We start from the raw sequence: 112,457 nt of genomic DNA, 5'->3' as shown, positions 1-112,457 counted from the left end.
GCTCCGCGGCGAAGTCGATGGAGACCAGGTCGCCGTCGCGCAGCCGCCGGCCGTGCAGCTCCAGGAACACCCACGTCCGCCGCGGCGCGTACCGCCGTCGGCGCGCGGGCCACGACCCGGCCCGCCTCACGCATCGCTCTGTGCCAATTACTGTACCGCTCAGGGTGCCTATTAAAATAACGCCGACCGGTACTAGGATGGGGTCATGGTGCGGACCCCTCTGACCCCCGAAGAGCGCGAACGCGGCGAGCGGCTCGGCCGGTTGCTGCGCGAGGCGCGCGGCGGCCGCAGCATGGCCGACATCGCCGCGCATGCCGGACTCTCCGCTGAGACCCTCCGCAAGATCGAGACCGGTCGCGCCCCGACGCCGGCCTTCTTCACCGTGGCGGCGCTGGCGCGGGTGCTGGGGCTCTCCATGGACGAGATCGCCGGCCAGTGCGTGCTCGCCGTGGTGTGAGGCCGGCGCACGCCGGGGCGCACGCGAGTGTGGCGTGCTCCCGTGAAGTGCGCCGCGTCCCGGTCTGAAAACTCCCCGTAGCCGTCCCGTAACACGGTTGGTGTTCGCTACCGGATCGGAACACTCCAGTCGGGCGGGGAGTCGGATGATGGCCGTAGAACAACTCCCGGGAGAGGTAAGGGAGTTCGCTGCCTTTCTGGACGGACTGCTGACACGTCTGGACCAGGGCGGCGGTTGGTGCGGCGTCTTCTGGCAGCGCGACCCCGATGGCATGCGGGCCTGCCTGGGCGGTCGGGAGGTACCGCCCTGGGACGTCGTGGAGGCACTCCTCCAGGATCTCGCGGTGGAGCACGGCCCCGGACCCGCGGCCCGGGAGGCGGAACGGGCCCGCGTGCTGCACGAAGCCTCGCTCGCCGCGTACGACGCCCGGCCCGGCGGCCGGGACGCCCTCGGCGACCGCCTCGACGTGATGCTCCGCGAGCAGCGCTACGCCGTCGAGCGCCGGGCCGAACTCGGACGGGCGCTGCACGCGGCCACCTCGCGGGAGGAGGCCGACGCGGTCCGTCTCGATCTCGCCTGGGCCCGCGACGACCTCGCCCGCGCCACGGCCCGCTGCGCCGAGCTGCGCCGCCGGATGGACCGGCTGGACCACGTGAACCGGGGCGGCCGCGAGCACGGGGACACGGGGGGCTTCCCGGCCCGTGCCCACGGGGACACGGGGGGCTTCCCGGCCGACGCCCACCGTGACATGGCGGACTTCCCGGCGGACGGGTCCCCGGACAGCGAGGTGGGCGGCTCCCGCGGGATCCAAGGGGCGGCGGAGCCGGAGAGCGCGGCGGGTACCTCCTGGGACGCGTTCGCGCCGACGCCGGACCGGTGGGTCGGGCCCGCCCCGACGGGCGCCGATGAGGACCGGATGCGTGAGGCCGAGGCCTACCCCGGTCGCGTGCGCGGCGCCGACACCTACCCCGGTCCGGGCGCCGACTCGTACGGTGACCCGGTGCGCGGCGCCCGCCCGGCTCAAGGTGCCGGTGCCTACGGCGAACCGGCGCGTGGCGCCGCCGCCCATGACGGCCGGGGGAGCGGCATCGCCGGCTACGACGGGGCGGGTCTCGGCGCCGATGGTGGTCGCCACGCCGACTTCTACGGGGGCGCGGCTCAGGGCGGCGGCGCGTACGGCGAACCGGCGCGCGGCGCCGACACCCATGACGGCCGGGGGAGCGGCACCGGCGGCCGCGGGGGTCGGGTCGGTGCCACCGGTGCCCCGGGCGACGCGGTGGGCGAGGCCACCGGGCACGGGGGCCTCCACGCCGCTCACCCCGGCACGGCCCGGTCCGACGTCCACCCCGCTCACCCCGGTGCCTCCGGCCCCCGTACCCCCGACACGCCGGATCCCGGTGCTGCCGGGGACGTCGAGCGCACCGGTCCGACCGCCGGGGCCGCGACCCCGGCCGGCGCGGTCCCGCGGCAGCGTGCCAAGCGCCGTCCGCGCGGCGGCGCCCGGTTCGCCGGGATGGTGGAGGCGGAGACCCCGGTGGACGCCCCCGCCGCGGCGCCCGCCGTCCCCGCGCCACCCGCCCGGGGCCGTACACCCCGCGGCGCACGCTTCGCGGGAGCCGCCGAGGAGACCGCGCGCCCCCAGCCCCGCAGGGAGCCGCTGGACGACGCGGCGCGCCGGGACGTCGTGGAGACCGTCGGGACCCTGGTGCGGCTGCGCGGCGAGGGCCGCAGCGGTGAGGCGCACGCCCTGCTCGTCGAGGCCGCCCACTGGCCCGCCGCCCGCTTCCCGCTGCTCGCCGCCGAGCTGCACCGTGCGGGCCTGGACGCCGACTGGGCCACCCTGTTGTGGGAGGCGGCCTCGCTGCCCGCCGACCGGCTGGTCGCCGCGGCGGACGCGCTGGTCGCGGCGGGCCGCGTCGCGGACGGCCGGCAGATGCTGCGTCAGGGCGTCGCCCGGCCCGCACCGGAGATAGGGACCGCCGTACTGGACCTCGACACGAAGGGGTGCCACCGCGATGTCCGCGCGCTCCTCGACGCCTATGTGCGCGTCCGTACGCCCGAGGAAGCCGCCCGCAGCGTGGCGGCGGACCCGCCGCGGCTCGTCCCCCTCCTGCTGGAGGCCGCCCGCGGCGTCTCCGAGGAGCGCCACTGGGACCTCGTCCACGCTCTCCGGGTCGCCGGGTTCGCCGCCTGAAGCAGCCCCGTGCGGCCCGGCGCTCACCCACAGGAGTGTGAAACAAGATCGACTCAGCGGGTTAACGACGATGGTCTTGGCAAGGCCGCTGCGGAGGCTTACTTTCAAGCCTCTACGGCCTTTGTCTACGGGCGTAGAGGCTCTCTGACGTCCCGTCGAAGGAGCATCTCATGGCCAACGTCGTACGCGCCGCCCTGGTCCAGGCCACCTGGACCGGCGACACCGCATCCATGATCGCCAAACACGAGGAACACGCGCGCGAGGCGGCCCGCCGGGGCGCGAAGGTCATCGGATTCCAGGAAGTGTTCAACGCGCCCTACTTCTGCCAGGTGCAGGAGCCGGAGCACTACCGCTGGGCCGAGCCGGTGCCGGACGGCCCGACCGTCCGCCGCATGCAGGACCTCGCGCGGGAGACCGGCATGGTCGTCGTCGTGCCGGTCTTCGAGGTGGAGCAGTCCGGCTTCTACTACAACACCGCCGCCGTGATCGACGCCGACGGCAGCTACCTCGGGAAGTACCGCAAGCACCACATCCCGCAGGTCAAGGGTTTCTGGGAGAAGTACTACTTCAAGCCGGGGAACCTCGGCTGGCCCGTCTTCGACACCGCGGTCGGCAGGGTCGGCGTCTACATCTGCTACGACCGCCACTTCCCGGAGGGCTGGCGCCAGCTCGGCCTCAACGGCGCCCAGCTGGTCTACAACCCCTCCGCCACCCACCGCGGCCTGTCCTCGCACCTGTGGCAGCTGGAACAGCCCGCCGCGGCCGTCGCGAACGAGTACTTCATCGCCGCGATCAACCGGGTCGGCATCGAGGAGTACGGCGACAACGACTTCTACGGGACCTCGTACTTCGTCGACCCGCGCGGACAGTTCGTGGGGGACACGGCGAGCGACAAGACCGAGGAACTCCTCGTCCGCGACCTCGACTTCGATCTGATCGAGGACGTACGGCAGCAGTGGGCGTTCTACCGCGACCGCCGCCCGGACGCGTACGAGGGGCTGGTGCAGCCGTGAGCGACCTGTACGCACGGCACCGGGCCGTCCTGCCCGACTGGCTCGCGCTCTACTATGCCGACCCCCTGGAGATCACCCACGGCGAGGGCCGGCACGTCTGGGACGCGGACGGCAACAAGTACCTCGACTTCTTCGGCGGCATCCTCACCACGATGACGGCGCACGCCCTGCCCGAGGTGACCAAGGCGGTCAGCGAGCAGGCCGGGCGGATCATCCACTCGTCGACCCTGTACCTGAACCGCCCGATGGTCGAACTCGCCGAGCGCATCGCCCAGTTGTCCGGTATCCCGGACGCCCGTGTCTTCTTCACCACCTCCGGCACCGAGGCCAACGACACCGCGCTCCTGCTCGCCACGACGTACCGGCGGAGCAACCAGATACTGGCGATGCGCAACAGCTACCACGGCCGGTCCTTCAGCGCGGTCGGCATCACCGGCAACAAGGGCTGGTCGCCGACCTCGCTGTCCCCGCTCCAGACGCTGTACGTCCACGGCGGCGTCCGCACCCGCGGCCCGTACGCCGAGCTGAGCGACGCCGAGTTCATCGCGGCCTGCGTGGCCGACCTGAAGGACCTCCTCGGCCACGTCCGCGCGCCCGCCGCCCTGATCGCCGAACCCGTCCAGGGCGTCGGCGGCTTCACGGCGCCCCCCGACGGCCTGTACGCCGCCTTCCGCGAGGTGCTCGCCGAACACGGCATCCTCTGGATCGCCGACGAGGTGCAGACCGGCTGGGGCCGCACGGGCGAGCACTTCTGGGGCTGGCAGGCGCACGCCGCGTCCGGCCCGCCCGACATGCTCACCTTCGCCAAGGGCATCGGCAACGGCATGTCCATCGGCGGTGTCGTCGCCCGCGCCGAGATCATGAACTGCCTGGACTCCAACAGCATTTCGACCTTCGGCGGCTCGCCGGTCACGATGGCGGCGGGCCTCGCGAACCTCACCTACCTCCTGGAGCACGACCTCCAGGGCAACGCCCGGCGGGTCGGCGGCCTGCTCATCGAGCGGCTGCGGGCCGTCGCCGCCCAGGTGCCGGAGGTACGGGAGGTGCGCGGGCGCGGGCTGATGATCGGCGTCGAACTCGTCAAGCCGGGCACCGGCGAGGCGAACCCGGACGCCGCCGCGGCGGTGCTCGAAGCGGCCCGCAGGGGAGGCCTCCTGATCGGCAAGGGCGGCGGGCACGACACCAGCGTGCTCCGCATCGCCCCTCCGCTGTCGCTGACCGTCGCCGAGGCGGAGGAGGGCGCCGCCGTCCTGGACCGGGCGCTGAGGAGCGCGCTGTAGCGGTGAACGGCCGTGCGGGGCGGTGAGCCCGGGACGCGCGCCCGTGCCGAGGGGGTGAGCGGGTGCGGGCCCCCGAGGGGCCGGCGCGCGGTCGCTCCGCGTACGGGCCCCGCGCCCCGCAGGCGCACCGAGCCACAGGAGAAGGGGAACGCCAGAATGACCACCGCCCTCGCACCCGCCCTGTCGGTCCGTCAGGTCCTGCACCTGGACCGGGTGCTCGCGGGAGAACCCGAGGTGGTGGCCGGCGCGGGCCACCTCGACCGGCCGGTGCGCTGGGTGCACGTCGCCGAGGCGCCCGACGTCGGAGTGATGCTCACCGGCGGCGAGATGGTGCTGACGACCGGGGTCCTGCTGGCCGGAGACCCGGACGCGCAGGCCGAGTACGTCCGCTCCCTGCACCGGGCGGAGGCCGCGGCCGTCGTCCTGGGACTCGGCCGGGCCTTTCCCGCCCCGCCCGACGTGATGCGCCGGGCCGCCGAACGGTGCGGACTGCCGATGGTGGTGCTCCATCGTCCCTTCCCCTTCGCCGAGTTGACGGAGGAGGTGCAGTCCCGGCTGGTGCGGCAGAAGTTCGCGGCCGTGAGCCTCTCCGAGGCCGTGCGCACGGCGCTCACCGGGCTCATCACGGCGGGCGCGCCCCTGCAGCGGCTGCTCGACGAGATCGCCGTGCACGCCGCCTGTCCCGTCGTCGTCACCAACCTCGCCCACCGGGTGCTCGCCACGGCCGGCGAGCGTTCGGCCGTCGACGACGTGCTGCGCGACTGGGAGCGCATCGCCCGGCAGGCGGGCGGCCGTGAGGGCGACGGCTGGATCCGCGCCGAGCTGGGCGGGCGCGGGGAGCACTGGGGGCGGCTCGTGCTGTGCGGGTACCGCGGCGACACGGCGACCGGACGGCTGCTCGCCGACCGGGGGACCGAGGCCCTGGTCCTGCACCGGATGCTGGGCGGCGCCGCGCACTCCTGGGAGGAGCAGTCCGCACAGAGCCTGCTGACCGACCTGGTGAGCGGTGTCGTACCCGCACGGCAGCTGCTCCCGCGGGCCCGGGCCGCCGGACTCCCCGTCAACCGGCGGACGTTCGTGCCCCTGGTGGTGCGCGACGGCGAACCGGACCGGCTCGACCGCGTCCTGCGGCTCCTGGGACTCCCCGGGCTGGTCGCCGAGCTGGCCGACGGTGCCACCGCCGTCCTGCTGAGCCTGGCCCGCGACCAGGACGCGCAGGCGCTGGCGGCCCACTTCGCCGTCCGGCTGCGCACCGAGGGGGAGGGGCCCGCGACGGTCGTCGCCGCGGCCGATCCCCGGACCGCTTGGGACGAGGTGCCCGCCGGTCTGCGCGAGGCGCGGCACGTGGCGGACGCCGTCGCCGAGACCCCCGCGGGACTCGGTCTGCCGGCCGTGGTGCGGCTGCGGGACGTCCATCTGCGCGGCCTGGTGCGGCTGTTGCGGGACGACCCGCACGTGCAGTCCTTCGCGGAGCGGGAGCTGGACGGGCTGCTGTGCGGGCCGGACGCGGAGGCGGAGCTGCTGCCGGTCCTGCGGACCTATCTCGCCACCGGCCGCAACAAGTCGCGCACGGCGCAGCTGCACCACGTCAGCCGGCCCGCGCTGTACCGGCGGCTGGAGGCGATACAGGCCCGGCTCGGCGTCGACCTCGACGACTTCGAACAGGCCGCGTCCGTGCACATCGCGCTCCTCGCGCACGACGCGCAACAACACCGCAACACACCAGGACGTGGGAAAACGGTGGTGGAACATGGACCGACTCCGGGGTGACACCGTGCAACGCCGCACGCCCGCGGACGTGACACGGTGCACCTCAACGCCCTCCGCGGCACTTCCTAGGCTCGGCGCACACCGAGCGACCGGAGGTCCCGATGAGCCGAGTGATCCGCGCCGCCGTCTTCCAGACCGCCTGGACCGGCGACAAGGAGTCGATGATCCAGGTCCACGAGCAGGCGGCCCGCGACGCGGCCGCGCAGGGCGCCCAAGTCCTGTGCTTCCAGGAGCTGTTCTACGGCCCGTACTTCTGCCAGGTCCAGGACAGGGCCTTCTACGCGTATGCCGAGCAGATCCCCGAGGGCCCGATCGTCCGGCGCTTCCAGGCGCTGGCCGCGGACCTGGGCCTGGTCCTCGTCCTGCCGATGTACGAGGAGGAGCAGCCCGGCGTCCTCTACAACACCGCGGCCGTGATCGACGCCGACGGTTCCTACCTCGGCAAGTACCGCAAGACCCACATCCCGCAGGTGGAGGGCTTCTGGGAGAAGTTCTACTTCCGCCCGGGCAACAGCGGATGGCCCGTCTTCGACACGGCCGTCGGCAAGGTCGGCGTGTACATCTGCTACGACCGGCACTTCCCGGAGGGCTGGCGGGCGCTGGGCCTCGCGGGCGCCGAGATCGTCTTCAACCCGTCGGCCACGTCGCGCGGTCTGTCCGGCTACCTCTGGCAGTTGGAACAGCCCGCGGCGGCCGTCGCCAACGAGTACTTCGTGGGCGCGATCAACCGGGTCGGTGCCGAGGAGTACGGGGACAACGACTTCTACGGCACCTCGTACTTCGTGGACCCGGAGGCCCAGTTCGTCGGCGAGGTGGCGAGCGACAAGGAGACCGAGCTCGTCGTCCGCGACCTGGACCTGGCCAGGCTCCGCGAGGTGCGGGACCGCTGGCAGTTCTACCGCGACCGGGCACCGGGCGCCTACACGCCCCTGACCGCTCCCTAGCCGGCGCGCGGCCCGCGGGTCCGGCGGACGGCGGGCCGGGCCCGCGGCACCGCGCTCCCGGCCCGGACGGAGCGCCGACCCCACCGACCAGCAGCAGCCGTATCGCCTCAGTGCACGCGGGCCCGGCGGACCGGGCGCACGCGAGCGAACCGGAAGGAGAGGGAGCATGAGCCGTACCGTCATCCGCGGTGGTCTCGTCATCACCGCGTCCGACGAGATTCTCGCCGACGTCCTGATCGAGGACGGACGCGTCGTCGCCCTGGCCGCGTCGGGCACCCCGGCCGCCGAGGCGTGGACGGCCGAGCGGTTGATCGACGCCGCCGGCAAGTACGTGATCCCGGGCGGCGTCGACGCCCACACCCACATGGAGCTGCCCTTCGGCGGGACGTTCGCCTCCGACTCCTTCGAGACCGGCACCCGGGCCGCCGCCTGGGGCGGCACCACCACGATCATCGACTTCGCCGTGCAGAGCGTCGGCCACTCGCTGCGCGAGGGGCTGGACGCCTGGAACGCCAAGGCCGACGGCAAGTGCGCCGTCGACTACGGCTTCCACATGATCGTCTCCGACGTGAACCAGGACACGCTCAAGGAGATGGACCTGCTGGTCGAGGAGGGCGTCACCTCCTTCAAGCAGTTCATGGCCTACCCGGGCGTCTTCTACAGCGACGACGGCCAGATCCTGCGCGCCATGCAGCGCTCCGCCGAGAACGGCGGACTGATCATGATGCACGCCGAGAACGGCATCGCGATCGACGTCCTCGTCGAGCAGGCGCTGGCCCGCGGTGAGACCGACCCCCGCTACCACGGCGAGGTGCGCAAGGCCCTCCTGGAGGCGGAGGCCACGCATCGCGCCATCAAGCTCGCGCAGGTCGCCGGCGCACCGCTGTACGTCGTGCACGTCTCCGCGCAGGAGGCGGTCGCCGAACTGGCGCGGGCCCGCGACGAGGGGCTGAACGTCTTCGGCGAGACCTGTCCGCAGTACCTGTTCCTGTCCACCGACAACCTCGCCGAGCCCGGCTTCGAGGGTGCCAAGTACGTGTGCTCCACTCCGTTGCGGCCCCGGGAGCACCAGGCCGCCCTGTGGCGCGGACTGCGGACGAACGACCTCCAGGTCGTCTCCACCGACCACTGCCCCTTCTGCTTCACCGGCCAGAAGGACCTCGGCCGCGGTGACTTCTCGAAGATCCCCAACGGCCTGCCGGGCGTCGAGAACCGCATGGACCTGCTCCACCAGGCCGTCGTCGACGGGCACATCTCGCGCCGCCGCTGGATCGAGATCGCCTGCGCCACCCCGGCCCGGATGTTCGGCCTGTATCCGAAGAAGGGCACCATCGCGCCCGGCGCCGACGCCGACATCGTCATCTACGACCCGCACGCCGAGCAGGTGATGTCCGCCGAGACGCACCACATGAACGTCGACTACTCGGCCTACGAGGGCAAGCACGTCACCGGACGGGTGGAGACGGTGCTCTCGCGCGGCGAACTCGTCATCTCCGAGCGGGAGTTCACCGGACGTGCCGGGCACGGCGTCTACACCCCCCGCTCCACCTGTCAGTACCTGAACTAGGAGTGGCGCACATGGACTTCGGACTCGTCCTGCAGACCGACCCGCCCGCCTCACGGGTCGTCAGCCTGATGAAGCGTGCGGAGCGCAACGGCTTCAGCCACGGCTGGACCTTCGACTCGGCCGTGCTGTGGCAGGAACCCTTCGTCATCTACAGCCAGATCCTCGCCAACACCGAGCGGCTCACGGTCGGCCCGATGGTCACCAACCCCGGCACCCGCACCTGGGAGGTCACCGCCTCCACCTTCGCCACCCTCAACGACATGTACGGCAACCGCACGGTGTGCGGCATCGGCCGCGGCGACTCGGCGATGCGGGTCGCCGGGCGCAAGCCCAACACCCTGGCCCGTATCAGCGGGGCCATGAAGGTCATCCGGGCCCTCGGCCGGGGCGACGAGGCCGACCTCGGCGGTACCGTCGTCCGCTTCCCCTGGGTAGGGCCCGGTGCCGAACTCCCGGTGTGGATGGCCGCGTACGGCCCCAAGGCCCTGAAGATGACGGGTGAGGAGGCCGACGGCTTCATCCTCCAGCTCGCCGACCTCTATCTGGCCGAGTACATGATCAAGGCCGTGAAGCAGGCCGCCGCCGACGCCGGCCGCGACCCGTCCGAGGTGAAGGTCTGCGTCGCCGCGCCGGCGTACGTCACCGAGGACGACTCGCCGGAGGCGCTCGCCCACGCGCGTGAGCAGTGCCGGTGGTTCGGGGGCATGGTCGGCAATCACGTCGCCGACCTGGTCTCCAAGTACGGCGACCACTCGGGCGTGGTCCCGGACGAACTCACCGCCTACATCAAGGCCCGTGAGGGCTACGACTACGCGCACCACGGGCGCAGCGGCAACCCCGACACCGCGTTCGTGCCGGACGAGATCGTCGACCGGTTCTGCCTGATCGGGCCGGTCGAGAAGCACATCGAGAAGCTGGGCGCGCTGCGCGGCCTCGGGGTCGACCAGTTCGCCCTGTACGACATGCACGACGCACAGGAAGCCGTCATCGACACCTACGGGACGCAGGTCATCCCGGTCGTCAACGGCACCCGCTAGTTCCGGCGGCCCGCCGGTCCCGGACAGGGGCCGGTGCCGTCCCTCTCCGGTCTCCCCCTTCCCGCCGTTCCGGGAAGGGGGCCCAGGGCGCTCCCGCGCACCTCCCACGCGACACCCGCACGGCCTTTCCCGACACTCCTCACTTGATTGGCCTGCTCATGACCGAGACCGTCCCCACCGACAGCCCGCCACCCGCCCAAGTCACCCTCGCCGACGGCCGGGTGGAGATCGCACCCGGCGCTCCCCGGCCGACCGGGCCCTACGCCAACGAGGACCTGCTGCCGGTCCCGGTCGAGAAGCGCACCTGGACCACGTACAACTTCTCGGCGCTCTGGGTCGGCATGGCCCACAACACCGCCTCCTGGACCCTGGCCTCCGGGCTGATAGCCGTCGGCATGGACTGGAAGCAGGCCGTCCTCACCATCGCCCTGGCCAACCTGATCGTGCTGGTCCCGATGCTGCTCACCGGGCACGCGGGACCCAAGTACGGCATACCCTTCCCGGTGTTCGCCCGCGCCTCCTTCGGCATCCGGGGCGCCAACCTGCCCGCCGTCGTACGCGCGTTGGTGGCCTGCGGCTGGTTCGGGATCCAGACCTGGATCGGCGGCGAGGCGATCTACTTCCTCGCCGGCAAACTCTTCGGCGACGGCTGGGCGGACGCATCGAGGATCGGCGGCCATGCCTGGACCATGTGGCTGTCCTTCGCCCTCTTCTGGGTCCTCCAGGTCGCCATCATCCACCGCGGCATGGAGACGATCCGCCGGTTCGAGAACTGGGCCGCGCCGTTCGTCCTCGTCGGCGCCGGCGTGATGCTGTGGTGGATGAGCAGCAAGGCCGGCGGCTTCGGGCCGCTGCTCGACCAGCCGTCCCGGCTGGGCTGGGGCCCGGACTTCTGGAAGCTGTTCGCACCCGCCCTGATGGGCATGATCGGCTTCTGGTCGACGCTGTCGCTGAACATCCCGGACTTCACCCGCTACGGCCGGAGCCAGCGCGCCCAGACCTGGGGCCAGGCGCTCGGCCTGCCCACCACCATGACGCTGTTCGCGTTCCTCTCCGTCATGGTCACCTCGGGCTCCCAGGCCGTGTACGGCGAGGCGGTGTGGGACCCGGTCCAGCTGGCCGCCAAGACCGACAACGTCTTCGGCCTCCTCTTCGCGCTGGTCACGGTGCTGGTCGCGACCCTGTCCGTGAACGTCGCCGCCAACCTGGTCTCGCCTGCCTTCGACTTCTCCAACGTCGCGCCCAGGAAGATCGGTTTCCGCACCGGGGCACTGATCACCTGCGTGCTCGGTGTGCTCATCCTCCCGTGGAAGCTGTACGCCGACCCGCAGGGCTACATCTTCACCTGGCTCGGTCTGGTCGGCGGTCTGCTGGGCACGGTCGCCGGCATCCTCATCGCCGACTACTGGATCCTGCGCCGTACGGAACTCGACCTCGCGGACCTGTACCGGCCGGGCGGACGCTACTGGTACGACGGCGGCTGGAACTGGCGGGCCGTCGTCGCCTTCGCCACCGGCGGCCTCCTCGCCGTCGGCGGCGCGGACTTCCATCCGCTCGTCGACGGCCGCCCCGTCCCGGCGCTGGAGTCGCTCGCCGACTACGGCTGGGCGGTGGGGCTCGGTACGTCGATGGTGCTCTACCTGGTGCTCATGACGCTGCGCGGGCGGCGGTCCGAGAGCGCCTGAACGGGGCGGCGGGCCGCGCCGGAGCCGGCTCTAGCGAGCGGCCTCCAGCGCGGCCACCGCCTCCTTCGCGGCCTTGATGGCGCCCTTGTTGATCTCGTCCGTGCCGGGCGCCTTCTTCGTCTCGAAGTCACTGCCGTTGTAGGTGACGATCACCAGCGCGTTGGACGCGCGGGCGACCACCACGCCCTCGCGCGTCTGCTGTTTGTCCTTGGTCGTCAGGTTCACCACGGAGTAGGCCGCATCCGCGAGTCCGGGGACCGCTCCGCCGCCGCTCTTCTCCGTCGTGCGCTGCTTGAAGGCGTTCTCGGCCACCTGATCCGACCTCTTGATCTCGAACGAGACGTCGAGCCAGCGGTAGTCGAAGTCCTCCAGCGCGTTCCAGGAGCAGGTGCGCCGCACGGACTTGTCCGTCGAGGCGATCTCCTGCCCGGCCGTCTTGGCCCCCGGGACGAGCGACTTGACGGTCTTCTCGCCCACCCCGTCGCAGGGTGCGGGCGAGACGGTGAACGTCTTGGACGCCGCCTGGGTCGAGGGCGCGGACGCCGTGCCGGCGGCGGTCTTCGGCGCCGGCTCGTGGTCGGCGGTGGGGGTCGCGGCCAGCGGACCGGACGTCAGGGCCCAGCCGGCCGAGGCGAGCACGGCGACGGGTAGCAGACGCGCGGTGAGAGCGAGCGGCAGAGGAAGAGAACGCACGGCGCACTTCTCGTGGGGGACGGTGCGGAAGGAGTCCGCACTGCGGGCGGGACGACAGTGTCACATGACTCACTGTGAGGCGGAAGGGTGAACTCGCTCCGTGCCTGCGCGGTGACAGTGACGCATGCTCGACGCACCGTGGTTCACCCAGGTCGCACCACCGTCACCGGCCGCACCGCCGCCTCGTCCGGACTCCGCGTCCGTGCGAAGGCGGCCGGGACCAGGGGACCGGATGAAGTCCGCGGTCCCGGCTGCGTACCCGGGCAACACCGTGCGAACACGGGCAGGATGGAACAAATGGGTCGCGCGCGCCCGGGGCCGGCGGTCCGCGGTCAGGCGATCTCCTCGCGGGTGCGCAGCGGCAGTTCGCGCTCGATGCGATCGACGGCGGCGAACGCCCCGTAGGCGATCAGCCGGACCAGGCACCGGTCGGTGTACGGCGGCCGCTTCCAGGCCGCCACGTCCTCGTCGGCGATGCGGTACGGCGCCAGCGCGGCGAGTACCGCGAGGCGAGCGCCGGGACGGTCCGCGCGGTCGGGCAACCGGGGCCACGCCAGCGGTGGATGCGTGCCGTCCCAGGACTCGACCGCCTCCCGTACGACGGCGTGGTCCTCCTCGGTCAGCAGCCCGGCGCCCGCGGCCGCCGCCGCCCGCAGGGCCGCGTAGGCCGGGCCGACCGTCGTCCCCGCCGCCCACGCGGGTCCGGGTTCCCGCGCGTCGAGGAGCGGGAGCGCGGCACCCGGCGCCATGTCCCGGCGCACCGTCCTGGACACCGAGCGGCCCACCAGACTGCGCACCGCCCGGAAGCGCTGGGCGTTGCCGGGGAGCAGGTTCTCGGTCAGCAGGGACGACACGATGCGGTTGATGAAATGGAACGAGAGAGCCGTGCCCACGTACGCGGCCGTGTGCCCGGCCGGGAACGGGAGCGCCGAGACGTCCGGATTGCCCGGCACGCGGGTCGCCTCGCCCCAGGCCAGCACCCGCGCGTGCGCGTCGTCCCGCGGGGGCCTGCCGTGTGCCAGGCGCTCCGCGAGGGCGTGGTCACCGGTGGCGTGCAGCAGCGTGGTGTGCGCGTCCACGCAGAACGGGCACCTGTTGGCACGCGACACCCCGAACGCGGCCAGTTCCTTCCCGGTGCGGCTGCCCTCGCCCGCGATCAGCGACTCGCGCATCAACGCCCAGGCCGCGGCCAGGAGTTCGGGGGCGGGGGACAGGACGACGAACGTCGGGGGGTTGTCGATGCCGAAGTCCTGGGCCAGTTGTCGGTAGACCGTCGCGGTGCGACCGGTGGCCGACCGGGGCGGCACGGGTTCGGTGTAACGGAAGGGTGAGGTCATACGGCAACCCTGGCCCGGGGCGGTGACCTCGCGCGTCGTGCGGCCGGAGGCATCCGGGGCTGCGCCGCGGGGACCGGCCCGGCGGCCGGGTACTGCGGCGGGAGTAGCCGAGGAGCCGTCCACAGGGCTGATGTCGTCGTCGGCGGGCCGGTCTACTGTGCGGACATGCACGGGGAACGGTCGATCCGCAGGGACCTCGCCGACGTGGCACTCGCCGCGGTGACCGGCGCCGTCGTCGTGACCGCCGCGGCCTTCGACCCGGACACGACCCTCCTCGACCAGGCCCTGATCGCCGCCGGCTCGCTCGCCCTCGCCGCCTACCGGCGGGCACCCCGCGCGGTGCTCGCCGTCACCACGGCCGCCCTGACCGGGTACGTCCTGCACGCCCGGCCCGGCACCCTGTCCGCACTGCCGGTGCTCGCGGCCGTCCACACCGCGGCGCGCGCCGGCCACCGGGCCGTGGCGGGAGCCGCGGGCGCCGTGTACCTCGGCAGCTACCTCGCCACCGGACCCCCCACGCAGGAGGCCGTCGAACGGGCGACCCTCCTCGGGGGATGGTTCCTGTGCGCCCTCGTCACCGGCCTGGCCGACCGCAACTGGCAGGCGTATCTGCGCCAGACCGAACAGCGCGCCCTGGAGGCGGAACGCACCCGCGAGGAAGCGGCGCTGCGCCGCGCGGGCGAGGAACGGCTGCGCATCGCCCGCGAGTTGCACGACTCCCTCACGCACAGCATCTCGATCGTCAAGCTCCAGGCGGGTGTCGCCGTACACCTGGCCCGCAAGCGGGGTGAGGAGGTGCCCCCCGCCCTGCTCGCCATCCAGGAGGCCGGCGGCGAGGCGATGCGCGAACTGCGCGCCACCCTCGACGTGCTGCGCACGGACGAGCCGACCGGGACGCCCGCGCTGCTGGTGGAGCGGGCCCGGGCGGCCGGCCTCGCCGTGGAGCTGACCGTGACCGGCGACGAGCGTCCGCTCACGGGGGCGGTGGACCGGACGGCGTACCGCATCGTCCAGGAGGCGCTGACGAACGCGGCCCGGCACGCGGGACCGGCCAAGGTCGAGGTGCAACTGCACTACGGAAGAGGCGAGTTGACGGTATGCGTGGTGGACTACGGCAGTGCGTCGCCGTCCCGTCCGCCCGTGCCGGGCATCGGTCTCACCGGCATGCGTGAAAGGGTGACGTCGCTCGGCGGCACCCTGCGCGCGGCTCCCCGCCGGGAGGGCGGCTTCGCGGTGCACGCCGAACTGCCGCTCGTCCTGCCGGAGATCGTCGTAGGCGGGACGGGGGCGGACTAGGCATGGACGGGCCGAGCGGCGCGGCGGCGGAGCACAGGCGGGAGGAGGCCGGGGCGCGCGGCCCCGTCCGGGTCGCCCTGGTCGACGACCAGGCCCTGATGCGGGCCGGGTTCCGGGCCTTGCTGGAGGCCGAGGACGGCATCGAGGTGGTGGGGGAGGCCGCCGACGGCCGGCAGGGTCTCGAACTGGTGCGGGCCCAGGTCCCCGACATCGCCCTCGTCGACGTGCAGATGCCCGTGATGACGGGCATCGAGGCCACCCGCCGGATCGCCGCCGACCCGCGGCTCTCCTCCGTACGCGTCGTGATCCTCACCAACTACGGCCTCGACGAGTACGTGTTCGAGGCCCTGCGTGCCGGAGCCAGCGGCTTTCTGCTCAAGGACACCGAGCCGGCCGACCTGCTGCAGGCCATCGAGGTGGTGGCGGGAGGTGAGGCGCTGCTGTCGCCCTCGGTCACCCGTACCCTCATCGGCGAGTTCGTCGCCCGCCCCCCGGACCGGGCCACCGCTCCGGGCCTGGAGTGCCTCACCCGCCGGGAACGCGAGGTCACCGCGCTCGCCGCGCGCGGTCTGACCAACGAGGAGATCGCCGCCCACATGGTCGTCAGCCCCTTCACGGCGAAGACGCACATCAGCCGTGCGATGACCAAGCTCGGGGCCCGTGACCGGGCCCAACTGGTCGTCTTCGCCTACGAGTCGGGACTGGTGACCGCGCGGGGGAGTGGCGGCTGACGGCTGCCGCCGACCGGGCGGGGCCGGGTGTGGCCCCGGGCGCGGGCCGCCTGCGATGATCGACCGGTGATCGCGATACGTCTGAGGTGGGCCCGCGGGGCCGCCGTCACCTGCGCGCTGGCGCTGGGAGCGAGCGGGTGCGGACTCTCCGCCGAGCTGGACCGTGAGCGCAACCCCGAACGCAGCCCCACGCCGACGCCGCACCGGACGCACCGAACGCACCGGGAAACCCTGCCGGTACCGGTCGCGCCGCAGCCCTCTCCCACCGTTCCGGTCCAGCCGGGCACCCGCTGCCCCAGCTCCGGTGTGCGCTTCGGCGCCGGGCCCGTGAACGCGGCGATGGGACTGCGGGCCATGACCCTCACGCTCACCAACTGCGGTGACCGGCCGTACCGGGTGGACGGCTACCCCGTCGTCCGCGTCCTCGACGAGGCGGGCGCCCCGCTCACCGGCGTGCGCACCGTGGCGGGGACCGACGCGGTGGCCATGGCGCCGGACGACCCGGGCCCCCGCCCGCTGACCCTCGCACCCGGCGAGAGCGCACGGGCCGGCCTGTACTGGAGGACGGCGGCCGGCGACGGCACGTATCTGCGCGTGGGCGCGCACCGGGGACGTGACCTCGTGACCGTACGCCCCGAGCAGCCCCTCGACATCGGGCCGGAGAACACGCTCGGCACGTCGGCCTGGACCGCGGCAGCCCCCTGAGGACCCGGCTCCGCCCGGCCGCCGGACGGAGCCGGGCTGCGTACCATCACCCGACGCCCGCCCCCCGTGAGGAGTCCCCCGTGTTCACCACCCGCCCCACACTCCAGGGCACCTTCGGCATGGTGTCCTCCACCCACTGGCTCGCCTCGCAGTCGGCGATGGCGGTCCTGGAGGACGGCGGCAACGCCTACGACGCCGCCGTGGCCGCCGGTTTCGTCCTGCACGTCGTCGAACCGCACCTCAACGGGCCCGCGGGCGAGGTCCCGATCATCCTCGCCCCGGCGGGCGGCGAGGTCCGCGTGCTGTGCGGGCAGGGCGTCGCACCGGCCGGGGCGAGCGTCGCCCACTACCGGGCACTCGGCCTCGACCTCGTCCCCGGCACCGGACCCCTCGCCGCGGCCGTCCCCGGCGCCTTCGACGCGTGGATGCTGCTCCTGCGGGACCACGGCACGAAGTCCCTCGCGGAGGTCCTGGGGTACGCGATCGGGTACGCCGAGGACGGGCACCCGCCCGTGGAACGCGTCGCGGAGACCGTGGAGACGGTCCGTGAACTCTTCCGGACGGAGTGGACGTCGTCGGCCGAGGTGTACCTGCCCGGCGGCGAGCCGCCGCGGCCGGGCGAGCTGCTGCGCAACCCGGCCCTCGCCGCGACCTGGCGCCGGCTGCTCGCCGAGGTCCGCGACGCGGGGGACCGGGTCGGCCAGATCGAGGCCGCCCGCCGGGTGTGGCGGTCCGGCTTCATCGCCGAGGCACTGGTGCACCAGGCGCAGCGACCCACTCTGGACACCAGTGGCGAGCGCCACGCCGGCACACTGACCGCCGCCGACCTCGCCGCCTGGTCCGCGACCTACGAGGCCCCGGCGACGTACGAATGGCGCGGCTGGACCCTGTGCAAGGCGGGCCCCTGGAGCCAGGGGCCGGTCCTCCTCCAGCAGCTCGCGCTGCTGCCCGCCGAGCTGCCGCCCCACGGCTCCGCCGACTACGTGCACCTGCTCGTCGAGGGTTGCAAACTCGCCATGGCCGACCGGGAGGCCTGGTACGGCGACGCGGCCGACGTCCCGCTCGACGACCTGCTGTCCGAGCGGTACAACGCGGAGCGCCGCGCGCTCGTCGGCGACCGGGCCTCGCACGAACTCAGGCCCGGCAGCCCCGGCGGGCGCACCCCCCGGATGAGCGGCCACACGCGGGTGGCGGCCGCCGGGGAGGCGGGCTTCGACCCGCTGGGGGTGCCGGGAGCGGGCGAGCCCACCGTCGCCAAGAGCCCGCTGTCCCCGGTGCCCGGCGAACCCGAGGTCGGGGCGGACGGGAGCACCCGCGGGGACACCTGCCACCTCGACGTCGTGGACCGCTGGGGCAACATGGTGGCCGCCACCCCGAGCGGCGGCTGGCTCCAGTCCAACCCCGTCGTGCCGGAACTGGGCTTCCCGCTCGGCACCCGGCTCCAGATGGCCTGGCTGGAGGAGGGGCTGCCGAACTCCCTGACACCCGGCCGCCGGCCCCGTACGACCCTCACCCCCTCGCTCGCCCTGCGCGACGGCGTGCCCGTCATGGCGTTCGGCACCCCCGGCGGCGATCAGCAGGACCAGTGGCAGACGCACTTCTTCCTGGCCGTCGCCCTGCGCTCCGAGGTGCGCGGCGGGCTCGACCTGCAGGGCGCGATCGACGCCCCGAACTGGCACAACGACAGCTTCCCCGGCTCCTTCTACCCGCGCGGCATGCGCCCCGGCAGCCTCACCGTGGAGTCCCGCACCGACCCGCGGACCGTCGAGGAGCTGCGGCGCCGCGGCCACGACGTCCAGGTGGGCGAGGCGTGGTCCGAGGGGCGCCTGTGCGCGGTCGCGCGCGACCCGCGCACCGGCGTGCTGTCCGCGGCGGCGAACCCGCGGGGGATGCAGGGCTACGCGGTGGGCCGCTGAACCCGCCGGTCCCCGCGCGCCGGCCCGCCCGGGGACGCGTCGGCGGGTCCGTCTCCGGTTTCATGACGATTCCACCCGGCGTACACCGGCCGGGTAGGGATTGTCAGAGGTCCGTGCTGTGATGGAGGCATGATCGAAGAGTTTCTCGCACAGCGTGTGGCCGACGTCGAAGAGGCGGTCCGCAAGGCGGCCGCGGCCGAGATCATGCCGCGGTTCCGGCAGCTCGCCGCGCACGAGGTCGACCAGAAGACGGGCCCGCACGACCTGGTGACCGACGCCGACCGCAAGGCCGAGGAGTACCTCACGGGAGCGCTCACCGCGCTGCTGCCCGGCTCGGTCGTCGTCGGCGAGGAAGCGGTGCACGCCAACCCCGCCACGTACGAGGCCATACGCGGCGCCGCCCCGGTCTGGATCGTCGACCCCGTCGACGGGACACGGCAGTTCGTGCACGGCGACCCCGGATTCTGCACCCTGGTCGCCCTCGCGCTGGACGGAGTCGTGCACGCCTCCTGGACGTACGCCCCCGTGCGCGAGGAGTTCGCCACCGCCCTCCGCGGCCAGGGCGCCGTGGTGAACGGCGTGCCGCTGCGCTCCGGCTCCCCGGCCCCCGCCGCCGACCTCCGCGTGGCCACGTCCCACCCGGACTACACCACCGACGAGCAGAAGCGGGCCCTGCTCGGCCTGCGCAGGGACGGCGTCCGGCCGCGCCCCTGCGGCTCGGCAGGGCTCGAATACCTGGCCGTCGCCCGCGGCGAGTCCGACGCGACCGCCTTCTCCTGGGAGGCCGCCTGGGACCACGCGGCCGGTCTGCTGCTCGTCGAGGAGGCGGGCGGCGCCCATCTGACGCTCGCGGGGGAGCCGTTCCGCATCACCGGCGGCAACGCGCTGCCGTTCACCGCGGCGCGCGACGCGGCCACGGCTCGCCGCGTGGTGGACCTGCTGGCACAGGGCGTCTGAACCGCCCCGCCCGGGCGCGTCCCCCGTCCCGGAAGGGCCCGCGCCGAGAGCCGCCGCGGCCTCCCGGCCCGGTCGTCGCGCCTCTCCAACCGCCCGTGCCGTCAAGGCCGTCGGGCCCCGGCATATCCTGATCCTCAGTGGCCGTCGGCTGACAAAGGAGTCCGAAGGTGCCGTCGATGCTCGATGCGGTCGTGGTGGGTGCGGGACCGAACGGACTGACGGCTGCCGTGGAGCTGGCCCGCCGTGGTTTCTCGGTGGCGGTGTTCGAGGCCCACGGCACCGTGGGCGGAGGAGCCCGCACGGAGGAGCTCACGCTCCCCGGATTCCGGCACGATCCCTGCTCCGCCGCACATCCGCTCGGAATCAACTCGCCCGCGTTCCGCGCCATGCCCCTGCACCGGTACGGACTGGAGTGGCTGCACGCCGAGCTGCCCATGGCGCATCCGTTCCCCGACGGCACGGCCGCGGTGCTGTCCCGTTCGGTGGCCGAGACCGCAGCCTCCTTCGGCCCGCGGGACGCCGGCGCGTACCGCAGACTGGTCGAGCCCTTCCTGCCCCGCTGGGACACGCTCGTGCGCGACTTCATGTCGCTGCCGCTCACCGCGCTGCCCCGGGACCCGGTCACGCTCGCCCGTTTCGGTCTGGCCGGACTGCCCCCGTCGACCTGGATGATGCGCCGCTTCCGGGACGAGCGGGCCAAGGCGCTCCTCGCCGGTCTCGTGGCCCATGTCATCGCCCCGCTCAGCGGGGTCGGCACCAGCGCGGTGGGCCTCGTCTTCGCCCTCGCCGCCCACGCCCGCGGCTGGCCCGTGGCGCGCGGCGGCTCCCAGTCCCTCTCCGACGCCCTCGCCGCCTATCTGAAGGACCTCGGCGGAGCCGTCCACACGGACTACGAGGTCAAGCACTTCGACGACCTCCCGCCCGCCCGGGCCTATGTCTTCGACACCTCTCCCACCGCCCTGGCCCGCATCGCCGGCTTCGGGAACCACTACGACGGCTACCGGTACGGCGCGGGCGTCTTCAAGATCGACTACGCGCTGGACGGCCCCGTTCCCTGGACGGCCGAGCAGGCGCGCGTCGCGGGGACCGTCCAGGTCGGAGCGAGCCGGGCCGAGATCGGCGCCGCCCTGCACGCGGCCTCCCGTGCGGGCCGCGCACCCGACGTGCCCTTCCTGATCACGGTGCAGCCGAGCGTCGTCGATCCCACCCGGGCCCCCGAAGGGAAGCACGTCTTCTGGGCGTACGGCCATGTCCCGAACGGCTGGAGCGGCGACCTCACGGACGCCGTCGAGCGCCAGCTGGAGCGCTTCGCGCCCGGGTTCCGGGACCGGGTACTGGCCCGGGCGACGGCCGGCCCGCCCGAGCTCGCCGTCCGCAACGCCAACTACGTGGGCGGGGACATCGCCTGCGGCGCCGCCTCCGGGATCCAGCTCCTGCTGCGGCCCAGGCCCTCCCTGTTCCCCTACAGCACCCCGCACCCGGCCGTCTTCATCTGCTCGTCGGCCACCCCACCCGGACCCGGCGTACACGGCATGTCCGGGCACAACGCGGCCAAGGCCGTCTGGAGGAGGCTCCGCCGGACATGACCACCCTCACCCTCGTCCGGGGCGACATCACCCTGCAGAGCGTCGACGCCGTCGTCAACGCGGCCAACTCCTCGCTGCTCGGCGGAGGGGGCGTCGACGGCGCCATCCACCGGCGCGGCGGTCCCGCCATCCTCGCCGACTGCCGCCGGCTCCGGGCCTCCCACTACGGGAAGGGCCTGGAAACCGGCCGGGCCGTCGCGACCACCGCGGGCGAGCTGGACGCCCGATGGGTGATCCACACCGTGGGCCCGGTCTGGTCGGCCGACGACGACCGCAGCGAGCTGCTGGCCTCCTGCTACCGGGAGTCCCTGCGGGTCGCCGCCGAGCTGGGCGCCCGGAGCGTGGCCTTCCCGGCCGTCTCCACCGGCATCTTCGGCTGGCCGATGGACGACGGCGCGCGGATCGCCGTGGAGACCGTGCGGGCGACGGCCGCTCCGCCGGTCGAGGAGGTCCGGTTCGTGCTGTTCGACGAGCGCGCCTACACGGCCTTCGCCCAGCGGCTGGGACCGGCGGGGAGCGACGGCTGACCGGCGGAGCTCCGCGGGCCGGGTTCCCCGGGGCGCCGGCGCCCCGGCGGGTCCGGACCGCGACACGGGTGTGAGGACGGGTGGGGGCGACGGGGCGGGTCCGGGCGTGGGCGCCGTGCGCGTGCCGGTGCGGGCGGCGTCCGGACGTCGGCACCGGTGTGGGCCGTGGGGCGGGTCCGTGCGCCGAGTGCGGGCGGCGCGGCGCCAAGAGACGTCCGCGACCTCCATGTCGAATTCCCGCGAGCCACGTGTCCCTCCCGTGCCCGATCCTTGAGGCATGCGGAACGGGATGCACACCGACACCGAGCGCTGCGTACGCGCCGTCCAGTCCAAGGACGCGCGCTTCGACGGCTGGTTCTTCACCGCGGTCCTGACGACCCGGATCTACTGCCGGCCCAGCTGCCCGGTGGTGCCGCCGAAGCCGGAGAACATGACGTTCCTCCCGAGCGCGGCCGCCTGCCAGCAGGCCGGGTTCCGGGCCTGCAAGCGGTGCCGCCCGGACACCAGCCCCGGCTCGCCGCAGTGGAACCAGCGCGCCGACCTGGTCGCCCGTGCCATGCGGCTGATCGGCGACGGAGTGGTGGACCGCGAGGGCGTCCCCGGACTCGCGGCCCGCCTCGGCTACAGCACCCGCCAGATCGAGCGGCAGCTCCTCGCCGAACTGGGCGCCGGACCCCTCGCCCTGGCCCGTGCCCAGCGCGCCCAGACCGCGCGCCTGCTCATCGAGACGACGACGCTGCCCATGGCCGAGATCGCCTTCGCGGCCGGATTCGCCTCGATCCGCACCTTCAACGACACCGTGCGCGAGGTCTTCGCGCTCACCCCGAGCGAGCTGCGCACCCGGGTCCCGCGCACGGCGGCGCACACACCCGGCGCACTCGCCCTCCGCCTGCCGTTCCGGGCCCCGCTCAACCCCGACAACCTCTTCGGACACCTCGCGGCGACCGCGGTGCCGGGCGTCGAGGAGTGGCGCGACGGCGCCTACCGGCGCACGCTGCGGCTGCCCTACGGGCACGGTGTCGCCGCGCTCACCCCGAAACCCGACCACATCGCCTGCCGTCTCACCCTCAGCGACCTGCGGGACCTGCCCGTCGCCATCAGCCGCTGCCGGCGCCTGCTCGATCTGGACGCCGACCCGGTCGCGGTCGACGACCAGTTGCGCACCGACCCGCTGCTCGCCCCGCTCGTCGACAAGGCACCGGGCCGCCGGGTGCCGCGCACCGTCGACGAGGCGGAGTTCGCCGTCCGGGCCGTGCTCGGGCAGCAGGTCTCCACGGCCGCCGCCCGCACCCACGCGGCCCGCCTGGTCCTCGCGCACGGCGAGCCGGTCGATGATCCCGAGGGCGGGCTCACCCACCTCTTCCCCACGCCCGAGGCGCTCGCCGCACTCGACCCCGGCTCCCTGGCGCTGCCGCGCACCCGCCGCACGACCTTGACCACCCTGGTCCACCAACTGGCCGCGGGTGAACTGCACCTGGGCGTCGAGAGCGACTGGGAGGAGAGCCGGGCCCGGTTGCTCGCGCTGCCCGGGTTCGGGCCCTGGACCGTCGACGTCATCGCGATGCGCGCCCTCGGCGATCCCGACGCGTTCCTCCCCACGGACCTGGGCATCCGGCGCGCGGCCGAGGAGCTGGGCCTGCCCGCCACGCCCGCCGCGCTCACGGCACGCGCCGCGGCCTGGCGCCCGTGGCGCGCGTACGCCGTCCAGTATCTGTGGGCGACCGACAACCACCCCATCAACTTCCTGCCCGTATAGACGACTTGACCGCCCACGTGGCCCAGGCCGCGCCCGCGGTCCATCGACTCCGCGCATGACACCCGAGGATGCACCTGTGAAGCAGCACACCGTGATCGACAGCCCGTACGGACCGCTCACGCTCGTGGCCACCGACGGAGTCCTGTCGGGCCTCTACATGGTCGGGCAGCGCCACCGTCCGCCCGAGGAGCACTTCGGCGACCCCGACGACACGCCCTTCGGTGAGACTCGCGCCCAGCTGGAGGCCTATTTCGCGGGCGAGTCGAAGCACTTCGACATCCCGCTGCACTTCGACGGCACGCCGTTCCAGCGGAGCGTCTGGGACCAACTGCGCCTGATCCCTTACGGCGAGACCCGCTCGTACGGCGAACTGGCCGAGATCCTGGGAAACGCGGGCGCCTCCCGGGCAGTGGGCCTCGCCAACGGCAGGAATCCCGTCGGCATCATCGTGCCCTGCCACCGTGTGGTGGGCGCCGACGGAAGCCTCACCGGCTACGGCGGCGGCCTCGACCGCAAGCGACGCCTCCTCGACTTCGAACGCGGCGCGGCCCTCTTCGACTGAGACCGGGCCGCGGGGCGGCCGCCGGCCGTCTCGACCTCAGAGGCTCCGCAGCAACGCGGGCAGGGCCGTGCCGATGGGCTCGCGTACGACCTCGTCCGCGAGTTCGTCGTACGGAGTCGGTTCGGCGTTGACGACGACGAGGCGGGCCCCGTGATCGGCGGCGACGCCCGCGAGGCCCGCGGCGGGCTGGACCTGGAGGCTGCTGCCGACGGCGACGAAGACCTGGCAGGCCTTGGCGATCGCGGCGGCCTGGCCGAGAACGACGGGGTCGAGGCGTTCGCCGAACATCACGGTCGCCGGCTTGAGGATCCCGCCGCACTCCAGGCATGCCGGGTCGTCCTCGCCGGCGTCGACCCGGGCGAGGGCGTCCTCCATGGGCCCGCGTGCAGGGCATCCGGTGCACACGAAACTCCGTGCGGTGCCGTGGAGTTCGAGCACCTTGCGGGCGGGCATCCCTGCGAGCTGGTGGAGTCCGTCGACGTTCTGGGTGATGACCCGCACCGGTGCCCCGGAGCGCTCCAGCTCGGCCACGGCCCGGTGCGCGGTGTTGGGTTCGGCCCCGAGCTCCTGGGTCTTCCGCCGCAGCTGCCACGCCCGGCGCCTGATCTCCGGATCGCCCATGTAGTAGTCGTAGGTCACGAGCTTCTCGGCCTCGGGATCCTGCTGCCACAGCCCGTTGGGACCGCGATAATCGGGGATCCCGGAATCGGTGGAGATGCCTGCCCCGCTGAGGATTGCGACCAGTGGCCTGTTCATGGTGCCGAGGGTAGGAGCCGGGGCCCGGGCGGGCGAGCGGATATCCCGTGGCCGCCCGGCGAGGACGGCCTCCCCGATCAGCTCACCCGGTGGCCGTTCTCCAGTTCCGCCGTGCCCGAGTCCTCCGCGAGGACGTCGAGGGCGGCCAGGACGCGGCGGCCCAGGGCGCCCGGCAGATACGCGTCGAGTTCCTCCCGCGGGACCAGGCGCCAGGACAGCAGCTCCTCCTCCTGCAGGCGGATCGCCTCGAAGTCGTCCGCGCCGAGGACGCCGCCGTCGTACAGGTACGCCACCAGCGGTGGCCTGTCCGCCCCCGGCACCCAGTCCACCGCGAGCAGCCGCCCCAGGGCCACGTCGAGCCCGATCTCCTCGGCCGTCTCCCGACGCGCCCCCTGCCGCGGGCTCTCGCCGTCGTCCGACTCGACGGTGCCGCCGGGCAGGGCCCAGCCCTCCCGGTAGTTCGGCTCGACGAGCAGCACCCGTCCCTCGGCGTCACGGAAGAGCGCGGCCGCCCCGGCGATGACCCGGGGCAGACCGGCGATGTACGCGGCGAAGTCCGCGGCGGTCTGTGAAGTGCTCATCCTGGCAGGGTAATCGCGGCGCCCGAGGTCGCCAGTCGCACGGTTCGCTCCGCCAGCTCGCTGATCCGCACCCCGTCGAAGCCGAACACCGCGCTGCGGACCGTGTCCTCCAGCGGGTCCCGCCACTGGGCCGGGACGGCCGCCGCCCCGCACAGCACGCCCGCGACCGAGCCCGCCGTCGCACCGTTCGAGTCGGTGTCCAGGCCGCCGCGCACGGTCAGCGTGACCGTGCGCGTGAAGTCGCCGTCGCCGTACAGGAGGCCGGCCGTCAGGACGGCGGCGTTCGGGACGACGTGGATCCAACCGAGCCCGGCGGTCTCCTCCGCGACCGTGGTGAGCGTGTCCTCCCAGCTCAGCCGCGCCTCGTGGAGCGTCAGCACCCGGCGTACGGTCCGGGAGAGGCGGCTGCTCGCCGGGATCACCGTCAGCGCCGTGTCCAGGGCGTCCCGCACGCCGGACGCGGTGAACGCCGCCGAGACCAGTGCCGCCGCCCACATCGCCCCGTACACGCCGTTCCCCGTGTGCGACAGCACGGCGTCCCGGCGGGCCAGGGACGCCGCGCGGCGCGGTGCGCCGGGGGAGGTCCACCCGTAGACGTCGGCACGGATGAGGGCGCCGATCCACTCCTGGTACGGGTTGTCGTACGTCGCCGTCAGCGGTGGTTTGATGCCGTTCGCCAGATTGCGGTAGGCGGCCCGCTCCGCGGTGAAGGTCTGCAGATACGGCAGCCGCAGCAGCCACAGGTCACCGACCTGCTCCGTGCTGAACCCGAAGCCGTGCGTCTCCAGCAGGTCGAGACCGAGGATCGCGTAGTCCACGTCGTCGTCCCGGCAGCTGCCGTGGATCCGGCCCCGGACGCACTGGCGCCACTCCGGGCGCAGCGCCGCCCCGGTGCTCTCGTCGGCCGGCTCGGGCAGGTAGTCCGTGAGCGGCAGCGCCGCGGCCTGCCGCAGATAGCGGTCGATGCGTTCCCGCGTCCAGTGGTCGCCCTGCTCGACCGGTTTGCCGAGCATGTTGCCCGCGATCCGGCCCAGCCAGCCCCCGAGGACGCGGTCGTCGAGCTCGGTGCCCACAGGGGTCATGGTTCCGGTCTACCCGATTCCGGGCAGCGCCGCGCGGGTTTCGAGGCGCGGGACGGGGCATGACGGGGCGCCCCTCCTCCGGTTAAGGTCGCAGCGGCGCGACTGCCTTGACGTGAGCAAGGCGCGAAAGCAAGGGGAATGCAAGGTGGCGGACGCTGTGAATCGGACTCCGCGGGCGGCGCGCGTGCTCATCGCCGCGGACAAGTTCAAGGGATCGCTGACGGCCGTGCAGGTCGCGGAGCGGGTGACGGCCGGACTGCTCGCGGTCGCCCCGCACGCGGAGGTCGAGGCGCTGCCGGTCGCCGACGGCGGTGACGGCACCGTGGACGCGGCGGTCGCGGCCGGGTTCGAGCGCCACGAGGTCCGGGTCGCCGGACCGCTGGGTGACGAGGTCGGGGCGGCGTTCGCGCTGCGCGGCGACACCGCGGTCGTGGAGATGGCGGAGGCGAGCGGGCTGCAGCGGCTGCCCGCGGGCGTCTTCGCACCGCTCACGGCGTCCACGTACGGGTCCGGCGAGCTGCTCCGCGCCGCGCTGGACGCCGGGGCCCGGACGATCGTGTTCGGCGTGGGCGGCAGTGCGACGACCGACGGCGGCGCCGGGATGCTGGCCGCCCTCGGCGCGCGGTTCCTGGACGCGGACGGTGAGCCGGTGGGCCCCGGCGGGGGCGCGCTCGGCGACCTGGCCACCGCCGATCTGTCGGGCCTCGACCCGCGGCTGTCCGAGGTCGACCTCGTGCTCGCCAGCGACGTGGACAACCCGCTCACCGGGCCCAAGGGGGCGCCCGCCGTGTACGGCCCGCAGAAGGGTGCGAATCCCGACGACGTGGCGGCGCTGGACGCCTCCCTCGCCCACTTCGCGGCGGTGCTGGAGAAGGCCGTCGGCTCCCGGGCGGGCGAGTACGCCCAGGCGCCCGGTGCCGGTGCGGCGGGCGGAATCGGCTACGGGGCGATGATCGTGGGCGCCCGGTTCCGTCCCGGCATCGAGGTCATGCTCGACGTGCTCGGGTTCGCGCCCGCCGTGGAGCGGGCCACCCTCGTGATCACGGGCGAGGGCTCGCTGGACGAGCAGACGCTGCACGGGAAGGCACCGGCGGGGGTCGCTGCGGCCGCGCGGGCGGCGGGCAAGGAGGTCGTCGCGGTCTGCGGGCGGCTGGCGCTGCCGCCGGAGGCGCTCGGCGCGGCGGGTATCCGGCGTGCGTACGCGCTGACGGAGGTCGAGCCCGATGTCGCGAAGTGCATCGCGGAGGCGGGGCCCATCCTCGAGACGGTCGCCGCGAACATCGGCCGTGACTTCTTGATCTAGGCCGCGGGTGGCGACGTCCCGGCCGGTGAGCGGGGTGCGTGGGGGCGCCGGGAGGTTTTCGCCCCCTCCGCCCCTGCCCGTCCCGTGTGGGGGGGGGGGGGGGGGGGGGGGCGAGGGGGGGGGGGGAGGGGGGGGGGGGGGGGAGGGGGGGAGGGGGGGGGGGGGGGGGGGGGGGGGGGGGGGGGGGGGGGGGGGGGGGTTCCCCCCCCCCCCCCCCCCCCCCCCCCCCTCTCCCCCCCCCCCTCCCCCCCCCCCCCCCCCCCCCGCCCCCGTATCGGCCTGGACGGCCTCGTCCTCAAACGCCGGACGGGCTGGCATGTGGGGCCGTCGTTCCGTGGGCTGCCGTGTCGGCCTTGTCCTCAAGCGGCGGACGGGCTGGCATGTGGTGCCGTCGTTCCGTGGGCTGCCGTGTCGGCCTTGTCCTCAAACGCCGGACGGGCTGGCATGTGGGGCCGTCACCCCCGCGTACCCGACAGCCGGTACGCGTCCAGCGCCAGCGTCATCTCGATCAGGTCGCGGGGGCGGGCCAGGGAGCGGGCGGTGAGTTGTTCCAGGCGGCGGAGGCGGTTGAAGACGGTGTTGCGGTGGCAGTACAGGCGCCCCGCGGCCCGCCCGGCCGACCCCTCGCAGGCCAGCCACACGTCCAGCGTCTCCAGCAGCACCGCGCGGTCCGCGGGCTCCAGGGCGAGCAGCTCGCCGAAGATGTCGGAGACCAGCCGCCCCGCCAGCTCCGGCTGACTCACCACCAGAGCCGTCGGCATCCGCTGGTCCAGCCGTACGACCTCGCTCGCGTCCGGCGGACACGTGCGCAGCGCCAGCTCGGCCAGGCGCCGGGCCCGCCCGAGCTCGGCCAGGCCGGACACGACGGGACTGATCCCGCCGGGTCCCACGCACCGGCCCGCCAGCACGCGCGCGACCCCGTCCAGATCCTGGCCGGGGCCGAGCGCGACCACCCCGACCTCGCAGTCCGCCCGCATCCGCCAGACGAACCGGAACCCCGCACCCTGCACGGGCCGGTGGAACGCCTCCCGGCCGTCCCGCCGCTCCGCCCGCAGTACGACCACGGCGTAGGGGCCCCGCTCCGGCAGATCGAGACCGGCCGCCGCCCGCGCCGCGAGCCCCGGAGCCTCCTGGCCCTCCAGGAGCGCGTCGAGCAGGGCCTGCAGCTGCTCGTCGGTGCGCCGCCGCAGCTCCATCTCCGTCGCCCGGTACGCCTCCGAGGCCGCGGCGGCCTGCGCGTCCACCGCCGACCACACCATCGTCGCCGAGCGCATCAGCGCCCCGAGCCGCTCCGGTTCCTTGCCGCCGACCCCCTCCATCAGCGCGTCCCACACCAGGTAGCCGGCGCTGCGGTAGGAGTGCACCAGCAACTCGAGCGGCAGCCCCTGCTGCGCCCGTCGCCGCCCGGCGTCCTCCGCGTACTCCAGGTCGCGGCGCGGCGAGGCCCGCGGCGCGGAGATCGTCTCGATGCCGATCCGCATCGCCTCCTCGGCCTCCCGCCACTGCTGGTCGTACGCGAGCACCTGCCCGTAGACGGGGGAGTGCTCCGCCAGCTGCCGCACGTGCTCGTCGACCAGGTCCGGCAGCCGCTGCAGCAGCGCGGTGCACGCCTCCGCAAGCAGTTTCCAGTCATGACCGGTACGCCTTCTGCGCGCTCCCATGGCCGCAGGATGCCACCGGTGCGGCGCCCCCGGCAGGCCCCTGACACGCGGTGTTGTGCGCGCGCACAACGGGTGGGCGCACTCGCTGGTCACCCGCAGCGTTTCGCCACCGGCCCGTGGACGGGGCGCCCGGCCGGTGCTGGGGTGAGCGCCACCGAGTGAGGTCGGCGAGCGAGGACGACAGGAGGGAGAAGCCATGGACGGTTCCGGTCTGGTCGTACGGGACCTGTCGGTCGGATACGGCCCGGTGCGCGCACTGCGCCGGGTGTCCCTGGAGGTGCCGGAGGGCGCCGTGGTGACGGTTCTGGGCGGCAACGGCGCGGGCAAGTCGACGCTGTTGCGGGCGGTGTCCCGGACGCTGTCGTTCCACGGAGGCGCGGTGACGGGGGGCACCGTGACCCTGGGCGGCCGCCGCCTGGACGGCGTGGCGCCGGACCGGGTGGTGGCCGCCGGGGTGTCCCAAGTACCCGAGGGGCGCCGGGTGTTCGCCCGGATGACGGTCGCGGACAACCTGCGGGCCGGAGCGCTCGGCGCGACCGGCGGCCGGACGGACCGTGCCGCCGCCCTGCGCCGCGTCCATGAGCTCTTCCCGGTGCTCGCCGACCGCGCTCAGCAGCGCGCGGGGCTGCTGTCGGGCGGCGAGCAGCAGATGCTCGCCGTCGGCCGCGCGCTGATGGCGGCGCCCGGCGTGCTGCTCCTCGACGAACCCTCGCTCGGTCTCGCCCCGCTGATGGCCGCCCGGATCGCGGACACCGTCCGCGAGATCAACGCCCAGGGCACGTCGGTGCTGCTCGTCGAGCAGAACGCGGCGCTCGCGCTGCGGCTCGCCTCCCGCGCGTACGTCCTGGAGGTCGGAGAGGTCACCCTGTCCGGCCCGGCCGACGAGCTGGCCGCCTCGGACGAGGTGCGCCGGCGCTACCTGGGCGTGGTCGACGAGGACGCCGCCGCCGACGCCTCGCGGGCCGGCGGCACGCTGCCCGCCCTCACCCGATGGAAGGGGTGACGCCCCGTATGGAAACCGAGACCGCCGCTGCCGTCGACACCGGTACCGCCGACGTGCCCGCACTGGAGGTGCGCGGGCTGACGGTGCGCTTCTCCGGCCTGCTGGCCCTGGACGACGTGAACTTCACCGTCCGTCCCGGCACGGTGCACGCGCTGATCGGGCCCAACGGCGCGGGCAAGTCGACCTGCTTCAACGTCCTGTCCGGCGTCTACCGGGCCACCGCGGGCAGCGTCCGCTTCGGCGAGCACGAGCTGACCGGCCTGTCACCGCACCGCATCGCCGGGCTCGGTGTGGCCCGCATCTTCCAGAACCTCGCGCTGCCGCCCCTCGCCACGGTCGAGGACAGCCTGCTGCTCGGCCGCCACCGGCTCACCCGCGCCGGGTTCGTGGCCGCGGGCCTCCGGCTGCCGGCCGCGGCGCGCGAGGAGCGCCGCCACCGCGAACGCGTCCGCGAGATCGCCGACTTCGTCGGTCTCGGGGACTGCCTGGACCGCCCGGCGGGCTCCCTCCCGTACGGCCAGCAGAAGCTCGCCGAACTGGCGCGGGCGCTGTGCATGGAGCCGAAGCTGCTGCTCCTCGACGAACCGGTCGCCGGCATGACGGGCGACGAACGGCGGCGCACCGCCGCGGTGATCGCGGGTGTCCGCGACAGCCTCGGCATCTCGATCGTCCTGGTGGAACACGACATGGGGGTGGTGATGCGGCTCGCGGACGCGGTGACCGTACTCGACTTCGGGCGCCGGATCGCGGACGGCGCCCCCGCGGACGTCCAGAACGACCCGGCCGTCGTCCGCGCCTACCTTGGGGAGGAGAACGCTTCATGAGCACCTTCGCCGAACTCCTGCTCAACGGCGTCTCGATGGGCTCCGTCTACGCACTCATCGCACTCGGCTTCGTGGTCATCTTCCGGGCCACCGAGGTCGTCAACTTCGCCCACGCCTCACTGCTGCTGGCCGGCGGATACGTCACCGCCGTCCTCCACGACGACATCGGCTTCTGGCCCGCGCTGCTCGTGGGAATCCTGGGCGCCGCGCTGGTCGGCGCGGCGGTCGAGTTCCTGGTGATGCGCCGCTACCGGGGCTCCGACCACAGCGTGCTGGCGATCGTCACCATCGGCGTCGACATCCTGCTCACCACCGAACTGACCCGCCGCATCGGCACCGACGTCCTCTCGCTCGGCGACCCCTGGGGCGACGCCGTGCTCAGCGTGGGGCCGATCTCGCTCGCCCACACCAGGATCGCCGCGTTCGTCGCCGCCGCGCTGCTCATCACCGTCTTCCTGCTCGCCTTCCGCTACACCTCCTGGGGTGTGGCGATGCGGGCGGCGGCCGAGAGTTCGGAGACGGCCGCGCTCATGGGCGTACGGCTGGGCCGGGTGTCCCTGGGTGCCTGGGCCGTGGCCGGCGGTCTCGCGGCGGTGGCCGCGCTCTTCCTCACGGTCTTCCCCACCCCGGGTCTGGAACGGGCCACCTCGCTGGCGGCGCTGAAGGCCTTCCCGGCCGCGATCCTCGGCGGCCTGGACTCCACCACGGGCGCGCTGGTCGGCGGACTGCTGGTGGGCATCACCGAGTCGCTGGCCACCGGCTACCAGAGCGATCTGACCTTCCTCGGCCGGGGTCTCGGGGACCTGGCGCCGTACCTGGTGATGGTCGCGATCCTGCTCGTCCGGCCTGCCGGACTGTTCGGCACGAAGGAGCTGGCCCGTGTCTGAGGTCCTCACCCGCACCGAGGCGGCCCCCGTCCGCCGCCGCCCCGCCCGGCTCACCCGGGCGCGGCCCTGGGTCCTGGCCGCCGGGGCGGTCCTGCTGCTGGCCTTCCCGTTCTACCTGGACCGCTTCTGGCTCCAGGCCGGGCTGTTCGCGATGGCCGCCGCGATCGGCGCCATCGGCATCAACCTGCTGACCGGCGCGACCGGCCAGCTGTCGATGGGCCACGCCTTCTTCCTCGCGATCGGCGCGTACGGCTACTGCGTGTTCGCCGGGGACGGATCCGACGGACTGACCGGGCTCGGACTGCCGACCTGGCTCGCGGTGATCCTCGCCGTGCTGGTCGCGGGCGCCGCGGGCGGGCTGTTCAGTCCCATCGCCGGACGGCTGCGCGGCGCCTACCTGGGCATCGCCACGCTGGCCCTGATCTTCATCGGGCAGCACGTGCTGTTCAACGCCCGCGACCTCACGGGCGGATTCAACGGCCGGGACGTACCGGCCCTGAGCCTGTTCGGTCTCACTTTCGACGACCAGGAGACGCTCGTCGCGGCCGTGCCCTTCGGCTCCGCCGAGAAGCTCTGGTACGTCGGACTCGTCATGGTGCTGGCGGGCGCGCTGTTCGCCCGCGGCGTCCTGCGGGGCCGGCCGGGGCGGGCCATGAACGCGATCCGGGACCACCGGATCGCGGCCGGGGTGATCGGCGTCCCCGTCGCCCGCTACCGCGCCGCCGTCTTCGTCCTGTCCTCGATGTACGCGGGCCTCGCCGGTGTGCTGCTGGCCCTGATCTTCCAGCGGACCGTGCCCGACTACTTCGGCATCACTCTCTCGCTCGAGTACCTCGCCATGATCGTCATCGGCGGGCTCGGCTCGGTCTCCGGGGCGGTGGTCGGCGCGGCGTTCGTCTCGCTGCTGCCGCAGCTGCTGACCCGGTACAGCGACGCACTGCCCCTCGTCTCCGCGCCGGGGATGGGCGGAATCACACCGGGCGAGGCGTCCCGGTACCTGTACGGCGCCGCCGTCGTGGCGGTGGTGCTCTTTCTGCCGGGCGGCCTGGTCAGGGTGGCCGCGCGGCATCGCGTCAGGACGACTTCTGTGGAGGAAAGATGACTACGGGTACCACTCGCGGTTCACGGGCGTTCGCGACCCGGGCCGCCGCGGGCGCGCTGGCCGCGCTGATCGTGCTGTCCGGCTGCAGCTCCAAGGCCAAGGACGACGACGGGGACAAGGGGGGCGCGGGTGGGGTGAAGACCGGCGAGGGCATCTCCGGCAAGACCATCACGCTGGGCGTCCTCACCGACATGACCGGCGTCTACGCCACCCTCGGCAAGAGCGTCACCCAGGCCCAGCAGCTGTACGTGAAGCAGCTCAACGCGGACGGCGGCGTCTGCGGCTACAAGGTGGCCCTCACCATCCGGGACCACGGCTACGACCCGCAGAAGGCGGTGGCCGGCTACACCGAGCTCGAACCCAAGGTGCTGGGCTTCGCCCAGTTCATCGGCTCGCCCTTCGTCGCCGCCGTCAAGAAGCGCATCGACGGACAGGACAAGGGCCTGGTGCTGCCGCAGGCGTGGTCCAACTCGCTGCTCGGCAGCCCGTACATCCGGGTCATCGGCTCCACGTACGACGTCGAGACGATCAACGCCATCGACTTCCTGATGAAGGAGAAGGGCGTCAAGAAGGGCGACAAGATCGGTCACGTGTACTTCGAGGGCGACTACGGCGAAAGCGCCCTGGCCGGCGCCAAGCACATGGCGAAGGAGTCCGGTCTAAAGATCGTTGAGCAGAAGATCAAGCCGACCGACAACGACATGACGGCGCAGGTCGCCGCGCTGAAGAAGGCCGGCGTCAAGGCCGTCGTGATCAGTGCGGGTCCGCGGCAGGCGGCCTCGCTCGTCGGCGTCGCGGCGGCCGGCGGCTTCGACGTCCCGGTGATCGGCAACAACTCCGCGTTCGCGCCGCAGCTGCTCGCCACCCAGGCGGGGCCGGCCCTGGCGAAGAACTACTACGTCGCCTCGCCCGCCCTGCCGATCGGCGGCGACACCCCGGCCGCCAAGAAGCTGGTGAAGGACTACAAGGCCGCGTACCCGAAGGACTCGCTCGACAACGGCGTGGTGGCCGGCTGGACGGCCGCGTCCGTCTTCGGAGAGGCGCTGAAGACGGCCTGCAAGAGCAAGGACCTGACCCGGGAGGGCGTCGACAAGGCCCTGCTGACCCTCGACAACGTCGACACGGGCTTCGGTATCCCGCAGAACTTCTCCGACCCGGCGGCGCCGTCCTCCAAGCAGAGCGTGATCCTGCAGCCGGACAAGAGCGCGGTGGGCGGCACGAAGGTCGTGCGCGAGCCCGAGGCGGCCTCGGTGGCCGAGAGCTACACCCCGGCCGGCTGACCCGCCCCGGAGGCCGGCCGCACCCCGGCCGGCCGATCCCCCTCTGAGGCCGGGCCACCCCCGCCGACGAACCCGCAGGGCCCCGAACCACACCGGTTCGGGGCCCTGTCCATGTCCGGGAGGCTGGGGGCTCGCACACCCTGCGAGGGTCCCGTAAAGGCGTACGCCCGCCCCGCCGCCCGCGGGGCGGCAGGAGGCTCGCACGGGCCGCCCCGGAGCCCAGGGGTGTGCGTCAGACAAGTACGGGCCGCCGAGCGGCCCCCGCGGACGGACGACCCGCTGGGGGCCCCGGAAGCCCCGCCAGCGCCTTCGCGGGCCTGCGAGTCGCCGAGGGACCCTGTCGGGCCGCTCCCGGCTGCCTGGGCCCCTTCGCAGGGCCGTGAGGCCGCCGTGAGGGCTCGCGGGCTGCGATGCCCGTCCCGGCTGTCCGGGCGTCTCGGCGGGCGGCTGGGGGCCGCGGCGCCCGTCGTGCGCACTGCCCGGGGCCCGCGCGGGCCGGCCGCCGGGCGGGGACGCCGGAGGGCCCCGAACCGGTAGGTTCGGGGCCCTCCAGGCGAATACGGGGCGTTACGGCAGCTGCGCCGCGCGCGCCTCGCGCCGGTTGTCCCGGAAGGTGTTCACCCGTCGCGCCGTGGCGAAGAGGGGGATCACCGCACCGAGGACCAGCTGGAGCGCGCAGCCCGTCTGGAGCAGGAGCTGACCGCCGGGCGCCTCGAACGCCCAGGCCGCCAGCAGCCCCATCGCGGCGACGATCCAGGAGAGCATCGCGACCGCCAGCGGACCGCGCGGCTTCGGGTACTCGACCCGGCTCACCATCAGCCAGGCCGTGCCGATGATCGCGAGGAGCGTGGCCACGAAGGGCAGCTCCAGGAGCACGATCGACACCACCGTCAGCGCCCCGAAGGGGCTGGGCATGCCCTGGAACGTGCCGTCCTTGACCGTGACGCAGGAGAAGCGCGCGAGTCTCAGGACGACCGCCAGCAGGACCACGATGGCCCCCACCGCCGCCACCCGCTGATGCGCGTCGTCCGCGACCATGCCGTACACCAGCACGAAGTACGCCGGCGCCAGGCCGAAGCTGATCAGGTCGGAGAGGTTGTCCAGCTCCGCGCCCATCGGGGACGAGCGCAGCTTGCGGGCGACCAGACCGTCGAACAGGTCGAAGACCGCCGCGCAGAGCATCAGGATGACGGCCGTGGCGGCGCTGTGCCGCGCCATGCCCGTCTCCTGGCTGCCCGTGAGGTGCGGGATCAGGATGCCGGTGGTGGTGAAGTACACCGCCATGAAGCCGCACGTGGCGTTACCGAGGGTGAGCGTGTCCGCTATCGAGAGGCGGAGCGACAGCGGCATCTCCTCCGCGTCGTCCATCTCGTCGGCCTCCGGCACCCAGCCGGCCTGTGTCTCTGGATCAACCACGGTCAATGCGAGTCACCCCAGCCACGGTCTTCTGACCGACCTCCACGTCCACCTCGACACCCTCGGGAAGGTAGATGTCGACGCGCGAACCGAAGCGGATCAGGCCGATCCGCTCGCCCTGCTCGACCTTGGTGCCCTGCGGGATGTAGGGCACGATGCGGCGGGCCACGGCACCGGCGATCTGGATCATCTCGATGTCACCGAGTTCGGTGTCGAAGTGCCAGACGACGCGCTCGTTGTTCTCGCTCTCCTTGTTGAACGCCGGGACGAACCCGCCGGGGATGTGCTCCACGGACGTCACCGTGCCGGCCAGCGGCGCGCGGTTGACGTGGACGTTCAGCGGGCTCATGAAGATCGCGACGCGGGTGCGCCCGTCCTTCCACGGCATGATGCTCTGCACCACACCGTCGGCCGGCGAGATGACCCGGCCCTGGGTGATCTCGCGCTCGGGGTCGCGGAAGAACCACAGCATCCCCGCCGCGAGCGCGGTGACGGGTACGGCCACGGCCTTGGCGGCGCCGGAGCGGCGCGCGCGGGCGAGGCTGAGTGCTGCGGTGGCGACGGTCGGGAGAAGCCACGGCGATGCTCCGCGCGCGAGGCGTACGCCGACTCGGCTGTCGCGAGGTGCAGAGGTTTGGCTGTGGGGCATGGATGACCTTCGTAGCGGATGATGCCGCGCTGAACGGGGGACGGCGGCTTTCCCGGGATCGTACCGGTCGCGGGCCACAACTGGGCAAGCCAGGAAGCCGAGTCGGAGGCCGAAGAGTGTTGACGGGGTGTGATCTTCTTCTCGAAGAAAACACCCCGAATCAGGACATCTAGCCCTGCAGTCGATACTCTTCGAGCAACCTGCGCCCGATGATCATTTTCTGGATTTCGGCGGTACCTTCGCCGATCAGCAGCATGGGCGCCTCACGGTAGAGACGCTCGATCTCGTACTCCTTGGAGAAGCCGTAGCCGCCGTGGATCCGGAAAGCGTCCTCGACGACTTCCTTGCAGTATTCGGAGGCGAGGTACTTCGCCATCCCTGCTTCGAGGTCGTTTCGCTCCCCGGAGTCCTTTTTGCGTGCTGCATTCACCATCATCGCATGAGCGGCCTCGACCTTGGTAGCCATCTCGGCCAGCTTGAACTGAATCGCCTGGTGCTGGGCGATCTGCTTGCCGAAGGTGTGCCGCTGCTGGGCGTAGGAAACGCCCAGCTCGAAGGCGCGCTGAGCGACGCCGCAGCCACGCGCCGCGACATTCACACGGCCGACTTCGACGCCGTCCATCATTTGGTAAAACCCTCGGCCGGTGGTCCCGCCGAGCACCCGATTGGCCGGAATGCGCAGTCCGTCCATGATCAGCTCGGTGGTGTCGACGCCCTTGTAACCCATCTTGTCGATCTTCCCGGGGATGGTGAGGCCGGGGCGGACCTCTCCGAAGCCGGGCTCCTTCTCGACGAGGAAGGTCGTCATCGACTTGTGGGGCGCGGTGCCCTCGGGGTGTCCTTCGTCACTCCGGACCAGAACGGCCACCAGCGTCGAGGTCCCGCCGTTCGTCAGCCACATCTTCTGGCCGTTCAGGACGTACTCGTCGCCGTCCTTCACCGCCTTGGACGTGATGGCCGACACGTCCGAGCCGAGTGCCGGCTCCGACATGGAGAACGCGCCGCGCACGTCGCCCGCCGCCATCCGCGGCAGGAAGTGGTCCTTCTGCTCCTGCGTGCCGTGCTGCTTGAGCATGTACGCCACGATGAAGTGCGTGTTGATGATGCCGGACACCGACATCCAGCCGCGCGCGATCTCCTCCACGCACAGCGCGTAGGTGAGCAGCGACTCACCCAGACCCCCGTACTCCTCGGGGATCATGAGCCCGAAGAGACCCAACTCCTTGAGGCCGTCGACGATCTGCTGCGGGTACTCGTCGCGGTGCTCCAGCTCGGTCGCCACCGGGATGATCTCCTTGTCCACGAAGTCGCGGACGGTGGAGAGGATCTCCTGCTGGATGTCGGTGAGACCGGCGGTCTGGGCGAGTCGCGCCATGGCTACTTCTCCTGCTCCTTGAGCTGGGGGCGGCCGGGCTGCTCGCCGCCGCGCTCCTTGATGTACGTCTCGGTGGGGACCATCACCTTGCGGCGGAACACGCACACCAGCGTGCCGTCCTGCTTGTAGCCCTTGGTCTCGACGTAGACGATCCCGCGGTCGTTCTTCGACCGCGACGGGGTCTTGTCCAGGACCGTGGTCTCGCCGTAGATCGTGTCGCCGTGGAAGGTCGGCGCCACGTGCTTGAGCGACTCGACCTCCAGGTTGGCGATCGCCTTGCCGGAGACGTCGGGGACCGACATGCCGAGCAGCAGCGAGTAGATGTAGTTCCCGACGACGACGTTCTTCCCGAAGTCGGTCGTCTGCTCCGCGTAGTTGGTGTCCATGTGGAGCGGGTGGTGGTTCATCGTCAGGAGACAGAAGAGGTGGTCGTCGTACTCCGTGACGGTCTTCCCGGGCCAGTGCTTGTAGACCGCGCCGACCTCGAACTCCTCGTAGGTGCGTCCGAACTGCATGGTGCTCAGGCCTCCGGGGCTTCGAACTTGCTGGTGCGCTGCATGCCGGCGGCCCGGCCCTTGCCCGAGATCACGAGCGCCATCTTGCGGCTGGCCTCGTCGATCATCTCGTCGCCGAGCATCGCGGAGCCCTTCTTGCCGCCCGCCTCGGACGTGTAGAAGTCGTACGCGTCGAGGATCAGTTCCGCGTGGTCGTAGTCCTCCTGGGAGGGCGAGAAGATCTCGTTGGACGCCTCGACCTGTCCGGGGTGCAGCACCCACTTGCCGTCGAAGCCGAGCGCGGCGGCGCGCTGGGCGACCTCGCGGTAGCCGTCGATGTTGCGGATCTGCAGGTAGGGGCCGTCGATCGCCTGGAGGTTGTTGGCGCGGGCGGCCATCAGGATCTTCATCAGGATGTAGTGGTAGGCGTCCGCCGGGTAGCCGGGCGGCTGCTCGCCCACGACGAGCGACTTCATGTTGATGGACGCCATGAAGTCCGCCGGGCCGAAGATGATCGTCTCGACGCGCTGGGAGGCCGTCGCGATCTCGTTGACGTTGTTCAGGCCCTGGGCGTTCTCGATCTGCGCCTCGATGCCGATCTTGCCGACCTCGAAGCCCATCGTTTTCTCGATCTGCGTCAGCAGCAGGTCCAGCGCGACGATCTGCTGGGCGTCCTGGACCTTCGGCAGCATGATGCAGTCGAGGTTCGGACCCGCGCCCTCGACGACCGTGACGACGTCGCGGTACGTCCACTCGGTCGTCCAGTCGTTCACCCGCACGACCCGCGTCTTGCCGGTCCAGTCGCCCTCGTTGAGGAACTTGACGATGGTGTGCCGCGCCTCCGGCTTGGCGAGCGGCGCGCACGCGTCCTCCAGGTCGAGGAAGACCTGGTCGGCCGGGAGGCCCTGGGCCTTCTCCAGGAAGCGCGGGTTCGAGCCCGGTACGGCCAGGCAGGAGCGCCGCGGACGAAGGCGGTTGACGGGCGTGGTCATGCGGGGACCTCCAGGGGGTCGAGCTTGTTCGCTTTCCGGATCTCGTCGACGATACGGCCGATGATTCCGGTGATGTCGAAGTCTTTCGGGGTGAAGACCGCGGCCACTCCCGCGGCCCGCAGCTGTTCGGCGTCGGCGTTCGGGATGATCCCGCCGGCGATCACCGGGATGTCGGTGGCCCCCGCCTCGCGCAGCCGGTCCAGCACGTCCGGCACCAGCTGGGCGTGCGAACCGGACAGGATGGACAGGCCGACTCCGTGCACGTCCTCGGCGAGGGCCGCGGCCACGATCTCCTCGGGCGTGAGCCTGATGCCCTGGTAGACCACCTCGAACCCGGCGTCGCGGGCCCGCACGGCGATCTGCTCGGCGCCGTTGGAGTGCCCGTCCAGGCCCGGCTTGCCGACCAGGAACCGGAGCTTGCCGACGCCCATGTCCTTCGCCGTCAGCTCCACCTTGCGGCGCACGAGCGCGAGTGCGGTGCCCTCCTCGGCGGTGACCGCGACGGGCGCGGAGGAGACGCCCGTGGGGGCGCGGAACTCGCCGAACACCTCGCGCAGGGCCCCGGCCCACTCGCCGGTCGTGACCCCGGCGCGGGCGCACTCCAGGGTGGCCTCCATGAGGTTCTCCGAGCCCTGGGCGGCCTCCTTCAGCCGCTCCAGCGCCTTGCACGGGCGCGGGTGGTTGAAGGGCGGCTGGTAGCGGTTGTCGCGCCAGTCCTTCAGCGCGGCCACCACACCGGCCTCGACCGCCGGGTCGACCGTCATGATCGCCGCGTCGAGGTCGGCCGTGAGCGGGTTGGGCTCGGTCGACTCGAAGACGTTGACGCCGACGATCTTCTCGGTGCCGCCCTCGATCCGGGCCCGCCGCTCGGCGTGCGACGAGACGAGCTGCGACTTCAGGTAGCCCGACTCGACGGCGGCCATCGCGCCGCCCATCTCCTGGATGCGGTCGATCTCGGCGAACGACTCCTCGACCAGTTCCGCCACCTTCGCCTCGATGACGTGCGAGCCCTCGAAGATGTCCTCGTACTCCAGCAGGTCGCTCTCGTGCGCCAGGACCTGCTGGATGCGCAGCGACCACTGCTGGTCCCAGGGCCGGGGCAGGCCCAGCGCCTCGTTCCAGGCCGGCAGCTGCACGGCACGCGCGCGTGCGTCCTTGGAGAGGGTGACGGCCAGCATCTCCAGGACGATCCGCTGGACGTTGTTCTCCGGCTGCGCCTCGGTCAGGCCGAGGGAGTTGACCTGGACGCCGTAGCGGAAGCGGCGCTGCTTGGGGTTCTCGATGCCGTACCGCTCCCGCGTGATGCGGTCCCAGATCCGGCCGAACGCCCGCATCTTGCACATCTCCTCGATGAAGCGGACACCCGCGTTCACGAAGAAGGAGATGCGGGCGACGACGTCACCCTTGCGCTCCTCGGGGATCTGGCCCGAGGCGAACACCGCGTCGAGCACGGCGATCGCGGTGGACATCGCGTAGGCGATCTCCTGGACCGGGGTGGCCCCGGCCTCCTGCAGGTGGTAGCTGCAGATGTTGATCGGGTTCCACTTCGGGATGTGGTTCACCGTGTAGGTGATCATGTCCGTCGTCAGGCGCAGGGACGGACCCGGCGGGAAGACGTGCGTCCCGCGCGACAGGTACTCCTTCACGATGTCGTTCTGGGTCGTCCCCTGGAGCTTGGTGATGTCCGCACCCTGCTCCTCCGCGACGACCTGATAGAGCGCCAGCAGCCACATGGCGGTGGCGTTGATGGTCATCGAGGTGTTCATCTGCTCCAGGGGGATGTCCTGGAACAGACGGCGCATGTCACCGAGGTGGGAGACCGGCACCCCGACCCGGCCGACCTCGCCGCGGGCGAGGACGTGGTCCGGGTCGTAGCCGGTCTGGGTCGGCAGGTCGAACGCGACCGACAGACCGGTCTGCCCCTTGGCGAGGTTGCGCCGGTACAACTCGTTGGACGCCTCGGCGGTGGAGTGACCGGCATACGTGCGCATGAGCCACGGCCGGTCCTTCTGACGCTCTGTCATCGGGAGACCTCAGACGTTCCGGAAGCGGTTGATGGCGTCGATGTGCTTGGCGCGCTTCTCCTCGTCGCGCACGCCCAGGCCCTCCTCGGGCGCCAGCGCGAGCACGCCGACCTTGCCCTGGTGGAGGTTGCGGTGGACGTCGTACGCGGCCTGCCCGGTCTCCTCCAGGGAGTACACCTTCGACAGCGTCGGGTGGATCTTGCCCTTGGCGATCAGCCGGTTGGCCTCCCAGGCCTCGCGGTAGTTCGCGAAGTGCGAGCCGATGATGCGCTTCAGGGACATCCACAGGTAGCGGTTGTCGTACTCGTGCATGTAGCCCGAGGTGGAGGCGCAGGTGGTGATGGTGCCGCCCTTGCGGGTGACGTACACGGAGGCGCCGAAGGTCTCGCGGCCCGGGTGCTCGAAGACGATGTCGATGTCCTCGCCGCCGGTGAACTCGCGGATACGCTTGCCGAAGCGCTTCCACTCCTTCGGGTCCTGGGTGTGCTCGTCCTTCCAGAACTTGTAGCCCTCGGCGCTGCGGTCGATGATCGCCTCGGCGCCCATCGAGCGGCAGATGTCCGCCTTCTGCTCGCTGGAGACGACGCAGATCGGGTTGGCGCCGCCGGCCAGCGCGAACTGGGTGGCGTAGGAGCCGAGACCGCCGCTGGCGCCCCAGATCAGGACGTTGTCGCCCTGCTTCATGCCGGCGCCGTTGCGGGAGACGAGCTGCCGGTAGGCGGTGGAGTTCACCAGGCCCGGGGCGGCGGCCTCCTCCCAGCTGAGGTGGTCCGGCTTCGGCATGAGCTGGTTGGACTTCACGAGCGCGATCTCGGCGAGGCCGCCGAAGTTGGTCTCGAAGCCCCAGATGCGCTGCTCGGGGTCGAGCATCGTGTCGTTGTGGCCGTCCGAGGACTCCAGCTCGACCGAGAGGCAGTGCGCGACGACCTCGTCACCGGGCTTCCAGGAGTTGACGCCCGGGCCGGTGCGCAGGACGACGCCCGCGAGGTCGGAGCCGATGATGTGGTACGGCAGGTCGTGGCGCTTGGAGAGCTCCGACAGGCGCCCGTAGCGCTCCAGGAAGCTGAAGGTGGACACCGGCTCGAAGATCGAGGTCCACACCGAGTTGTAGTTGACCGAGGAGGCCATGACGGCCACCAGGGCCTCGCCCGGGCCGAGCTCGGGCACCGGCACGTCGTCCAGGTGGATCGACTTGCGCGGGTCCTTGTCGCGCGTGGCGAGCCCGGAGAAGATCTCCGTCTCGTCCTTGTGCACGGTGATCGCACGGTACGACTCGGGGAGCGGCAGGGCGGCGAAGTCGGCAGAGGTCGACTCCGACGACTGGATCGCGTCCAGGATTTCCTTCACTGTGTTGCCTCCGGCGAATGGCGTCTTGAGGGGAGACGCTGAGGGTCACGTCGGTGCTGCTGCGGTATCGAGGGGTGCCGTCGGTTCGGCGGATGTGCTGCTGGCAGCGCTTTGTGGCGCAGAAGGTTGCCTGTGACGCAGGCGTCCGGGCGCGCTTGCCGGGGTACCCACGGGCGGTGCTCGAGGGAGGCTTGCGGGGACAGCCGGCGTACGCATGGTCTCTGCACGCCGGCCGCCCGGACCACTTCAACGTATGGCACGCCGTGTCACCTGACAAGGCACGCAGTGCCAGAAGTTGCGCTCAGGTGAAATCTTTACGTAACACCTGAGCGATGATCGATCAGATGCGCCCGGAAAAAGGTACGAAAACGCCGGACGGGCCCAAAGTGAGCCCGTCCGGCGCTGGTGGGTGTGCGGCACTGCCGCGGTGCGGAGGAACCGTCAGGAGCGCTCCTTGAGCGCCTGCTCGATGGTGCGCATGACCTGGTCCAGCGGGGCGTCCACCCGGGCGACGGTCACCAGGACGTCCCCTTCGGTGAAGGAGGAGGCCTGCGCCGCCTGGGGCGCGACCTCGCGTCCGGCGCCGATGCCCGACCCGAAGGTCTTCCGCACGATCGCGAACGCGTGGTCCAGCTGGGCCTCGACGTCGCCCTGGCCGCCCGCCCGCAGCCAGCGGCGCAGCACGTGGTTGTGCGCGGTGACCACGGCCGACGCGGCGACCTCCGCCAGCAGCGGATCGTCGTTGGCGTCGTCGTCGTGCGCGTGCTCGTCGAAGTGACCGAGCAGGTACCGGGTGAACAGCCTCTCGTAGCGCGCCACGGAGGCGATCTCCGCCTCGCGCAGCGTCGGCACCTCGCGCGTGAGCTTGTAGCGCGACACCGAGATCTCGGGCCGTGCGGCGTACATCTTCATGACTTCCTTGATGCCGCGGCACACCGTGTCGAGCGGATGCTCGTGCGCCGGCGCCGCGTTGAGCACCGCCTCCGCGCGGATCAGGGTGTCGTCGTGGTCCGGGAAGATCGCCTCTTCCTTGGACCGGAAGTGCCGGAAGAACGTACGCCGCGCCACCCCGGCTCGGGCCGCGATCTCGTCGACCGTCGTCGCCTCGTACCCCTTGGTGGCGAACAGCTCCATGGCCGCGGCCGCCAGTTCTCGGCGCATCTTGAGCCGCTGCGCGGCGGCGCGACCGCCCGCGGCGCTCTCCGGCGCGTCGGGCGTGGCTGAGGTACGGGAGGACTTGGCGGGCTGGGACATGACCCGAACGTACTGCATCTGCGCAGGGGAGTGCGCATGTCCGGAGATCCCCCCGCCCTCCCCGGGCGGGGGGTTTCCGGCCGGGTCGAGGAGCCCGCCCCAGTCGGCGGACTCCCCGTACCAGTCCTCGCGGGCCTCAGCGCCGGGCATATTCGCGGAAGCCACGGCCCGTCTTGCGGCCGAGGCAGCCCGCGGCCACCAGGTGCTCGAGCAGCGGCGCCGGCGCCAGGCCGGGGTCGCGGAACTCGCTGTGCAGGACCTTCTCGATGGCCAGCGAGACATCGAGGCCGACCACGTCCAGCAGCTCGAACGGGCCCATCGGGTAGCCGCCGCCGAGCTTCATCGCGGCGTCGATGTCGTCCAGCGTCGCGTAGTGCTCCTGGACCATCTTGATCGCGTTGTTCAGGTACGGGAAGAGCAGCGCGTTCACGATGAATCCGGCCCGGTCGCCGCAGTCCACCGGGTGCTTGCGGATCTTGGCGCAGACCTCGCGGACCGTGGCGTGCACGTCGTCCGCGGTCAGCACCGTGCGGACCACCTCGACGAGCTTCATGGCGGGCGCCGGGTTGAAGAAGTGCATGCCGATCACGTCCTGCGGACGCGAGGTGGCGCGGGCGCAGGCGACGACGGGCAGCGAGGAGGTGGTGGTGGCCAGCACCGCGCCCGGCTTGCAGACCTTGTCGAACACGGCGAACAGCTGCTGCTTGATCTCCAGGTCCTCGGCGACGGCCTCCACCGCCAGGTCGACGTCGGAGAAGGCGTCGTAGGAGCCTGCCGGGGTGATCCGGTCCAGGGTCTGCGCGGCGGCCTCGGCGGTCAGCCGGCCCTTGGCGACGGAACGCGAGAGCGACTTGCCGATCCGGGCCTTGGCGGTCTCGGCCTTCTCCTCGCTGCGGGCCGCGAGGACGACCTCGTAACCCGCCTTGGCGAAGACCTCGGCGATACCGGAGGCCATGGTGCCGGAGCCCGCGACACCGACGGAGCGCACGGTGCGGCCGGGCGTCCCGGACTGCCCGGCGGCGGGTGTCAGCGCGTCCGGCACGACGGTGTTGCTGCCGGGAGCCTCGTACGAGTAGAAGCCGCGCCCCGACTTGCGGCCGGTCAGGCCCGCCTCGCTGAGCTGCTTGAGGATGGGCGCGGGGGCGTGCAGGCGGTCGTGGGACTCCGCGTACATGGCCTCCAGGACCGTGCGGGCGGTGTCGATGCCGATCAGGTCCAGCAGGGCGAGCGGTCCCATGGGCAGCCCGCAGCCGAGCTTCATGGCCGCGTCGATGTCCTCGCGGGAGGCGTACCTGGCCTCGTACATCGAGGCCGCCTGGTTGAGGTAGCCGAACAGCAGTCCGTCGGCGACGAATCCGGGGCGGTCGCCGACGGCGACGGGCTCCTTGCCGAGCTGCACGGCCAGGTCCGTGACCGCGGTGACGGCCTGCGGCGCGGTCAGCACCGACGAGACCACCTCGACCAGCTTCATGGCCGGGGCCGGGTTGAAGAAGTGCAGTCCGAGGACGCGTTCCGGGCGGGCCGAGTCGGCCGCCAGACGGGTCACCGAGAGGGCGTTGGTGCCGGTCGCGAGAATCGTCTCCGGGCGCACGATGCCGTCGAGCGAGCGGAAGACCTGCTGCTTGATGTCGTACGACTCCGGGGTCACCTCGATGACCAGGTCGGCGTCGGCCGCCGCCTGCAGGTCGGTGAAGGTGCGGAAGCGCGCGAGGACGTCGCCGCGCTCCTGCTCCGTGAGGCGCCCGCGCTGCACGGCGCGGGCGGTGGAGGCTTCGAGCACGGTGACGGCCTGGGCGGCCGCGGCCTCGCTGATGTCGATGCCGACGACCTCGCGGCCGGCCCGGGCGAGGACCTCGGCGATGCCGGTGCCCATCGTGCCGAGGCCGACGACGGCGACGGTCTTCAGCGGGGACAGAGGGGTGTCGGACAGGGGAGTGGCCATCGCGGGACTCCAGGAAGAGGGTGACGACTGGGATGCACGCGGGTACGCCGACGGGGCGCACACGGTGCGAGGGATGCGGGTGTTGCCGGGCTGACGAGCGCACACGCCCGGTGCCGTCCGGGGGCGGAAGCACGGACGCCCCGAGAACGGTGAGGACCGACCGGCTCTGTCCCGGAGCCGTGTCGTACTGAGGTACGTGAAGTACCGAACCGACTGGCACTCGCGGTGGCTGCGTCACCAGGCCACCGCAAGCAGTACGCGAGTGGGTAACTCGCTCGTCTGAGCTTAACCGGCCGGTAACGAGCGCGCCAGTCCCCGGTTTGTGATGTAGGTCCCGGCGTCCGGGGCGCCCCTCTAGGCTCGGCGACATGGACGAGGAGTTGCGATCACTCACCGAGCGTCTACGCATCGAGGCGGGGGCCTCCGCCTCCTACGACCGGCTCGTGGCGACCGAGGACCTCGACGAACTGGCGGCGGCCCTGACCGAACCCGGGCAGCCCCTGTGGGCCAGGGAACTGGTCGCCTTCCGGCTCGGGACGGCCGGCGACCGGCGGGCCTTCGAGGCACTCGTCCTGCTGCTCAACCACCGCGACCCGCAGCGCTGCGCGTCCGCCGCCCACGCCCTCGCCGCGCTCGGTGATCCGCGCACCGCCCGCGCGGCCGCCGCACTCGCCACCAACGAACTGCGCGTCGCCTATGCACTCCAGCCGGTACGGCTTCTGACGGCACTGCGCGCACCCGAGGCGGTGCCCGCGCTCGTCACCACGCTGGAGCGCAGACTCCGGCCGCACGACCCGTACCGCCGGGTGGCGTTGGCGTGCGTGGAGGGGCTCGGTGCCCTGGGCGACGAGCGCGCCCGGCCCGTCCTGACCGCGTGCCTGGCGCATCCGGCCCTGGCGGAGGCGGCGGTCCGCGCCCTGTCCCGGCTGCCCGCACCCTGACCCCGGGAGCACAACTCGGCTTCACGGGAGAGGACTTGACCGTCCCGGTACGGCCGTCGCGCGGACCGGAGGGGAACTCACTCCGCGAGCACCGCGTATGCCTCGATCTCCATCAGGAACTCCGGGCGGACCAGCGCGGCGACCTGGACCGCCGAGGCGGCCGGGAGGCGGTCGGCCGGTATGTGGGCGTCCCGGGCCGCGCGGACGGCGGGCATGTGCGCCATGTCCGTGACGAAGTAGGTGAGTTTGACGACGTCGTCGAACGTGGCGCCGGCGGCGGCCAGGCAGCGGCGCAGGTTCTCGAAGACCTGCCGGGCCTGTGCGGCCGGGTCGCCCTCGCCGACCGGCTCGCCGTGCTCGTCCAGGGCGAGCTGGCCCGAGACGGCGACGAAGCGCCCGGTGCCCGTGACGACATGCGAGTACGCGGCGGCGGGGGCGACCCCGGCGGGGGCGGCGATGCGGGTCGGCTCACTCATGCGTCCATGGTGGACCACGGGTCCGACAAGCCCGCGACAGGGCGGGCCCTCCCGGTCCGGCGGCACCGCCCGGCGCCGCCGGACGACGGGATCAGCGGCGGACGCCGAGGAGTCCGTGCAGGGAGGAACCGCGCGACGGAGCGGCCTTCTTCGCGTTCAGCGGCTTGGGATCGGGCAGCGCCTTGCACCCCGCGTCGGCCTCGCCGTCACCACGCGGCACCTCACCGTCGGCGAGGTAGGTGGCCAGGTGCTTGTCCAGGCAGGCGTTCCCGCTGAGCGTGACACCGTGGTTGCCGCCCTTCTCCTCGACCACCAGGCTGGAGCCGCGCAGCTGCTCGTGCACGGCGACGGCGCCCCGGTAGGGCGTGGCCGCGTCGTCGGTCGCCTGGAAGAGCAGCGCCGGCGGCAGTTCGTCGTTGGAGATGTCCACCGGCCGCGCCGAGTCGGTCGGCCAGAAGGCGCAGGGCGCGTTGTACCAGGCGTTGCTCCAGGCCATGAACGGCGCCTCGTCGTGGACCGCCCAGGTGTCCTTGCGCCACTGCTCCCAGTCCCGCGGCCAGGACGCGTCACGGCACTGCACCGAGGTGTAGACGCTGTAGCCGTTGTCGCCCGCGGAGTCGACCGCACCGAACTTCTCGTAGGCCTCGACGAGGGGGCCGGACTTCTTCTCGTTCGCGTAGGCCGCGAACGCCTTGGCGAGGTAGGGCCAGTAGCCGTTGTAGTAGCCGCCGGGGATGAAGGTGTCCTCCAGCTCGGAGGCGCCGACCTTCTTCTGCGCCGGCTTCTTCGCGAGGGCCTTGCGCATGCCGTACCACCGGGCCTCGACCCGGGCCGGGTCGGTGCCGAGCCGGTAGGTCCCGTGATGCCTGGCGACCCACTTCATGAACGCCATGTGGCGGTCGTTGAAGGCGTAGTCCTGCTGGATGTTGTCGTCGTACCAGACGCCGGTCGGGTCGACGACGGAGTCCAGCACCAGGCGGCGCACCCGGTCCGGGTGGAGCTTCGCGTACACGGCGCCCAGGTAGGTCCCGTACGAGTACCCCAGGTAGTTGATCTTCTCGGCGCCCAGGGACCGCCGGATCGCGTCCATGTCCTCGGCCGCGTCGACCGTGTCGATGTACGGCAGCAGGCTCGCGTACTTGGTGCCGCAGGCCTCGGCGAAGGCCCGGGCGCGGTCGAGCCCGGCCTTCTCCGCGGCCTCGGTGGCGGGCACGGAGTCGGGCCGCACCGGGGCGAAGTGGCCGGGCCGGCAGTTCAGGGCAGGCCTGCTCGCCCCGACGCCGCGCGGGTCGAAGCCGATGACGTCGTACTGCGCGGCCACCTTCTTCGGCAGCTTGGAGGCGACGAAGCCGGCCAGTGTGCGCCCGCTGCCGCCGGGCCCGCCCGGGTTGACCAGCAGGGGCCCCTGGTACGTCTTCGCGGTGTGCCGGACCCGCGACAGGGCGAGGGTGATGCGCCGGCCGTCCGGGTTGGAGTGGTCCAGGAGCACCTTCAGGGACGCGCACTGCAGCGTCGGGCGGTCGCTGGTGCCGCACTTCTTCCAGGTGAGTTTCGCCGGGGCTGCCGTGGCGCCGGGTGCCGCGGTCGCGGCCCCGTCGGCCGCGACGGCGGGGACCGGAGTGATCAGTGCGGCCACCGCGACGGCGGCGCCGCACAGAGCGGCTGCGCGTTTCTTCATGGGGCCTCCCAGGGCGGAGGAGCTGAGCCGTGCACCTCACGGCCTCCGCCGTATCGTCCCGGAAAGGGCGCCCGGAAGAACTCGATCTGGGCAGGCTTGACCCGATTGAGTCGCGTGATGCGCTCGGATGCCGGGGCGTCGCCGCGGGGGCGCCCCGGCCGGGGGCCCCGCCGGCTCAGAGCAGGGTGAGCTGGGTGGGCCCCGGTGCCGCGGGGGCCGGCTCGGGGGCGGTGATCCTGCGCGTCGCACCCGCCCGCGCGGGCCCGATGCCGTACTCCTGGGCCAGTTCGTGGACCTGGCGGGTGATCCTGCGCTGGTACCACTTCGGCGCGTAGGCACCCTCCGCGTACAACCTCTCGTAGCGGCGCACCAGATGCGGGTGGTGGTGCTCCAGCCACGCCATGAACCACTCCCGGGCGCCGGGCCGCAGGTGCAGCACGAGCGGCGTCACGGACGTGGCCCCGGAGGCCGCGATCGCCCGTACGGTCTCGCGGAGTTGAGCCGGATGGTCGCCGAGGAACGGGATCACCGGGGCCATCAGCACACCGCAGGCGATGCCGTGCTCGCTCAGCGTGCGGACCGCGTCGAGGCGCCGTTCCGGAGCGGGTGTGCCGGGCTCGACGGTGCGCCACAGCTCGCGGTCGGTGAAGCCCACGGACACCGAGATCCCGACGTCGGTCACCTCGGCCGCCTGCTTCAGCAGGTCGAGGTCGCGCAGGATCAGGGTGCCCTTGGTCAGGATCGAGAAGGGGTTGGCGTGGTCGCGCAGGGCGGCGATGATGCCGGGCATCAGCCGGTAGCGGCCCTCGGCCCGCTGGTAGCAGTCGACGTTGGTGCCCATCGCGATGTGCTCGCCGTGCCAACGGCGCGAGGCGAGCTGGCGGCGCAGCAGGTCCGGCGCGTTCACCTTGACCACGATCTGGGAGTCGAAGCCGAGCCCCGTGTCGAGGTCCAGGTAGCTGTGGGTCTTGCGCGCGAAGCAGTACACACACGCGTGCGTGCAGCCCCGGTACGGGTTGACGGTCCACTCGAAGGGCATGCGCGACGCGCCCGGCACCCGGTTCACGATCGAGCGGGCCCGGATCTCGTGGAACGTGATCCCCCGGAACTCCGGGCCGTCGAAGGTGCGGGTGGTCACCGCGTCGGCGCCGAACAGCGCGGCATCCCGGGCGCGGTCCCCGTCGGGGTCCGCCGTGAGGTTCTCCCAGCGCATGAGTCCTCCTAGGTAGCACTGGCCACAGAATAGAACACATGTTCCCTTGATCGTGCGACCCGGTTTCCGGTCCCCGTGCGGACCCCGATTTGGGCGCCCCGGGCGCCGGGTGGTTGGCTGACCGCACACCCCGGAAAACCAAGTGCTGGAGGAAGTCAATGGCGCAGGTCGAGGCCACCACGGAACGGGTCATCGCGGCGGATGCGGAGGCGGTCTTCGACGCGCTGGCCGACTACAACGGCACGCGCCCCAAGCTGCTGCCCGAGCACTTCAGCGAGTACGAGGTGCGCGAGGGCGGCGACGGCGAGGGCACCCTCGTGCACTGGAAGCTCCAGGCCACCAGCAAGCGCGTGCGCGACTGCCTGCTCGAGGTCAGCGAGCCGACCGACGGCGAACTCGTCGAGAAGGACCGCAACTCCTCGATGGTCACCACCTGGCGGGTCACCCCGGCCGGCGAGGGCAGGGCGCGCGTCGTCGTCACCACCGTCTGGAACGGCGCCGGCGGCATCGGCGGCTTCTTCGAGCGGACCTTCGCCCCCAAGGGCCTCGCCCGGATCTACGACGCCGAACTCGCCAAGCTCGCCGCCGAGCTCGAGAAGTAGCCGAGGGCCCGCCCGGAACTGCTGTCCCGGGGCTCGGAGTTGACCTCCCGAGCCCCGGGTGGACTCACCGGTTCGAGTGGTTTTCGCCGCGGCTTCCCCGTCCTGCGCAGGGCTCCGACCGGCGGTAACGCCCCTTCGGCCGGTATGAGGGCGACTCGTCTCACTTGCTCCCAGTTGTCGCGTAATGCGAGAAATGGGCCGCGCAGGCGCGACGAGGGGAGCGGTACGTGGGCGGGACGACGCTGGTGGAGACCGAGTGGGAGGCGGCTCCCGCCGCCGACGCACCACCCCGGGAACGACCCGCACCCGACCCCACGGGCCTCAGCCCCCGCCGGGTCCGCATGGTCTTCGTCGGCCTCATGCTCGCGCTGCTCCTCGCGGCGCTGGAGCAGATGATCGTGGCCACCGCGCTCCCGAAGATCGTCGGAGAGCTGCACGGCCTGGACAAGATGTCCTGGGCGATCACCGCCTACCTCCTCACCTCGACCGTCGGACTGCCCGTCTACGGCAAACTCGGCGACCTCTTCGGCCGCAAGGGCGTCTTCCAGTTCGCCATCGTCGTCTTCGTCGTCGGCTCCGCGCTGGCCGGCCGGGCGCAGAGCATGGACCAGCTGATCGCCTTCCGCGCCGTCCAGGGCGTCGGCGCGGGCGGCCTCATGATCGGCGTACAGGCGATCATCGCGGACATCGTGCCGCCGCGTGAGCGGGGCCGTTACATGGGGCTGATCGGCGCGGCCTTCGGCCTCGCCTCGGTCGCCGGACCCCTGCTGGGCGGCTACTTCACCGACCACCTCTCCTGGCGCTGGTGCTTCTACGTCAACGTGCCGTTCGGCCTGGTGACCCTGGCCGTCGTCACCGTCGTGCTCAAGCTGCCCCGGCCCGCCGCCCGGGGACGCCTCGACGTCCTCGGGACGCTGCTGCTCGCCGCCGCCTCGACCTGCCTGGTCCTGCTGACCAGTTGGGGCGGCACCGAGTACGCCTGGGGCTCCCGCGTCGTCCTCGGGCTCGCCGCCGGGGCGGCGGCCGCCACCCTGCTCTTCCTCGTCGTCGAGCGCTTCGCGCCCGAACCCCTCATCCCGCTGCGGCTGTTCAGGGACGGCGTCTTCAACGTCACCGCGCTCGTGGGACTGGTGATCGGCATCGCGCTGTTCGGTGCGGCCAGTTACCTGCCGACCTACCTGCAGATGGTCGACGGGGCCTCCGCCACCGAGTCCGGCCTGCTGATGCTCCCCATGATGGGCGGCATCGTCGGCGCCTCGGTCCTCTCCGGACAGCTCATCAGCCACACCGGCCGCTACAAGCTCTACCCCGTGCTCGGCAGCGCTCTGTCCGCCGCCGGCATGTGGTTCCTGTCGCGGCTGGAGACCGACACGCCCCGGCTGCACTACAGCCTCTGGATGGCCGTGCTCGGCGCCGGCATCGGCATGGTGATGCCGGTCCTGGTGCTCGCCGTGCAGAACTCCGTGCGCCCGGCCGACCTCGGCACCGCCACCAGCGCCAACAACTACTTCCGGCAGATCGGCGGCAGCGTCGGCGCCGCCGTCTTCGGCACCCTCTTCGCGAACCGGCTCGCCGACGCGCTGGCCGCACGCCTGCCCGTGCGCGCGGACGGCCCGGACCCCGAGTCCCTCACCCCCCAGCTCGTGCACGCGATGCCCGCCGCACTCCGCGAGGACTACATCCAGGCGTACGCCGACGCGATGCCGCGGATCTTCCTCTACCTCGTGCCGGTGCTCGTCCTCGGCCTGGTCATCGCCTGCTTCCTCAAGGAGAAACCGCTGGTGTCCCACAACGCCCCCGCCGAGTCCGCACCCCTCGCCCAGGTCCCGCACTCGCGCGGGCACGCCGCCGGGGTACCGGTGTGCGGCACGGTGCAGCACCACGACGGCACCGTCGTGCCGCGGGCCGCGCTCACCCTCATCGACGTCGTGGGACGGCAGATCGGGCGCGGCGCCAGCGGCGAGGACGGGCGGTACGCGCTGTCCACGCCGGGCTCGGGCTCGTACGTCCTGATCGCCGCGGCCGGCGGACACCAGCCGCAGGCCGTCTCGGTGACCGTGAATGAACGCCCGGTGGAACTGGACGTGGTGCTCGGCGGCGCCGGGCGGCTGGCCGGCAGCGTGCTCACCGCGGACGGCACACCGGTGCGCGACGCGACCGTCACGCTCACCGACGTCCACGGCGACGTGGTCGCCACCACGCGCAGCGGGCCCGAGGGCGGCTACGTCATCACCGAACTGGTCGCCGGCGAGTACACCCTGGCCGCCGGCGCCCCCGCGTTCCGCCCTGCCGCACTCCCCGTCACCGTGCAGGCCGCGCGCGAGACGCGCCAGGACGTCGAACTCGCCGGCGGGGCCGTCCTGCGCGGGACCGTGCGGGCCGGCGGCGGGCGGCCCGTCGAGGACGCCCGTGTGACGCTCCTCGACGCCGCCGGCAACGTGGTGGACACGCTCACCACCGGCAGCGACGGCACCTTCCGGTTCGTCGACCTGTCGTCCGGCGAGTACACCGTGATCGCGGCGGGCTACCCGCCGGTGGCCACCGTGCTCCGGATGGCCGGGGGCGGCAGGACCGAACGCGACCTCCAACTGGGCCACGAGGACTGAACGTTGACGGTCCGGCGCGGCCCGCCGCGCCGGAGCCGCCCCCCGGGCGGGTCAATTCCCGCGTTGGCGCACATCGTGACCGACCACCGCCGTACCGTGGTGACGACGACGCAGATCTTGCGGATCCGTGGGGAGAAAGGGCCTGGCCATGGACCGTGGCACGGGAGTGGGCACACATCCCGCCGGAGGAACCGGGGAGAACCCCGCGGCGCGGTACGCCGCCGACCTGCTGCCCGTCTCCGGCGCCCTCCCCGAGGTCCTCGACCCCGAGCCGCTGACCGACGCCTACGGGCCCTACGAGGTGTACGACGGCCTCGGGCCCGACCTGGAGGCCTCCCTCGGCGGCCGCACCTCGTACCCGGCGGCAGGCCGGGCCCGGCTCTCCGGACCGTCCCGGGAACGGCTCGACATCCTGTGGTGGGGCTATCCACTGGTCGGCCCCGGACCCGCCCGGCTGCTCGTGCTCGCGGCGGACGCGGAGCGCCTGCAGGCCGAGCGCGGCTACGACGACGAGGTGGTCGAGCGCATCTCGCCCGGCTTCGCCCCGTACACCGAACTGCCGGCAGCGGACGTTCTCGCCAAGCGGCTGCCCGAGGTCCTGCCGAACATGGGCCCCGACCTGAGCGGCCGCATTGTGGCGCAGGTCCTGGAACTCGGTTACCCCGTGCTGGAGTTCAGCCAGTACGAGCGGGTGCCGGTGACCCCCGACTGGGGTGTCCCGCGCCGGCTGGGCAGGCGGCGGGCCGTGGCCGGGGCCGGCCTGCAGACGCACTCGCCCGTGCCGTCCGGAGCCGAACGCGATCTGGAGTACGCCGCCGTCCGTGAGCGGCTGGAGTTCCTGAACGAGGTCAGCACCGGCATCGGTTCCTCCCTCGACCTGGGCGAGACGATCCGCGAGGTCACCAGCGCCGCGGTACCCCGCTTCGCCGACTTCGCCGGTACGCACCTGCGCGCGGCGGTCCTCGCGGGCGAGGGATTCCCGGACGGTCCGCCCGACGTGACCACCGTGTGGCACCGCGTCTGGGTCGAGCACAACGACGAGCCCGGCCGCTGGGACGACACCGTGCCGGTCGGCGAGGCGATCGCCTTCCCCGAGCACACGCCGTTCTTCCAGTGCATGAGCACCGGCGCGCCGGTGCTCATCCCGCACATCGGCGAGGAACTGGGCAACCGCATCTCCGGCGAGTTCGAGAAGCGCGACCTGAGGCCGCTCATCAACGGCCGCTCGCTCCTCGTCGTACCGCTCAAGGCGCGCAACGTGGTGCTCGGGTTCATGGTGCTGATGCGCCGCGCCGACCGCGAGCCCTTCGACGACATGGACCGCACGACGGGCGCCGAACTCGCCGCCCGCGCCGGTCTCGTACTCGACAACGCCCGCATGTACACCTACCAGGAGAACGCCGCCGACACCCTCCAGGACAGCATGCTGCCGCGGGTCGCCCCGCGGATGGCCGGCTGCGACATCGCGACGCGCTATCTGCCGGGCGCCCGCCTCGGCCGGGTCGGCGGCGACTGGTTCGACACCATCAAACTGCCCGGCTCGCGCACCGCGCTGGTGGTCGGCGACGTCATGGGGCACGGGCTCAACTCGGCCGCCATGATGGGCCAGTTGCGCACCGCGGTGCAGACCATGGCCACGATGGGGACGCCGCCCGCACAACTGCTGCGCAGCCTCGACGACCTGGCCAGGCGGCTCGGCGAGACCTACCTGGCGACCTGCCTGTACGCGGTGTACGACCCCATCCGCGGTGAACTGCAGCTCTCCAACGCCGGGCACATCCCGCCGGTCCTGGTGCGCGCCGCGAACGGCCGCAGCGAACTGCTCGACCTGCCGACCGGCGCACCCATAGGAGTCGGTGGGGTGCCCTTCGAGACCGCCGTCGTAGGCGTCGCGCCCGGCGACCGGCTCGTGCTGTGCACCGACGGGCTGGTGGAGGTGCGGGGCGCCGACATCGGCGAGGGCCTGGCCGCGCTCTGCGAGTCCGCCGCCCATCCCGCCGCCTCGATGGACGACGCCTGCGACACCATCATCCGCGCGCTCAACACCCACGGTGGACGCAAGGACGACGTGGCGCTGCTCATGGCCCGGCTGAACGGCATCCCCGACGACCACGTGGCCGAGTGGCAGCTGCCCCGCAGCCCCCGCGAGGTGTCGCACGCCCGGCGGCTCGTCCGCGACCGGCTGACCGAGTGGGGGCTCGCCGACGCGGTGGAGACCGCCGAGCTGCTGGTCGGAGAGGTCGTCACCAACGCCGTACGGCACGGTGCGGGCGACGAGGTCGGGCTGCGGCTGGTCCGGACCGACGCGCTGGTGTGCGAGGTCACCGACGACGAGCCCGCGCTGCCCGCACTGCTGAGCGCGGGCCTACAGGACGAAGCGGGACGCGGCCTGCGGGTGATCAGCCGCCTGGCGCGGGAATGGGGCGCGAGCGCCTCCGGACACCGCAAGACGGTGTGGTTCGAACAGGCCCTGGCGACGGGCCCGCGACACCGGTGACCCACCGGGGGCGCGTGGGCCAGCCGCGCGTGCCCCCGGCGCGCGCGGGCTCGAATTTCCGGTGAAGGAAAAGCGCTTCCCCCTTGCCCCGCACTCGGCCGTCGCGATACTCCGATCATGACGTCGACCGCAGGGGAGCGCGCATGAAGGTGTCGGAGAACTACCGCAAGTCCTGGGAGAGTTACTGGCAGGAGACCTCGGATGCGCCCGGCGAGGCCATCTGGGACTCCTCCCCGGCACTGACGTCCGAACCCCACAGCGAGCTGCTCCTGCCGCACGCCGACCCGGCCCGCACCATCGTCGACCTCGGCTGCGGAAACGGCACGCAGACCCGCTACCTCGCCACCCGGTTCGCCCGCGCCGTCGGCGTCGACCTGTCCCAGGCGGCCGTCGACCACGCCCGCCGGGCCGACGACGGCATCGCCGCCGAGTTCCAGCAGCTCGACCTGACCGACACCGACGCGGTGCGGGCCCTGCACGCCCGGCTCGGCGACAGCCACGTCTACATGCGCGCCGTCATCCACCAGAGCGAACCGCACGCCCGGCCCGCGGTGGCCGCCGCCGTCGCAGAGATCATCGGCGCCGAAGGGCGTGCCTTCGTCGTGGAGCTCACCACGGACTCGCGCCGGGTGCTCCAGCAGGCCGCACAGGGACCGGACGGCCCGCCGCCCAAGCTGCGCCGGGTCTTCCACCACGGGCTGAAGCCGGCGGACGCGCCGGACGACGAGGTCCCGCAGCTGCTGCGGGAGGCCGGTCTGGAGATCCTCGCCACCGGCGACACGACGCTTCCGCAGACCGAGTACATGGCGGACGGCACGCGCATCGACCTTCCCGCACGGTGGTTCGTCCTGGCGGGGCGTGGCGCGGACGGGTGAGGAGTTGTCCACAGGCCTGTTCGCCGCTCGGCGAATGCGCGTACGGTTTCGAGGCATGAAGATCCTCATCAGCGCCGACATGGAGGGCGCCACGGGCGTGTCCTGGCCGGCCGACGTGCTGCCGGGCACCCCGCAGTGGGAGCGCTGCCGCTCGATGTTCACCTCGGACGTCAACGCCGCGGTGCTCGGCTTCCTCGACGGCGGCGCCGACGAGGTACTGATCAACGAAGCCCACTGGACGATGCGGAATCTGCTGCTGGAGCGACTGGACGAGCGGGCGCAGATGCTCACCGGCCGGCACAAGTCGCTGTCCATGGTGGAGGGCGTGCAGCACGGGGACGTGGACGGCATCGCCTTCGTCGGCTATCACGCCGGTGCCGGGATGGAAGGCGTCCTCGCGCACACCTACCTCGCCAACTCGATCACCGGGGTGTGGGTGAACGGCGTCCGCGCCAGCGAGGGCCTGCTCAACGCCCATGTCGTCGCCGAGTACGGGGTGCCGGTCGTCCTGGTCACCGGCGACGACGTGGCCTGCGAGGACGCCCTGGGATACGCGCCGGGGGCCCTGAAGGTCGCCGTCAAGGACCACGTGTCGCGGTACGCGGCGGTCTGCCGTACCCCGGCGCGCACGGCGGCCGAGATCCGCGCGGCCGCCAAGGAGGCGGCGGCGCTGGCCGTGCGGCACGAACCGGTCACCGGCGAGCAGTTCACCGTGGCGCTGGAGTTCGACGCCGAGCACCTGGCGATGGCGGCCACGGTGGTGCCCGGAGTGGCGAGCACCGGCGAGCGGAAGGTGGAGTACACCAGCGGGACGATGTACGAGGGCATCCGCACGTTCAAGGCGGTCACCACGATCGTCTCCGCCGCGGTGGAGGAGCAGTATGGCTGAGCACATGCCGGGGGAGAGCGCCCCGGAGGCCGCCGGCGGGGTCGACGGGCGAGCGCTCGACGAGGTCGTCCGCTTCACCTCCGAGCTCATCCGCATCGACACCACCAACCGGGGCGGCGGCGACTGCCGGGAGCGTCCGGCCGCCGAGTACGCGGCGGCGCTGCTGGCCGACGCCGGTCTCGACCCGGTCCTCCTGGAGCGCACCGAGGGCCGCACGAACGTCGTGGCCCGCATCGAGGGCACCGACCCCTCGGCCGACGCGCTGCTCGTGCACGGTCATCTGGACGTGGTGCCCGCCCAGGCCGAGGACTGGAGCGTGCACCCCTTCTCCGGGGAGATCCGCGACGGTGTCGTCTGGGGCCGCGGGGCGGTCGACATGAAGAACATGGACGCGATGATCCTCGCGGTCGTCCGGCAGTGGGCCAGGCACGGCGTACGGCCCCGCCGCGACCTGGTGATCGCGTTCACCGCCGACGAGGAGGCGAGCGCCGAGGACGGCTCCGGGTTCCTCGCCGACCGGCACCCCGGCCTCTTCGAGGGCTGCACCGAGGGAGTCAGCGAGTCGGGGGCGTTCACCTTCCACGACGGCGCCGGCCGGCAGCTCTACCCGATCGCGGCGGGCGAGCGCGGCACCGGCTGGGTCAAGCTGACCGCGCGCGGCCGGGCGGGCCACGGTTCCAAGGTGAACCGCAGCAACGCCATCACACGCCTGGCCGCCGCGCTCACCCGCATCGGCACCCACGAATGGCCCCTGCGGCTCACCCCCACCGTGCGTGCCGCCCTGACCGAACTCGCCGCCCTGTACGGCATCGACGGCGACCTGGAGGACGTCGACGCCCTCCTGGAGAAGCTGGGCCCCGCCGCCGCCCTCGTCGAGCCCACGGTCCGCAACAGCGCGAACCCGACCATGCTGAGCGCCGGCTACAAGGTCAATGTCATCCCGGGGGAGGCGGTGGCCCATGTGGACGGCCGTTTTCTGCCGGGCGGCGAGGACGAGTTCCGCGCAACCCTTGACCTGCTCACCGGACCCGACGTGGAGTGGGAGTTCCACCACCGCGAGGTCGCTCTCCAGGCACCGGTGGACTCGGCGACGTACGCGCACATGCGGGCGGCCGTCGAGGAGTTCGCGCCCGAGGGGCATGTGGTCCCGTACTGCATGTCGGGCGGCACGGACGCCAAGCAGTTCTCGCGCCTGGGGATCACGGGATACGGGTTCGCGCCGCTAAAGCTGCCGGAGGGCTTCGACTACCAGGCTCTCTTCCACGGCGTGGACGAGCGTGTCCCGGTCGAGGCACTGCATTTCGGCGTCCGCGTCCTCGACCGCTTTCTGCGCACGGCCTAGTGGAGTGGGGGACATGGTGGAGACCCTGGCGTACGGAGCGTGGCCGTCGCCCATCGGCGCGGCGCTCGCCGCCGCGCACGACGGACGGCCCGAGTTCGCCGGCTTCGTCGGCGAGGAGGCCTGGTGGACCGAGCCGCGGCCCGAGGAGGGCGGCCGGCGCACTCTGGTCCGCCGCACAGCCGACGGCACCGAGCACTCCGTGCTGCCCGCCCCGTGGAACGTGCGCAGCCGCGTCATCGAGTACGGCGGCCTGCCCTGGGCCGGACTCATGCGGCCCGAAGGACCGCTGGTGGTCTTCGTCGACTTCGCCGACCAGCGCCTGTACCGGTACGAACCGGACAGCCCGGGCAGTGAGCCGGTTCCGCTGACGCCGGTGTCGGACGTGGGGGGCGGGCTGCGCTGGGTCGATCCGCAGGTGAGGCCCGAACGGGGCGAGGTCTGGTGCGTTCTGGAGGAGTTCACCGGGGACGGACCCGGGGACGTGCGCCGGCTGCCGGCCGCGGTGCCGCTGGACGGGTCCGCCGCCCGGGACCGCGGCGCGGTACGCGAACTCACCGACGTGGCGCACCGGTTCGTCACCGGTCCCCGGCTGTCGCCCGACGGGCGGCGCGCGGCCTGGCTCGCGTGGGACCACCCGCGGATGCCCTGGGACGGGACGGAGCTGATCGTCGCCGACGTCACCGACGAGGGCACACTGAGCGCTGCCAGGACCGTGGCGGGCGGCCCCGAGGAGTCCATCGCCCAGGCCGACTGGGCCGGCGACGGAAGCCTGCTGTTCGCCGCCGACCGCACGGGCTGGTGGAATCTGTACCGCGTCGGACCCGAGGGCGAGGAGAAGGCACTCTGCCCCCGTGAGGAGGAGTTCGGCGGCCCGCTGTGGCGGATCGGCCAGCGCTGGTTCGCGCCCCTCGACAGCGGCCTCGTCGCCGTGGTGCACGGCCGGGGCGCCACCGCCCTCGGCATACTCGACCCGGAGACCGGCGAGGTGGTCGACGCGGCGGGCCCCTGGACCGAGTTCGCGCCGACGCTCGCCGCGCACGGCACCCGGATCGTCGCGATCGGGGCCAGTCCGCGCAGCGCGTGCGAGGTGGTCGAGCTGGACGCCCGTACCGGCCGGGCCCGGGTGATCGGCGCCCCGCACGACGACCCGGTCGACCCGGCGTACTATCCCGAGCCGCAGATCCGTACGTTCACCGGTCCCGCGGGGCGCGAGATCCACGCCCACATCTACCCGCCCCACCACCCCGGGCACGTCGCGCCCGGCGACGAGCTGCCTCCGTACGTGGTCTGGGCGCACGGCGGGCCCACCAGCCGCGCGCCCCTGGTCCTGGACCTGGAGATCGCCTACTTCACCTCGCGCGGCATCGGGGTCGCCGAGGTCAACTACGGCGGGTCGACCGGTCACGGACGGGAGTACCGCAACCGGCTGCGCGAGCAGTGGGGTGTGGTGGACGTGGAGGACTGCGCGGCGGTCGCGCTCGCCCTCGCGGAGGAGGGCACCGCGGACCGCGACCGGCTCGCCATCCGGGGCGGCAGCGCGGGCGGCTGGACGACGGCCGTCTCCCTCACCGCCACCGACGTCTACGCCTGCGGCACGATCCTCTACCCGATCCTCGACCTCGCCGGGTGGGGGTCGGGCGAGACCCACGACTTCGAGTCGCAGTACCTGGAGACACTGGTGGGGCCACTCGCCGAGGTGCCGGGCCGGTACGCGGAGCGCTCTCCCGCCGAGCACGCCGACCGCATCACCGCCCCCTTCCTCCTCCTCCAGGGCCTGGACGACGTCATCTGCCCGCCCACCCAGTGCGAGCGATTCCTGGCCAGACTGGAGGCGGAGGGCCGGCACGTCGCCCACGCGTACATCGCCTTCGAGGGCGAGGGGCACGGCTTCCGGCGGGCCGAGACGATGGTGCGGGTCCTGGAGTCCGAACTCTCCCTGTACGCCCAGGTGTTCGGTCTGCACCCGCCGGGCGTCCCCACCCTGGAGCTGCGCAAGTGAAGCCGCTGACCCGTCCCGCCCGCCTCGCCCCCGGCGCCCGGGTGGCGGTCGTCGCACCCAGCGGGCCCGTTCCCGAGGAGCGGCTGGAGGCCGGCCTCGACCTGCTGCGCGGCTGGGACCTCGATCCCGTCGTCGCCCCGCATGTCCTGGACCGGCACGCCGAGTTCGACTACCTCGCGGGCACGGACGCCGACCGGGCCGCCGACTTCCAGGCCGCCTGGTGCGATCCCGACGTGGCCGCGGTGCTGTGCGCCCGTGGCGGGTACGGGGCGCAGCGCATGGCAGACCTCCTCGACTGGACCGCCATGGCGGCGGCCGGCCCCAAGGTGTTCCTGGGCTTCAGTGACATCACGACCCTGCACGAGGCCTTCGCGGCCCGCCTGGGCCTGGCCACCCTGCACGGACCCATGGTGGCCGGCGTCGACTTCCTCAAGAACGGGCGCGCTCAGGAGCATCTGCGGGCGACGCTCTTCGAACCCGAGACGGTCCGCACCATCGCGGCCCCGGGCCGGGCAGCCGCGCTCGTCCCCGGCCGGGCCGGGGGAGTGCTCCTCGGCGGCTGCCTGAGCCTGCTCGCCGCCGACCTCGGCACACCGTACGCCCGCCCCTCCGCGCGCGGCGGCCTGCTCTGCCTGGAGGACGTGGGCGAGGAGACCTACCGGCTGGACCGGTACCTGACGCAGCTGCTGCGTGCCGGGTGGTTCGACGGCGTCGCCGGCATCCTGCTCGGCTCCTGGGCGGAGTGCTCGCCCTACTCCGAGGTGCGGACGATGCTGGCCGACCGGCTCGGCGGCCTGGGGGTCCCGGTCGTCGAGGAGTTCGGCTTCGGGCACGGCGAAGGGGCGCTGACGATCCCCTTCGGGGTGGTCGCCGAACTGGACGCGTCGGCGGGGACGCTGACGCTGGAGGAACCCGCCCTGGTGTGAGGGACCCGCCTTCCGCGGGCGCCGACGTCTGCCGGAGTACTGTGTCCGGATGCCTGAGCACGCCGGTCATCTCGCCGAGGGCCCCCGGGTGGGCATCCGGCCCTACACCCTCGACGACAGCGCGGAGTTCACCGCACGGGCGCGGGAGAGCAAGGACCTGCACCACCCGTGGCTGTTCCCGCCGGACAGCGCCGAGGGGTACGCGTCCTACGCCCAGCGGCTGATCGAGGACCCTACGCGGGCCGGGTTCCTGGTCTGCGAGCGGGACACCGGTGGCATCGCCGGATTCGTCAACGTCAACAACATCGTCGAGGGCGCCTTCCACAGCGGGACCCTCGGCTACGGGGCCTTCGGGCACGCCGCCGGGCGCGGGCTGATGAGCGAGGGGCTCGCCCTCGTCGTCGCCTACGCGTTCGGCCCGATGGGACTGCACCGGCTGGAGATCAACGTGCAGCCGGGAAACGCCGCCTCCATCGCGCTCGCCCGGCGCTGCGGGTTCCGGCTGGAGGGCTTCTCGCCGGACTTCCTCCACATCGACGGCGCCTGGCGGGACCACGAGCGCTGGGCGATCACCGCGGAGATGATGCACAGGACCCCGCCCCGCAGGTGACCCCGGGGCTTCCGGACGGGGGCGGGCCGTCGCCACCCCGGGCCCGCACCCTCGATGCCCACCGGATTCCGGGCTGCGGAGACCCTGTTCAGGTCGGCGAAGACGCTGTTCCATGGTCATCGTGACGACGATCCGACGTGACGTACTGAGGCTCCCCGCGGCCGAGTTGGGCCCGGACAACCCCCTGCCGCCGCTACGCACACTCGACGAGGTGCACCGCATCGAGGAGCGGGACCGGGTCGGCCTGCCCCGGGAGATGGCCCGGCAGATCGGCTACGAACCGCTGCGCAGCGTGCTGCCCGAGCGCATCCGGGACGGATACGGCAGAACGCGCACACCGCGCGAGATCGACACGCTCGTCATCGAGAACGACCGGTTGCGGGCCGTCGTGCTGCCCGGCCTCGGCGGCCGGATCGCCTCGCTGTTCCACAAGCCCTCGCAGCGCGAACTCCTCTATCGCAACCCGGTGTTCCAGCCCGCCTGCTTCGCCCTGAACGGCGCCTGGTTCTCCGGTGGCGTCGAATGGAACATCGGCGCCACCGGGCACACGGCCCTGTCCTGCTCACCGGTGCACGCCGCCCGCGTCACCGCCCCGGACGGCGGCGAGATGCTGCGCCTGTGGGAGTGGGAACGGCTGCGCGACCTGCCGTTCCAGGTCGACCTGTGGCTGCCCCGCGACTCCGACTTCCTCCACGTCGGCGTCCGTATCCGCAACCCGCAGGAGAAGCCGGCCCCCACCTACTGGTGGTCCAACATCGCCGTACCCGAGGAGCGCCGGGTGCTCGCCCCCGCCGAGGAGGCCTGGCACTTCGGGTACGAGCGGCGCCTGCGCAGCGTGCCCGTCCCCGCGTACGACGACGTCGACCGCACGTATCCCCTCAACAGCACCTTCCCCGCCGACTACTTCTACGAGGTGCCCGACGGCAGGCGCCGGTGGATCGCCGCGCTCGACGACCGGGGGCACGGACTGGTGCAGACGTCCGCCGACGCCCTTCGCGGCCGCAAGCTCTTCGTCTGGGGCTCGGGCCCCGGCGGGCGCCGCTGGCAGCAGTGGCTGACCGAACCGGGTACCGGCGGCTACTGCGAGATCCAGGCCGGGCTCGCCCGCACCCAGCTGGAGCACGTCCGGCTGGAGGCGGAGAGCGAGGTGTCCTGGCTGGAGGCGTACGGGCCGCTGAGCGCCGACGCCGCGACCGTGCACGGAGCCGACTGGGACGCTGCCCGGGCCGAGACCGAGACGCGCCTGCAGGCCGCCCTCCCGCGGGCCGACGTCGACGCGGCGTACGAGGCCTGGCTGCCGCACGCGGACGCGGAGCCCGGCGAGGTCCTGGCCGTCGGCACCGGCTGGGGTGCCCTCGAAGTGCTGCGCGCCTCCTACAAGTTGCCCGGCACACCCTTCGAGGAGAGCACCCTGGGCGAGGCGCAGGCGCCGTGGGTGGAGCTGCTCAGGTCCGGTTCCTTCCCGGAACCGCGCCGCGCCGGACCGCCCGGGGCGACGCTCGTCGCCCGGCACTGGCGGGACATGCTGGAGACGGCGCCCGCCCAGCCGCTCACCGAGTACCACCTCGGAGTCGCCCAGTGGCATGCGGGCGATCTGGCGCAGGCCGTGCGCAGCTGGGAGCGCGGCCTCCCACTCGCGCCCTCCGTGTGGCCGTTGCTGCGCTGCCTCGCCGTCGCCGACCAGGTGGCCGGGCACCACGAGAGGGCCGCCGACCGCTACACGGACGCCTTCGACGACCTGTGCCAGGAGCGGCGCGACGACGGCGAGGCCTGGACGGCGGCCACGGCGGCGCTCGGACTCGAAGCGATCGACGCGCTGCTCACGGCGGGGCGGACGGCGGACGCGCGCGCCGTGTGGGACCGCCTGCGCCGGGCCACGCGCGAGCGGGGGCGGTTCCGGCTGACCGAGGCGCGGCTGATGCTCGCCGAGGGCCATGTCGAGCGTGCCCGGGCCGTCTTCGACGAGGGGTTCGAGGTCGCCGACCTGCGGGAGGGGGCGGAGGCGATCGGCGAGCTGTGGTCACGGCTCACCGACGAGCCGTTGCCGGCGCGCTACGACTTCCGGATGCGGCCACCGGCGGAGTGACGCCGTACGGTCCGGCGACCGGGGCCGCCGAGCCGACCCGACGCCCGCCAGGGCAAAGGATCGCCCGTGGGTGCGACACGGCGCCCGTCGGCCCCCGGCGGACCGGCGGGCTCGGCGTCAGGCGCCGGAGGGGGCGTCCGCGCGCCGGTCCACGTACTCGTAGACCATGCCGTCCGGATGCATCGCGATCAGGTTGCGGCCCACCGGTGTCGCGACCGGTCCCGCCAGCACGCGGGCGCCGGAGTCGCTGAGCACCCGGTGAGCCTCGTCGACGTCGGTGACGGCGATGGTGGCCGCGACCTTGCGCAGGATCTCCAACTCGGCCTCGGGCCCGCTCATCAGCAGGAAGCAGCCGACCGCGGCGACCGAGACACCGCCCCGCTCGAAGCGCAGCGCCCGGCCGCCCGCGAGTCTTTCGTAGAAGGGCACCGAAGCCTCCAGGTCGTCGACGCAGATACGCAGCGTGGCTCCCAGAATCTCCATGCGGCAGAGCCTAGTTGGGGCCGGCGCGGGACGAGATCGTTTCCTGCGGATCGTGCGCGCCCGCGAGGCGCGGGGCGGCCACCGGGCCCCGGCGGACCCGGGGCGCCGCGGCGTTACGGGCCCGGACACCCGGGTAGACGGGCGCCATGGACCGTCTCGATCATCTGGAACACCTGGACAGGGAACTCGTCGACGAACTGGCGCAGGTCGCCCGGGAGACCGTGCGCGACGAACTGCGGGAACAGACCCGCAAGCAGCGCCGCCGGGCCGCGCTCTACGCGGCGTCGGGCGCCACCGCGCTGTACGCGGGAGCCGCGGTGTCGCTCGCCGTCGGACTCGCGCTCGCACTCGAACTACCGGACTGGGCCGCCGCGTTGATCACCGCGGCACTGCTCGGCGCCGTCGCGTACGTGCTGCGCGGCATGGCCCGCCCGGCTCCGCCCCGGCCCGCCGCGAGCGGTCCGGAGGGCATGCCGGGCGCCGACGTGCAGGCTGCGTCGCAGAGCGGTGCCGCCGCCGGGGGGCCGTACCCGCCGATGCCGTCCGTCCCGCCCACGGCCGGTACCGCCGCGCCGCACCCGGAGAGCGGGGACGCCGGCGCACCGCACGACACGCGGCGGTGATCCCGGGCCGGGAGCGGGGGAGTGGGCACACACCCGTACCCATACACCCCCGCGGGCCCGGTGGCGGAACGGCCGTGCGGCCGGGCACCGCTCATCCCGCGGGTCCACCGATCCTGAGACGCAGTGGGACCACCGGCCCTGAGGCGCACTCGGACCACCGGTCCGGGCCCGTGCGGGACGGCGGTCAGCCGCCGTTCTGCTGCAGTTGCGGCAGCACCTTGGTGCGGTAGAAGTCGAAGAAGCCGCGCTGGTCGGGGCCGATCTGGTTCACGTAGACGTGGTCGAAGCCCGCGTCCGCGAACGCGGACAGGGCCGACACGTGCTCGTCGACGTCGTCGCCGCACACGGTGTTCTCCCGGACCATGTCCTCCGTGACCAGCGGTTCCAGCTGCTCGAAGTGGCGCGGAGTGGGCAGGATCTGGCCCATCTCGCCCGGCAGCAACTGGTTGGGCCAGAGCTTGTGGACGGTGCGGACGGCCTCGTCCCGGTCCTGGCCGTAACAGACCTTCGTGCCGCCGCTCACCGGCTTGGCGCCCCCGCCGCCCTTGCGGAACCGGGACACCATCGACTCGTCGGGCATCATCGTGATGTAGCCGTCGCCGACCCGGGCCGCGAGTGAGGTCGCCTGCGGACCGAAGCCGGAGATGTCGATCGGGACCGGCTCGTCGGGAACCGTGTAGAGGCGGGCGTTCTCCACCGTGTAGTGCGTGCCGTGGTGGTTGACCTCCTCGCCGGTGAAGAGGTTGCGCATCACCTGGATCGCCTCCTCCAGCATCTCCAGACGGACGTGCGCGGGCGGCCAGGCATCGCCGAGGATGTGCTCGTTGAGGGCCTCTCCGGAGCCCACGCCCAGCCGGAAGCGTCCTTCCGTCAGTACGGCGCTGGTGGCGGCGGCCTGGGCCAGCACCGCCGGATGGATCCGCACGGTGGGGCAGGTGACCGCCGTCTGGATCGGCAGCGACACGGCCTCGGAGAGCGCACCGATCACCGACCACACGAACGGGCTCTGCCCCTGCGCCTCGTTCCACGGGTGGTAGTGGTCCGAGATCCACAGGGAGCGGAATCCGGCCTGCTCGGCCATCCGGGCCTGCTCGACGAGATCGGCGGGACCGAACTCCTCGGTCGACAGGAAGTAGCCGTACTCGGCCATGGGGGGCACCTCCGCGACAGGCTGCTCAGGGAAGGGAACAGGCCGGGTAACCCCGCGGATCCCCGCGAAACTCCACCCCGGTGGGGCCGGTGACCGGACGGGACGGAAGCAGCGACGAGCCCGCCGCAGGTGTGCGCCGCGGCCGACGTGCCCGCCGGCGGTGCGCGGCGGCCGACACCCGCCCGCTACCGGTGTGCGCCGCGGCCGATACCCGTACACCTGGCCCCGGCCCCGCCCGCCGCCACGTTTGGCCGCCCCGGCCAGGGGGACGCGGTAAGCCCACGAGCAACCACGTCGGAGGCGAACCGTGGCTCGACCCCGCATCGTGATCGTCGGTGCCGGATTCGCGGGATACCGGACCGCCCGCACCCTCTCCCGGCTGGCCCGCGGCAGGGCGGAGATCACCCTGCTCAACCCGACCGACTACTTTCTGTATCTGCCCCTGCTGCCGCAGGTGGCCGCCGGGGTGCTGGAGCCACGCCGCGTCACCGTCTCGCTCACCGGCACCCTGCCGGGCGTACGCCTGGTGCTGGGCGAGGCCGACGGCATCGACCTCGACGCCCGGACCGTGCACTACGGCGACCCCGAGGGAGGCGTCGGCGCGCTGACGTACGACCGGCTGGTACTCGCCGCCGGCAGCGTCAACAAGCTGCTGCCCATCCCCGGCGTCGCCGAGCACGCCCACGGATTCCGCGGCCTGCCCGAGGCGCTCTACCTGCGCGACCACGTCACCCGCCAGGTCGAACTCGCCGCCTCCTCCGAGGACGCCAAGACCGCCGACTCCCGGTGCACCTTCGTGGTCGTCGGCGCCGGCTACACCGGGACCGAGGTCGCCGCCCAGGGACAGCTCCTCACCGACGCGCTCGTGCGACGGCGCCCGCTGCCGGAGGGGAGGCGGCCCCGCTGGCTGCTGCTCGACATCGCCCCCCGCGTCCTGCCCGAGCTGGACGAACGGCTGTCCAGGACGGCGGACCGGGTCCTGCGGGAGCGCGGCGTCGACGTCCGCACCGGGACCTCCGTGAAGGAGGCCACCCCGCACGGGGTCCAGCTCAGCGACGGCGAGTTCGTGGACACCAGGACCCTGGTCTGGTGCGTCGGCGTGCGGCCCGACCCGCTGGCGGAGGCGCTCGGCCTGCCCATGGAGCGCGGCCGGCTCCTCGTCGACCCCTACCTCCGGGTGCCCGGCCGGCCCGAGGTCTTCGCCTGCGGCGACGCGGCGGCCGTACCGGACCTGGACAAGCCCGGCGAGTACACGCCCATGACCGCACAGCACGCGTGGCGGCAGGGCAGGATCGCCGCCCACAACGTCGCGGCCTCCTTCGGGACCGGGGACCCTCGCGCCTACCGCCACCGGGACCTGGGCTTCACCGTCGATCTCGGCGGGGCCGAGGCCGCCGCCAACCCGCTCGGCGTGCCGCTCTCGGGTCCCCTCGCGGGCGCCGTCACCCGCGGCTACCACCTCGCCGCGATGCCCGGCAACCGCATCCGCGTCGCCGCCGACTGGCTCCTCGACGCGGCTCTGCCCCGCCAGGGTGTCCAGCTCGGCCTCGTGCGGTCGTGGGCGGTACCCCTCGACACCTCGTCGCCCGAGCTCGCGCGGATGCCGGGCGGCACCTCCACCACGCGTGACAGCCGACCGGAAGGAACCTCATGAACACCCGTCAGCTCACCGAACTCGGCCAGCAGTTGCGCGTCGACAGCGTACGCGCCGCCGCCGCCGCGGGCTCCGGCCACCCCACCTCCTCGATGTCCGCGGCCGACCTGATGGCCGTCCTGCTGGCGAAGCATCTGCGCTACGACTTCGAGCGCCCCCAGCACCCCGCCAACGACCGCTTCATCCTCTCCAAGGGGCACGCCTCCCCCCTGCTGTACTCCGCCTACAAGGCGGCCGGCGCGATCAACGACACCGAGCTGCTGACCTTCCGCAAGCTCGGCAGCCGCCTCGAAGGGCACCCCACCCCCCGCCGGCTGCCCTGGGTCGAGACGGCCACCGGCTCCCTCGGACAGGGACTCCCCGTCGGCGTGGGCATCGCACTCGCCGGAAAGCGGCTGGACCGCACCGGATACCGCGTCTGGGTGCTGTGCGGCGACAGCGAACTCGCCGAGGGCTCCGTCTGGGAGGCCGCCGAGCACGCCGCGCACGAACACCTCGACAACCTGACCGCGATCGTCGACGTCAACCGGCTCGGCCAGCGCGGCCCCACCCGGCACGGCCACGACCTGGACGCCTACGCCCGCCGCTTCCAGGCCTTCGGCTGGCACACCGTCGAGGTCGACGGCCATGACGTGGACGCCGTGGACCGCGCGTACGCGGAGGCGGAGTCCACCAGCGGACAACCCACCGTGATCCTCGCGCGCACCCTCAAGGGCAAGGGCGTCGAGTCCGTGCAGGACCGGGAGGGTCTGCACGGCAAGCCGCTGCCGGACGCCGATGAGGCGATCGCCGAACTCGGCGGCGTACGTGAGCTGCACGTCGAGGTCCAGCAGCCGCCCGCCGCCCGGATGCTGCACGCCGTGCGGTCGGGCCACCCGGAGCTGCCGCGCTACGAGATCGGCGACGAGGTCGCCACCCGCAACGCCTACGGACAGGCGCTCGCCGCGCTGGGCAGCGCCCGGGGCGACGTCGTCGCACTGGACGGCGAGGTCAGCGACTCGACGCGCGCCGAGTTCTTCGCCAAGGAGCACCCCGACCGCTTCTTCGAGTGCTACATCGCCGAACAGCAGCTGATCGCCGCCGCGGTCGGCCTCGCCGCGCGCGACTGGGTGCCGTACGCCTCCACGTTCGCCGCCTTCCTCACTCGCGCCCACGACTTCGTCCGGATGGCGTCGATCAGCGGCGCCGGCATCAACGTCGTCGGCTCGCACGCGGGCGCCTCCATCGGCCAGGACGGACCCTCGCAGATGGGCCTGGAGGACCTGGCGATGTTCCGCTCGGTGTACGGCTCGACCGTCCTCTATCCGTGCGACGCCAACCAGACGGCCAAGCTCGTCGGTGCCATGGCCGACCTCGACGGCGTCCGCTACCTGCGCACCTCCCGCGGCGAGAGCCCCGTCATCTACAGCCCCACCGAGGACTTCCCCGTCGGCGGCAGCAAGGTGCTGCGGGCCTCCGGCGACGACCGGCTGACCCTGGTGGCCGCGGGCGTCACCGTCCACGAGGCCCTGGCAGCGGCCGAGTTGCTCGACGCCGAAGGCATCCAGGCCCGGGTGATCGACCTGTACTCGGTCAAGCCCGTCGACCGGGAGACCCTGCGCGAGGCCGCCGAACAGACCGGCTGCCTGATCACCGTGGAGGACCACCGCGAGGAGGGCGGCATCGGGGACGCGGTGCTCGACGCCTTCCTGGACGGCCGGCCCACCCCGCGGCTGGTGCGCCTCGCGGTCCGCACGATGCCGGGCTCGGCGAGCCCCGAGGAGCAGCTGCACGCCGCCGGTATCGACGCCGAGTCGATCGCGGCCGCCGCGCGGCTGCTGGTGGAGCACGCCGTCGTGCGCTGAGGACACCGAGGGCCTCGCGGCCGGACCGGAGAGGAACCACCATGAGCAGCGCACGGACGGTGCGGGCCGGCCGCCGCACCGTGGAGATCCACCGCCCGGAGAAGGTGCTGTTCCCGGCGGACGGGGGCGGCACGGAGTACACCAAGGACGACCTGATCGGGTACTACCGGTCGGTCGCCCCCTTCATGCTGCCCCATCTGCGGGGCCGCCCGCTGATGCTGGAGCGCTGGCCGGACGGGCTGGGCGGCCCCACGTTCATGCAGAAGAACACCCCGGACCACTACCCGGAGTGGATCCGGCGGGTCGAGGTGCCCAAGGAGGGCGGCACCGTCCTCCACCCCGTGTGCGACGACGCCGCCACCCTGGTCTACCTCGCCGACCAGGCCGGCATCACCCTGCACCGCTGGCTGTCCCGGGCCGACACCGCCGACCGGCCCGACCGCATGGTCTTCGACCTGGACCCCAGCACGGACGACTTCGCCGTGGTGCGTGAAGCTGCCCTCCTGCTGGGCGAGTTGCTGGACGAGCTGAAGCTGCCGTCCGCGCTGATGACGACCGGCTCGCGGGGCCTTCACATCGTGGTGCCCCTGAACGGGCGTCACGACTTCGACGAGGTGCGCGCGTTCGCCAAGGACGCCGCCGACGCGCTCGCCGACCGCCATCCCGACCGGTTCACCACCGCCGCCCGCAAGAAGGAGCGCGGCGACCGCCTCTACCTGGACGTCCAGCGCAACGGCTACGCCCAGACCGCCGTCGCCCCCTTCACGGTGCGGGCCAAGCCCGGGGCGCCCGTCGCCGTGCCCATCTCCTGGGGCCAGCTCGACGACCGGCGCCTGCACGCGCGCCGCTGGACCATCGCCGACGCCGTCGAGCAGGCCCGCACCAACCCGTGGGCCGGCCTGATGAGCCACGGTCGCGCGCTCGGCCCGGCCAGGCGCCGCCTCGACGCGCTGCGTGGCTGAGTCCCGACCTCCGCGAGGTTTGGCCAAGGAACGAGCGAGCACCCGGTGTTCGAGGTGGCCATGACGAACACATCGAACACATCCAGATCACAGAGTTCACAGAACTCTTCCCAGAGCAAGGGAAGCAGCAAGGAGAGCGGCAAGGCGGACAGCCAGCCGAAGCCGATGGAGGTGCTGCGCCACGCGCGCGACCAGCTCCAGGAGCTCACGGGCATGGTGGCCGAGTCCGTCTCGTCCTTCGAACGCACCGATGACGGTTGGGCGTTGGAGGTCGAGGTCCTGGAACTGGCCAAGATCCCGGACACGATGAGCCTGCTGGCGACCTATCAGGTGGAGCTCGACGACGACGGAGAGCTCACCGGCTATCGCCGCGTCCGCCGCTACGAGCGCGGACGGGCCGAGCGCAGGCCCGGCGGCCGCTAGGCACCGCCTCTTCCCGCGGAGAAACTCACAGACTAAGGAGGACCGGACGGTATGACCGTTGTCCCGGCACAGCAAGGCGGCGGATCGGGGGGCACCAGTGGCCTCTACGACGTCCTGGAACTCGTTCTTGACCGAGGTATCGTCATTGACGCCTTCGTGCGAGTCTCCCTCGTCGGTATCGAGATTCTGAAGATCGACGTACGTGTGGTCATCGCGAGCGTCGACACCTATCTGCGTTTCGCCGAGGCGTGCAACCGCCTCGACCTGGAAGCGGGCCCGCACAAGAACCCCGGACTGCCCGACCTGATGGGCGAACTCACCGAGAACGGCGCGCGCGGCAAGACCAAGGGCGCCCTGTCCGGCGCCGCCGAGACCATATCGGGCGCCTTCAAGCAGGCCCGCGAAGAGGGCCAGACCGAGTCCCGGCCCCGTACCCGTAAGACCGCGGCTTCGCGCCGGAAGGAGGAGCAGGAGTGAGCACGTACGTCTACGGCATCGCCGAGGGAACGCACCCCTCGCTTCCCGACGGCATCGACGGAGTGGGTCAGCCGGCACGGTCCGTACGCATCCTGAAGGAGGGCGACCTGGCGGCCATCGTCAGCGACGCCCCCGAGGGTCTGCGGCCCAAGCGCAGGGACCTGCTCGCCCACCAGAACGTCCTGAGCGAGGCGGGCGAGGGCGGCACGGTGCTGCCCATGCGCTTCGGCAGCATCGCCGCCGACGACCAGGCCGTCGTCTCCGTGCTGGCCGAGCGTGCGGAGCACTACCAGGAGCGCCTGAAGGCGCTGGCGGGCAAGGTCGAGTACAACGTCAAGGCCAGCCACGACGAAGAGGCCGTCCTGCACCGCGTGATGGGGGAGAACCCCGACATCCGCGCCCTCACCGAGGCCAACCGGCAGGCGGGCGGCGGCACGCACGAGGACAAGATGCGGCTCGGCGAGATGGTCGTGGCCGCGCTGCAGGCCCGCGAGGCCGAGGACGCCCAGGGGCTCCGGCGCACGCTCGAACCGGCCGCCGAGGCGGTCAGCGAGGGTCCCGAATCCACCGGGTGGCTGGCCAACCTGTCGTTCCTGGTGGACCACAAGTCGGCCGACACGTTCCTCGCCGCCGTCGACCAGATCCGCGGCGGGCAGCCGCATCTGGAGCTGCGCGTCAACGGCCCGCTCCCGCCGTACAGCTTCGTGGAGCCCGGCCCCTCCGCGCCGGCGACCGGCATCACGCAGGGCGCACAGGCGGGCGGCGAGTAGTCCCATGGGACTCATCGGCGAGGTGCTGATGCTGCCGTTCGCACCCGTGCGCGGCAGCCTCTGGGCGATGAAGCAGGTGGTGGCCGAGGCCGAGCGCCAGTACTACGACCCGTCAGCGATCCGCGCCGAACTCGCCCAGCTCGAAGCAAAGTTGGAGGCCGGCGAGATCACCGACGAAGAGTTCGACCAGCAGGAGGACGTCCTGCTGGACCGCCTCGAAGCCAGCCTGGGCACAGGCGGCCCCAGGCCCGAGAACGGGACGACAGGATGAACAGAGTAGGACTGGGCCTCGCCGTAGGGGCCGGGTACGTCCTCGGGCGTACCAAGAAGATGAAGCTGGCCTTCGCGGTCGGCACCCTGGTGGCGGGCAAACGGATGCAACTGAGTCCGAAGGCGCTCGCGGACGTGGTGTCCAAGCAGCTGCTCAACAACCCGGCGTTCAAGGAGCTCAACGACCAGCTCCGCACCGACCTGCGCGGTGTCGGCAAGGCCGCCTCCGGCGCACTGGTGGAGCGGCAGATCTCGGGTCTCGCCAACCGGCTGCACGGCCGTACCGCGGACGTCAGGAACCAGCTCGCGGGGGTCACCCCGGACGTGCCGGGACGCCACGACGACGAGGACGACGCCGAGGACCGGTACGACGACGAGCCGGAGCAGGACGAGGACGAGCACGAGGACGAGACCCCGGAGCGGGAGTCCGCCGAGGAGAAGCCGCGTCCGCGCAAGAAGGCCCCGGCGAAGAAGGCCACGGCCAAGAAGGCGGCGGAGAAGCAGGGTGCCGCCAGGAAGGCCCCGGCCAAGAAGACCGCCGCGGCGGCCCGGAAGGCGCCCGCCAAGAAGACGGCCGCCACGAAGACCGCCGCACGCCGCGTCCCGCGGTCCCGGCAGTCGGAGGGAGGCCGCGACGATGGCTGACGTACTCGGATCCGCGACGAAGAAGGCCAAGGACAACCCGGTCACCTCGGTCGTGCAGAGCGAGGCGGCCGACCGGCTGAAGGCGGAGGTCCAGGAGTATCTGGCGGCGCAGGCGCAGCGGATGCTCGTCGGCCTCGGCCAGAAGCTCGGCCAGACGACGGTCAAGCTCAACGACATAGCCGAGGGCAACAGCCCCGGCTTCGCCAAGCTGGCCCTGGACGGCGGCCGCAAGCTGGCCGAGGGCAAGGGCCCGCTGCGGTCCGCCGTCGAGCTCGGTGCCGGGCGCGCCAAGGACAGTGTCGTCGGCGCGTTCAAGAACATGGTCGGCGGCAAGGGCAAGCGCAAGGGCGGCGCCGGCAAGAAGCCCACCGTCATCATCGAGTTCATCGACGTCGGTGTGCCGCTGCGCGACGCGTACGACCAGTGGACCCAGTTCCAGGACTTCAGCACCTTCGCGAAGGGCGTCAAGAGCGCGAACCGCGCCGACGACACCACCTCGGACTGGCAGATGAAGGTCTTCTGGTCCAGTCGCAGCTGGAAGGCCCACACCACCGAACAGGTGCCGGACCAGCGGATCTCCTGGACGTCCGAGGGCGCCAAGGGCACGACCAAGGGTGTCGTCACCTTCCACGAGCTGGCGGAGAGCCTGACGCGGGTCCTGCTGGTCATCGAGTACTACCCCAAGGGTCTGTTCGAGAAGACCGGCAACATCTGGCGTGCCCAGGGCCGCAGGGCACGGCTCGACCTGAAGAACTACGCCCGCTTCATCACGCTCAAGGGCGAGGCGGAGGACGGCTGGCGCGGTGAGATCCGCGACGGCGAGGTCGTCCGCAGCCACGAGGACGCGATCGAGGAGGAGCAGAACGCGGCCGAGTCCGAGGACGCCCCCGAGGACGAGTACGAGGGCGACGAGGAAGAGGCGGACCACGAGGACACGGACGCCGAGGCCGAGGCCGAGGAGGCGGACGAGCCCGAGGAGTCCTACGCGGACGAGGAGGAGCTCGAGCCCGAGGAGGAGACCGAGGGCGAGCCCGAGAGCGAGTACGTCGACGAGGAGGAGCCGGAGGCCGAGTACGTCGACGAGGACGAGCCGGAGGGTGAGTACGAGGAAGAGGAAGAGCCGGCCGTCAGCGGGAGTCGCCGATGACCACGCCCGGTCGCATCCCTGAGCCGTACGGACAGGGCGGTGGCGCCAACCTCGCCGACATCCTGGAGCGGGTGCTCGACAAAGGCATCGTGATCGCGGGTGACATCCGGATCAACCTGCTCGACATCGAGCTGCTCACCATCAAGCTCCGGCTCATCGTCGCCTCCGTCGACAAGGCGAAGGAGATGGGGATCGACTGGTGGGAGGACGATCCGGCACTGTCCTCCCGCGCGCACCACAACCAGCTCGCCCGCGAGAACGCCGAGTTGCGCGCCCATCTCGCGGAGATGGAACAGTTGGAGCAGGGACGCGCGGAGCGCAAGGAGGAGGAAGCACCATGAGCGGACTGCGGTACGTCTACGCCGTCTGCCGCCCCTTCGACGCGGCTCTGCAGGCCGATGTGACGGGGGTGGCGGGCGCGCCCCCCGGCCTGCTGACGCACCACGGCCTGATCGCCGTGGTGAGCACGGTGCCGGAGGAGGACTTCGCCGAGGCACCCCTGCGCCGCCATCTGGAGGACCTGGACTGGCTGAGCGACACCGCGCGCGCCCACCAGAGCGTGATCGACGCGCTCACCGCCGTGACGACGCCGCTGCCGCTGCGGCTCGCCACGGTGTTCCGGGACGACAGCGGCGTACGCACGATGATGGAGGCGCGCGAGGACGCGTTCCGGCGGACGCTGGACCGGCTGGACGGCCGGGTGGAATGGGGCGTCAAGGTCTACGCCGAGACGGAGTCCGCCGAGGCGGCCCGGCCGTCGGCGAAGCCCGCGTCGGGGCGCGACTACCTGCGCCAGCGCCGGATGCGCTCCCGGTCCCAGGACGAGATGTGGCAGAAGGCCGAGAACTTCGCGCGCAGGCTGCACGACAGCCTCTCCGGTCATGCGGAGGACTGCCGGCTGCACGCCCCGCAGAACGCCGCGATCTCCCGGGAGTCCGGCCGCAACGTGCTCAACGCCGCCTATCTCGTGCCCCGCGCGGACTCGGAGGCGTTCGTCGAACTCGTGGACCGTACGAAGGACGACGAGCCGGGGCTGCGGGTGGAACTCACCGGTCCCTGGGCGGCGTACTCCTTCGCGGGTCTGGAGGACGGCACCGACGGGCCGGGGGAGGCGGGCCGGTGACCGTCGTGGAACGGCGTGAGGTCGCGCTGGTCGACCTGCTCGACCGGCTGCTCGCGGGCGGGGTCGTCATCACCGGGGACATCACCCTGCGGATCGCCGATGTCGACCTCGTCCGCATCGACCTGAACGCCCTCATCAGCTCGGTGAACGAGCAGGTCCCCTCGCCCTTCCGGGATTCGCTGTGAACGGCCCGGAGCGCGGCGGCGAGCCGGCCTTCCCGGCCGGGGCGGACCTCTTCGGGACGGCAGGAGAGGCCGGGACGGCCGGGCAGGACCCGGCTGCGGCGGAGGACTCCGGCGCGGACCCGGGCGCACCCGCGGAGCAGCCGGCCGCGTCCGGGGCGAAGGCGGCCCGGGGCAAGCGGCTGGAACTCGAACCGGACACCGTCGAGCGCGACCTCGTCAAGCTCGTGCTGACCGTCGTGGAACTGCTGCGCCAGCTCATGGAGCGGCAGGCCGTGCGCCGCTTCGACACGGGAGACCTGTCCGAGGACCAGGAGGAGCGCATCGGGCTCACGCTCATGCTGCTGGACGAGCGGATGGCCGAACTGCGCGACCGCTACGGACTGAAGCCCGAGGACCTGAATCTGGACCTCGGGCCGCTGGGACCGCTGCTGCCCAGGGAGTGAGGCTCGCCGGGGCCGCAGCGGTCGGGGGGTTGCGTCGGGAACGGGGCTACCAGCGATACCAGCGGCCCCGGCCTCCCGAGGCGTTCGAACCGCGGACCAGGAATCCCAGAAGCCACAGCACCAGCACCGCCAGTGCGATCCACCAGAGAATTTTCACCGCGAATCCGGCGCCGAACAGAATCAGCACCAGAAGCAGTACCAGCAGGATGGGAACCATGATGTGAACCTCCTGCCCGGCGAGTTTCCCGCGGTGGGCGAATTAGGCGTCCTTGCGGCAGAGAATTTCGCCGTGCAGGACGGCGAACCAGCCGTCCTCCTGCTCGCCCCAGGCGCGCCACGCCCCGGAGACGGCCCGCAACTCCTCCGTGGTCGCGTGACCACCCTCCGTGGCGCGCTCCGCGTACGCCGACGCGAGGGTGCGGTCGGCCCAGAGCCCGCTCCACCACCGCCGCTCCTCCGCGGTGGCGAAGGTCCAGGTGCTCGACGTGGCCGTGACGTCGCCGAAGCCCGCCCGCAGTGCCCAGGACTTGAGACGGCGTCCCGCGTCCGGCTCCCCGCCGTTGGCGCGGGCCACCCGCAGATAGAGGTCCTGCCAATCCGTCATCCCCGGTGACCGCGGATACCAGGTCATCGCCGAGTAGTCCGAGTCCCGGACCGCGACGAGACCGCCCGGCCGGGTGACCCGGCGCATCTCACGCAGCGCCTGCACCGGGTCGCCGACGTGCTGGAGGACCTGGTGCGCGTGCACCACGCAGAAGGTGTCGTCCGGGTAGTCCAGCGCGTGCACGTCGGCGACCGCGAAGTCCACGTTCTGCAGGCCCCGTTCGGCCGTTGTGGCCCGGGCCCGCTCCAGGACGTCCGGCGCGCGGTCGACCCCCGTGACGTGGCCGTCGGGGACCAGGGCCGCCAGGTCGGCGGTGATCGTGCCCGGCCCGCAGCCGATGTCCAGGATCCGCATGTGGGGCCTGAGGGAACCGAGCAGGTAGCCCGCCGAGTTGGCGGCGGTGCGCCAGGTGTGCGAGCGCAGCACCGACTCGTGGTGGCCGTGCGTGTAGACGGCGCTCTCCTGCGGCTTCGGCATGTCCGTTCCCCTTCGCGGCGTACGGGCCCGCGGAGCCGCTGCTCCGCGGGGCGATGACCGCAACGGTACGCGGATCTCCCGCATATTGAGATGCCCATCTCGACATGCGGGCTGACGAAGAGTCAGTCACGGAGTGGGCGGTACACGGTCAGGGCCTGCGCCGCCTTGGTGAGGGTCACCTCGCCCGCGGCCTCCGTGACTTCGCCGTCGTACGCCAGCGGGGTGCCGGGCGGAACGCCGTCCACGCGCAGCCGCCGCACCCGCACCGCCGCGTGTGCCGGGGACCGGGTCAGCGGGCCCGCCAGGGCCGCGGCGAGCAACCGCACCCCGGGACGCCGGCCGCCGTGCACCAGCCGGACGTCCAGCTGTCCGTCCGCGAGGTCGAAGCGGCGGGCCGGGGCCAGTCCCATCCGGTGGTAGGTCCCGTTGCCCGCGAACAGCAGCCACAGCGGGTGGGCACGGCCGCGCAGCTCGGTCCGCAGCGGGTGGCGGTCGGACCGCAGCACCCGCAGGGCCCCGATGACACCGGCGGGCCAGCTCCCGACGAACCGGGACCAGCGCTCCCGCTCGCGCACCAGCTCCGGGTAGACGCCGAGACTGCAGGTGTTCAGGAAGCAGCCCTCCGCGGTGTCCGACGAGAACAGGCCCACGTCCACGCGCAGGGCCTCGCCCCGCCGCAGGGCGCGGCTCAGGCTCCGCGCGTCCGTGACGCCGAGGTCGTAGGCGAAGTGGTTCAGCGTGCCGCCGGGCAGCACGGCCAGCGGCAGCCCGCGGCGCAGCGCCACCTCGGCCGCCGCGTTCACCGTGCCGTCGCCGCCGCACACGCCGAGGACCCGGGCGCGGCTCGCCGCCTTCTCCAACTCGGCGCGCACGGAGTCGGGTTCGCATTCGACCAGTTCCGCCCGCGGCAGCGAGTCCAGCAGCGTGCGGGCCCGGCCCGGCGCGCCGGCGCCCGTGTTGACGACCATGACCAGGCCCTCGCCGTCCGGGAGCGCCGGTGCGTCCACACCCGCCCGGCCGGGCGGCGGCAGCCGGTCCCGGTCCTCGGTCGGCACCAGCCCCCGTACCGCGTAGGCGGCGCCCACTCCGAGGGCCGCCCCCACGGCCACGTCGCTCGGGAAGTGGACGCCCGTGTAGATGCGGGACAGGGCCACCGCGGTGGCCAGCGGTGCCACCACCGCTCCCCAGCCGCGGGACTCCATGGCCACGCCGGTCGCGAAGGCCGCGGCGGAGGCCGAGTGCCCCGAGGGGAACGACGTGGTGATCGGCTGCCGCTTCAGCTGCCGGACCAGCGGCACGGGATCCAGCGCCGGCCGGGAACGGCGCACCGAGCGCTTGCCGAGGGTGTTGATGGTCGCGGACGCCAGGGTCAGCGAGGCGAGCCCGCGGGCAGCCGCGCGGCGGGCCCGTGGGCTGCGGGTCGCGGCGAGCGCCGCGGCCGTCGCGAACCAGAGCACGCCGTGGTTGGCGCTCCGGCTCAGCCTCGGCAACAGGCGGTCGCAGCCCGGCCAGTGCCGCGCGGCGACCGCCTCGAAGAGCCGGCAGTCGGCGGCCAGGAGTCGGTCTCGGAGAACGTGGTGGCCCGGGAGGCGGACGGTGAGGTCGACGTCTGGGGTCGCAGTCATGGGGGTCCGGGTACCCCGCGGCGCTCGATTCCTGCCGCGGCACTCCCACCGCGGCCGGGAACCACCGGCGCCCGCCGGCCCGCGCCCCGGACCCGGGGATATGCGTTTGCCCGGCGGGGCGGGTGCCCCGGACAATGCCTGACCATGGGACACCTCGAAGCCGCACATCTTGAGTACTACCTCCCCGACGGGAGGGCGTTGCTCGGCGACGTGTCGTTCCGGGTGGGGGAGGGGGCCGTCGTGGCGCTCGTCGGCCCGAACGGCGCGGGCAAGACCACTCTGCTGCGGCTGATCTCCGGAGAGCTGAAGCTCCACGGCGGCACGGTCAACGTGGGCGGCGGCCTCGGCGTGATGCGCCAGTTCGTCGGCTCCGTGCGGGACGAGACGACCGTCCGCGAACTGCTGGTGTCGGTGGCACCGCCGCGGATCCGCGAGGCCGCCCGGGCGGTGGACGCCGCCGAGCACGGGATCATGACGGTCGACGACGAGGCCGCCCAGCTGAGGTACGCACAGGCGCTCTCCGACTGGGCCGAGGTCCGGGGCTACGAGTCCGAGACGCTCTGGGACATCTGCACGACCGCGGCGCTCGGAGTGCCGTACGAGAAGGCGCAGTGGCGCCAGGTGCGGACGCTGTCCGGAGGCGAGCAGAAGCGGCTCGTGCTGGAGGCGCTGCTGCGCGGCACCGACGAGGTGCTGCTGCTCGACGAACCGGACAACTATCTCGACGTCCCCGGCAAGCGCTGGCTGGAGGAGCGGCTCAAGGAGACCCGCAAGACCGTCCTCTTCGTCTCCCACGACCGTGAGCTGCTCGCCCGGGCCGCCGAGAAGATCGTCAGCGTCGAGCCCGGCCCCGCCGGAGCGGACGCCTGGGTGCACGGCGGCGGTTTCGCGACGTACCACGAGGCGCGGCGGGAGCGCTTCGCCCGCTTCGAGGAGCTGCGGCGCCGCTGGGACGAGAAGCACGCCCAGCTCAAGAAGCTGGTGCTGAACCTGCGTCAGGCCGCCTCGGTCAGCCATGAGCTCGCGTCCCGGTACGCGGCGGCGCAGACCCGGCTGCGGAAGTTCGAGGAGGCGGGGCCGCCGCCGGAACCGCCCCGCGAGCAGGACATCAGGATGCGCCTGCACGGCGGCCGTACCGGCGTCCGCGCCGTGACCTGCAAGGGGCTGGAGCTCACCGGCCTGATGAAGCCCTTCGACCTGGAGATCTTCTACGGGGAGCGGGTCGCCGTGCTGGGGTCCAACGGCTCGGGCAAGTCGCACTTCCTGCGGCTGCTCGCCGGCGGGGACGTGGCCCACACCGGGGAGTGGAGGCTCGGTGCCCGCGTGGTGGCCGGCCACTTCGCGCAGACGCACGCCCATCCCGAGCTGGAGGGCCGCACCCTGCTCGACATCCTGTGGACCGAGCACTCCCAGGACCGCGGCGCCGCCATGTCCAGGCTGCGCCGCTACGAGCTGACCGCCCAGGCCGAGCAGCGCTTCGAGCGGCTGTCCGGCGGGCAGCAGGCCCGCTTCCAGATCCTCCTCCTGGAGCTGGAGGGCTCGACGGCACTTCTGCTGGACGAGCCCACCGACAACCTCGACCTGGAGTCGGCCGAGGCTCTCCAGGAGGGTCTGGAGGCCTACGAGGGGACGGTCCTGTCGGTCACGCACGACCGCTGGTTCGCCCGCTCCTTCGACCGCTACCTGGTCTTCGGGTCGGACGGCCGGGTCCGGGAGACCGCCGAGCCGGTGTGGGACGAGCGCCGGGTGGAGCGGGTCCGGTAGTCCCGGAGGGGATCGGATCGCCCCGTCCCGGACAGGGGGCCTGCCGTCGCCGCCGCGCACGGAGGCCCCCGGCCCCGGATGTTCGTAGAGTGGAGGGTGACAGGCGCGTTCCACGGCTCCTTCCCGGAGGCACGCTCGAGGCATGCAGGGCCCGGTGGGACCCGGACCGCACCGAACGACCCACGACGATCGGGGTACGCGATGACCGGAGTCGACCCGGGCCGACTGGACGACCAGCAGCTGATGAAAGAGCTGGAGACGATCCACCGCACCCGCCACGACACGCTGCTGCACGGTTCCAACGACGCGCTGCGGACCCACAACCACCGCATGGCGCAACTCGAGGGCGAGTACCTGCGCCGCAACCCGCGTCGTCCGATCACCGCGGGCCGCACCCGGGAGGGCACCCGGGAGCGCTGAGCGGCGCCCCGACGTGCCGGAACGCCGCGTGCGGCGCGCCGCGGCGGTCCGACGCGCCCCCGCTCGTCGATCCGCACGTCGCGGGGGACGGGCGGTCTGCGGCGCACGTGACCCCGGCCCCCACGCCGAACGGCGCACGTGACCCCGGCCCCCACGCCGAGCGGTATACGGCCCGCGCCCGACCGCTCCGCCGCCCGCCCCTGACATGCCGCGACCCGTGCCGGCCCTCTCCGGGCCCGGCACGGGTCGCGCGACGCGGCGGCGCGTCAGCCGGCCTTCGGCGTCCCCTTCGCGAACTCGGCGAGGAACGCCTCGTCGAAGGCCTTGAGGTCGTCGGGCTTGCGGCTCGTGATCAGCGTGTTCGGGCCGTGGTCGCAGATCTGCACCTGCTCGTCGACCCAGGTGCCGCCCGCGTTCGCGATGTCCGTCCGCAGGCTCGGCCACGAGGTGAGCACCCGACCCGAGACGACGCCCGCCTCCACCAGGGTCCACGGCGCGTGGCAGATCGCCGCGACCGGACGGCCCGAGTCGAAGAAGCCGCGCACGAAGGACACGGCCTGCTCCTCGGTCCGCAGAAAGTCCGGGTTGGCCACACCGCCGGGCAGGACCAGCCCGTCGAAGGAGTCGGCCGACACCTCGCCGACGACCTCGTCCACCGGGAAGGTGTCCGCCTTGTCGAGATGGTTGAAGGCCTGGATCCTCCCCGGCTCAGTCGACACCAGCACGGGCTGGTGGCCCGCCTCGGTCACCGCCTGCCAGGGGTCGGTGAGTTCGATCTGCTCGACGCCCTCGGGCGCCACCAGGAACGCGATGCGCATGGGGTTCGGTCTCCTTTCCCGGCCTGTCGGAGGGCCGCGTCGCGGCCCTCCGTGCGCCGGTCGTGCGCCGCCGCGGCGGCGCGGTCTTCCTCGCCTGTCTTTTCCGGCCGCTAGGACCCGCCGGTATGCACCAGCGCCTCGGCCAGCTCCCGGGCCGTGCTGTAGCGCGCCTCGCGCGGCAGCTGCTGCACGGCCTCCACGAGGCCGTCCGGCGCGTGCTTCTCCTCCAGGACGCCGCCCAGCTCGGAGGGAGTGCCCGGGAACGAGGTACGGCCCAGGATCCGCGCCAGCTCCAGGCGCACCGCCTCGGGGGAGGCGGCCCCGCGGCTCGGCACCGCGGGACCGCCCGCGATCACCGGGTCGTCGTCCGCCGTCGGCTCCGGGTCGTGCCATTCCTCGGCCCGCGTGGGGTGCCCTGACCTGAGCAGTCCCTGCAGTTCGTGCTTCATCTCCTCGTCCCGGTGGACGCTCAGCCGGTCACTGCCTCGCTGCATGTTCTTCCCTCCAGGGGTTCGGGGGTCCTCGTCGCGTACCCGTACACCTGGGGTCGACACGTCGTGCCCCCCGGCGTCATTTCCCCCGCTTGTCGTGGCCCGGCAGGAACTCCTGGACCTTGGCCTTGATGCCCCGGCGGATCATCGAACCGCGGTCGGCGTCCCCCTTCAGCACGGCGGCGGCGGTGGCCTCCATCTGCTCCCAGGTGGCGTGCGGGGGAATGGGCGGGACGGCGGGGTCGGTGAGGAACTCGATCACCGCCGGCCCGTCGGCCTCCAGCCCCGCCCGCCAGGCCGCCTCGACGTCCTCGGGCTTCTCGACCCGGATGCCGGTCAGGCCCAGGGAACGGGCGAACGCCGCGTACTGCACGTCGGGCAGTTCCTGCGAGGGCAGGAACGAGGGGGCGCCGCCCATGGCCCGCAGCTCCCAGGTGACCTGGTTCAGGTCGCGGTTGTTCCAGACGCCGACCACGAGCCGCGGGTCCTCCCAGCGGTCCCGGTACTTCGCCGCCGTGATCATCTCCGCCAGCCCGTTCATCTGCATGGCGCCGTCCCCGGCGAGCGCGACGACGGGCCGGTCCGGGTGGGCGAACTTGGCGCCGATCGCGTACGGCACCGCGCAGCCCATCGTCGCCAGGGTCCCGGAGAGGGACGCCCGCATGTCGCCCCGCATCGTGAGGTGCCGCGCGTACCAGTTCGACGTCGACCCCGAGTCGGACGTGACGATCGCGTCGTGCGGCAGCAGCGGGTCCAGGGCCCGGGCGACGTACTCGGGGTTGATCGGGTCGGCCGACTGCTCCGCCCGCCGCCCCATCACCTCGCGCCAGCGGGCGACGTTCGCGCAGACCGTGTCGTACCACTCGCGCCCGCGGTCCTTGTCGAGCAGCGGGATGAGGCGCTGCAGCGTCGCCCGCGCGTCCCCGACCAGATTCACCTCGTACGGATAGCGCATCCCGATCATGTGCGGGTCGATGTCGATCTGCACCGCCCGCGCCTTGCCGAAGTCCGGCAGGAACTGCGAGTACGGGAAGGAGGAGCCGATGGTCAGCAGGGTGTCGCAGTCGCGCATCAGCTCGTACGAGGGACGGGTGCCGAGCAGCCCGATCGAGCCCGTGACATAGGGGAGTTCGTCGCTGAGCGCGTCCTTGCCGAGCAGCGCCTTGGCGACACCCGCGCCGAGCAGCTCGGCGATCCGCTCCACCTCCGCCCGAGCGCCGGCCGCGCCCTGCCCGATCAGGATCGCGGTCCTGGAACCGGAGTTGAGGACCTCGGCCGCGCGCTCCAGTGACTCCTGGGAGGGTGTGGTCGTCCACGAGCCGAGGTCCAGGCTGGAGGGAACCATCTTGAACTCGTGCGTGGGCGGCGTGTAGTCGAGCTCCTGGACGTCCCCGGGGATGATCACGGCGGTCGGGGCCCGGCGCGCGTAGGCGGTACGGATCGCGCGGTCCAGCACGTTCGGCAGCTGCTCGGGGACGGTCACCGTCTCCACGAAGTCCGACGCGACGTCCTTGAAGAGGGAGTGCAGGTCGACCTCCTGCTGGTAGGAGCCGCCCATCGCGGTGCGGTGCGTCTGCCCGACGACGGCGAGCACCGGCGCATGGTCGAGCTTGGCGTCGTACAGCCCGTTGAGGAGATGGATCGCCCCGGGCCCCGAGGTGGCCGCGCAGACACCGAGGCGCCCGCTGAACTTGGCGTATCCGACCGCCTGGAACGCGGACATCTCCTCGTGCCGCGACTGGATGAACTCCGGCCGGTCGTCAGCCCTGCCCCAGGCCGCCAGCAGGCCGTTGATGCCGTCCCCGGGATAGCCGAAGACCTGCTCCACACCCCATTCGCGCAGGCGCTGCAGGATGTGATCGGCGACCTTCGTGCTCATAACAGGACCTCCCGGAGAAATACGGCACGGCTGTACCGCCTACCGAGTCACCACCGCGCACCCGGGAAAACCTGCGGGTGTTTGCCGCGCATGACTTGGGGCAGGCGCGAGTCAGTGCTTCGGACAGGAGGCACGTCCGTGGGAGCGACCGAACCGCGCCCCGGGTGTACCCGTCCGGCGCACGGGCGCGCTCCCACGGTGACTGTCCATCTAGGCACCCCCAAGGGAGTTGCGACGCACCATGCGAACCCAAGCGAGCGTGAGGCACCACCCGCACGACGACGCCCCCGACACGGCCGAGGCATTCCGCCGGCTCGCCGAACTCCCCCCGGGCCAGCAGCGCGACGCACTCCGGGACCGGATCGTGGAGTCCTGGCTCCCGATGGCGGAACGGCTCGCGGGACGCTTCCGCAGCCGCGGTGAGAGCTACGAGGACCTGCGCCAGGTGGCCGCGCTCGGACTGGTCAAGGCCGTCGACCGGTACGACCCCGAGCTCGGCAACGCCTTCGAGAGCTATGCCGTGCCGACCATCACCGGTGAGATCAAGCGGCACTTCCGCGACCACATGTGGACCCTGCACGTGCCGCGCCGCGTCCAGGACCTGCGCAATCGTGTGCGCTTCGCCAGCCAGGACCTGTCGCAGACCATCACCGGCCGCAGGCCCACCGTCGCCGAGATCGCCGAGCACGCCCGGATGAGCGAGGAGGACGTGCAGACCGGGCTGGAGGCGCTGGAGAGCTTCACCGCGCTCTCGCTCGACGCCGAGCTGCCGGGCAGCGAGGACGGCTACTCGCTCAGCGACGCCCTCGGTTCGCCCGACCCGGCCCTCGACACCGTCATCGACCGGGAGGCCGTCAAGCCCCGCCTGCAGGCCCTGCCGGAGCGGGAGCGGGCCATCCTCTACATGCGGTTCTTCAACGACATGACGCAGAGCCGCATCGCCGACGAGCTCGGCATCTCCCAGATGCACGTCTCCCGGCTGATCAGCCGCTGCTGCAGCCGGCTGCGCGACCAGGTGATGCGCGACGCCGCGTAGGCGCCCTGCGGCCGATACCGGCCCCCGCGCACAGACGGCCCCCCGGGTTCCCCGGGGGGCCGTCGTGTCCCCCGTCCGGCGGCCCGGGTAGCGCGAATGGTGCCCGGCGGCGCGCGCCGCGGCGCCGCCGGGGCTGTCATGGGCTCTGGGGGCACGACGGCCGTGCCCCCACCGGAGAGCCGGCCGAAGGAGCCCATCCCATGCGCCGTACCGCCCGTGTCCTGTCCGCCACCGCCCTGGCCAGTGCCGCCCTGGGCGCATCCGCCGCGGCCGCGTTCGCGGACCCGGCCGCGGAGGTCAGTCCCCGTACCGTCGCCCCGGGCGGCACGGTCACCGTCTCCGTGTCCTGCGAGGGGGCCGGCGCCGACGCGCCCGAATACATCGACGCCGCCTCGGAGGGTTTCGAGGACGGCAAGGTCAGGCTGCACCGGGTCGCCGGCTCCGAGCAGGGAGCGGAGGGCGCCGCCTACAGCGGGACCGCCCGGATCCCGTCCGGCGGGACCGCGCCGGGGGACGGCGGCGGAGACCCGGCGACCCCGGACGACGGGGTGCCCGGTGACCTGGCGGAGCGCGGGCCCGACGACCTCGGCCCCGACGCCGCCGAGCCCGCCGACGGCGACGCCGACCGGGCGGGCCCGGCGGACACGGGCTCCGCGGAGGTGGGCCCGGATGCCGTGGAACCGGACCCGTTGGGCTCCGGCGACGCGGGCTCGGGCATCGTGGAGCCCGGCGACGTGGGACCCGACGCGTCCGACGAGGTCGGGCCGGACAGCGTGCCCGAGGGGGTGCCGCCGGACGCCCTGGGAGCCGGTACCGACTGGGGCGTCGACGGGAAGTGCCCCGAGGCCCCGGGCGGCAAGGAGAAGGACTGGTCCGCCTCGTACCGCGTCGAACGCGACGGCGCGGCACGCGACGGCACGGAGGCACCCCGCCCCCCGGACGAGCACCCCGCCGACGGCACCGTGCACGGCGTGCGGGCCGGATCGGGCGGCGCCTTCACCGACTCCGTCCCGGCCCTGGTCACCGGCGGCCTGCTGATCGCGGGCGCGGTCGGCGCCGCCGTGTACCGACTGCGCCGCGGGGGCTCCGCGGCCGACCGGCACCGCTGAACCCGCGACCGTCGCGACCAGGCCCCCACCCATGGCCCCTGGGGTCCCGGGGTAGGGAGATGCCAGGGCGACGAACGGTACGGAAACCGGCCGCCGCCCCCGGACGGCGAGCGGCGAGGACAGGGCACCACGGACAGCGCGGAGGTCACCCATGCGGCGGACGTACCCGGAGGGGCACGGTCCTGTTCGCTACGGCCCGCCCCTTCCCGACCAGGGACTGCCCCTGCTGCCCGGGCTCTCCGACGCCCTCGCCGCCTCCGCGGGCCGCGCCGGCGCCGAACCCGCGGGCGGCGGTCCCGCGCTGCTCGACGCCGCCTGCGGCTACTTCGCCCGCCGCGGACTGGCCGCCACCGCCGACCGGGTGGCGGCGTCCCCCGGCGCCCCCGCCCTGCTGCTCGCCCTGACCGCCGCGGTCGGCGGCGACGTGCTGCTGCCCCGCCCGTGCGCCGCCTGGTGGGCCCCGCAGACCCGGCTGCTGGGCAGATCCGCGTTCCATGTGGCGACACCCGCCGAGTGCGGCGGCGTCCCCGACCCGTACGCGCTCCTGGAGACCGTGCGCCGGGTCCGCACCGAGGGCGGCGACCCCCGGCTGCTGGTGCTCTCCGTCGCCGACGACCCGACCGCGACGGTGGCGCCGCCCGAGACCGTGCACGAGGCCGTGGAGGCGGCCGTGGGCGAGGGGCTGCACGTGGTCAGCGACGAGACCTGGCGCGACACCCTGCACCGCCCCCTGGACACCATGTTCCTCAGCCCCGCCGAGATGCTGCCCGACGAGGTCACCGTCCTCACGGACCTCTCCGGCCCCTTCCTGCCCCTCGGGTGGCCCGCCGCCGTCGCCCGTTTCCCCGCCACCCCGTACGGCTCCGCCCTGCACGCCCGCGTCCTCGACGTGCTGACCGCACTCGGCGCCCGGCTCGCCGACCCGGTCGCCGCGGCCGCGGCCTACGCGCTGGAGGAGCCCGACGAGATCGACGGGCGGCTCACCGCGGCGGCCCGGCTGCACGCGGCCGTGGCGGAGGCCGTGCACCGGACCGTCGTCGACGCGGGCGCCCTGGCGCGGCCTCCCCGGGCCGGCCGGCATCTCTACGTCGACCTCGGTCCCCTGCGCACCGAGCTCGCCGCCCGGGGCGTCGGCGACGCGCAGGAGCTGGAGGACTTCCTCACTCTCCGGCTCGGCCACCCCGCGCCGGGCGGCCACCGCTTCGGCGACGACCTGGCGGCACCGCGGGTGCGGCTCGCCACCGCACCGCTCCTCGGGGCCACGGCCGCGGAGCGCGAGGAATGCCTCACGTCTCCCTCGCCGTTGCAACTACCGCACGTGCAACGCGCGTTGACCCACCTGGGGTCGGCCTTCGACGAACTACGCGACGACGCTCAGCGATGGGAGCTTCCTCGATGACGCAGCAGTCAGAGTCGGCCACGACGACGCAGGACGGCACCGCCGGCCCGGCGCCCGCACCGGGCCCGGCGGCCGGGCCGCCGCCCGCACTCGCCGTCCACGAAACCCTGACCCCCCACGAATCCCTCGCCCCCCACGAAGCGCTCGTCCTGCACGAACCGCGCGACGCGCCAACGCCGCCCCCGCCGCCCGCCGAACCCCGTCCGCTTGGCGAGGAGCGCGTCTGGCCGCGCTCGTTCACCGACCGGCTCACCGCGCCGCTCCCCGGGCTGCGCGCGTTCGCCCGGTTCGCCCGCGAGGGCGCCCTGCGTCCCGACGCCAAGGGCCTCGCCGACATCCCGCGGCTGCCGTTCGAACCCGGCCCGCTGCCCCGGGTGGACGCCCGCACCGTCGCCGTCACCTGGGCGGGACACGCGAGCTGGGTGATCCGGATAGGCGGCCTCACGGTCCTCACCGACCCGGTCTGGTCCCGCAGGATCCTCGGGACGCCGGCCCGCGTCACGCCCGTGGGAGTGGCGTGGAGCGCGCTTCCCCGCGTCGACGCGGTCGTCATCAGCCACAACCACTACGACCACTTGGACGCTCCGACCCTGCGCCGACTGCCGCGCGACACACCGGTGTTCGTGCCGGCCGGACTCGCCCGCTGGTTCCGGCGCCGCCGGTTCACCGCGGTCACCGAGCTGGACTGGTGGGAGGCGGCCGAACTGGACGGCGTCCGCTTCGACTTCGTGCCGTCCCACCACTGGTCCAAGCGCAGCCTGACCGACACCTGTCGCACGTTGTGGGGCGGCTGGGTCCTGACCGCCGGCGACGGACAGCGCGTGTACTTCGCCGGGGACACCGGATACGGCCACTGGTTCTCCCGCATCGGCCGGCGCCACCCCGGCATCGACCTCGCCCTGCTCCCCATCGGCGCCTACGAGCCCCGCTGGTGGCTGCGCGACGTCCACTGCGACCCGGAGGAGGCGGTGCGGGCCGCCGTCGATCTCGGCGCGCACCGCATGGCCCCCATGCACTGGGGGACCTTCGTCCTCTCGGCGGAGCCGGTGCTCGAACCGCTCACCCGGGTCAGGGACGCGTGGGAGAAGGCGGGACTGGACCGGGACGACCTGTGGGACCTGCCCGTCGGCGGCTCACGCGTGCTGGACCGACCCGCCCCGGGCGCCCGATCGAGGTCCTAGCTCGTCCCGCGGACCCGGCGCCACAGCCCGGGGGCCGCGCCGACCAGCAGCGTCAACGCGACGGCGGCGGCCACGCCCTGCCAGGGCTCCTTGAAGAGGGAACCGCCCAGGATGCCGATGACCTGGTAGGTGACGGTCCAGGCGAGACAGGCGGGGATGTCGCCGCGGGCGAAGGTGCGCAGCGGCATCTTCGCCAGCAGACAGGCCAGCATCACCGGGATGCGCCCGGCCGGGACCAGGCGGGACAGCACCAGGACGGCGACGCCGTGGTCGTCCAGCTTCTGCTGGGCCTGGGCGAGGCGGTCCTCCGGGGCCCGGTCGCGGATCGCCGCCAGCCAGCGCGAGCCGTTCTTCGAGTGCATGCCCCGCCGGCCGAGCCAGTACAGCGAGATGTCACCGAGGAAGGCCGCGAGCGACGCCACCCCGAAGACCAGGGCCAGCGAGAACGGCGCCGTCTGGTGGAAGGCCACCACCGCCGCCGAGCTGACCAGCGCCCCCGTCGGCACGACCGGCACCAGCGCGCCGATCAGTACCAGCAGGAAGAGCGACGGATAGCCGAGCGCCTGCTGCGTGGACTCGGGCGGGATCGTCGCTCCGGCCGTGCCCGCCGCGGACAGCACGACCGCGGAACGGAATATCACCGGGCGACCTCCGGCCGTATGCTCTCGCCGTGCCCGAGGCGGTGCACCGCGACCCCCGGCGCACGCTCGGCGGACAGGCGTACGAACTCGTCGCCCGGCGTGTGGAATTCATGGGGGCGCACGGCGTCCATCCCGATCGGCCAGTACGTGCCGTAGTGCACCGGGACGGCGACACGCGGCGCCAGCTCGGCCAGCGCCCGGGCGGCGCGTCCGGGGTCCAGGTGCCCCTCGCCGAGAAACGGTCCCCAGCCGCCGACCGGCAGCAGCGCCACGTCGACCTCGCCGACCTCCTCGGCCATCGAGTCGAACAGCCCGGTGTCCCCGGCGAAATACGTCCGCGCCTCGCCCTCGACGACGTAGCCGAGCGCGGGCGCGCGGTGCGGTCCGACCGGCAGCCGCCGCCCGTCGTGCGCCGCGTGCACCACCCGCACCTCCAGACCGCCCAGGGCGATCCGCTCGCCGGGCGCGACCTCGGTCAGCCGCAGATGCCGGAGCCTGCGCAGCCCCGGCACCGCGCGCGGCGCGCCCCGCGGCACCAGTAGCCGGGTGCCCGGCTCCAGGCGTGCCAGCGACGGGACATGCAGGTGGTCGGCGTGCAGATGCGAGATCAGCACCACGTCCGCGACCGTCGCCTCGGGCGCGGGCGGCGGTCCGCCGCGGCGCCGCAGATGCGCGAGCCTGCGCGCGAACAGCGGGTCCGTCAGCACACGTGTCCCCGAGTCCTCCACCGTGCAGGTGGCGTGACCCCACCAGGTGATCTCCACCGGCACTCCCTTTGCCTCCTTCGCGCGACTCCCCCCGAGCCTACGGGCAGGAGTAGGGTCGGCGGCGAAACCCGGAGGTGAGGGGACGCCATGGGAGAAGCGCGCGCGGTCTCCGGCGTGCCCCGGCCCGCGTTCTCCGCTTCGTTCGAGCAGGGGGGAGCCGCCTTGGTGCGTGTCACGGCGATCGCCAGTCTGACGCCGCTGGAGGAACTGGACACGGATCCGTTCCTCGTCGACTCCCGCAGCCAGCACGCGATGTGCGCCCGCTGGGCCGCGGAGCGCGGCTACGTCGTCACCCGCGAACTCCTCGTCGGCGGACTGCGCTCCGACCACTGCGCCCTGTGGGACGACGTCGAGGCGGGACTCGTCGACCTGTTCGTCGCCCCCAGCCGCCGCGTCCTGGAGCGGGCCCTCGCCTCGGTCGACGAATTCACCGCCGAGTGCGCCCGGCGCGGGGTGCGGGTCGAGACGGTGGGCCGCGCCGAACCCTCCTACGACGCCCAGATGAAGGCCAGCGTGCACCGCCGCCTGTCGATGCCGACGGCCGGCTACGACGGCCGCTGAGCCGTACCGCGCCCGCCGGACGAGGCCCGCGCGTGCCCGGTCACGGGTGACATCGGGGCCGGTCCGGCCGTTGTGACAGGGTGGGAGACGGCCCGCACACCGGGCGGGCCGTGAGGGCTCGCGTTCCGGCGGGTCGGGACGTGAGGTGGCTGGGCGTGGGCGGCGGGCGTTGGCGGAGCGTGCTGAGCGGGGTGTGGCGGAGCATCACCGTATGGGCCGCGTCCACCGTGACGATGCTCCTGCTGGCCGGAGCGCTGCCGGACTTCCAGATCCAGTCGGACACCGGCGACAGCGCGAGCCGGATCGCCCTCACCGCGGCGGCCGGCGCCGGCGTCTTCGGACTGCTGTCCTCGCTGGTCTGGCCGCTGCTCGTCCGGGCGCTGCTGCTCGTGCCCGCCCTCGTGCTCGGGCTGCTGGTCTTCTTCCTCAACGGCTCGTTGCTGCTGATCGCCCTGCGGATCAACCCCTCCGGGCGCGGTGAGGCCGCACCCGAGACCGCCGTGGTGGTCGCCGCGGTGATGTCCGCCGTCGCCTCGGCCACCGGGGCCGCGCTGACCGTGCGGGACGACGACGCGTACCGGCGCAGGCTCTACCGTCTCGCGGACCGGCGTCGCCGTGCGTCCGGGCAGGCCGGGCCGTCCAGCCCCGGCACCGTTTTCCTGCAGCTCGACGGCGTCGGTCACGACGTGCTGCGGGAGGCGGTCGGCAAGGGGCTGATGCCGACCGTGGCCGCGTGGCTCGGCGCGGGTCCGGCCGCCGGGCGCGGGACCCCGCCCGGCGCGGGTCCCGGTGCCACCCACCGGCTCACCGCCTGGCGCACCGACTGGTCCAGCCAGACCGGTGCCAGCCAGCTCGGCATCCTGCACGGCACCAACCACGACGTCCCGGCCTTCCGGTGGTACGAGAAGGACAGCGGCGAGGTGATGGTGTGCAACCGCCCCTCCAGCGCCGTGGAACTGCAGCGCCGGGCGGTCGAGCGCACCGGCGACGGCGGTCTCCTCACCTTCGACGGCGCCAGCCGGGGCAACCTCTTCAGCGGGGGTGCCGAGCAACTCGCGCTGGTGCTGTCCATGGCCGCCCGGCGGGGCCGCGACAACCGCTCCCGTGCGGGCTACTTCGCGTACTTCAGCGACCCGGCCAACGCCGTGCGGACCGCCATGTCGTTCGTCGCCGAGGTCTTCCGGGAGATCGGCCAGTCCACGCGGGCCCGCGTCGGCAAGCGGCGGCCCCGCGTCAAGCGCGGCGGGCTGTACCCGTTCATCCGGGCGTTCGCGACCGTCGTCGAGCGGGACGTCGTGGTCGCCGCGGTCATCGGCGACATGCTCGCCGGCCGCGCCGCGGTCTTCGCGGACCTGGTGGCGTACGACGAGGTGGCGCACCACTCCGGGCCGCGCGGCCGGGACACCGAGCGGGTCCTGGGGCGGCTCGACCGGTCACTGGCGCTGATCGCGAAGGTCGCCGAGCACGCGCCGCGGCCGTACCGGATCGTGGTGCTGTCCGACCACGGGCAGAGCCCGGGGGAGACCTTCCAGACCCGCTACGGGCTCACCCTCGGCAATCTGGTGCGGGCGGGCTGCGGCCTGCCCGTGCCCCGCCGGGCACGGGGTACCCACAGCGGCGCCGAGGCCCGCTCCGCGGTCCGGGCGGCGCTGCGCAGGCCGGTCGAGGAGGGCGCGGAGCAGTACCGCCCCTCGCACCGCAGCGCGGAACCGCTCGTGCTGGCCTCCGGCAACCTCGGGCTCGTCTCCTTCCCCGACGTGCCCCACCGGATGAGCCGGGAGGAGATCGACCGCCGTCACCCGGCGCTGCTGTCCACCCTCGCCAACCATCCGGGCGTCGGCTTCGTGCTGGTCCGCAGCGAGGAGCACGGGGGACTCGTCCTCGGCGCGCACGGCGCCGAGGTGCCGGTGGACGAGCTGAGCGACGAACACCCGGGCCCGCTCGCCGACTTCGGCCCGGGCGCCGCCGACGCGGTTCGGCGCACCCACTCCTTCCCGCACACCGCCGACATCATGGTCAACTCCTGGTACGACCCGGACGAGGGCGAGGTGCTCGCCTTCGAGGAGCAGATCGGTTCCCACGGCGGGCTCGGCGGGGCCCAGGGGCGGCCCTTCCTGATGTCGCCGCTGGCGCTGTCCGCGCCGGTCGCCGACGGCGGCGAACTCGTCGGCGCCGAGCGCGTCCACCACGTCCTGCGGCGGTGGCTGCGCGAGTCGGACGGCCCCCAGGTGCCGCTGGCGGCGCGCCCCAAGGACCGGCGGGCGGTGTGACCGGGAGGACCCGGGCGGTGTGACCGGGAGGGCCGGTGTGCGGTGACTGCGAGGGCCGGCAGACGGTGACTGCGAGGGCCCGGAGGCCGTCGAATGAGGCCGGGCGGCCGGTGACCGCGAGGGCCGGTGCGGGGTGGGACGCCGCGGTCCGTCGGCGGAAAATGGGCTGCGGCCGGCGCAACTCCCCGCCCACACTGTGCGTATCGGACACCGCGCACCTGCGCGCCCTTCTCGAACACTTCCCAGGAGCCCTGCGTGCAGGCAGCCGTCACCGTCACCCCCGCCCGGATACCCGACCTGCTGCTCGGTCTCGCGACCGTGCGGCCGGTCTTCATCTGGGGCGCTCCCGGCATCGGAAAGTCCTCCCTGGTGCGGGAGTTCGCCGAGTCGCTGGGGCTGGAGTGCGTGAGCCTGCTCGGCACCCAGTTGGCGCCCGAGGACCTCATCGGCGTCCCGCAGATCCGTGACGGGCGTTCGGTGTTCTGCCCGCCCGAGGCGATCGCCCGCGACGAGCCGTACTGCCTCTTCCTGGACGAGCTGAACGCGGCGACGCCCGACGTCCAGAAGGCCTTCTACTCGCTGATCCTGGACCGCCGCATCGGCGCCTACGAGCTGCCCGCCGGGTCCATCGTGATCGGCGCGGGCAACCGGGCCACCGACAACGCGCTGGCCCGCCCGATCGCCTCCGCCCTCGTCAACCGCCTCACCCACGTGCACCTGGAGGCCTCGCCGAAGGACTGGCTGGCCTGGGCCGGCGCCCACGGCATCCACCCGTGGATCCTCGACCACCTCACCGACCGCCCCGACCACCTGTGGTCCAAGCCGCCCAAGACCGAGGAGCCCTTCTCCACGCCTCGCTCCTGGCACATGCTCTCCGACGCGCTGCACTCCTTCGGTCCCGCCCTCGACGAACCGACCCTGAAGATCGTCGCGCACGGCACGCTCACCCCCTCCCACGCCGTCGCCTTCTGCGGCTATGTGAAGGTCGTGCGCAGCCGGTTCGGCATCGAGGCCATCATCAGGGGCGACGCCCGCTGGCCGGGCCGCCCGGAGGACCGCGACCTGCTCTACTACCTCGCCGAGTCCTTCCGGGGCCGTCTCGTCAAGGAACTGCCCGCCGGCCGGGAGCACCTGTCGGCGAACGGCCGGCAGACCGCGTACCGCGCCAAGTCGCTGCTCGTGCAGCTCGCCGAGATCTCCGTCGAGGTCGCCCAGAGCGTCATCGCCGCGGACGCCGACGGCAACCCCGTGCTGCCCGCCTGGTTCCTCGTGGAGGCGGCGCGGGACATGCCGCGCCTGGTCGAGGCGCGCCGGTGAGCCGCACGGCGAAGCAGCGGGCGAAGCGGCCGGACGCGGCCGCGGAGGCGTTCGCGGCGGGGATGCAGCTCGTCCACGCCAACCCCGCGCTGGCCGCGACGAGGGTCACCGTCTGCCGCCAGGAGAGCTGTCCGGCCGGGCCCCGCGACGGCCTGGTCCGGGTCGACTCGTGCGGCACGCTCCACGCCCACGCCACGCGCCGCGCGGCCCCCGCCGAGTGGGCCTGGGCCATCGCGCACGGCCTGATCCACCTCGGTTTCGGCCATGTGCCGGCGGCGACCGGTGAGCGCGAGCAGCCGGACCGCTTCGACCTCGCCGCACGCTGCGTCGTCGTCAACCGCTTCCTGCTCACCTTCTCCGTCGGGCGCACCCCCGAGGACCTGCCCGCCTCCTACCCCGACGGCGACGAGGAGCAGCTGGCCGCCCGCTGGCGCCGCGACGGCATTCCGCCCGTCTACGAGCACTGCGGCACGGCCGGCGGCGCACCCGACCAGCTCCTCGTGCCCTGGAACAGGTGGAGCGGGCGCACCCCGGACTGGCAGCTCGACTTCGCGCACGCCCTGACCCGCACCATGGCCACCGCGATGGACCTGGCGGGCGGCCGGCGCGACTCGATGACCGGCGCGCCCACCCGGCTGCAGCCCTGGGAGCGGGCACTGAGCTGGTTCGTGTCGTCGTACCCGCTGCTCGGCGGGATCGCGGCCGGCATCACCCTCGTCGCCGACGCGGAACTCGCCCGCGCGCACGACATCTCCGTCGCCGCGGTGGACGCGGAGGCCGGCGAGATCTACGTCAACCCGCTGCTCCGGCTGGAGGACGAGGAATGGCGGTTCGTCCTCGCCCACGAGATGCTGCATGCCGCGCTGCGCCACGGCGACCGCTGCGGCCCCCGCGATCCGCTGCTCTTCAACGTCGCCTGCGACTACGTCGTCAACGGCTGGCTGCTCGCCATGCAGATCGGCACGATGCCGGAAGGGCTCCTGTACGACGCCGACTTGACGGACCTCTCGGCCGAGGAGGTCTACGACCGCATCGTGGGGGACCTGCGCCGGATGCGGCGCAGGTCCACCTTGTGCGGGAAGGGCCGGCCCGACATCCTCGGCGGCCCCCTCGGTCCGCCCCGCGACGTCGTCGACCTCGACGAGTTCTACCGCCGCGGTCTCACCCGGGGCCTCGACCTGCACCAGCAGCTGGACCGCGGCTTCCTGCCGGGCGGCCTCGTCCAGGAGATCCGTACGCTCAGCCACCCGCCCCTGCCCTGGGACGCCCGACTGGCGCGCTGGTTCGACGAGTTCGTGCCCCGGCCGGAACCCGTCCGCAGCTATGCGCGCCCCGCCCGCCGGCAGGCCGCCACGCCCGACATCCCGCGCGCCGGGCGGTACTTCCCGCCCGAGGAGGTCGCCCGCTGCACCTTCGGCGTCGTCCTCGACACCTCCGGCTCGATGAACAGCACCCTGCTGGGCAAGGCACTGGGTGCCATCGCCTCGTACGCCGAGGCCCGCGACGTCCCGGCCGCCCGCGTGGTGTTCTGCGACGCGGCCCCCCACGACGCCGGATACCTTCCGGTCACCGAGATCGCCGGGCGGGTCCGGGTCCACGGCCGCGGCGGCACGGTGCTGCAGCCCGGCGTCGACCTCCTGCACCGGGCCGACGACTTCCCGCCGGGCGCGCCCGTCCTGGTGATCACCGACGGCGTCTGCGACGTCCTGCGGATCCGGCGCGAGCACGCGTACCTCGTTCCGCAGGGCGCACGCCTCCCGTTCACCGCTCGTGGCCCGGTCTTTCGCGTGACCTGAGCCCGAGTGTGATCGGATAGGGGTCACGAAAACCCGGGAACGGGACCACACCCGAAAGGACTCATCGTGGCAACCACGCGCTCCGCACACACTGTGTGGGAAGGCAACCTGTTCAAGGGCAACGGCGTCGTCACCTTCGACTCCTCCGGCAGCATCGGCGAGCAGCCCGTGACCTGGGCGTCGCGCGCCGAGGAGGCGAACGGCAAGACCAGCCCGGAGGAGCTGATCGCGGCCGCCCACTCCAGCTGCTTCTCGATGGCCTTCTCGAACATCCTCGACAAGGCGGGCACGCCGCCCACCAAGCTGGTCACCTCGGCCGACGTGAACTTCCAGCCCGGCGAGGGCATCACCGGCATCCACCTCACCGTCGAGGGCACCGTGCCGGGCATCGACGAGGCGGCCTTCGTCGCCGCCGCCGAGGACGCCAAGGTCAACTGCCCGGTCAGCCAGGCGCTCACCGGCACGACGATCACGCTGTCGGCCAAGCTGGCCTGACCCGCGCCCGTCCGACGATGCCGCGCCCCGTCACGGGGCGCGGCATCGTCGTTTGCCGGGCAGGCGGCATTGACAGATGTCCGCTCAAGTTTTGTGCTGGAGAGGGGGAGCGGCCGGTCGGAAGGGGACGGACATGGCGCGTGCGGTCGGGATCGATCTCGGTACGACGAACTCGGTGGTGGCAGTCCTGGAGGGCGGTGACCCCACCGTCGTCGCCAACGCGGAGGGTGCCCGCACCACCCCCTCGGTGGTGGCCTTCGCGAAGAACGGCGAGGTCCTCGTCGGTGAGGTGGCCAAGCGCCAGGCGGTCACCAACGTGGAGCGGACGGCGCGTTCGGTCAAGCGGCACATGGGGGACACCGCCTGGCGGTTCCCGGACCGGGGGGACGTCGACGGCACCCGCTACCGGGCCCAGGAACTGTCCGCGCGGGTCCTGCAGAAGCTGAAGCGCGACGCGGAGTCCTACCTCGGCGAGGAGGTCACGGACGCCGTGATCACCGTGCCCGCCCACTTCGACGACGCCCAGCGCCAGGCCACCAAGGAGGCCGGCGAGATCGCGGGCCTCAGGGTGTTGCGGATCATCAACGAACCGACGGCCGCCGCCCTCGCCTACGGGCTCGACCGGGGCGAGGAGCAGACCGTCCTCGTCTTCGACCTGGGCGGCGGCACCTTCGACGTCTCGCTCCTGGAGATCGGCGACGGCGTCATCGAGGTGAAGGCCACCAACGGCGACACCCGGCTCGGCGGCGACGACTGGGACCAGCGGATCGTCGACCACCTCGTCACCCGCTTCAAGGGCGCGCACGGCGTCGATCTCGGCCGGGACAAGATGGCGCTGCAACGGCTGCGCGAGGGGGCCGAGAAGGCGAAGATCGAGCTGTCCGGCTCCTCCGAGACGACCATCTCACTGCCGTACATCACGGCCTCCGCGGACGGCCCGCTGCACCTGGACGAGAAGCTGACGCGCGCCCGGTTCCAGGAGCTGACGGCCGACCTCCTCGACCGCTGCAGGGCCCCCTTCCACCAGGCGGTCGAGGACGCGGGGGTGAAACTGTCCGCGGTCGACCGCGTCATCCTGGTCGGCGGCTCGACCCGGATGCCCGCCGTGACCGACCTGGTCAGGGAACTCACCGGCAAGGACCCGCACAAGGGCGTCAACCCGGACGAGGTGGTGGCCGTCGGGGCGGCCCTCCAGGCGGGTGTCATCCGCGGCGACGTCAAGGACGTCCTGCTGCTCGACGTCACCCCGCTGTCCCTCGGCATCGAGACCAAGGGCGGCATCATGACCACCCTCATCGAGCGCAACACGACCATTCCCACCCGGCGTTCGGAGATCTTCACGACGGCCGCCGACAACCAGCCCTCGGTGGGCATCCAGGTCTTCCAGGGCGAGCGCGAGATCGCCGCGTACAACAAGAAGCTGGGCGTGTTCGACCTCACGGGACTGCCGCCCGCGCCGCGAGGGGTGCCGCAGATCGAGGTCGCCTTCGACATCGACGCCAACGGCATCATGCACGTCTCCGCGAAGGACCTCGCCACCGGACGCGAGCAGAAGATGACCGTGACCGGCGGCTCGGCGCTCCCCAAGGACGACATCGACCGCATGATGCGCGAGGCCGAGCGGTACGCCGACGAGGACCGCAGACGCCGCGAGGCCGCCGACACGCGCAACCAGGCCGAGCAACTGGTCTACCAGACGGAGAAGTTCGTCCGGGACAACGAGGAGCGCATTCCCGCCGGCACGCAGGCGGAGGTCGGCTCGGCGATCACGGAACTCAAGGCCCTCCTCGACGGCCCGGCCGACACGAGCGCCCTGCGCGCCGGCGTCGAGAAGCTGGCCGCGGTCAGCCAGCAGATGGGGCAGGCCATGTACGCACAGGCCCGCCGGTCACCGCCGCAGGAACCGGCCGGCGCCCCGGCCGAAGAGCGCGCCCCGGCCGACGAGGACGGCGTGGTGGACGCCGAGATCGTCGACGACGACAGGCCCGGCGGCGGGAGCGGCGACCGGGACGGCACCGCGGGCACCGGGTGACGGAACCGGTCCGCCGGGCGGTTCAGAAGCTCTCGCGGTACTCCCGCAGGAGCGCCTTGGTCCGCTCGGCGGAGGCGGCCCGCGCCGACATGTGGTCCAGCACCTCCAGATGCAGGGCCACCTCCAGGCGCGAGTCGAGATAGAGGGCGCCGGTCAGGTACTCGCTGTAGACCATGTCGGGCAGCTCGGGCTCCGCGAAACGGAACAGCGTGAAGGACGTGTACGTCCCCCGGTGCGGGCCGTCCGCGTACTCGGCGATCTGCAGCGTGATCTCGTCGTTCTCGGCCGCTTCGAGGAGCCGGTCGATCTGGTCGCGCATGACCTCGCCGCGAATGCTCACCGGGCGCCGCAGCACGGTCTCGTCCATGATCACCCAGAAGCGGGGCGGCTGTTCCCGGGTGAGCAGCTTCTGCCGCGTCATGCGCAGGGTGACGTGCCGCTCCACGGCCGCCGGGTCCGTCTGCCCGACGGTGCCGGCCTCCATGACGGCGCGCGCGTAGTCCTCGGTCTGCAGCAGCCCCGGCACGAAGTGCGGCTCGTACGACCGGATCATCCGGGCGGCGCCCTCCAGGCTGATGTGCATGCTGAACCAGTCCGGCAGCACATCGTGGAACCGCTGCCACCACCCCGCCTGATTGGCCTCCTCGGCCAGCGCGATGAAGCCCGTCACCTCGTCCTGGGGCACACCGTAGGTCGTCAGCAACACCTGGAGATACGGGATTTTGAGCGCGACCTCGGCCATCTCCATGCGCCGTACGGTCGCCGGGGCCACACGCAGCACGCGCGCCGCCTCCTCGCGCCGCAGCCCGGCGGCCTCCCGCAACTCCTGGAGCCGCCGTCCCAGTATCACCTGCCCCACGGTGGGCGCCGCCCGCCGCTCACTCACGCCACGCCTCCCCACGCGCCGAAGTACGTGAGCAGTGTGTCATGTTCCCCCGGAACCCTCACGGGGTCGGACGCATCACCCGTCCCGGCACGCGCTCGGTGATGGATCGTCAGGACACTTGTTGATGAAGGAACTTGGCGGTGGCCGGGTCCGCCGGGAGGAAGGTCTCGATGGCCAGCTCGGCGACCGTCACGTCCATCGGGGTGTTGAAGGTCGAGATCGAGGAGATGAAGGACAGCACCCGCCCGCCGTGCTCGATCCGCAGGGGCAGCGCGAAGGGCGCGACCGGCTCGTCCGGCTCCTCGGAAGCGGAGTGCTCCGGCACCGGGTGGGCCGCCACCTCCTCGTACAGGGCGCGCAGCGCGTCCGAGCGGTGGAGGGCGATCTGCCGGTCCATCTGCGCGAGCAGGTGCTCCCGCCAGGTGCGCAGGTTGCGGATGCGGGGGGCCAGGCCCTGCGGGTGCAGGGTGAGCCGCATGGCGTTCAGAGGGGGTTCCAGCAGGAACTCCGGGACGCCCTCCAGCAGCATGGTGATCCCGCGGTTGGCGGCGAGCACCGTGTACGTGGCGTCCACCACGAGCGCCGGATAGGGCTCGTAGCCCTGGAGCAGGCGCTCCATGCCCTGACGCAGCGCGTCCATCGACGGGTCGTCGAGCGGGGTCTCGGGGTAGCGGGGGGCGTACCCGGCGGCCAGCAGCAGCGCGTTGCGCTCCCGGACCGGCACGTCGAGGTGCTCGGCGAGACGCAGGATCATCTCCTCGCTGGGGCGGGCGCGGCCGGTCTCGACGAAGCTGATGTGGCGGGCCGAGGAACCCGCCCGGAGTGCCAGCTCCAACTGGCTCACCCGCCGCTGCTCGCGCCAGCCCCGCAGCAGCGGGCCGACGCCCTTCCCGGGCGGGGCGGTCGGGGGTCCGGCGGCCTCGGACACGGCTCTGGTCATGGGAGGACCGTAGCCGAGGAGCGGAACGGCGTGCCCGGGCCGGGAAGGGGGCCGGACCGCCACGGTCCTCGCGGCGGCCGGCCGAGGGTGGCGGCGGACACAGGGGGATGGAAGCTCGCGGCGTGGTCAGGGGGGTGGGCGACTCCCGGGGACGGGCTCGCGCCGGGGCCATGGTGGGGCAGCCCCGGGGAGGACCACCCGGCGTCGACCGGGTCCGGTGCCGCGACCGTGGCGCGTCCCTGTGGCAGGGTGAGTGTGAGCCCCTGCGCACCCCCGTCGTGAGAGAGGACCGAGGTCATGGCCGTCGAGCCGCTGCCCCGGAAGGAGATCGAGGACCGTCTGGCACAGCTGCCGGGCTGGTCGCTCGACGGAGACCGGATCGCCCGCTCCTACCGGCTGGGATCGCATTTCGCCGCGACCGCGATGGTCGTGCACATCGCCCAGGTGCAGGAGGAGCTCGACCACCACTCCGACCTCACCCTCGGCTACAACACCGTCGCCCTCACCGTGAACACGCACAGCGTCGGCGGCGCGGTCACCACCCTCGACTTCGATCTCGCCCGCCGGGTCGAGGAACTGGCCGCGGCCCACGGCGCGAGCTGAGCGGCGGCGCGGCACCGGCTCCGGTGCCGCGACACCCCCTAGGTGTCCGCCCGCCGGGTGAAGTCCATGACCCAGTTGGTCAGCCAGGTCTCTTCGTGGTCGACGGAGAAGGCCTGTTCCCAGCGGGCCGTGGTGGCCGAGACACCCGACCACAGGTACCGCACCCGTACGTCCCTGCCGTCGTGCGTGTCGTCCCCGTGGAACGTGCCGAGGCCCTCGACGAACCCGCCGGCCACCGGCGGGAACAGCCGGCCGCTGCGGCTGGACGACCAGTGCAGCGACCACTGCCCGCTCTCCGGTTCGAAGAGCCTCAGTGTGAGTCCGGTCCAGCCCTGGTCCGGCACCTTCATCTCGTCGATGTTCGCGGCCCCGCCGAACAGGCTCCGGCAGTGGGCGACCGCCCCGAACGCGTCCCAGCCGCTGCCGGGGTCGAGGAAGTCGGTGAGCCGGCGGTGGGCGACGTCCCACCTGCCGTGCAGGAAGTCGAAGTCGTGCGGGCTGCTCATCAGCGGTCTCCTGTGGTGCCCTCGGGAAGGGAGTCGGCGAGATAGGCGTCGAGGTCGGGGGTGCCCGGCGCGAGCAGATGCCGGACCCAGGCGTCGCGCTCGTGCAGGATCGGCGGCAGCTCCCACACGCAGCCGATCCACGGGCGGTCGAGGGTGACGAAGTGCGTCGGGTCGCGGTCCGGGCAGCCCAGCACCGGCTGGCCCGCCGCCGCGCCGCGGAAGTGCAGGACGTTGTCCCACACCCAGCTGTAGGCGTTGAGGTACGCGCCGTCGTCACCGCCCCGGTGCAGCACGACGAACGTCGCCGGCGGGGTGCCGTCCGGCACCGGGAGGAGCCGCGGCAGCATGGCGTAGGCCGCCCGCTGCACGTCCGGTGCGATGCCCGCCGCGTCGGCGGTGACGTGGTAGCGCTTGACCCACCGGCCCGCCACCTCGATCGGCGGTGGCACGGTCAGCAGCTTCTCGGCGAAGTCCGGGGAGGCGGGCGGCGGTGCGTCGTCCTCGGGGACCGGCCCCGGCACGGCACCCCGGGTGTCCGGGGCCGCGCCCTGGTTCGTGTACGTCATGGAGGGAAGCTAGAGGGCCTCCACTGACATCCTCTGTCAGTGAAGCCCGAAGGGATCTGGGACGCTGGCCGGGTGAAGTCAGCGCGCCTCGTGTCGATCCTGCTGCTGCTCCAGACCCGCGGGCGGATGACCGCCGCCGAGCTCGCCGAGCGGCTGGAGGTGTCGGTGCGTACGGTCTACCGGGACGTCGAGTCGCTGCACGCCGCCGGTGTCCCGCTCTACGGGGACGCCGGCCACGCGGGCGGCTACCGGCTCCTCGACGGCTACCGCACCCGGCTCACGGGCCTGACCACCGACGAGGCCGAGGCCCTCTTCCTGGCGGGCGCGCCCGGCCCCGCCGCCGAGCTGGGCCTCGGCTCGGTTCTGGCCGCCGCCCAGCTGAAGGTCCGCGCCGCCCTCCCGCGCGAGCTGCGTGAGCACGCCGACCGGGTCGGCGGCCGCTTCCACCTGGACGCGCCCGGCTGGTACGCCGACGGCGCCCGGGCGCCCCACCTGCCGGCCGTCGCCGACGCCGTGTGGAACAGCCGCGTCCTGCACGTCCTGTACCGCCGCTGGCGGACCCCCACCGACGTGGAGCGCCGGCTCGAGCCGTACGGCCTGGTCCTGAAGGCGGGCCGCTGGTACGTCGTGGCCGGACCGGGCCCCCGTACGTTCCGTGTCGACCAGATCCTCGAACTGGCGCCGACGGACGAGGAGTTCGCGCGTCCCGAGGACTTCGACCTCGCCGGGTACTGGACCGCGTACCAGCGGGATTTCCATGAACGACTGCACCGGGGCGAGGCGGTGGTCCGGCTCGCCCCGGGTGCGGTCGCCCGCCTGTCGCCCGCGGCCGCGCGCGCCGTCGAGGCGAACGGCGGCACCGAGCAGGGCGGTTGGGTGCGCGCCGTCGTTCCCATCGAGTCCGTCGACCGCGCGCACGACGAGTTTCTCGGCCTCGGCACGGACATCGAGGTGCTGGAACCCGCCGAGCTGCGCGACCGCCTCGCGCACACCGTCACCGTCCTGGCCGCCCGGTACGGCACCCCCGTCCCCGGCGGCGGCGACTGAGAGGCACAGAGCTCGTCTGTTCCTCCCAGGAGGTGACCACCGTGCAGCCCCCGCACCCGCACCCGCACCGTCACGGCAGACGCAGGATCTCCCGCATCCGCCTGTTTCCCGACCACCGCCGTCCGCGGCGCGCTCGCCGCCGCCGGCCTCACCGCACTGACCGCGTCCCCGGCCGCCGCGGCGACCGCCCGGCAGGCGGAGAGGCTCGACCGCGGCATGGTCAGCGTCCACACCGACAGCGGCAACCTGGTCAGCCGGCGCCGGCTCGGAACCGACCCGGACAACGTCTCCTTCAACGTCTACCGCGCCGGTACGAAGGTCAACTCCACCCCGGTCGCCGGCTCCACGAACTACTTCCACTCCGGGGCGCCGAACTCGCCGACTACACGGTCCGGGCGATCGTGCGGAGCCCCGCCGCCCGTCAGGTGGGCGGCGGGGCCGGTACGCGGAGCTGTAGCGGGGACTATTCGAGGAGCTCCGCGTACGAGCCCATGGCGAGGGCTATGTCCGCCTGGGCCCAGAACCGGTGGTACGTGAAGGTGGGCGCGGCGCCGCCCGCGAGATAGCTCTCGATCTTCGACCAGGCGGGGTCGTTCTTGTAGAACGACCGCAGGGACGCGAACGTCGACGAGGAGTTGATCGTGTCGCCGTTCGGCATCTTCCCGGTCCAGCCGCTCGGGACGTACACGCCGTCGTCGAAGCGGTTGTAGTCGGCGCGGGTCTCCGGGACGGCCACACCGAGCGCGTCCTGGTCGTGCTCCCACATGCCGTCGAGCAGTGCCTTCGCCGTCGTCTTCGCCGCCGAGTCACCGGACCGGTCGGCGTAGTACGTCAGGGTCTTGGCGTAGGCCGCCGCCACACCGACGTCGTTCGTGTAGTCGGCGACGGTGACGTGCAGCCCGCTGTTGGCGCCGGGACTCGACGCGTTCCAGGTGTCGGGCTTCCCGGACCACTTGAGGGTGGAGGGGACCTGGAAGGTGCCGTCGGGATTGACGGTCGTTTCGGACAGGGCCCAGTCGACCCACTTGTCGAGCACGGCCTTGGCGTCCGCGTCGCCCGTCTGCTGGTAGTACTCGGCGACGCGTTCCATGGACCACGCCTGGAACCCGAACCACTGGTTGGACGGCGGATCGTGGTACACGGGCTTCTCGTCGTAGTACATGCCGTAGAAGGTGGGCGTTCCGGCCGGCGGGGTCGCGTAGCGGCCTCCCCAGCTGTTGGTCGCGCCGCCCGCGATGGCGCCCTCGTCGGACTGCAGCCAGCGGTAGAACTCCAGCTGCCGGTCGAGGGACTTGGCCCAGTCCGCCTGCCCGGTCGCCGACTTGGGCTTCAGGTCGGCGTTGGAGCTGAGGGCGTAGGCGGCCAGGGGGTTCTGATAGCCGCCGTGGGTGTGGCTGGAGCCGATGCGCCAGGCCCAGCCCGCGGAGGTGTCCGTGGCGCCGCCCCAGGCGTAGTACCAGGACATCAGGTAGTGCGAGGCGTCCTTGCCGGTACCGGCCGGGCACGCCGCCGGGCCGACGCAGTTGCCGATCTTCTTGAAGTACTTGTCGTACATGGAGTAGCGCAGGTAGTCGCCCATCTTCGCGGCCTTGCCGACGGTCGTCGACACCTCGCCGCTCTTGCCCTGCTCCTTGGCCCAGACGTCGGCCCAGTAGGCCGCCTGCACGGCGCGTGCGTCGGCGTCGGGGGCGTTGGTGAACTTCCACTGCCTGGCGTACGAGGCGTCTCCGGTGAACAGGTCCAGATAGCCGTTGATGCCGCCGTACTTGAAGGCGTCGCACGTCGGCTGCGGGATCGTCTCCCACACCGACTCCTGCGGGCCGCGCTGGAAGGTGTTGATGTACGAGGGGCCGGTGGCCGTCGGACCCGCTTCGCACTTGCCGGGTTCGTTGCCGTAGCCGTAGACGTTGTCGACGTCCTGCAGCCAGTGCATGCCGTACACGTCGTCCGTGCCGTAGGCGCTCTTCAGCTCACCGGCGATCGGGTCGGAGCCGACCGGGACGCCGCTGTCGAGCTTGGCCGGGTACTCGTTCGGGGTGTCGTACTCGGGCGCGTACGTCGCCGGTTTGGCCGCGTTGTAGAAGGAGTTGGTCGGCTGATCGGCGTGCGTGGGGATCATGTACGTCTCCATGGTCGTCCACGCGGCGTTGAACTTGGACCAGTCGCCGGTGACCTTCCCGTACATCGCCTGCAGCCAGATCAGGTAGCTGTACGCCTCCGACGTCGTCTCGTGCCCGTGGTCCGGCGCCTCGACGATCAGCGTCTCGACCGAGTGGTAGGGGACGCCCTCGGGGGAGAAGTAGCCGTTCGCCGGGTTGGTGATCTTGCCGTAGAGCTCCAGGAAACGGGCGTCGTACGCCTTCGACGCGGCCAGCTCCGTGACGGTGACGGTCGCCTTGGTGTGGCCGGTCGCGGAGGCCGTGAAGGTGGCCGAACCGGTGCCCGACGCGTCCGCCGTGACGGTCACCTTCTGCGCCGTGTTCCAGTTGGACGGCGTGAAGGTGAGCGAGGAGCCGCCGGTCACGGACAGTCCCGTGTTGCCGCTCGTGCGTGCGACGGAGACCGTGACGTTCGCGCTCGGCTGCGTCGACAGCTTCACGTCGAACGTGCCGGACTTGCTCTGCTGCACGCCGAGTTGGGACGGTGAGGCGACCACGGCGGGTCCCGAGGCGACGGTGATGCCGACCGGTGTGGAGTCGGCCGAGGCGCCGAGGCTGTCGTAGGCCTTGGCGACCAGGGAGTGGCTTCCCGCCGTCAGCGAGCTCGTGGAGAGCGTGTACGGCGAGCTGGTGTCCGTGCCCAGCAGAGTCGTGTCGTCGTAGAACTCGACCTTGCTGATGCTCGCGTTGTCGGCCGCCGCGGCGGTGGCGGCCAGCGGGACCGGGTCGCCCTGCGTGTAGACGGCGCCCGCGGTGGGCGACGTCAGCACGGTGACCGGCGGCTGGTGGGCGCCGGCGCACGTCGTGCCGTTGACGGCGAAGGACGTCGGTGCGGTGTTCGTGCCGCTGTACGTGAACTGTGCGCCGGTGGTGACGGCGGCCCCGGCGGCGATCGTCCCGTTCCAGGAGGCGTTCTTGGCGGTGACCGTCTTCCCGGACTGGGACCAGGTGCCGTTCCAGCCGTTGGAGAGGGTCTGGTTTCCCGTGTAGGCGTAGCTCAGGGTCCATCCGCTGATGGCGTCGGAGCCCCGGTTGGTGATCGTCAGATCCGCGGTGAAGCCGGAGCCCCAGTCGTTCGTCCGGTAGTCGACGCTGCACTGAACTGCGGCCGCCTGCGCGGGGGTTGTGCTGGTGCTGAGCATGGTCAGCGGGAGTGCCAGGGCCGCCGCGACAGCGGTCCACATCCGCCGCGTGGTGCGGCGTCTCCGTCTGCGGTGCATGTGCTGGTTCCTCCTTGCGGCTCGGAGAAGTGGGGGAGGAGCAACAAGCCTTGAACCAGTGGGAGCGCTCCCATATTGGAGACGGTGGTGTGAGGGGTCAAGGTGCTTGAAGAGTCGAAATGATTCGATTGATCGACAGTGCAACCCCTCTGTTCTTTGACGTCGGTTGGCGCTAGCTTCATCGGCACCAGTGGGAGCGGTTCCATCAGTCGACGCGTCGGACGACGCGCCCGAACTGCAAGGAGTCGCTCATGCGACACCCCCCGCGATTAGCACTTTCCGTGGCCGGCGCCGCGGCCGCCCTCGTGGCAACCGCGATCGTGCCGGTCGTCACGGCTTCCGGAGCCACCCCCGCGTGCACGGTGGAGTACTCCGTCACCAACCAGTGGGACACCGGTTTCCAGGGCGCCGTGAACATCACCAACAACAGCGCAGCGGTGAGTAGTTGGACCCTCACCTTCGATTTCCCCGACGGTCGGAGGATCGGTCAGGGCTGGAACGCCAAGTGGTCCCAGTCCGGCCGGACCGTCACCGCGGCCAACGAGAGCTGGAACGGCTCGCTGGCCACGGGAGCCGGCGTCAGCGCCGGATTCATCGCCTCGTCGAGCGGCGGCAACACGGCGCCGACGGGGTTCCGGCTCAACGGCACCACCTGCAACGTGGACGCGGAACCCTCGCCCACCCCCTCACCGTCGGAGCCGCCGGCGTCCGGGACGGCACCCGCGCTGCACGTCTCGGGCAACAGGCTGACCGACGCCGACGGCAGGACCCGCAGGCTGCTCGGCGTCAACCGCTCCGGCGGGGAGTTCATGTGCGTCCAGGGCCGCGGCATCTTCGACGGCCCGGTCGACGAGGCGTCGGTGAAGGCGATCGCCGACTGGAAGGCGAACACGGTCCGCATTCCGCTCAACGAGGAGTGCTGGCTGGGCCTTTCGAACATCGACTCCCGGTACGGCGGTGCTCCCTACGTCGCCGCGGTCAAGGACCTGGTGTCCAAGGTCGAGGCGCACGGCATGACACCGATGCTCGAACTGCACTGGACGTACGGGCAGTACACCGGCAACTCCGCGGGCTGCTCGGACGTGCACGCCAGTTGTCAGAAGCCGATGCCGGACGCCCAGTACACCCCGCCGTTCTGGGCCTCGGTGGCGAACGCCTTCAAGGAGGACCCGGCGGTCGCGTTCGACCTGTTCAACGAGCCCTACCCGGACCGCGCGACCTCCACGGCCGGCCAGGCGTGGAGCTGCTGGCGGGACGGCGGGACCTGCCCCGGCATCGGCTACGAGGTCGCCGGGATGCAGGACCTCGTCGACGCGGTGCGCGGCACCGGTGCCAAGAACCTGATCCTGGCGGGCGGTCTCGCGTACTCCAACGACCTGAGCCAGTGGCTCTCGTACCGCCCGAGCGATCCGGCGGGCAATCTCGCCGCCGCCTGGCACGTCTACAACTTCAACACCTGCTCCACCGAGAGCTGCTGGAACTCCACGCTCGCCCCCGTCGCCGACCAGGTCCCGCTGGTGGCGGGCGAGATCGGCGAGAACACCTGCGCCCACTCCTTCGTCGACCGTGTCATGGCCTGGTTCGACGCTCGGAACCTCTCCTACCTGGGCTGGACCTGGAACACCTGGGACTGCTCCTCCGGCCCCTCCCTGATCACCGACTACGACGGAACACCCACGTCCTACGGCACCGGGCTGCGCGACCACCTGCGCTCCCTCAACGGATAGGAACCCCGCACATGAGCCGTACAAGAACAGCCCTGCTGGCGGCGCTCGCCCTGCTCGCCGGCGGATCGGGCACCGCAGCCGCGGCCATCCCCGGCGACATCGGCCCGGCCGCCGTCCCCTGCACCGTCGACTACAAGGTGCAGAACCAGTGGGACACCGGCTTCACCGCCGCCGTGACGATCACCAACCACAGCGCCGCGAAGTCCTCCTGGGCCGTGAAGTGGTCGTACGCCGGCAACCAGAAGGTCACCTCCGGCTGGAACGCGAAGCTCAGCCAGAGCGGTACGGCCGTCACCGCCGCCAACGAGAGCTACAACGGCACACTGGCGAACGGCGGCTCGGTCAGCTTCGGCTTCAACGCCTCCTACAGCGGCACCAACGCCCTGCCGGCCACCTTCACCCTCGACGGCGTGACGTGCAACGTCGACGGCGGAGGCGGCACGGATCCCGACCCCGGTCCCGATCCCTCCGGGCGGGCCGACAACCCGTACGCCGGTGCCAAGGTGTACGTGAACCCCGAGTGGTCGGCGAAGGCCGCCGCCGAGCCGGGCGGCAGCCGCATCTCCAACCAGCCGACGGGTGTCTGGCTCGACCGGATCGCCGCCATCAACGGCGTCAACGGCGGTATGGGCCTGCGGGACCACCTCGACGCGGCACTGGCCCAGAAGGGCTCCAACGAGATGGTCGTGCAGCTGGTCATCTACAACCTGCCCGGCCGTGACTGCGCGGCCCTCGCCTCCAACGGCGAACTCGGCCCGACGGAGATCGACAAGTACAGGACGCAGTACATCGACCCGATCGCGGCCATCCTCAAGGACAGCAAGTACGCGGGCCTGCGGATCGTCACCACCGTCGAGATCGACTCGCTGCCGAACCTGGTCACGAACGTGACGCCGCGCGCCACCGCCACCCCCAACTGCGACACCATGAAGGCGAACGGCAACTACATCAAGGGCGTCGGCTACGCGCTGAACAAGCTCGGTGACGTGCCCAACGTCTACAACTACATCGACGCCGGACACCACGGCTGGCTCGGCTGGGACGACAACTTCGGCCCCTCCGCCGACCTCTTCAAGCAGGCCGCCACCGCCGAGGGCGCGACCGTCGCCGACGTGCACGGCTTCATCGTGAACACGGCCAACTACAGCGCCCTCAAGGAAGACCACTTCTCGGTCAACGACACGGTGATCGGCGCCTCCGTGCGCACGTCGAAGTGGATCGACTGGAACCGCTACGTCGACGAGCTGTCGTACGCACAGGCCATGCGCAACCAGCTGGTCTCGATCGGCTTCGACTCCAAGCTCGGCATGCTGATCGACACCTCCCGCAACGGCTGGGGCGGCACCGCCCGGCCCACCGGCCCGGGGGCCACGACCAGCGTGGACACCTACGTCAACGGCGGTCGCTACGACCGGCGCATCCACCTCGGCAACTGGTGCAACCAGGCGGGCGCGGGCCTCGGCGAACGGCCGCAGGCGGCACCGGCCGCCGGCATCGACGCGTACGTGTGGATGAAGCCTCCGGGTGAGTCGGACGGGTCGAGCTCCGCCGTCGACAACGACGAGGGCAAGGGCTTCGACCGGATGTGCGACCCGACGTACACCGGCAACCCGCGGAACAACAACAACGCGTCCGGCGCACTGCCGAACGCTCCGCTCTCCGGGCACTGGTTCTCGGCACAGTTCCAGGAGCTCATGAAGAACGCGTATCCGGCGCTGTAGCCGCCGGGTGAGCGGGTTCGCCGGGGTCGGGTCGCGCATGCGCGGCGACCGGACCCCGGCGGCCCGCCGTCCGCCCGGTCGTGCGCACCGCGCCTCCTCGACACCGGATGGCCCTTTTTGCCGATCGCGCAACACGACTGGCCGATTCCGGGAGTGGCGGAGCACCCTGGCCGCATCCCGGACGAGAGGCTCACCCCCATGGCTCATGCTCACGACCACAGCGGACCCGCGCCCACGGGCCACCAGCACGGCGGCCCCGGCCACGCGGGCCACGACCACGGCCCCATGGACTTCGCCGAGATGCTCCCCTTGCTGGAGCAGGAGGCCGAGCTGTTCACCCCCCTCTACCGGAGCGCGGCGGCCTGGCTGCGGGAGATGGAGCCCGAGCCGGGACTGATCGTGGACGCGGGCAGCGGCCCCGGCGTCATCTCCTGCCTGCTCGCCGACACCTTTCCGCAGGCGCGCGTCGTCGCCGTCGACGGCGAGGAGACGCTGCTGGAACGGGCCCGCGAACGGGCCGGCCGGCGGGGTGTCGCCGACCGCTTCGGCACCCTGCGGGCCGAACTCGGCGACGGCCTGGACGACCTGGAGTACCCGGCCGACCTCCTGTGGGCCAGCCGGTCCCTGCACCACGTCGGGGACCAGCGGGCCGCACTCGCCGGGTTCGCGCGGAGCCTCGCGCCCGGCGGCACGCTCGCCCTGCTGGAGGGCGGCCTGTCCGCGCGCTTCCTGCCCCGCGACATCGGTATCGGCCGCCCCGGGCTGCAGGCCCGGATGGACGCGGTGCACGAGCACTGGTTCGCCGAGATGCGCGCGGAGCTGCCCGGCGCGGTCGCCGAGACGGAGGACTGGCCGGCCCTGTTGACCGCCGTGGGCCTGCGGCACGCCGCGACCCGCTCGTTCCTGCTCGATCTGCCCGCCCCGGTGTCCGAGGAGGCCCGTGCCTTCGTCGTCATGCAGCTCACCCGCCGCCGGGAGGGCCTCGCCGAGAGCCTCGACGCCGATGACCTGGCCACCCTCGACCGCCTGCTCGACCCCGACGACAAGGCGAGCGTCCACCACCGGCCGGACGTGTTCGTCCTGCTCGCGCAGACCGTGCACGTCGGGGTGAAGGGGGAGTAGCGAGGAACCCCTGCGCGCTCACCCGGCCCGCCGCTCACCGCGGACCGGCTTGCGGACGTCCGTGCGTGGGCGATCGGCCGACGTCGGTGTGCACAGCGTGACGGTGCGACCCGCGGGCCGGCCGAACCGGCCGGCGCTGCGGGTGCCGCCGCGAGGACGCGGTGGGGGGGGGGGGGGGGGGGGGGGGGGGGGGGGGGGGGGGACTGGGGGGGGGGGGGGGGGGGGGGGGTGGGGGGGTGGGTGGGGGGGGGGGGGGGGGGGGGAGGGGGGGGTCGCAGCCTTCAAGCAGGGGCGTAAATTCGGCGGCGTAGCAGTATATCGGCGGTTTTAGGCGGTGGTGCGATTGCCCTGGCG

The 112,457-nt window shown here is 72.6% G+C and carries 99 protein-coding genes and 2 pseudogenes (1 of these 101 running past the window's edge); 67 read left to right on the top strand and 34 right to left on the bottom strand.

The annotated features are described in order from the left end of the window. A pseudogene (locus ACZ4NT_RS16610) lies at positions 1–134 on the bottom strand (M24 family metallopeptidase) (its annotated part extends 450 nt beyond the left edge of the window); the annotation flags it as partial. Positions 135–205: 71 nt separating this feature from the next. On the opposite strand from ACZ4NT_RS16610, the gene ACZ4NT_RS16605 reads away from it, so the two are divergent. The 9 genes from ACZ4NT_RS16605 to ACZ4NT_RS16565 all read left to right on the top strand — a co-directional run bounded on the left by ACZ4NT_RS16605 (position 206) and on the right by ACZ4NT_RS16565 (position 11,947). Next, on the top strand, positions 206–457 hold the full coding sequence (locus ACZ4NT_RS16605; protein ID WP_121406927.1) for a helix-turn-helix domain-containing protein: 252 nt from the start codon (positions 206–208) through the stop codon (positions 455–457). A gap of 148 nt (positions 458–605) precedes the next feature. Further along, complete coding sequence (locus tag ACZ4NT_RS16600) at positions 606–2,651, top strand: hypothetical protein (protein WP_467725952.1); 2,046 nt, start codon at positions 606–608, stop codon at positions 2,649–2,651. Between the two features lie 170 nt (positions 2,652–2,821). After that, a complete protein-coding gene (locus ACZ4NT_RS16595; protein WP_121406929.1) occupies positions 2,822–3,664 on the top strand; it encodes a nitrilase-related carbon-nitrogen hydrolase in 843 nt (280 codons plus the stop codon). Next, positions 3,661–4,944, top strand: coding sequence for an aspartate aminotransferase family protein (locus ACZ4NT_RS16590; RefSeq protein ID WP_467725950.1), 1,284 nt, complete (start codon positions 3,661–3,663; stop codon positions 4,942–4,944). The genes ACZ4NT_RS16595 and ACZ4NT_RS16590 overlap by 4 nt, the downstream gene beginning before the upstream one ends. A 156-nt stretch (positions 4,945–5,100) precedes the next feature. Then, positions 5,101–6,714 (top strand): PucR family transcriptional regulator, encoded by a 1,614-nt coding sequence (locus ACZ4NT_RS16585; RefSeq protein WP_467725948.1) that lies wholly within the window; start codon positions 5,101–5,103, stop codon positions 6,712–6,714. A gap of 101 nt (positions 6,715–6,815) precedes the next feature. Next, positions 6,816–7,658, top strand: coding sequence for a nitrilase-related carbon-nitrogen hydrolase (locus ACZ4NT_RS16580; protein ID WP_467725946.1), 843 nt, complete (start codon positions 6,816–6,818; stop codon positions 7,656–7,658). Between the two features lie 166 nt (positions 7,659–7,824). After that, complete coding sequence (hydA, locus tag ACZ4NT_RS16575; protein ID WP_121406938.1) at positions 7,825–9,225, top strand: dihydropyrimidinase; 1,401 nt, start codon at positions 7,825–7,827, stop codon at positions 9,223–9,225. A gap of 11 nt (positions 9,226–9,236) precedes the next feature. Then, a complete protein-coding gene (locus tag ACZ4NT_RS16570) occupies positions 9,237–10,262 on the top strand; it encodes a TIGR03842 family LLM class F420-dependent oxidoreductase (protein WP_121406940.1) in 1,026 nt (341 codons plus the stop codon). Between the two features lie 158 nt (positions 10,263–10,420). Further along, positions 10,421–11,947: an NCS1 family nucleobase:cation symporter-1 gene (locus ACZ4NT_RS16565; RefSeq protein WP_121406942.1), complete on the top strand. Its 1,527-nt coding sequence runs from the start codon at positions 10,421–10,423 to the stop codon at positions 11,945–11,947. Between the two features lie 30 nt (positions 11,948–11,977). Here ACZ4NT_RS16565 and ACZ4NT_RS16560 read toward each other — a convergent pair whose 3' ends face one another. Further along, a complete protein-coding gene (locus ACZ4NT_RS16560) occupies positions 11,978–12,640 on the bottom strand; it encodes a hypothetical protein (protein ID WP_121406944.1) in 663 nt (220 codons plus the stop codon). Between the two features lie 332 nt (positions 12,641–12,972). Next, positions 12,973–13,977, bottom strand: coding sequence for a carboxymuconolactone decarboxylase family protein (locus tag ACZ4NT_RS16555; RefSeq protein ID WP_467725942.1), 1,005 nt, complete (start codon positions 13,975–13,977; stop codon positions 12,973–12,975). Positions 13,978–14,142: 165 nt separating this feature from the next. Between ACZ4NT_RS16555 and ACZ4NT_RS16550 the strand changes: the two genes are divergently transcribed. The 9 genes from ACZ4NT_RS16550 to ACZ4NT_RS16510 all read left to right on the top strand — a co-directional run bounded on the left by ACZ4NT_RS16550 (position 14,143) and on the right by ACZ4NT_RS16510 (position 24,013). Beyond that, the gene (locus ACZ4NT_RS16550) at positions 14,143–15,273 is read left to right on the top strand and encodes a sensor histidine kinase (RefSeq protein ID WP_467725940.1); all 1,131 of its coding nucleotides are present in this window, start codon (positions 14,143–14,145) and stop codon (positions 15,271–15,273) included. 2 nt (positions 15,274–15,275) lie between these two features. Then, a complete protein-coding gene (locus ACZ4NT_RS16545) occupies positions 15,276–16,004 on the top strand; it encodes a response regulator (protein ID WP_467725938.1) in 729 nt (242 codons plus the stop codon). A 66-nt stretch (positions 16,005–16,070) separates the two neighbouring features. Beyond that, positions 16,071–16,709: a DUF4232 domain-containing protein gene (locus ACZ4NT_RS16540; protein ID WP_467725936.1), complete on the top strand. Its 639-nt coding sequence runs from the start codon at positions 16,071–16,073 to the stop codon at positions 16,707–16,709. 80 nt (positions 16,710–16,789) lie between these two features. Next, complete coding sequence (locus tag ACZ4NT_RS16535) at positions 16,790–18,625, top strand: gamma-glutamyltransferase family protein (protein WP_467725934.1); 1,836 nt, start codon at positions 16,790–16,792, stop codon at positions 18,623–18,625. Positions 18,626–18,754: 129 nt separating this feature from the next. After that, positions 18,755–19,582 (top strand): inositol monophosphatase family protein, encoded by an 828-nt coding sequence (locus ACZ4NT_RS16530; RefSeq protein ID WP_121406956.1) that lies wholly within the window; start codon positions 18,755–18,757, stop codon positions 19,580–19,582. A gap of 176 nt (positions 19,583–19,758) precedes the next feature. After that, complete coding sequence (locus ACZ4NT_RS16525; protein ID WP_467725932.1) at positions 19,759–21,168, top strand: phytoene desaturase family protein; 1,410 nt, start codon at positions 19,759–19,761, stop codon at positions 21,166–21,168. Further along, positions 21,165–21,695: an O-acetyl-ADP-ribose deacetylase gene (locus tag ACZ4NT_RS16520; RefSeq protein ID WP_121406960.1), complete on the top strand. Its 531-nt coding sequence runs from the start codon at positions 21,165–21,167 to the stop codon at positions 21,693–21,695. Before ACZ4NT_RS16525 ends, ACZ4NT_RS16520 begins: the two co-directional genes overlap by 4 nt. Positions 21,696–21,972: 277 nt before the next feature. Then, complete coding sequence (locus ACZ4NT_RS16515; RefSeq protein WP_121406962.1) at positions 21,973–23,451, top strand: DNA-3-methyladenine glycosylase 2 family protein; 1,479 nt, start codon at positions 21,973–21,975, stop codon at positions 23,449–23,451. 76 nt (positions 23,452–23,527) lie between these two features. Then, entirely contained in the window at positions 23,528–24,013 is a 486-nt protein-coding gene (locus ACZ4NT_RS16510) for a methylated-DNA--[protein]-cysteine S-methyltransferase (protein WP_220784189.1), read from the top strand. Positions 24,014–24,049: 36 nt separating this feature from the next. On the opposite strand, the gene ACZ4NT_RS16505 is transcribed toward ACZ4NT_RS16510, so the two are convergent. From ACZ4NT_RS16505 to ACZ4NT_RS16495, 3 genes are all read right to left on the bottom strand, one after another. Continuing rightward, positions 24,050–24,769 (bottom strand): SIR2 family NAD-dependent protein deacylase, encoded by a 720-nt coding sequence (locus ACZ4NT_RS16505; RefSeq protein ID WP_467725929.1) that lies wholly within the window; start codon positions 24,767–24,769, stop codon positions 24,050–24,052. A 77-nt stretch (positions 24,770–24,846) separates the two neighbouring features. Then, positions 24,847–25,350, bottom strand: a complete 504-nt coding sequence (locus ACZ4NT_RS16500) for an NUDIX domain-containing protein (protein WP_467725927.1) — start codon at positions 25,348–25,350, stop codon at positions 24,847–24,849. Next, entirely contained in the window at positions 25,347–26,432 is a 1,086-nt protein-coding gene (locus ACZ4NT_RS16495; protein WP_121406972.1) for an ADP-ribosylglycohydrolase family protein, read from the bottom strand. The genes ACZ4NT_RS16500 and ACZ4NT_RS16495 overlap by 4 nt, the downstream gene beginning before the upstream one ends. A gap of 184 nt (positions 26,433–26,616) precedes the next feature. Here ACZ4NT_RS16495 and ACZ4NT_RS16490 point away from each other — a divergent pair, with 184 nt between their 5' ends. Beyond that, positions 26,617–27,735 (top strand): glycerate kinase, encoded by a 1,119-nt coding sequence (locus tag ACZ4NT_RS16490; RefSeq protein ID WP_467726119.1) that lies wholly within the window; start codon positions 26,617–26,619, stop codon positions 27,733–27,735. A 455-nt stretch (positions 27,736–28,190) separates the two neighbouring features. Here ACZ4NT_RS16490 and ACZ4NT_RS16485 read toward each other — a convergent pair whose 3' ends face one another. Continuing rightward, the gene (locus ACZ4NT_RS16485; RefSeq protein ID WP_121406976.1) at positions 28,191–29,396 is read right to left on the bottom strand and encodes an RsbRD N-terminal domain-containing protein; all 1,206 of its coding nucleotides are present in this window, start codon (positions 29,394–29,396) and stop codon (positions 28,191–28,193) included. Positions 29,397–29,592: 196 nt separating this feature from the next. On the opposite strand from ACZ4NT_RS16485, the gene ACZ4NT_RS16480 reads away from it, so the two are divergent. The 5 genes from ACZ4NT_RS16480 to ACZ4NT_RS16460 are packed head-to-tail and all read left to right on the top strand — an operon-like array spanning position 29,593 to position 34,492. Continuing rightward, positions 29,593–30,399, top strand: coding sequence for an ABC transporter ATP-binding protein (locus ACZ4NT_RS16480; RefSeq protein ID WP_121406979.1), 807 nt, complete (start codon positions 29,593–29,595; stop codon positions 30,397–30,399). An 8-nt stretch (positions 30,400–30,407) separates the two neighbouring features. Continuing rightward, positions 30,408–31,223 (top strand): ABC transporter ATP-binding protein, encoded by an 816-nt coding sequence (locus ACZ4NT_RS16475; protein WP_467725924.1) that lies wholly within the window; start codon positions 30,408–30,410, stop codon positions 31,221–31,223. Then, positions 31,220–32,110 carry a branched-chain amino acid ABC transporter permease gene (locus ACZ4NT_RS16470; protein ID WP_121406981.1) on the top strand — a complete coding sequence of 297 codons (891 nt, stop codon included), beginning with the start codon at positions 31,220–31,222 and terminating at the stop codon, positions 32,108–32,110. The genes ACZ4NT_RS16475 and ACZ4NT_RS16470 overlap by 4 nt, the downstream gene beginning before the upstream one ends. Further along, complete coding sequence (locus tag ACZ4NT_RS16465) at positions 32,103–33,212, top strand: branched-chain amino acid ABC transporter permease (RefSeq protein WP_467725921.1); 1,110 nt, start codon at positions 32,103–32,105, stop codon at positions 33,210–33,212. The genes ACZ4NT_RS16470 and ACZ4NT_RS16465 overlap by 8 nt, the downstream gene beginning before the upstream one ends. After that, entirely contained in the window at positions 33,209–34,492 is a 1,284-nt protein-coding gene (locus tag ACZ4NT_RS16460; RefSeq protein ID WP_121406987.1) for an ABC transporter substrate-binding protein, read from the top strand. The genes ACZ4NT_RS16465 and ACZ4NT_RS16460 overlap by 4 nt, the downstream gene beginning before the upstream one ends. Positions 34,493–35,059: 567 nt before the next feature. Here ACZ4NT_RS16460 and pssA read toward each other — a convergent pair. The 9 genes from pssA to ACZ4NT_RS16415 all read right to left on the bottom strand — a co-directional run bounded on the left by pssA (position 35,060) and on the right by ACZ4NT_RS16415 (position 45,985). After that, positions 35,060–35,914 (bottom strand): CDP-diacylglycerol--serine O-phosphatidyltransferase, encoded by an 855-nt coding sequence (pssA, locus tag ACZ4NT_RS16455; protein WP_121406990.1) that lies wholly within the window; start codon positions 35,912–35,914, stop codon positions 35,060–35,062. Beyond that, positions 35,901–36,557, bottom strand: a complete 657-nt coding sequence (locus tag ACZ4NT_RS16450) for a phosphatidylserine decarboxylase (protein WP_121406992.1) — start codon at positions 36,555–36,557, stop codon at positions 35,901–35,903. Before ACZ4NT_RS16450 ends, pssA begins: the two co-directional genes overlap by 14 nt. A gap of 169 nt (positions 36,558–36,726) precedes the next feature. Next, on the bottom strand, positions 36,727–37,932 hold the full coding sequence (locus tag ACZ4NT_RS16445; protein ID WP_121406995.1) for an acyl-CoA dehydrogenase family protein: 1,206 nt from the start codon (positions 37,930–37,932) through the stop codon (positions 36,727–36,729). Positions 37,933–37,934: 2 nt separating this feature from the next. Beyond that, on the bottom strand, positions 37,935–38,447 hold the full coding sequence (locus tag ACZ4NT_RS16440) for a MaoC family dehydratase (protein WP_121406997.1): 513 nt from the start codon (positions 38,445–38,447) through the stop codon (positions 37,935–37,937). Positions 38,448–38,452: 5 nt separating this feature from the next. Beyond that, entirely contained in the window at positions 38,453–39,418 is a 966-nt protein-coding gene (locus tag ACZ4NT_RS16435) for an HpcH/HpaI aldolase/citrate lyase family protein (RefSeq protein WP_121407000.1), read from the bottom strand. Then, the gene (locus ACZ4NT_RS16430) at positions 39,415–41,442 is read right to left on the bottom strand and encodes a protein meaA (RefSeq protein ID WP_121407002.1); all 2,028 of its coding nucleotides are present in this window, start codon (positions 41,440–41,442) and stop codon (positions 39,415–39,417) included. The genes ACZ4NT_RS16435 and ACZ4NT_RS16430 overlap by 4 nt, the downstream gene beginning before the upstream one ends. A gap of 9 nt (positions 41,443–41,451) precedes the next feature. Continuing rightward, positions 41,452–42,789, bottom strand: coding sequence for a crotonyl-CoA carboxylase/reductase (ccrA, locus tag ACZ4NT_RS16425; protein WP_121407005.1), 1,338 nt, complete (start codon positions 42,787–42,789; stop codon positions 41,452–41,454). 441 nt (positions 42,790–43,230) lie between these two features. Beyond that, positions 43,231–44,043, bottom strand: a complete 813-nt coding sequence (locus ACZ4NT_RS16420) for a TetR family transcriptional regulator (protein WP_183117078.1) — start codon at positions 44,041–44,043, stop codon at positions 43,231–43,233. A gap of 136 nt (positions 44,044–44,179) precedes the next feature. After that, positions 44,180–45,985 carry a 3-hydroxyacyl-CoA dehydrogenase family protein gene (locus ACZ4NT_RS16415; RefSeq protein WP_467725915.1) on the bottom strand — a complete coding sequence of 602 codons (1,806 nt, stop codon included), beginning with the start codon at positions 45,983–45,985 and terminating at the stop codon, positions 44,180–44,182. Positions 45,986–46,353: 368 nt separating this feature from the next. Between ACZ4NT_RS16415 and ACZ4NT_RS16410 the strand changes: the two genes are divergently transcribed. Then, a complete protein-coding gene (locus tag ACZ4NT_RS16410; protein WP_121407012.1) occupies positions 46,354–46,926 on the top strand; it encodes an adenylosuccinate lyase in 573 nt (190 codons plus the stop codon). A 77-nt stretch (positions 46,927–47,003) separates the two neighbouring features. On the opposite strand, the gene ACZ4NT_RS16405 is transcribed toward ACZ4NT_RS16410, so the two are convergent. From ACZ4NT_RS16405 to ACZ4NT_RS16395, 3 genes are all read right to left on the bottom strand, one after another. Beyond that, positions 47,004–47,402 (bottom strand): RidA family protein, encoded by a 399-nt coding sequence (locus ACZ4NT_RS16405; RefSeq protein ID WP_121407015.1) that lies wholly within the window; start codon positions 47,400–47,402, stop codon positions 47,004–47,006. Positions 47,403–47,493: 91 nt separating this feature from the next. Further along, positions 47,494–49,080 (bottom strand): alpha/beta hydrolase, encoded by a 1,587-nt coding sequence (locus tag ACZ4NT_RS16400; RefSeq protein ID WP_467725913.1) that lies wholly within the window; start codon positions 49,078–49,080, stop codon positions 47,494–47,496. Between the two features lie 175 nt (positions 49,081–49,255). Next, positions 49,256–50,293 (bottom strand): Rv2578c family radical SAM protein, encoded by a 1,038-nt coding sequence (locus ACZ4NT_RS16395; RefSeq protein ID WP_121407020.1) that lies wholly within the window; start codon positions 50,291–50,293, stop codon positions 49,256–49,258. 158 nt (positions 50,294–50,451) lie between these two features. On the opposite strand from ACZ4NT_RS16395, the gene ACZ4NT_RS16390 reads away from it, so the two are divergent. The 10 genes from ACZ4NT_RS16390 (at position 50,452) to ACZ4NT_RS16345 (ending at position 64,725) form a co-directional block, all read left to right on the top strand. Then, the gene (locus ACZ4NT_RS16390) at positions 50,452–50,895 is read left to right on the top strand and encodes an SRPBCC family protein (RefSeq protein ID WP_121407022.1); all 444 of its coding nucleotides are present in this window, start codon (positions 50,452–50,454) and stop codon (positions 50,893–50,895) included. Between the two features lie 227 nt (positions 50,896–51,122). Continuing rightward, a complete protein-coding gene (locus tag ACZ4NT_RS16385; RefSeq protein ID WP_467725910.1) occupies positions 51,123–53,501 on the top strand; it encodes an MFS transporter in 2,379 nt (792 codons plus the stop codon). Positions 53,502–53,649: 148 nt separating this feature from the next. Further along, a complete protein-coding gene (locus ACZ4NT_RS16380; protein ID WP_467725908.1) occupies positions 53,650–55,998 on the top strand; it encodes an ATP-binding SpoIIE family protein phosphatase in 2,349 nt (782 codons plus the stop codon). A gap of 143 nt (positions 55,999–56,141) precedes the next feature. Next, positions 56,142–56,873, top strand: coding sequence for a class I SAM-dependent methyltransferase (locus ACZ4NT_RS16375; RefSeq protein ID WP_467725906.1), 732 nt, complete (start codon positions 56,142–56,144; stop codon positions 56,871–56,873). 55 nt (positions 56,874–56,928) lie between these two features. Further along, the gene (locus tag ACZ4NT_RS16370; protein WP_467725904.1) at positions 56,929–57,762 is read left to right on the top strand and encodes a M55 family metallopeptidase; all 834 of its coding nucleotides are present in this window, start codon (positions 56,929–56,931) and stop codon (positions 57,760–57,762) included. Further along, positions 57,755–59,104, top strand: coding sequence for a M20/M25/M40 family metallo-hydrolase (locus ACZ4NT_RS16365; RefSeq protein WP_467725902.1), 1,350 nt, complete (start codon positions 57,755–57,757; stop codon positions 59,102–59,104). Before ACZ4NT_RS16370 ends, ACZ4NT_RS16365 begins: the two co-directional genes overlap by 8 nt. A 13-nt stretch (positions 59,105–59,117) precedes the next feature. Next, positions 59,118–61,103, top strand: a complete 1,986-nt coding sequence (locus ACZ4NT_RS16360; RefSeq protein WP_467725900.1) for a S9 family peptidase — start codon at positions 59,118–59,120, stop codon at positions 61,101–61,103. Beyond that, positions 61,100–62,029 (top strand): LD-carboxypeptidase, encoded by a 930-nt coding sequence (locus ACZ4NT_RS16355; RefSeq protein WP_121407036.1) that lies wholly within the window; start codon positions 61,100–61,102, stop codon positions 62,027–62,029. The genes ACZ4NT_RS16360 and ACZ4NT_RS16355 overlap by 4 nt, the downstream gene beginning before the upstream one ends. 49 nt (positions 62,030–62,078) lie before the next feature. Next, positions 62,079–62,639, top strand: coding sequence for a GNAT family N-acetyltransferase (locus tag ACZ4NT_RS16350; RefSeq protein WP_467725897.1), 561 nt, complete (start codon positions 62,079–62,081; stop codon positions 62,637–62,639). 112 nt (positions 62,640–62,751) lie between these two features. Next, positions 62,752–64,725: a DUF5107 domain-containing protein gene (locus ACZ4NT_RS16345; protein WP_467725895.1), complete on the top strand. Its 1,974-nt coding sequence runs from the start codon at positions 62,752–62,754 to the stop codon at positions 64,723–64,725. A 117-nt stretch (positions 64,726–64,842) separates the two neighbouring features. On the opposite strand, the gene ACZ4NT_RS16340 is transcribed toward ACZ4NT_RS16345, so the two are convergent. After that, the gene (locus tag ACZ4NT_RS16340) at positions 64,843–65,208 is read right to left on the bottom strand and encodes a VOC family protein (RefSeq protein WP_121407042.1); all 366 of its coding nucleotides are present in this window, start codon (positions 65,206–65,208) and stop codon (positions 64,843–64,845) included. Positions 65,209–65,354: 146 nt separating this feature from the next. Here ACZ4NT_RS16340 and ACZ4NT_RS16335 point away from each other — a divergent pair, with 146 nt between their 5' ends. Further along, the gene (locus ACZ4NT_RS16335; RefSeq protein WP_467725892.1) at positions 65,355–65,831 is read left to right on the top strand and encodes a phage holin family protein; all 477 of its coding nucleotides are present in this window, start codon (positions 65,355–65,357) and stop codon (positions 65,829–65,831) included. Positions 65,832–66,015: 184 nt separating this feature from the next. On the opposite strand, the gene ACZ4NT_RS16330 is transcribed toward ACZ4NT_RS16335, so the two are convergent. Then, positions 66,016–66,981, bottom strand: a complete 966-nt coding sequence (locus ACZ4NT_RS16330) for an LLM class F420-dependent oxidoreductase (protein WP_467725890.1) — start codon at positions 66,979–66,981, stop codon at positions 66,016–66,018. Between the two features lie 307 nt (positions 66,982–67,288). Between ACZ4NT_RS16330 and ACZ4NT_RS16325 the strand changes: the two genes are divergently transcribed. The 13 genes from ACZ4NT_RS16325 (at position 67,289) to ACZ4NT_RS16265 (ending at position 76,924) form a co-directional block, all read left to right on the top strand. After that, entirely contained in the window at positions 67,289–68,635 is a 1,347-nt protein-coding gene (locus ACZ4NT_RS16325; RefSeq protein WP_121407046.1) for an NAD(P)/FAD-dependent oxidoreductase, read from the top strand. Next, positions 68,632–70,479, top strand: coding sequence for a transketolase (locus tag ACZ4NT_RS16320; RefSeq protein ID WP_121407047.1), 1,848 nt, complete (start codon positions 68,632–68,634; stop codon positions 70,477–70,479). The genes ACZ4NT_RS16325 and ACZ4NT_RS16320 overlap by 4 nt, the downstream gene beginning before the upstream one ends. 41 nt (positions 70,480–70,520) lie before the next feature. Next, a complete protein-coding gene (gene ligD, locus ACZ4NT_RS16315; protein ID WP_121407048.1) occupies positions 70,521–71,441 on the top strand; it encodes a non-homologous end-joining DNA ligase in 921 nt (306 codons plus the stop codon). Between the two features lie 60 nt (positions 71,442–71,501). Continuing rightward, complete coding sequence (locus ACZ4NT_RS16310) at positions 71,502–71,864, top strand: gas vesicle protein GvpO (protein ID WP_121407562.1); 363 nt, start codon at positions 71,502–71,504, stop codon at positions 71,862–71,864. 51 nt (positions 71,865–71,915) lie between these two features. Further along, a complete protein-coding gene (locus tag ACZ4NT_RS16305; protein ID WP_121407049.1) occupies positions 71,916–72,341 on the top strand; it encodes a gas vesicle structural protein GvpA in 426 nt (141 codons plus the stop codon). Further along, positions 72,338–73,111, top strand: coding sequence for a GvpL/GvpF family gas vesicle protein (locus ACZ4NT_RS16300; protein ID WP_467725886.1), 774 nt, complete (start codon positions 72,338–72,340; stop codon positions 73,109–73,111). Before ACZ4NT_RS16305 ends, ACZ4NT_RS16300 begins: the two co-directional genes overlap by 4 nt. A gap of 4 nt (positions 73,112–73,115) precedes the next feature. Continuing rightward, a complete protein-coding gene (locus tag ACZ4NT_RS16295) occupies positions 73,116–73,382 on the top strand; it encodes a gas vesicle protein GvpG (RefSeq protein WP_121407051.1) in 267 nt (88 codons plus the stop codon). Then, a complete protein-coding gene (locus ACZ4NT_RS16290) occupies positions 73,379–74,026 on the top strand; it encodes a DNA primase (protein WP_467725884.1) in 648 nt (215 codons plus the stop codon). The genes ACZ4NT_RS16295 and ACZ4NT_RS16290 overlap by 4 nt, the downstream gene beginning before the upstream one ends. After that, positions 74,019–75,173, top strand: coding sequence for an SRPBCC family protein (locus ACZ4NT_RS16285; protein ID WP_121407053.1), 1,155 nt, complete (start codon positions 74,019–74,021; stop codon positions 75,171–75,173). Before ACZ4NT_RS16290 ends, ACZ4NT_RS16285 begins: the two co-directional genes overlap by 8 nt. Beyond that, a complete protein-coding gene (locus tag ACZ4NT_RS16280; protein WP_121407054.1) occupies positions 75,170–75,514 on the top strand; it encodes a gas vesicle protein in 345 nt (114 codons plus the stop codon). The genes ACZ4NT_RS16285 and ACZ4NT_RS16280 overlap by 4 nt, the downstream gene beginning before the upstream one ends. Beyond that, the gene (locus ACZ4NT_RS16275; protein ID WP_121407055.1) at positions 75,511–76,296 is read left to right on the top strand and encodes a GvpL/GvpF family gas vesicle protein; all 786 of its coding nucleotides are present in this window, start codon (positions 75,511–75,513) and stop codon (positions 76,294–76,296) included. The genes ACZ4NT_RS16280 and ACZ4NT_RS16275 overlap by 4 nt, the downstream gene beginning before the upstream one ends. Next, positions 76,293–76,481 carry a gas vesicle protein gene (locus ACZ4NT_RS16270; protein ID WP_121407056.1) on the top strand — a complete coding sequence of 63 codons (189 nt, stop codon included), beginning with the start codon at positions 76,293–76,295 and terminating at the stop codon, positions 76,479–76,481. The genes ACZ4NT_RS16275 and ACZ4NT_RS16270 overlap by 4 nt, the downstream gene beginning before the upstream one ends. Before the next feature lie 179 nt (positions 76,482–76,660). Next, entirely contained in the window at positions 76,661–76,924 is a 264-nt protein-coding gene (locus ACZ4NT_RS16265; protein ID WP_121407563.1) for a gas vesicle protein K, read from the top strand. A gap of 46 nt (positions 76,925–76,970) precedes the next feature. Here ACZ4NT_RS16265 and ACZ4NT_RS16260 read toward each other — a convergent pair whose 3' ends face one another. From ACZ4NT_RS16260 to ACZ4NT_RS16250, 3 genes are all read right to left on the bottom strand, one after another. Next, positions 76,971–77,141, bottom strand: coding sequence for a hydrophobic protein (locus ACZ4NT_RS16260; protein WP_121407057.1), 171 nt, complete (start codon positions 77,139–77,141; stop codon positions 76,971–76,973). 42 nt (positions 77,142–77,183) lie between these two features. Then, complete coding sequence (locus ACZ4NT_RS16255; protein ID WP_467725881.1) at positions 77,184–78,005, bottom strand: class I SAM-dependent methyltransferase; 822 nt, start codon at positions 78,003–78,005, stop codon at positions 77,184–77,186. 122 nt (positions 78,006–78,127) lie between these two features. After that, positions 78,128–79,630, bottom strand: coding sequence for a phosphatase PAP2 family protein (locus ACZ4NT_RS16250; RefSeq protein WP_467725879.1), 1,503 nt, complete (start codon positions 79,628–79,630; stop codon positions 78,128–78,130). Positions 79,631–79,774: 144 nt separating this feature from the next. Here ACZ4NT_RS16250 and ACZ4NT_RS16245 point away from each other — a divergent pair, with 144 nt between their 5' ends. Both ACZ4NT_RS16245 and ACZ4NT_RS16240 read left to right on the top strand, forming a co-directional pair. Continuing rightward, entirely contained in the window at positions 79,775–81,394 is a 1,620-nt protein-coding gene (locus ACZ4NT_RS16245; protein ID WP_467725877.1) for an ABC-F family ATP-binding cassette domain-containing protein, read from the top strand. Between the two features lie 201 nt (positions 81,395–81,595). Next, positions 81,596–81,814 (top strand): DUF6158 family protein, encoded by a 219-nt coding sequence (locus tag ACZ4NT_RS16240; protein WP_121407061.1) that lies wholly within the window; start codon positions 81,596–81,598, stop codon positions 81,812–81,814. 266 nt (positions 81,815–82,080) lie between these two features. Here the strand turns inward: ACZ4NT_RS16240 and ACZ4NT_RS16235 are convergent, their stop codons facing one another. The 3 genes from ACZ4NT_RS16235 to ACZ4NT_RS16225 all read right to left on the bottom strand — a co-directional run bounded on the left by ACZ4NT_RS16235 (position 82,081) and on the right by ACZ4NT_RS16225 (position 85,002). Continuing rightward, the gene (locus tag ACZ4NT_RS16235; protein WP_121407062.1) at positions 82,081–82,632 is read right to left on the bottom strand and encodes a type 1 glutamine amidotransferase domain-containing protein; all 552 of its coding nucleotides are present in this window, start codon (positions 82,630–82,632) and stop codon (positions 82,081–82,083) included. 110 nt (positions 82,633–82,742) lie between these two features. Then, positions 82,743–83,126 (bottom strand): DUF2795 domain-containing protein, encoded by a 384-nt coding sequence (locus tag ACZ4NT_RS16230; protein WP_121407063.1) that lies wholly within the window; start codon positions 83,124–83,126, stop codon positions 82,743–82,745. Positions 83,127–83,202: 76 nt separating this feature from the next. Next, the gene (locus tag ACZ4NT_RS16225) at positions 83,203–85,002 is read right to left on the bottom strand and encodes a thiamine pyrophosphate-requiring protein (RefSeq protein WP_467725874.1); all 1,800 of its coding nucleotides are present in this window, start codon (positions 85,000–85,002) and stop codon (positions 83,203–83,205) included. A gap of 241 nt (positions 85,003–85,243) precedes the next feature. Here ACZ4NT_RS16225 and ACZ4NT_RS16220 point away from each other — a divergent pair, with 241 nt between their 5' ends. The 4 genes from ACZ4NT_RS16220 (at position 85,244) to ACZ4NT_RS16205 (ending at position 89,727) form a co-directional block, all read left to right on the top strand. Further along, positions 85,244–86,038 (top strand): RNA polymerase sigma factor SigF, encoded by a 795-nt coding sequence (locus ACZ4NT_RS16220; RefSeq protein WP_121407065.1) that lies wholly within the window; start codon positions 85,244–85,246, stop codon positions 86,036–86,038. Between the two features lie 200 nt (positions 86,039–86,238). Then, a complete protein-coding gene (locus ACZ4NT_RS16215) occupies positions 86,239–87,147 on the top strand; it encodes a hypothetical protein (RefSeq protein WP_467725872.1) in 909 nt (302 codons plus the stop codon). A 151-nt stretch (positions 87,148–87,298) separates the two neighbouring features. Beyond that, entirely contained in the window at positions 87,299–88,546 is a 1,248-nt protein-coding gene (locus tag ACZ4NT_RS16210; protein WP_467725870.1) for an aminotransferase class I/II-fold pyridoxal phosphate-dependent enzyme, read from the top strand. Then, positions 88,543–89,727 (top strand): MBL fold metallo-hydrolase, encoded by a 1,185-nt coding sequence (locus tag ACZ4NT_RS16205; RefSeq protein ID WP_121407068.1) that lies wholly within the window; start codon positions 88,543–88,545, stop codon positions 89,725–89,727. The genes ACZ4NT_RS16210 and ACZ4NT_RS16205 overlap by 4 nt, the downstream gene beginning before the upstream one ends. Here ACZ4NT_RS16205 and ACZ4NT_RS16200 read toward each other — a convergent pair. Both ACZ4NT_RS16200 and ACZ4NT_RS16195 read right to left on the bottom strand, forming a co-directional pair. Further along, positions 89,724–90,365, bottom strand: a complete 642-nt coding sequence (locus tag ACZ4NT_RS16200) for a VTT domain-containing protein (protein WP_121407564.1) — start codon at positions 90,363–90,365, stop codon at positions 89,724–89,726. The two genes, ACZ4NT_RS16205 and ACZ4NT_RS16200, sit on opposite strands and share 4 nt — an antisense overlap. Further along, positions 90,365–91,138, bottom strand: a complete 774-nt coding sequence (locus ACZ4NT_RS16195; protein ID WP_183117080.1) for an MBL fold metallo-hydrolase — start codon at positions 91,136–91,138, stop codon at positions 90,365–90,367. The genes ACZ4NT_RS16200 and ACZ4NT_RS16195 overlap by 1 nt, the downstream gene beginning before the upstream one ends. An 84-nt stretch (positions 91,139–91,222) precedes the next feature. Between ACZ4NT_RS16195 and ACZ4NT_RS16190 the strand changes: the two genes are divergently transcribed. The 6 genes from ACZ4NT_RS16190 to dnaK all read left to right on the top strand — a co-directional run bounded on the left by ACZ4NT_RS16190 (position 91,223) and on the right by dnaK (position 99,606). Next, positions 91,223–91,696: a hypothetical protein gene (locus tag ACZ4NT_RS16190; protein WP_467725868.1), complete on the top strand. Its 474-nt coding sequence runs from the start codon at positions 91,223–91,225 to the stop codon at positions 91,694–91,696. A gap of 155 nt (positions 91,697–91,851) precedes the next feature. After that, positions 91,852–93,966: a phage holin family protein gene (locus ACZ4NT_RS16185; RefSeq protein WP_467725866.1), complete on the top strand. Its 2,115-nt coding sequence runs from the start codon at positions 91,852–91,854 to the stop codon at positions 93,964–93,966. A 255-nt stretch (positions 93,967–94,221) separates the two neighbouring features. Then, positions 94,222–95,283, top strand: coding sequence for an AAA family ATPase (locus ACZ4NT_RS16180; RefSeq protein WP_121407071.1), 1,062 nt, complete (start codon positions 94,222–94,224; stop codon positions 95,281–95,283). After that, complete coding sequence (locus tag ACZ4NT_RS16175; protein ID WP_183117081.1) at positions 95,280–97,079, top strand: DUF2201 family putative metallopeptidase; 1,800 nt, start codon at positions 95,280–95,282, stop codon at positions 97,077–97,079. Before ACZ4NT_RS16180 ends, ACZ4NT_RS16175 begins: the two co-directional genes overlap by 4 nt. 66 nt (positions 97,080–97,145) lie before the next feature. Continuing rightward, entirely contained in the window at positions 97,146–97,574 is a 429-nt protein-coding gene (locus ACZ4NT_RS16170; protein WP_121407072.1) for an OsmC family peroxiredoxin, read from the top strand. Between the two features lie 133 nt (positions 97,575–97,707). Then, on the top strand, positions 97,708–99,606 hold the full coding sequence (gene dnaK / locus ACZ4NT_RS16165) for a molecular chaperone DnaK (RefSeq protein ID WP_467725862.1): 1,899 nt from the start codon (positions 97,708–97,710) through the stop codon (positions 99,604–99,606). 22 nt (positions 99,607–99,628) lie between these two features. Here the strand turns inward: dnaK and ACZ4NT_RS16160 are convergent, their stop codons facing one another. Both ACZ4NT_RS16160 and ACZ4NT_RS16155 read right to left on the bottom strand, forming a co-directional pair. Then, positions 99,629–100,492 (bottom strand): helix-turn-helix domain-containing protein, encoded by an 864-nt coding sequence (locus ACZ4NT_RS16160; protein WP_467725861.1) that lies wholly within the window; start codon positions 100,490–100,492, stop codon positions 99,629–99,631. Positions 100,493–100,601: 109 nt separating this feature from the next. Next, positions 100,602–101,432, bottom strand: a complete 831-nt coding sequence (locus tag ACZ4NT_RS16155) for a helix-turn-helix domain-containing protein (protein WP_467725859.1) — start codon at positions 101,430–101,432, stop codon at positions 100,602–100,604. Between the two features lie 297 nt (positions 101,433–101,729). On the opposite strand from ACZ4NT_RS16155, the gene ACZ4NT_RS16150 reads away from it, so the two are divergent. Then, positions 101,730–102,035: a 4a-hydroxytetrahydrobiopterin dehydratase gene (locus ACZ4NT_RS16150; RefSeq protein WP_121407076.1), complete on the top strand. Its 306-nt coding sequence runs from the start codon at positions 101,730–101,732 to the stop codon at positions 102,033–102,035. A 38-nt stretch (positions 102,036–102,073) separates the two neighbouring features. Here the strand turns inward: ACZ4NT_RS16150 and ACZ4NT_RS16145 are convergent, their stop codons facing one another. Next, complete coding sequence (locus tag ACZ4NT_RS16145) at positions 102,074–102,541, bottom strand: hypothetical protein (protein WP_467725856.1); 468 nt, start codon at positions 102,539–102,541, stop codon at positions 102,074–102,076. Continuing rightward, complete coding sequence (locus tag ACZ4NT_RS16140) at positions 102,541–103,107, bottom strand: hypothetical protein (protein ID WP_467725855.1); 567 nt, start codon at positions 103,105–103,107, stop codon at positions 102,541–102,543. Before ACZ4NT_RS16140 ends, ACZ4NT_RS16145 begins: the two co-directional genes overlap by 1 nt. Before the next feature lie 72 nt (positions 103,108–103,179). Here ACZ4NT_RS16140 and ACZ4NT_RS16135 point away from each other — a divergent pair, with 72 nt between their 5' ends. Together ACZ4NT_RS16135 and ACZ4NT_RS16130 are read left to right on the top strand one after the other, a co-directional pair. Further along, positions 103,180–104,154 carry a helix-turn-helix transcriptional regulator gene (locus ACZ4NT_RS16135; protein WP_467725854.1) on the top strand — a complete coding sequence of 325 codons (975 nt, stop codon included), beginning with the start codon at positions 103,180–103,182 and terminating at the stop codon, positions 104,152–104,154. 86 nt (positions 104,155–104,240) lie between these two features. After that, a pseudogene (locus ACZ4NT_RS16130) lies at positions 104,241–104,558 on the top strand (rhamnogalacturonan endolyase family protein); the annotation flags it as partial. A 59-nt stretch (positions 104,559–104,617) separates the two neighbouring features. Here ACZ4NT_RS16130 and ACZ4NT_RS16125 read toward each other — a convergent pair. Beyond that, positions 104,618–107,533, bottom strand: coding sequence for a glycoside hydrolase family 48 protein (locus ACZ4NT_RS16125; RefSeq protein ID WP_467725852.1), 2,916 nt, complete (start codon positions 107,531–107,533; stop codon positions 104,618–104,620). Positions 107,534–107,784: 251 nt separating this feature from the next. Between ACZ4NT_RS16125 and ACZ4NT_RS16120 the strand changes: the two genes are divergently transcribed. From ACZ4NT_RS16120 to ACZ4NT_RS16110, 3 genes are all read left to right on the top strand, one after another. Next, positions 107,785–109,260, top strand: coding sequence for a cellulose binding domain-containing protein (locus ACZ4NT_RS16120; protein ID WP_467725850.1), 1,476 nt, complete (start codon positions 107,785–107,787; stop codon positions 109,258–109,260). An 11-nt stretch (positions 109,261–109,271) separates the two neighbouring features. Continuing rightward, positions 109,272–110,981, top strand: coding sequence for a glycoside hydrolase family 6 protein (locus ACZ4NT_RS16115; RefSeq protein WP_467725848.1), 1,710 nt, complete (start codon positions 109,272–109,274; stop codon positions 110,979–110,981). 198 nt (positions 110,982–111,179) lie between these two features. After that, a complete protein-coding gene (locus ACZ4NT_RS16110; protein ID WP_121407081.1) occupies positions 111,180–112,103 on the top strand; it encodes a class I SAM-dependent methyltransferase in 924 nt (307 codons plus the stop codon). Positions 112,104–112,457: the final 354 nt, after the last annotated feature.

Source organism: Streptomyces sp. NPDC026417, from assembly GCF_055567695.1.
The sequence above is the reverse complement of the archived record's forward strand: the minus strand, read 5'-3'. Positions and strand labels throughout refer to the sequence as shown.

What these genes read in the sequence shown, in the direction of transcription:
- ACZ4NT_RS16605 (WP_121406927.1), top strand. Translation starts at nt 206, where the DNA reads ATGGTGCGGACCCCTCTGACCCCCGAAGAGCGCGAACGCGGCGAGCGG.
- ACZ4NT_RS16600 (WP_467725952.1), top strand. Translation starts at nt 606, where the DNA reads ATGGCCGTAGAACAACTCCCGGGAGAGGTAAGGGAGTTCGCTGCCTTT.
- ACZ4NT_RS16595 (WP_121406929.1), top strand. Translation starts at nt 2,822, where the DNA reads ATGGCCAACGTCGTACGCGCCGCCCTGGTCCAGGCCACCTGGACCGGC.
- ACZ4NT_RS16585 (WP_467725948.1), top strand. Translation starts at nt 5,101, where the DNA reads ATGACCACCGCCCTCGCACCCGCCCTGTCGGTCCGTCAGGTCCTGCAC.
- ACZ4NT_RS16580 (WP_467725946.1), top strand. Translation starts at nt 6,816, where the DNA reads ATGAGCCGAGTGATCCGCGCCGCCGTCTTCCAGACCGCCTGGACCGGC.
- hydA (WP_121406938.1), top strand. Translation starts at nt 7,825, where the DNA reads ATGAGCCGTACCGTCATCCGCGGTGGTCTCGTCATCACCGCGTCCGAC.
- ACZ4NT_RS16570 (WP_121406940.1), top strand. Translation starts at nt 9,237, where the DNA reads ATGGACTTCGGACTCGTCCTGCAGACCGACCCGCCCGCCTCACGGGTC.
- ACZ4NT_RS16565 (WP_121406942.1), top strand. Translation starts at nt 10,421, where the DNA reads ATGACCGAGACCGTCCCCACCGACAGCCCGCCACCCGCCCAAGTCACC.
- ACZ4NT_RS16555 (WP_467725942.1), bottom strand. Translation starts at nt 13,977, where the DNA reads ATGACCTCACCCTTCCGTTACACCGAACCCGTGCCGCCCCGGTCGGCC.
- ACZ4NT_RS16550 (WP_467725940.1), top strand. Translation starts at nt 14,143, where the DNA reads ATGCACGGGGAACGGTCGATCCGCAGGGACCTCGCCGACGTGGCACTC.
- ACZ4NT_RS16545 (WP_467725938.1), top strand. Translation starts at nt 15,276, where the DNA reads ATGGACGGGCCGAGCGGCGCGGCGGCGGAGCACAGGCGGGAGGAGGCC.
- ACZ4NT_RS16530 (WP_121406956.1), top strand. Translation starts at nt 18,755, where the DNA reads ATGATCGAAGAGTTTCTCGCACAGCGTGTGGCCGACGTCGAAGAGGCG.
- ACZ4NT_RS16525 (WP_467725932.1), top strand. Translation starts at nt 19,759, where the DNA reads ATGCTCGATGCGGTCGTGGTGGGTGCGGGACCGAACGGACTGACGGCT.
- ACZ4NT_RS16520 (WP_121406960.1), top strand. Translation starts at nt 21,165, where the DNA reads ATGACCACCCTCACCCTCGTCCGGGGCGACATCACCCTGCAGAGCGTC.
- ACZ4NT_RS16515 (WP_121406962.1), top strand. Translation starts at nt 21,973, where the DNA reads ATGCGGAACGGGATGCACACCGACACCGAGCGCTGCGTACGCGCCGTC.
- ACZ4NT_RS16505 (WP_467725929.1), bottom strand. Translation starts at nt 24,769, where the DNA reads ATGAACAGGCCACTGGTCGCAATCCTCAGCGGGGCAGGCATCTCCACC.
- ACZ4NT_RS16500 (WP_467725927.1), bottom strand. Translation starts at nt 25,350, where the DNA reads ATGAGCACTTCACAGACCGCCGCGGACTTCGCCGCGTACATCGCCGGT.
- ACZ4NT_RS16495 (WP_121406972.1), bottom strand. Translation starts at nt 26,432, where the DNA reads ATGACCCCTGTGGGCACCGAGCTCGACGACCGCGTCCTCGGGGGCTGG.
- ACZ4NT_RS16485 (WP_121406976.1), bottom strand. Translation starts at nt 29,396, where the DNA reads ATGGGAGCGCGCAGAAGGCGTACCGGTCATGACTGGAAACTGCTTGCG.
- ACZ4NT_RS16480 (WP_121406979.1), top strand. Translation starts at nt 29,593, where the DNA reads ATGGACGGTTCCGGTCTGGTCGTACGGGACCTGTCGGTCGGATACGGC.
- ACZ4NT_RS16475 (WP_467725924.1), top strand. Translation starts at nt 30,408, where the DNA reads ATGGAAACCGAGACCGCCGCTGCCGTCGACACCGGTACCGCCGACGTG.
- ACZ4NT_RS16470 (WP_121406981.1), top strand. Translation starts at nt 31,220, where the DNA reads ATGAGCACCTTCGCCGAACTCCTGCTCAACGGCGTCTCGATGGGCTCC.
- ACZ4NT_RS16460 (WP_121406987.1), top strand. Translation starts at nt 33,209, where the DNA reads ATGACTACGGGTACCACTCGCGGTTCACGGGCGTTCGCGACCCGGGCC.
- ACZ4NT_RS16450 (WP_121406992.1), bottom strand. Translation starts at nt 36,557, where the DNA reads ATGCCCCACAGCCAAACCTCTGCACCTCGCGACAGCCGAGTCGGCGTA.
- ACZ4NT_RS16445 (WP_121406995.1), bottom strand. Translation starts at nt 37,932, where the DNA reads ATGGCGCGACTCGCCCAGACCGCCGGTCTCACCGACATCCAGCAGGAG.
- ACZ4NT_RS16440 (WP_121406997.1), bottom strand. Translation starts at nt 38,447, where the DNA reads ATGCAGTTCGGACGCACCTACGAGGAGTTCGAGGTCGGCGCGGTCTAC.
- ACZ4NT_RS16435 (WP_121407000.1), bottom strand. Translation starts at nt 39,418, where the DNA reads ATGACCACGCCCGTCAACCGCCTTCGTCCGCGGCGCTCCTGCCTGGCC.
- ACZ4NT_RS16430 (WP_121407002.1), bottom strand. Translation starts at nt 41,442, where the DNA reads ATGACAGAGCGTCAGAAGGACCGGCCGTGGCTCATGCGCACGTATGCC.
- ACZ4NT_RS16420 (WP_183117078.1), bottom strand. Translation starts at nt 44,043, where the DNA reads ATGTCCCAGCCCGCCAAGTCCTCCCGTACCTCAGCCACGCCCGACGCG.
- ACZ4NT_RS16415 (WP_467725915.1), bottom strand. Translation starts at nt 45,985, where the DNA reads ATGGCCACTCCCCTGTCCGACACCCCTCTGTCCCCGCTGAAGACCGTC.
- ACZ4NT_RS16410 (WP_121407012.1), top strand. Translation starts at nt 46,354, where the DNA reads ATGGACGAGGAGTTGCGATCACTCACCGAGCGTCTACGCATCGAGGCG.
- ACZ4NT_RS16405 (WP_121407015.1), bottom strand. Translation starts at nt 47,402, where the DNA reads ATGAGTGAGCCGACCCGCATCGCCGCCCCCGCCGGGGTCGCCCCCGCC.
- ACZ4NT_RS16400 (WP_467725913.1), bottom strand. Translation starts at nt 49,080, where the DNA reads ATGAAGAAACGCGCAGCCGCTCTGTGCGGCGCCGCCGTCGCGGTGGCC.
- ACZ4NT_RS16395 (WP_121407020.1), bottom strand. Translation starts at nt 50,293, where the DNA reads ATGCGCTGGGAGAACCTCACGGCGGACCCCGACGGGGACCGCGCCCGG.
- ACZ4NT_RS16390 (WP_121407022.1), top strand. Translation starts at nt 50,452, where the DNA reads ATGGCGCAGGTCGAGGCCACCACGGAACGGGTCATCGCGGCGGATGCG.
- ACZ4NT_RS16380 (WP_467725908.1), top strand. Translation starts at nt 53,650, where the DNA reads ATGGACCGTGGCACGGGAGTGGGCACACATCCCGCCGGAGGAACCGGG.
- ACZ4NT_RS16375 (WP_467725906.1), top strand. Translation starts at nt 56,142, where the DNA reads ATGAAGGTGTCGGAGAACTACCGCAAGTCCTGGGAGAGTTACTGGCAG.
- ACZ4NT_RS16370 (WP_467725904.1), top strand. Translation starts at nt 56,929, where the DNA reads ATGAAGATCCTCATCAGCGCCGACATGGAGGGCGCCACGGGCGTGTCC.
- ACZ4NT_RS16365 (WP_467725902.1), top strand. Translation starts at nt 57,755, where the DNA reads ATGGCTGAGCACATGCCGGGGGAGAGCGCCCCGGAGGCCGCCGGCGGG.
- ACZ4NT_RS16360 (WP_467725900.1), top strand. Translation starts at nt 59,118, where the DNA reads ATGGTGGAGACCCTGGCGTACGGAGCGTGGCCGTCGCCCATCGGCGCG.
- ACZ4NT_RS16350 (WP_467725897.1), top strand. Translation starts at nt 62,079, where the DNA reads ATGCCTGAGCACGCCGGTCATCTCGCCGAGGGCCCCCGGGTGGGCATC.
- ACZ4NT_RS16345 (WP_467725895.1), top strand. Translation starts at nt 62,752, where the DNA reads ATGGTCATCGTGACGACGATCCGACGTGACGTACTGAGGCTCCCCGCG.
- ACZ4NT_RS16340 (WP_121407042.1), bottom strand. Translation starts at nt 65,208, where the DNA reads ATGGAGATTCTGGGAGCCACGCTGCGTATCTGCGTCGACGACCTGGAG.
- ACZ4NT_RS16335 (WP_467725892.1), top strand. Translation starts at nt 65,355, where the DNA reads ATGGACCGTCTCGATCATCTGGAACACCTGGACAGGGAACTCGTCGAC.
- ACZ4NT_RS16330 (WP_467725890.1), bottom strand. Translation starts at nt 66,981, where the DNA reads ATGGCCGAGTACGGCTACTTCCTGTCGACCGAGGAGTTCGGTCCCGCC.
- ACZ4NT_RS16320 (WP_121407047.1), top strand. Translation starts at nt 68,632, where the DNA reads ATGAACACCCGTCAGCTCACCGAACTCGGCCAGCAGTTGCGCGTCGAC.
- ligD (WP_121407048.1), top strand. Translation starts at nt 70,521, where the DNA reads ATGAGCAGCGCACGGACGGTGCGGGCCGGCCGCCGCACCGTGGAGATC.
- ACZ4NT_RS16310 (WP_121407562.1), top strand. Translation starts at nt 71,502, where the DNA reads ATGACGAACACATCGAACACATCCAGATCACAGAGTTCACAGAACTCT.
- ACZ4NT_RS16305 (WP_121407049.1), top strand. Translation starts at nt 71,916, where the DNA reads ATGACCGTTGTCCCGGCACAGCAAGGCGGCGGATCGGGGGGCACCAGT.
- ACZ4NT_RS16295 (WP_121407051.1), top strand. Translation starts at nt 73,116, where the DNA reads ATGGGACTCATCGGCGAGGTGCTGATGCTGCCGTTCGCACCCGTGCGC.
- ACZ4NT_RS16290 (WP_467725884.1), top strand. Translation starts at nt 73,379, where the DNA reads ATGAACAGAGTAGGACTGGGCCTCGCCGTAGGGGCCGGGTACGTCCTC.
- ACZ4NT_RS16285 (WP_121407053.1), top strand. Translation starts at nt 74,019, where the DNA reads ATGGCTGACGTACTCGGATCCGCGACGAAGAAGGCCAAGGACAACCCG.
- ACZ4NT_RS16280 (WP_121407054.1), top strand. Translation starts at nt 75,170, where the DNA reads ATGACCACGCCCGGTCGCATCCCTGAGCCGTACGGACAGGGCGGTGGC.
- ACZ4NT_RS16275 (WP_121407055.1), top strand. Translation starts at nt 75,511, where the DNA reads ATGAGCGGACTGCGGTACGTCTACGCCGTCTGCCGCCCCTTCGACGCG.
- ACZ4NT_RS16260 (WP_121407057.1), bottom strand. Translation starts at nt 77,141, where the DNA reads ATGGTTCCCATCCTGCTGGTACTGCTTCTGGTGCTGATTCTGTTCGGC.
- ACZ4NT_RS16255 (WP_467725881.1), bottom strand. Translation starts at nt 78,005, where the DNA reads ATGCCGAAGCCGCAGGAGAGCGCCGTCTACACGCACGGCCACCACGAG.
- ACZ4NT_RS16250 (WP_467725879.1), bottom strand. Translation starts at nt 79,630, where the DNA reads ATGACTGCGACCCCAGACGTCGACCTCACCGTCCGCCTCCCGGGCCAC.
- ACZ4NT_RS16245 (WP_467725877.1), top strand. Translation starts at nt 79,775, where the DNA reads ATGGGACACCTCGAAGCCGCACATCTTGAGTACTACCTCCCCGACGGG.
- ACZ4NT_RS16240 (WP_121407061.1), top strand. Translation starts at nt 81,596, where the DNA reads ATGACCGGAGTCGACCCGGGCCGACTGGACGACCAGCAGCTGATGAAA.
- ACZ4NT_RS16235 (WP_121407062.1), bottom strand. Translation starts at nt 82,632, where the DNA reads ATGCGCATCGCGTTCCTGGTGGCGCCCGAGGGCGTCGAGCAGATCGAA.
- ACZ4NT_RS16230 (WP_121407063.1), bottom strand. Translation starts at nt 83,126, where the DNA reads ATGCAGCGAGGCAGTGACCGGCTGAGCGTCCACCGGGACGAGGAGATG.
- ACZ4NT_RS16225 (WP_467725874.1), bottom strand. Translation starts at nt 85,002, where the DNA reads ATGAGCACGAAGGTCGCCGATCACATCCTGCAGCGCCTGCGCGAATGG.
- ACZ4NT_RS16220 (WP_121407065.1), top strand. Translation starts at nt 85,244, where the DNA reads ATGCGAACCCAAGCGAGCGTGAGGCACCACCCGCACGACGACGCCCCC.
- ACZ4NT_RS16215 (WP_467725872.1), top strand. Translation starts at nt 86,239, where the DNA reads ATGCGCCGTACCGCCCGTGTCCTGTCCGCCACCGCCCTGGCCAGTGCC.
- ACZ4NT_RS16210 (WP_467725870.1), top strand. Translation starts at nt 87,299, where the DNA reads ATGCGGCGGACGTACCCGGAGGGGCACGGTCCTGTTCGCTACGGCCCG.
- ACZ4NT_RS16205 (WP_121407068.1), top strand. Translation starts at nt 88,543, where the DNA reads ATGACGCAGCAGTCAGAGTCGGCCACGACGACGCAGGACGGCACCGCC.
- ACZ4NT_RS16190 (WP_467725868.1), top strand. Translation starts at nt 91,223, where the DNA reads ATGGGAGAAGCGCGCGCGGTCTCCGGCGTGCCCCGGCCCGCGTTCTCC.
- dnaK (WP_467725862.1), top strand. Translation starts at nt 97,708, where the DNA reads ATGGCGCGTGCGGTCGGGATCGATCTCGGTACGACGAACTCGGTGGTG.
- ACZ4NT_RS16155 (WP_467725859.1), bottom strand. Translation starts at nt 101,432, where the DNA reads ATGACCAGAGCCGTGTCCGAGGCCGCCGGACCCCCGACCGCCCCGCCC.
- ACZ4NT_RS16150 (WP_121407076.1), top strand. Translation starts at nt 101,730, where the DNA reads ATGGCCGTCGAGCCGCTGCCCCGGAAGGAGATCGAGGACCGTCTGGCA.
- ACZ4NT_RS16145 (WP_467725856.1), bottom strand. Translation starts at nt 102,541, where the DNA reads ATGAGCAGCCCGCACGACTTCGACTTCCTGCACGGCAGGTGGGACGTC.
- ACZ4NT_RS16140 (WP_467725855.1), bottom strand. Translation starts at nt 103,107, where the DNA reads ATGACGTACACGAACCAGGGCGCGGCCCCGGACACCCGGGGTGCCGTG.
- ACZ4NT_RS16125 (WP_467725852.1), bottom strand. Translation starts at nt 107,533, where the DNA reads ATGCACCGCAGACGGAGACGCCGCACCACGCGGCGGATGTGGACCGCT.
- ACZ4NT_RS16120 (WP_467725850.1), top strand. Translation starts at nt 107,785, where the DNA reads ATGCGACACCCCCCGCGATTAGCACTTTCCGTGGCCGGCGCCGCGGCC.
- ACZ4NT_RS16115 (WP_467725848.1), top strand. Translation starts at nt 109,272, where the DNA reads ATGAGCCGTACAAGAACAGCCCTGCTGGCGGCGCTCGCCCTGCTCGCC.
- ACZ4NT_RS16110 (WP_121407081.1), top strand. Translation starts at nt 111,180, where the DNA reads ATGGCTCATGCTCACGACCACAGCGGACCCGCGCCCACGGGCCACCAG.